Origin of the sequence: Aureibaculum sp. 2308TA14-22 (assembly GCF_040538665.1) — a bacterium.
Lineage (GTDB): Bacteria > Bacteroidota > Bacteroidia > Flavobacteriales > Flavobacteriaceae > Aureibaculum.
In genome coordinates, this window is the sequence record NZ_JBEWXT010000001.1 from 576,714 (window position 1) to 692,056 (window position 115,343).

General features: G+C 33.1%; 104 protein-coding genes and 1 riboswitch (1 of these 105 only partly in view). Of the genes, 37 read left to right on the forward strand and 67 right to left on the reverse strand.

The window, feature by feature from the left end:
- The first annotated feature begins 10 nt into the window (after positions 1 to 10).
- From U5A88_RS02575 to U5A88_RS02600, 6 genes are all read left to right on the forward strand, one after another.
- The gene (locus U5A88_RS02575; protein WP_354203495.1) at positions 11 to 499 is read left to right on the forward strand and encodes a nucleotide exchange factor GrpE; all 489 of its coding nucleotides are present in this window, start codon (positions 11 to 13) and stop codon (positions 497 to 499) included.
- Between the two features lie 32 nt (positions 500 to 531).
- Positions 532 to 3,027, forward strand: coding sequence for an Hsp70 family protein (locus U5A88_RS02580; protein ID WP_354203497.1), 2,496 nt, complete (start codon positions 532 to 534; stop codon positions 3,025 to 3,027).
- A 23-nt stretch (positions 3,028 to 3,050) separates the two neighbouring features.
- The gene (locus U5A88_RS02585) at positions 3,051 to 3,992 is read left to right on the forward strand and encodes an OmpA family protein (RefSeq protein ID WP_354203499.1); all 942 of its coding nucleotides are present in this window, start codon (positions 3,051 to 3,053) and stop codon (positions 3,990 to 3,992) included.
- Between the two features lie 5 nt (positions 3,993 to 3,997).
- A complete protein-coding gene (locus tag U5A88_RS02590) occupies positions 3,998 to 4,483 on the forward strand; it encodes a Clp protease N-terminal domain-containing protein (RefSeq protein WP_354203501.1) in 486 nt (161 codons plus the stop codon).
- A 102-nt stretch (positions 4,484 to 4,585) separates the two neighbouring features.
- The gene (locus U5A88_RS02595) at positions 4,586 to 4,984 is read left to right on the forward strand and encodes a hypothetical protein (protein WP_354203503.1); all 399 of its coding nucleotides are present in this window, start codon (positions 4,586 to 4,588) and stop codon (positions 4,982 to 4,984) included.
- 178 nt (positions 4,985 to 5,162) lie between these two features.
- A complete protein-coding gene (locus tag U5A88_RS02600) occupies positions 5,163 to 5,624 on the forward strand; it encodes a hypothetical protein (RefSeq protein ID WP_354203505.1) in 462 nt (153 codons plus the stop codon).
- Between the two features lie 8 nt (positions 5,625 to 5,632).
- Here the strand turns inward: U5A88_RS02600 and mnmE are convergent, their stop codons facing one another.
- Positions 5,633 to 7,045, reverse strand: a complete 1,413-nt coding sequence (mnmE, locus tag U5A88_RS02605; RefSeq protein WP_354203507.1) for a tRNA uridine-5-carboxymethylaminomethyl(34) synthesis GTPase MnmE — start codon at positions 7,043 to 7,045, stop codon at positions 5,633 to 5,635.
- Between the two features lie 118 nt (positions 7,046 to 7,163).
- On the opposite strand from mnmE, the gene U5A88_RS02610 reads away from it, so the two are divergent.
- Complete coding sequence (locus U5A88_RS02610) at positions 7,164 to 7,499, forward strand: DUF4870 domain-containing protein (protein ID WP_354203509.1); 336 nt, start codon at positions 7,164 to 7,166, stop codon at positions 7,497 to 7,499.
- A 523-nt stretch (positions 7,500 to 8,022) separates the two neighbouring features.
- Here U5A88_RS02610 and miaE read toward each other — a convergent pair.
- The 3 genes from miaE to U5A88_RS02625 are packed head-to-tail and all read right to left on the reverse strand — an operon-like array spanning position 8,023 to position 12,147.
- Positions 8,023 to 8,604 carry a tRNA-(ms[2]io[6]A)-hydroxylase gene (miaE, locus tag U5A88_RS02615; RefSeq protein ID WP_354203511.1) on the reverse strand — a complete coding sequence of 194 codons (582 nt, stop codon included), beginning with the start codon at positions 8,602 to 8,604 and terminating at the stop codon, positions 8,023 to 8,025.
- A gap of 5 nt (positions 8,605 to 8,609) precedes the next feature.
- Positions 8,610 to 10,337 (reverse strand): DNA polymerase III subunit gamma/tau, encoded by a 1,728-nt coding sequence (locus U5A88_RS02620; protein WP_354203513.1) that lies wholly within the window; start codon positions 10,335 to 10,337, stop codon positions 8,610 to 8,612.
- Positions 10,338 to 10,374: 37 nt separating this feature from the next.
- On the reverse strand, positions 10,375 to 12,147 hold the full coding sequence (locus U5A88_RS02625; RefSeq protein ID WP_354203515.1) for an AMP-dependent synthetase/ligase: 1,773 nt from the start codon (positions 12,145 to 12,147) through the stop codon (positions 10,375 to 10,377).
- 125 nt (positions 12,148 to 12,272) lie between these two features.
- Between U5A88_RS02625 and pheT the strand changes: the two genes are divergently transcribed.
- Complete coding sequence (gene pheT / locus U5A88_RS02630; RefSeq protein WP_354203517.1) at positions 12,273 to 14,705, forward strand: phenylalanine--tRNA ligase subunit beta; 2,433 nt, start codon at positions 12,273 to 12,275, stop codon at positions 14,703 to 14,705.
- A 3-nt stretch (positions 14,706 to 14,708) separates the two neighbouring features.
- Positions 14,709 to 15,725, forward strand: coding sequence for a quinone-dependent dihydroorotate dehydrogenase (locus U5A88_RS02635; protein WP_354203519.1), 1,017 nt, complete (start codon positions 14,709 to 14,711; stop codon positions 15,723 to 15,725).
- Between the two features lie 16 nt (positions 15,726 to 15,741).
- Here the strand turns inward: U5A88_RS02635 and U5A88_RS02640 are convergent, their stop codons facing one another.
- A complete protein-coding gene (locus U5A88_RS02640) occupies positions 15,742 to 16,113 on the reverse strand; it encodes an endonuclease domain-containing protein (protein WP_354203520.1) in 372 nt (123 codons plus the stop codon).
- Positions 16,114 to 16,356: 243 nt separating this feature from the next.
- Positions 16,357 to 20,046, reverse strand: coding sequence for a phosphoribosylformylglycinamidine synthase (gene purL / locus U5A88_RS02645; protein WP_354203522.1), 3,690 nt, complete (start codon positions 20,044 to 20,046; stop codon positions 16,357 to 16,359).
- 198 nt (positions 20,047 to 20,244) lie between these two features.
- Between purL and U5A88_RS02650 the strand changes: the two genes are divergently transcribed.
- The 5 genes from U5A88_RS02650 (at position 20,245) to U5A88_RS02670 (ending at position 26,178) form a co-directional block, all read left to right on the forward strand.
- Positions 20,245 to 21,024 carry a hypothetical protein gene (locus U5A88_RS02650; RefSeq protein ID WP_354203524.1) on the forward strand — a complete coding sequence of 260 codons (780 nt, stop codon included), beginning with the start codon at positions 20,245 to 20,247 and terminating at the stop codon, positions 21,022 to 21,024.
- A gap of 77 nt (positions 21,025 to 21,101) precedes the next feature.
- Positions 21,102 to 21,317: riboswitch (cobalamin riboswitch) on the forward strand.
- A 32-nt stretch (positions 21,318 to 21,349) separates the two neighbouring features.
- Complete coding sequence (locus U5A88_RS02655; RefSeq protein ID WP_354203525.1) at positions 21,350 to 23,176, forward strand: TonB-dependent receptor; 1,827 nt, start codon at positions 21,350 to 21,352, stop codon at positions 23,174 to 23,176.
- A gap of 4 nt (positions 23,177 to 23,180) precedes the next feature.
- Positions 23,181 to 24,212: a YncE family protein gene (locus tag U5A88_RS02660; RefSeq protein WP_354203527.1), complete on the forward strand. Its 1,032-nt coding sequence runs from the start codon at positions 23,181 to 23,183 to the stop codon at positions 24,210 to 24,212.
- Between the two features lie 127 nt (positions 24,213 to 24,339).
- Complete coding sequence (locus U5A88_RS02665; protein ID WP_354203529.1) at positions 24,340 to 25,674, forward strand: Gfo/Idh/MocA family protein; 1,335 nt, start codon at positions 24,340 to 24,342, stop codon at positions 25,672 to 25,674.
- A gap of 33 nt (positions 25,675 to 25,707) precedes the next feature.
- Complete coding sequence (locus U5A88_RS02670; protein ID WP_354203531.1) at positions 25,708 to 26,178, forward strand: DinB family protein; 471 nt, start codon at positions 25,708 to 25,710, stop codon at positions 26,176 to 26,178.
- Positions 26,179 to 26,205: 27 nt separating this feature from the next.
- On the opposite strand, the gene U5A88_RS02675 is transcribed toward U5A88_RS02670, so the two are convergent.
- Genes U5A88_RS02675 through U5A88_RS02700 form a run of 6 tightly spaced genes read right to left on the reverse strand, consistent with a single transcriptional unit; the run spans position 26,206 to position 33,299 of the window.
- Positions 26,206 to 27,645 (reverse strand): mannosyltransferase, encoded by a 1,440-nt coding sequence (locus U5A88_RS02675; RefSeq protein ID WP_354203533.1) that lies wholly within the window; start codon positions 27,643 to 27,645, stop codon positions 26,206 to 26,208.
- 15 nt (positions 27,646 to 27,660) lie between these two features.
- Positions 27,661 to 29,154 (reverse strand): cellulose synthase family protein, encoded by a 1,494-nt coding sequence (locus U5A88_RS02680; protein ID WP_354203534.1) that lies wholly within the window; start codon positions 29,152 to 29,154, stop codon positions 27,661 to 27,663.
- Positions 29,154 to 29,843 (reverse strand): glycosyltransferase family 2 protein, encoded by a 690-nt coding sequence (locus U5A88_RS02685; protein WP_354203536.1) that lies wholly within the window; start codon positions 29,841 to 29,843, stop codon positions 29,154 to 29,156. The genes U5A88_RS02680 and U5A88_RS02685 overlap by 1 nt, the downstream gene beginning before the upstream one ends.
- Positions 29,840 to 30,316: a toxin-antitoxin system YwqK family antitoxin gene (locus U5A88_RS02690; RefSeq protein ID WP_354203538.1), complete on the reverse strand. Its 477-nt coding sequence runs from the start codon at positions 30,314 to 30,316 to the stop codon at positions 29,840 to 29,842. Before U5A88_RS02690 ends, U5A88_RS02685 begins: the two co-directional genes overlap by 4 nt.
- A complete protein-coding gene (locus U5A88_RS02695) occupies positions 30,306 to 31,937 on the reverse strand; it encodes a 4Fe-4S binding protein (RefSeq protein WP_354203540.1) in 1,632 nt (543 codons plus the stop codon). The genes U5A88_RS02690 and U5A88_RS02695 overlap by 11 nt, the downstream gene beginning before the upstream one ends.
- Before the next feature lie 15 nt (positions 31,938 to 31,952).
- Positions 31,953 to 33,299 (reverse strand): NAD(P)/FAD-dependent oxidoreductase, encoded by a 1,347-nt coding sequence (locus tag U5A88_RS02700; protein ID WP_354203542.1) that lies wholly within the window; start codon positions 33,297 to 33,299, stop codon positions 31,953 to 31,955.
- Between the two features lie 117 nt (positions 33,300 to 33,416).
- Between U5A88_RS02700 and U5A88_RS02705 the strand changes: the two genes are divergently transcribed.
- From U5A88_RS02705 to U5A88_RS02725, 5 genes are read left to right on the forward strand one after another with little or no spacing between them, the layout of a single operon-like run.
- Complete coding sequence (locus U5A88_RS02705; RefSeq protein WP_354203544.1) at positions 33,417 to 34,130, forward strand: DUF547 domain-containing protein; 714 nt, start codon at positions 33,417 to 33,419, stop codon at positions 34,128 to 34,130.
- Positions 34,131 to 34,148: 18 nt separating this feature from the next.
- A complete protein-coding gene (locus tag U5A88_RS02710) occupies positions 34,149 to 35,027 on the forward strand; it encodes a hypothetical protein (protein WP_354203546.1) in 879 nt (292 codons plus the stop codon).
- A gap of 46 nt (positions 35,028 to 35,073) precedes the next feature.
- Positions 35,074 to 36,096, forward strand: coding sequence for a glycoside hydrolase family 113 (locus U5A88_RS02715; protein WP_354203548.1), 1,023 nt, complete (start codon positions 35,074 to 35,076; stop codon positions 36,094 to 36,096).
- Complete coding sequence (locus tag U5A88_RS02720) at positions 36,086 to 36,832, forward strand: hypothetical protein (protein WP_354203550.1); 747 nt, start codon at positions 36,086 to 36,088, stop codon at positions 36,830 to 36,832. The genes U5A88_RS02715 and U5A88_RS02720 overlap by 11 nt, the downstream gene beginning before the upstream one ends.
- A complete protein-coding gene (locus U5A88_RS02725; protein ID WP_354203551.1) occupies positions 36,832 to 38,097 on the forward strand; it encodes a POTRA domain-containing protein in 1,266 nt (421 codons plus the stop codon). The genes U5A88_RS02720 and U5A88_RS02725 overlap by 1 nt, the downstream gene beginning before the upstream one ends.
- Positions 38,098 to 38,138: 41 nt before the next feature.
- On the opposite strand, the gene arsM is transcribed toward U5A88_RS02725, so the two are convergent.
- From arsM to U5A88_RS02780, 11 genes are all read right to left on the reverse strand, one after another.
- Positions 38,139 to 39,107, reverse strand: coding sequence for an arsenosugar biosynthesis arsenite methyltransferase ArsM (arsM, locus tag U5A88_RS02730; protein WP_354203553.1), 969 nt, complete (start codon positions 39,105 to 39,107; stop codon positions 38,139 to 38,141).
- 4 nt (positions 39,108 to 39,111) lie between these two features.
- On the reverse strand, positions 39,112 to 39,924 hold the full coding sequence (locus U5A88_RS02735) for a purine-nucleoside phosphorylase (RefSeq protein WP_354203555.1): 813 nt from the start codon (positions 39,922 to 39,924) through the stop codon (positions 39,112 to 39,114).
- The gene (locus U5A88_RS02740) at positions 39,917 to 40,546 is read right to left on the reverse strand and encodes a TIGR04282 family arsenosugar biosynthesis glycosyltransferase (RefSeq protein ID WP_354203556.1); all 630 of its coding nucleotides are present in this window, start codon (positions 40,544 to 40,546) and stop codon (positions 39,917 to 39,919) included. Before U5A88_RS02740 ends, U5A88_RS02735 begins: the two co-directional genes overlap by 8 nt.
- A 24-nt stretch (positions 40,547 to 40,570) precedes the next feature.
- Positions 40,571 to 41,626, reverse strand: a complete 1,056-nt coding sequence (gene arsS, locus U5A88_RS02745; RefSeq protein WP_354203558.1) for an arsenosugar biosynthesis radical SAM (seleno)protein ArsS — start codon at positions 41,624 to 41,626, stop codon at positions 40,571 to 40,573.
- A gap of 10 nt (positions 41,627 to 41,636) precedes the next feature.
- The gene (locus U5A88_RS02750) at positions 41,637 to 41,972 is read right to left on the reverse strand and encodes an arsenosugar biosynthesis-associated peroxidase-like protein (RefSeq protein WP_321975911.1); all 336 of its coding nucleotides are present in this window, start codon (positions 41,970 to 41,972) and stop codon (positions 41,637 to 41,639) included.
- A 115-nt stretch (positions 41,973 to 42,087) separates the two neighbouring features.
- On the reverse strand, positions 42,088 to 42,945 hold the full coding sequence (locus U5A88_RS02755; RefSeq protein WP_354203560.1) for a fructosamine kinase family protein: 858 nt from the start codon (positions 42,943 to 42,945) through the stop codon (positions 42,088 to 42,090).
- 27 nt (positions 42,946 to 42,972) lie between these two features.
- On the reverse strand, positions 42,973 to 43,575 hold the full coding sequence (locus tag U5A88_RS02760) for a hypothetical protein (RefSeq protein WP_354203562.1): 603 nt from the start codon (positions 43,573 to 43,575) through the stop codon (positions 42,973 to 42,975).
- Between the two features lie 333 nt (positions 43,576 to 43,908).
- The gene (locus U5A88_RS02765) at positions 43,909 to 45,114 is read right to left on the reverse strand and encodes an RsmB/NOP family class I SAM-dependent RNA methyltransferase (protein ID WP_354203564.1); all 1,206 of its coding nucleotides are present in this window, start codon (positions 45,112 to 45,114) and stop codon (positions 43,909 to 43,911) included.
- Positions 45,115 to 45,178: 64 nt separating this feature from the next.
- The gene (locus tag U5A88_RS02770; RefSeq protein ID WP_354208115.1) at positions 45,179 to 45,943 is read right to left on the reverse strand and encodes a TIGR02757 family protein; all 765 of its coding nucleotides are present in this window, start codon (positions 45,941 to 45,943) and stop codon (positions 45,179 to 45,181) included.
- Positions 45,940 to 46,389, reverse strand: a complete 450-nt coding sequence (locus tag U5A88_RS02775) for a methyltransferase family protein (protein ID WP_354203565.1) — start codon at positions 46,387 to 46,389, stop codon at positions 45,940 to 45,942. The genes U5A88_RS02770 and U5A88_RS02775 overlap by 4 nt, the downstream gene beginning before the upstream one ends.
- 1 nt (position 46,390) lies before the next feature.
- Entirely contained in the window at positions 46,391 to 46,882 is a 492-nt protein-coding gene (locus U5A88_RS02780) for a hypothetical protein (RefSeq protein ID WP_354203567.1), read from the reverse strand.
- Positions 46,883 to 46,969: 87 nt separating this feature from the next.
- Here U5A88_RS02780 and U5A88_RS02785 point away from each other — a divergent pair, with 87 nt between their 5' ends.
- On the forward strand, positions 46,970 to 49,516 hold the full coding sequence (locus tag U5A88_RS02785) for a DUF559 domain-containing protein (RefSeq protein WP_354203569.1): 2,547 nt from the start codon (positions 46,970 to 46,972) through the stop codon (positions 49,514 to 49,516).
- A gap of 63 nt (positions 49,517 to 49,579) precedes the next feature.
- Here the strand turns inward: U5A88_RS02785 and U5A88_RS02790 are convergent, their stop codons facing one another.
- The gene (locus tag U5A88_RS02790) at positions 49,580 to 50,692 is read right to left on the reverse strand and encodes a DUF2911 domain-containing protein (RefSeq protein WP_354203570.1); all 1,113 of its coding nucleotides are present in this window, start codon (positions 50,690 to 50,692) and stop codon (positions 49,580 to 49,582) included.
- A 357-nt stretch (positions 50,693 to 51,049) separates the two neighbouring features.
- On the opposite strand from U5A88_RS02790, the gene U5A88_RS02795 reads away from it, so the two are divergent.
- On the forward strand, positions 51,050 to 51,910 hold the full coding sequence (locus U5A88_RS02795; protein WP_354203572.1) for an N-acetylglucosamine kinase: 861 nt from the start codon (positions 51,050 to 51,052) through the stop codon (positions 51,908 to 51,910).
- 44 nt (positions 51,911 to 51,954) lie between these two features.
- On the opposite strand, the gene U5A88_RS02800 is transcribed toward U5A88_RS02795, so the two are convergent.
- Together U5A88_RS02800 and aroB are read right to left on the reverse strand one after the other, a co-directional pair.
- Complete coding sequence (locus tag U5A88_RS02800; RefSeq protein ID WP_354203574.1) at positions 51,955 to 52,335, reverse strand: RidA family protein; 381 nt, start codon at positions 52,333 to 52,335, stop codon at positions 51,955 to 51,957.
- 53 nt (positions 52,336 to 52,388) lie between these two features.
- Positions 52,389 to 53,456, reverse strand: a complete 1,068-nt coding sequence (gene aroB / locus U5A88_RS02805; RefSeq protein ID WP_354203576.1) for a 3-dehydroquinate synthase — start codon at positions 53,454 to 53,456, stop codon at positions 52,389 to 52,391.
- 86 nt (positions 53,457 to 53,542) lie between these two features.
- On the opposite strand from aroB, the gene U5A88_RS02810 reads away from it, so the two are divergent.
- Together U5A88_RS02810 and U5A88_RS02815 are read left to right on the forward strand one after the other, a co-directional pair.
- Positions 53,543 to 54,718 carry a proline dehydrogenase family protein gene (locus tag U5A88_RS02810; RefSeq protein ID WP_354203578.1) on the forward strand — a complete coding sequence of 392 codons (1,176 nt, stop codon included), beginning with the start codon at positions 53,543 to 53,545 and terminating at the stop codon, positions 54,716 to 54,718.
- A gap of 245 nt (positions 54,719 to 54,963) precedes the next feature.
- Positions 54,964 to 55,248 carry a hypothetical protein gene (locus U5A88_RS02815; RefSeq protein WP_354203580.1) on the forward strand — a complete coding sequence of 95 codons (285 nt, stop codon included), beginning with the start codon at positions 54,964 to 54,966 and terminating at the stop codon, positions 55,246 to 55,248.
- 80 nt (positions 55,249 to 55,328) lie between these two features.
- Here the strand turns inward: U5A88_RS02815 and U5A88_RS02820 are convergent, their stop codons facing one another.
- The 11 genes from U5A88_RS02820 to U5A88_RS02870 form a co-directional block, all read right to left on the reverse strand.
- Positions 55,329 to 56,891 (reverse strand): NAD(P)/FAD-dependent oxidoreductase, encoded by a 1,563-nt coding sequence (locus U5A88_RS02820; RefSeq protein ID WP_354203582.1) that lies wholly within the window; start codon positions 56,889 to 56,891, stop codon positions 55,329 to 55,331.
- 70 nt (positions 56,892 to 56,961) lie between these two features.
- Positions 56,962 to 57,522, reverse strand: a complete 561-nt coding sequence (locus U5A88_RS02825) for a Pycsar system effector family protein (protein ID WP_354203584.1) — start codon at positions 57,520 to 57,522, stop codon at positions 56,962 to 56,964.
- An 83-nt stretch (positions 57,523 to 57,605) separates the two neighbouring features.
- Positions 57,606 to 58,646 (reverse strand): response regulator, encoded by a 1,041-nt coding sequence (locus U5A88_RS02830; protein ID WP_354203587.1) that lies wholly within the window; start codon positions 58,644 to 58,646, stop codon positions 57,606 to 57,608.
- Positions 58,646 to 59,020, reverse strand: a complete 375-nt coding sequence (locus tag U5A88_RS02835) for a response regulator (protein ID WP_354203589.1) — start codon at positions 59,018 to 59,020, stop codon at positions 58,646 to 58,648. Before U5A88_RS02835 ends, U5A88_RS02830 begins: the two co-directional genes overlap by 1 nt.
- 37 nt (positions 59,021 to 59,057) lie before the next feature.
- Entirely contained in the window at positions 59,058 to 62,708 is a 3,651-nt protein-coding gene (locus tag U5A88_RS02840; protein ID WP_354203590.1) for an ATP-binding protein, read from the reverse strand.
- A gap of 6 nt (positions 62,709 to 62,714) precedes the next feature.
- Positions 62,715 to 67,130, reverse strand: coding sequence for a sensor histidine kinase (locus U5A88_RS02845; protein ID WP_354203592.1), 4,416 nt, complete (start codon positions 67,128 to 67,130; stop codon positions 62,715 to 62,717).
- Positions 67,131 to 67,336: 206 nt separating this feature from the next.
- On the reverse strand, positions 67,337 to 68,518 hold the full coding sequence (locus tag U5A88_RS02850; protein ID WP_354203594.1) for a DUF1624 domain-containing protein: 1,182 nt from the start codon (positions 68,516 to 68,518) through the stop codon (positions 67,337 to 67,339).
- 178 nt (positions 68,519 to 68,696) lie between these two features.
- The gene (locus tag U5A88_RS02855; protein ID WP_354203596.1) at positions 68,697 to 69,029 is read right to left on the reverse strand and encodes a hypothetical protein; all 333 of its coding nucleotides are present in this window, start codon (positions 69,027 to 69,029) and stop codon (positions 68,697 to 68,699) included.
- A 102-nt stretch (positions 69,030 to 69,131) separates the two neighbouring features.
- The gene (locus tag U5A88_RS02860; RefSeq protein WP_354203598.1) at positions 69,132 to 69,647 is read right to left on the reverse strand and encodes a nuclear transport factor 2 family protein; all 516 of its coding nucleotides are present in this window, start codon (positions 69,645 to 69,647) and stop codon (positions 69,132 to 69,134) included.
- A 52-nt stretch (positions 69,648 to 69,699) separates the two neighbouring features.
- The gene (locus U5A88_RS02865) at positions 69,700 to 70,212 is read right to left on the reverse strand and encodes a nuclear transport factor 2 family protein (RefSeq protein WP_354203600.1); all 513 of its coding nucleotides are present in this window, start codon (positions 70,210 to 70,212) and stop codon (positions 69,700 to 69,702) included.
- 40 nt (positions 70,213 to 70,252) lie between these two features.
- On the reverse strand, positions 70,253 to 70,765 hold the full coding sequence (locus U5A88_RS02870) for an ester cyclase (protein WP_354203601.1): 513 nt from the start codon (positions 70,763 to 70,765) through the stop codon (positions 70,253 to 70,255).
- A gap of 178 nt (positions 70,766 to 70,943) precedes the next feature.
- On the opposite strand from U5A88_RS02870, the gene U5A88_RS02875 reads away from it, so the two are divergent.
- Complete coding sequence (locus tag U5A88_RS02875) at positions 70,944 to 72,908, forward strand: sensor histidine kinase (RefSeq protein ID WP_354203602.1); 1,965 nt, start codon at positions 70,944 to 70,946, stop codon at positions 72,906 to 72,908.
- On the opposite strand, the gene U5A88_RS02880 is transcribed toward U5A88_RS02875, so the two are convergent.
- The gene (locus tag U5A88_RS02880; protein WP_354203603.1) at positions 72,905 to 73,633 is read right to left on the reverse strand and encodes a LytR/AlgR family response regulator transcription factor; all 729 of its coding nucleotides are present in this window, start codon (positions 73,631 to 73,633) and stop codon (positions 72,905 to 72,907) included. The two genes, U5A88_RS02875 and U5A88_RS02880, sit on opposite strands and share 4 nt — an antisense overlap.
- A 135-nt stretch (positions 73,634 to 73,768) precedes the next feature.
- Here U5A88_RS02880 and typA point away from each other — a divergent pair, with 135 nt between their 5' ends.
- Both typA and U5A88_RS02890 read left to right on the forward strand, forming a co-directional pair.
- Complete coding sequence (gene typA / locus U5A88_RS02885) at positions 73,769 to 75,541, forward strand: translational GTPase TypA (protein WP_354203604.1); 1,773 nt, start codon at positions 73,769 to 73,771, stop codon at positions 75,539 to 75,541.
- A gap of 104 nt (positions 75,542 to 75,645) precedes the next feature.
- Positions 75,646 to 76,530 (forward strand): FKBP-type peptidyl-prolyl cis-trans isomerase, encoded by an 885-nt coding sequence (locus tag U5A88_RS02890; RefSeq protein ID WP_354203606.1) that lies wholly within the window; start codon positions 75,646 to 75,648, stop codon positions 76,528 to 76,530.
- Between the two features lie 127 nt (positions 76,531 to 76,657).
- Here the strand turns inward: U5A88_RS02890 and U5A88_RS02895 are convergent, their stop codons facing one another.
- The 13 genes from U5A88_RS02895 to clpB all read right to left on the reverse strand — a co-directional run bounded on the left by U5A88_RS02895 (position 76,658) and on the right by clpB (position 88,553).
- A complete protein-coding gene (locus U5A88_RS02895) occupies positions 76,658 to 77,290 on the reverse strand; it encodes a porin family protein (protein WP_354203608.1) in 633 nt (210 codons plus the stop codon).
- A 178-nt stretch (positions 77,291 to 77,468) separates the two neighbouring features.
- Positions 77,469 to 78,422: a transketolase family protein gene (locus U5A88_RS02900; protein ID WP_354203610.1), complete on the reverse strand. Its 954-nt coding sequence runs from the start codon at positions 78,420 to 78,422 to the stop codon at positions 77,469 to 77,471.
- A gap of 177 nt (positions 78,423 to 78,599) precedes the next feature.
- Positions 78,600 to 79,181: a Maf family nucleotide pyrophosphatase gene (locus tag U5A88_RS02905; protein WP_354203611.1), complete on the reverse strand. Its 582-nt coding sequence runs from the start codon at positions 79,179 to 79,181 to the stop codon at positions 78,600 to 78,602.
- Positions 79,171 to 80,100, reverse strand: coding sequence for a geranylgeranylglycerol-phosphate geranylgeranyltransferase (locus tag U5A88_RS02910; protein ID WP_354203613.1), 930 nt, complete (start codon positions 80,098 to 80,100; stop codon positions 79,171 to 79,173). Before U5A88_RS02910 ends, U5A88_RS02905 begins: the two co-directional genes overlap by 11 nt.
- Positions 80,097 to 80,555 (reverse strand): SsrA-binding protein SmpB, encoded by a 459-nt coding sequence (gene smpB, locus U5A88_RS02915; RefSeq protein ID WP_354203615.1) that lies wholly within the window; start codon positions 80,553 to 80,555, stop codon positions 80,097 to 80,099. The genes U5A88_RS02910 and smpB overlap by 4 nt, the downstream gene beginning before the upstream one ends.
- 68 nt (positions 80,556 to 80,623) lie before the next feature.
- A complete protein-coding gene (locus U5A88_RS02920; RefSeq protein WP_354203617.1) occupies positions 80,624 to 81,124 on the reverse strand; it encodes a SixA phosphatase family protein in 501 nt (166 codons plus the stop codon).
- Positions 81,125 to 81,269: 145 nt separating this feature from the next.
- A complete protein-coding gene (locus U5A88_RS02925; RefSeq protein ID WP_354203619.1) occupies positions 81,270 to 81,731 on the reverse strand; it encodes a hypothetical protein in 462 nt (153 codons plus the stop codon).
- 75 nt (positions 81,732 to 81,806) lie between these two features.
- On the reverse strand, positions 81,807 to 82,235 hold the full coding sequence (locus tag U5A88_RS02930; protein ID WP_354203621.1) for an Hsp20/alpha crystallin family protein: 429 nt from the start codon (positions 82,233 to 82,235) through the stop codon (positions 81,807 to 81,809).
- Between the two features lie 179 nt (positions 82,236 to 82,414).
- Entirely contained in the window at positions 82,415 to 82,912 is a 498-nt protein-coding gene (locus U5A88_RS02935; RefSeq protein ID WP_354203623.1) for an acyl-CoA thioesterase, read from the reverse strand.
- A gap of 48 nt (positions 82,913 to 82,960) precedes the next feature.
- A complete protein-coding gene (locus U5A88_RS02940) occupies positions 82,961 to 83,557 on the reverse strand; it encodes a TetR/AcrR family transcriptional regulator (protein ID WP_354203625.1) in 597 nt (198 codons plus the stop codon).
- Positions 83,558 to 83,674: 117 nt separating this feature from the next.
- Positions 83,675 to 84,115, reverse strand: coding sequence for a hypothetical protein (locus tag U5A88_RS02945; RefSeq protein ID WP_354203626.1), 441 nt, complete (start codon positions 84,113 to 84,115; stop codon positions 83,675 to 83,677).
- Positions 84,116 to 84,192: 77 nt separating this feature from the next.
- Positions 84,193 to 85,839, reverse strand: coding sequence for a MutS-related protein (locus tag U5A88_RS02950; RefSeq protein WP_354203628.1), 1,647 nt, complete (start codon positions 85,837 to 85,839; stop codon positions 84,193 to 84,195).
- 125 nt (positions 85,840 to 85,964) lie between these two features.
- Positions 85,965 to 88,553 carry an ATP-dependent chaperone ClpB gene (clpB, locus tag U5A88_RS02955; RefSeq protein WP_354203629.1) on the reverse strand — a complete coding sequence of 863 codons (2,589 nt, stop codon included), beginning with the start codon at positions 88,551 to 88,553 and terminating at the stop codon, positions 85,965 to 85,967.
- A 130-nt stretch (positions 88,554 to 88,683) separates the two neighbouring features.
- Here clpB and ytxJ point away from each other — a divergent pair, with 130 nt between their 5' ends.
- Positions 88,684 to 89,055 (forward strand): bacillithiol system redox-active protein YtxJ, encoded by a 372-nt coding sequence (gene ytxJ, locus U5A88_RS02960; RefSeq protein WP_354203631.1) that lies wholly within the window; start codon positions 88,684 to 88,686, stop codon positions 89,053 to 89,055.
- Between the two features lie 56 nt (positions 89,056 to 89,111).
- Here the strand turns inward: ytxJ and U5A88_RS02965 are convergent, their stop codons facing one another.
- The 5 genes from U5A88_RS02965 to U5A88_RS02985 form a co-directional block, all read right to left on the reverse strand.
- Positions 89,112 to 90,092 (reverse strand): OmpA family protein, encoded by a 981-nt coding sequence (locus tag U5A88_RS02965; RefSeq protein ID WP_354203633.1) that lies wholly within the window; start codon positions 90,090 to 90,092, stop codon positions 89,112 to 89,114.
- A 155-nt stretch (positions 90,093 to 90,247) separates the two neighbouring features.
- Complete coding sequence (locus tag U5A88_RS02970) at positions 90,248 to 90,634, reverse strand: DUF2752 domain-containing protein (protein WP_354203635.1); 387 nt, start codon at positions 90,632 to 90,634, stop codon at positions 90,248 to 90,250.
- 31 nt (positions 90,635 to 90,665) lie between these two features.
- Complete coding sequence (locus U5A88_RS02975) at positions 90,666 to 90,998, reverse strand: CCC motif membrane protein (protein WP_354203637.1); 333 nt, start codon at positions 90,996 to 90,998, stop codon at positions 90,666 to 90,668.
- Between the two features lie 18 nt (positions 90,999 to 91,016).
- Positions 91,017 to 91,304, reverse strand: coding sequence for a DUF2752 domain-containing protein (locus tag U5A88_RS02980; RefSeq protein ID WP_354203639.1), 288 nt, complete (start codon positions 91,302 to 91,304; stop codon positions 91,017 to 91,019).
- Position 91,305: 1 nt separating this feature from the next.
- Entirely contained in the window at positions 91,306 to 92,139 is an 834-nt protein-coding gene (locus U5A88_RS02985; RefSeq protein WP_354203641.1) for a hypothetical protein, read from the reverse strand.
- Between the two features lie 71 nt (positions 92,140 to 92,210).
- Between U5A88_RS02985 and U5A88_RS02990 the strand changes: the two genes are divergently transcribed.
- A complete protein-coding gene (locus U5A88_RS02990) occupies positions 92,211 to 93,356 on the forward strand; it encodes a cysteine desulfurase family protein (protein ID WP_354203642.1) in 1,146 nt (381 codons plus the stop codon).
- A gap of 148 nt (positions 93,357 to 93,504) precedes the next feature.
- Here the strand turns inward: U5A88_RS02990 and U5A88_RS02995 are convergent, their stop codons facing one another.
- From U5A88_RS02995 to U5A88_RS03005, 3 genes are all read right to left on the reverse strand, one after another.
- Positions 93,505 to 94,260, reverse strand: a complete 756-nt coding sequence (locus tag U5A88_RS02995) for a zinc-dependent peptidase (protein ID WP_354203644.1) — start codon at positions 94,258 to 94,260, stop codon at positions 93,505 to 93,507.
- Between the two features lie 23 nt (positions 94,261 to 94,283).
- Complete coding sequence (locus U5A88_RS03000) at positions 94,284 to 94,694, reverse strand: hypothetical protein (RefSeq protein WP_354203646.1); 411 nt, start codon at positions 94,692 to 94,694, stop codon at positions 94,284 to 94,286.
- A gap of 112 nt (positions 94,695 to 94,806) precedes the next feature.
- A complete protein-coding gene (locus U5A88_RS03005) occupies positions 94,807 to 95,511 on the reverse strand; it encodes a hypothetical protein (protein ID WP_354203648.1) in 705 nt (234 codons plus the stop codon).
- Positions 95,512 to 95,702: 191 nt separating this feature from the next.
- Here U5A88_RS03005 and tpx point away from each other — a divergent pair, with 191 nt between their 5' ends.
- The 8 genes from tpx (at position 95,703) to U5A88_RS03045 (ending at position 104,300) form a co-directional block, all read left to right on the forward strand.
- On the forward strand, positions 95,703 to 96,209 hold the full coding sequence (gene tpx, locus U5A88_RS03010; protein WP_354203650.1) for a thiol peroxidase: 507 nt from the start codon (positions 95,703 to 95,705) through the stop codon (positions 96,207 to 96,209).
- A gap of 6 nt (positions 96,210 to 96,215) precedes the next feature.
- Positions 96,216 to 96,587 carry a diacylglycerol kinase gene (locus U5A88_RS03015; RefSeq protein ID WP_354203652.1) on the forward strand — a complete coding sequence of 124 codons (372 nt, stop codon included), beginning with the start codon at positions 96,216 to 96,218 and terminating at the stop codon, positions 96,585 to 96,587.
- A gap of 119 nt (positions 96,588 to 96,706) precedes the next feature.
- Positions 96,707 to 99,112 carry a DNA translocase FtsK gene (locus U5A88_RS03020; protein ID WP_354203654.1) on the forward strand — a complete coding sequence of 802 codons (2,406 nt, stop codon included), beginning with the start codon at positions 96,707 to 96,709 and terminating at the stop codon, positions 99,110 to 99,112.
- Between the two features lie 40 nt (positions 99,113 to 99,152).
- Entirely contained in the window at positions 99,153 to 99,800 is a 648-nt protein-coding gene (locus U5A88_RS03025) for a LolA family protein (RefSeq protein WP_354203655.1), read from the forward strand.
- A gap of 65 nt (positions 99,801 to 99,865) precedes the next feature.
- Positions 99,866 to 101,311 carry an LptF/LptG family permease gene (locus tag U5A88_RS03030; protein WP_354203657.1) on the forward strand — a complete coding sequence of 482 codons (1,446 nt, stop codon included), beginning with the start codon at positions 99,866 to 99,868 and terminating at the stop codon, positions 101,309 to 101,311.
- Complete coding sequence (gene ribB, locus U5A88_RS03035; RefSeq protein WP_354208117.1) at positions 101,311 to 102,456, forward strand: 3,4-dihydroxy-2-butanone-4-phosphate synthase; 1,146 nt, start codon at positions 101,311 to 101,313, stop codon at positions 102,454 to 102,456. Before U5A88_RS03030 ends, ribB begins: the two co-directional genes overlap by 1 nt.
- A 16-nt stretch (positions 102,457 to 102,472) precedes the next feature.
- Positions 102,473 to 103,516, forward strand: a complete 1,044-nt coding sequence (gene lpxK / locus U5A88_RS03040) for a tetraacyldisaccharide 4'-kinase (RefSeq protein WP_354203659.1) — start codon at positions 102,473 to 102,475, stop codon at positions 103,514 to 103,516.
- Positions 103,488 to 104,300 carry a purine-nucleoside phosphorylase gene (locus tag U5A88_RS03045; RefSeq protein WP_354203661.1) on the forward strand — a complete coding sequence of 271 codons (813 nt, stop codon included), beginning with the start codon at positions 103,488 to 103,490 and terminating at the stop codon, positions 104,298 to 104,300. The genes lpxK and U5A88_RS03045 overlap by 29 nt, the downstream gene beginning before the upstream one ends.
- Before the next feature lie 78 nt (positions 104,301 to 104,378).
- On the opposite strand, the gene U5A88_RS03050 is transcribed toward U5A88_RS03045, so the two are convergent.
- Entirely contained in the window at positions 104,379 to 105,203 is an 825-nt protein-coding gene (locus U5A88_RS03050) for a formylglycine-generating enzyme family protein (RefSeq protein ID WP_354203663.1), read from the reverse strand.
- 37 nt (positions 105,204 to 105,240) lie between these two features.
- Positions 105,241 to 107,253 (reverse strand): serine hydrolase domain-containing protein, encoded by a 2,013-nt coding sequence (locus tag U5A88_RS03055; protein ID WP_354203665.1) that lies wholly within the window; start codon positions 107,251 to 107,253, stop codon positions 105,241 to 105,243.
- A 126-nt stretch (positions 107,254 to 107,379) separates the two neighbouring features.
- On the opposite strand from U5A88_RS03055, the gene U5A88_RS03060 reads away from it, so the two are divergent.
- Positions 107,380 to 108,243: a winged helix-turn-helix domain-containing protein gene (locus tag U5A88_RS03060; RefSeq protein WP_354203667.1), complete on the forward strand. Its 864-nt coding sequence runs from the start codon at positions 107,380 to 107,382 to the stop codon at positions 108,241 to 108,243.
- A 58-nt stretch (positions 108,244 to 108,301) separates the two neighbouring features.
- On the opposite strand, the gene U5A88_RS03065 is transcribed toward U5A88_RS03060, so the two are convergent.
- The 6 genes from U5A88_RS03065 to U5A88_RS03090 form a co-directional block, all read right to left on the reverse strand.
- Positions 108,302 to 109,000 (reverse strand): hypothetical protein, encoded by a 699-nt coding sequence (locus U5A88_RS03065; protein WP_354203669.1) that lies wholly within the window; start codon positions 108,998 to 109,000, stop codon positions 108,302 to 108,304.
- A gap of 52 nt (positions 109,001 to 109,052) precedes the next feature.
- Complete coding sequence (locus tag U5A88_RS03070) at positions 109,053 to 110,636, reverse strand: N-acyl-D-amino-acid deacylase family protein (protein WP_354203671.1); 1,584 nt, start codon at positions 110,634 to 110,636, stop codon at positions 109,053 to 109,055.
- Positions 110,636 to 111,406 carry a DNA alkylation repair protein gene (locus U5A88_RS03075; RefSeq protein WP_354203673.1) on the reverse strand — a complete coding sequence of 257 codons (771 nt, stop codon included), beginning with the start codon at positions 111,404 to 111,406 and terminating at the stop codon, positions 110,636 to 110,638. Before U5A88_RS03075 ends, U5A88_RS03070 begins: the two co-directional genes overlap by 1 nt.
- 3 nt (positions 111,407 to 111,409) lie before the next feature.
- Entirely contained in the window at positions 111,410 to 113,602 is a 2,193-nt protein-coding gene (locus tag U5A88_RS03080) for an acylase (RefSeq protein ID WP_354203674.1), read from the reverse strand.
- Positions 113,603 to 113,769: 167 nt separating this feature from the next.
- Positions 113,770 to 114,678, reverse strand: a complete 909-nt coding sequence (locus tag U5A88_RS03085) for a serine hydrolase (protein WP_354203676.1) — start codon at positions 114,676 to 114,678, stop codon at positions 113,770 to 113,772.
- 24 nt (positions 114,679 to 114,702) lie between these two features.
- Positions 114,703 to 115,343 carry the 3' portion of a serine hydrolase domain-containing protein gene (locus U5A88_RS03090; protein WP_354203678.1) on the reverse strand. Its footprint extends 481 nt past the window's final position, so 641 of the gene's 1,122 nt are visible here — the last part of the coding sequence; its start codon lies beyond the right edge, outside the window; its stop codon occupies positions 114,703 to 114,705.

Consider the following 115,343-nt stretch of genomic DNA (forward strand, 5'->3'; position numbering starts at 1 on the left):
TTTAATAATTATGAATATAATTAAAAGAATACAACAGTTTAAATATCCAAAAGAGTTTCGGGTAATCCCAGTTAAGTTACATTACGATACGATCAATAAATTAGAAGACCTTATTAATGGTTTTTCGCTGGAACAAAAGACTAATCCTGAGCAAGAATTTAATCCTGAAAAGAAAAAAGCATTTTACGCTGAAGTTTCAATTGGGGCGTGGCGATTAAAGAAAAAAATGACAGATCCAAAAAATCAACAACCTCTTGAAGAAATGGGCAAAGCTTATCGTCATCTAGAATCAATAATGCTCACGCTGGAAAAAGAAGGAATTGAAATTAAAGACCATGATGGGCAACCATTCGATTCAGGCTTATCGATAAAGTCGCTCGCTTTTCAACCTACTCCAGGAATCAAGGATGAAACTATGATAGAAACAATAAAGCCGTCCGTGTATTATATGGGTGAACGAATTGTAATGGGCGAAGTAATTGTAGGTACACCAATTTAAGAGTAGAATATTAACAATAAAATATAAAAAGCATGAAAAGTATGACAATAGATTATGGGATCGACCTTGGAACTACAAATAGTACCATCGCAAAATTGAATGGAACCGATGCTGAAGTATTTAAAAATAATGAAGGATTTGAGTTTACCCCTTCTGCAATTTGGATGGATTCAAAAGAAAGGTTGCATGTTGGTAGAAGGGCTAAAGACAGACTTGAAGATGATAGTGAGAATGCTTTTAGCGAGTTTAAACTTCAAATGGGGACAAATACCAAGTACACCTTTGAAAGAAATGGAAAGAGCTATAGTCCTGAAGAACTTTCTTCGTTGGTGCTAAAATCTTTAAAAGATGATGTGCGAAGACAAATGGGTGTAGAGGTCAATTCTGTTGTAATAACCGTGCCAGCGGCATTTGAACTTCCTCCTTGCAATGCGACCAATACTGCTGCAGAACAGGCAGGTTTTACAAATCATCCGTTATTACAGGAGCCAATTGCAGCTGCAATGGCTTATGGTTTTCAAAGTAGTAGCGACAATAAATTTTGGATGGTATATGATTTTGGAGGCGGGACCTTTGATGCTGCAATTGTCCAAATAAAGGACGGGCAAATTGAAGTCATAAATCATGGAGGAGACAACGGACTTGGCGGGAAAAACCTTGATTGGGAGATCGTAAATAAAGTTCTGGTTCCAGCCGTTATGAAGGATGTGAAACCTAAGAACTTTACACGCGATAACAAAGAATATAATGGTGCATTTGCAAAGTTAAAGGCAGAAGCGGAAAAAGCAAAAATAAGGTTATCGTTGGAAGATTCGGTTGAGATAATAATTGATAATTTATATAAGAATGAAAAAGGTGAGGCCGTAGAGTTTACTTGTGAAATATTTAAATCGGATTTTGAAAAATTGGCAAAACCATTTATTACTCGTTCAATCAATATTTGTAAGCAAGTTTTAATAGAAAAGAGGCTGGGCACTTCAAACATTGAGAAAATGATTATGGTTGGAGGCACTTCATTAATTCCGTTTTTACGTGATATGCTAATGGATCCGAACGAAGGATTGGGCATCCCTCTTGAATCAAGTCTTTATCCAATAACAGTTGTTGCGAAGGGAGCTGCTATTTTTGCTGGTACTCAAATGGCTCCTAATACAGAAAACGTGGAAGTAAAAAATGATGAGTTCTTGCTTGAATTAGATTATCAACCAGTTGGATCGGATACAGAGCCTCCAATAGGGGGTAAAGTTGCTACGGATAAGGAATTGGATTTTTCAGAATATGACATAGAATTTGTTAATAAAACTGTCCGTCCGGAATGGAGAAGTGGTAAAATAAAATTATCTGCCAAAGGCGGGTTTGTAAATCAATTATGGGCGGAAAAAGGTAAGAAAAATGAATTCAATATTGAACTTTACAACGGCTCAGGAATTAAACAAAAGACAATTCCAGAAACCATCTCGTATACTTTTGGCGTTGTATCAGCTGAAGCCCCATTAATCCATTCAATTGGTATTGCAATGGCAAACAATGAGACGGATTTTTTACTTAGAAAAGGAGTTTCATTACCAGCAAAAAATAGAAGCTTCCATAGAACCATCGGTGAAATCAGAGTTGGACAAAATGAAGATGTTATTATGATACCAATTATTGAAGGAGAGAATCAACATCGTGCAGATCATAACAGATTAATAGGTTCTCTTAGTATTTCTTCAGATAAAATTAAAAGAACATTGCCCGCTGGTAGTGAAATTGAAATTACTCTAGTTGTGGATACTTCCAGATTGGTAAAAGCAAAGGCGTATATACCTATCCTTGATGAAGAATTTGAAGTGGATGCAAATCTTATAATAGAGCCAGGTAAAATTGAAGAAATGGTTTCTGACTTTTCCAAGGATAAGGATAAATATAATAGCCTAGTTGAAAAAGCAAAAAAGGAATCAGATTCCAAGGCAAAAGCAATTTTAGAACAAATTGAATCAGAAAACATCATAAATGAAATTGATTCTCTTTTAGAATCAGCGAAGGTCGATCCCGATTCAAGGAATAAAGCTAAAAACAGGATGCTTGATTTTAATACAATTCTGGACTATGCTGAAGATGCCGTAGCATGGCCTGCATTGGTAACTCAAGCCCAAGAAATAATTAGGGATACAAAAAAGCTCGCGGAAGAATATGGAACGGGAGATGATAAAAATAAAGTTTCATCACTTGAAAAAGAAATTGAAACAGCAATAGCAGAAGGGGATCAGGATTTACTTAGAAGAAGAATAAATCAAATGAATGGGTTTTATTGGATTCTTCTTAGACAACAACCAGGCTTTTGGGTAAACTGTTTAAATTATGCAAAAGAGAACAAAAATACAATGAGGGATAAGACCGAAGCTGCTCATTTAATCATCCTCGGAGATAGGGCAATTCAAAACAATGATGTTGAAGGATTAAAAACGGCAGTTCAAAGTTTATATGATTTATTACCGGTTGTTGAGCAAGAAAAATTAGGATTTGGTGGTAGTACAGTTAGGGCTTAATATTTATTTTAGAAATTGGTACAATGAAAAAATCAGAACAAAATATCAGTATGGTATCCGATTCATTAAATAAATTGTTATTTGATCATTATTATTCGTTAGCAACTGAAGCAGTTAGTAAAGGTAATTTTTCATTGGCAAATAAATATATCTCTGGTTTAACTGATACGAATGGAGATGATCCAATTTTATTGGATTTACGAGCGAAAATTTATGCACAGCAAGGCAAATTAATAGAAGCTGGATCTTTATGGAAAAAATGTGTTACGCATGATCCTGAAAATAATAAATATAACGAAGCATTAAGCAGAATTAATAAATTACAAAAAACGAAAGTAACTTGGCGTCTTAGACTGGCCAAAATAATTGGAGCAACCTTAACCATAGTACTTATTTTATTCCTATTAGTCTTCATTTACCAAGGTAGAGATGAAAAAAAATCGAAGCTCGAAATGCTCCAAAAGCAACAATCGGTTATTCTTGAACGAATTGACAATAGCCTTATTGCAAGTGAAAACACACAAGCAGACAGCTTAATCTCTATAGTTGCTAAAGAAATTGAGGAGGTGGATGGAATTAGTTTTGAAAAAAACAGTATGGAATTACTTATTAAGTTTAATGAAGGTTTATTCAGTAATGGTATCAAATTTAAACATTCACAGGAATCTACAATTAAGCAATTGGCAAAGGTGTTAGAGCGATATTCTGGTAATACCATTATTATGATTCTTGGTTGCTCTGATAATATTCCATTAACTGATAGTATTTGGTTCAAAAGCAATCATGCTCTCGGGTTAGCCAGAGCAAATTACATTTACAATACCTTCTATCAAAACAGCAGAATCCTAACTGAAAATTTGATTTTTGGCAGTATAGGTGATACGAATACCCCTTTTTCCAATGACAGTATGGAAAATAGAATGAAGAACAGAACTGTAGTTATAAAAATAATTAGGAAAAAATAATTGTTATGTGTTATTCAGTAGGAGTAAAGTTAGCATGGGAAATTAGCAGCTATGAAGCCGCAAATAAAAAATCGTCAACTATTGAAATTGATCATATAATGCTTGGGATATTGTCTCTTGACAAATTTCAGAAACATATAAAATTAGAATCAAAAAGAGATCGTGAAAAATTGAACTTTGAGAAAGATAGTTTATACCACATGCTCACTTCTTTCAATTTAAATATTAAAACTTTACGTAGAAAACTGAGAGACATTCTTCCAAACGGTAATGGTTTGCCATCTAATAACATTTTTCATAGGAGCGAGGATTGTAAAAATATGTTTGCTGAGGCAATTTGTTTTGCTAATAATCATTTAAGCTTAAAATACCTATTTCTTGCAATTATTTTGAAGAACTCATCATATTTTAGAACTATGCTTATTGATAAAAATGTAGATATTAATAAGCTTAAATCAAAAATTATGTTTTCATTTTATAAAAACAATTAGAGGCACTCATTTAAACTTTTTTGGATTATAACTAAAATTCAGAATTAGTTGTATACTAAAGAAATGTTAAAGAACCATATTAATCACTAATTCACAGTACCCATGTCAGAAAGAACAAAACTAACATCCCATGAAATTGAACAGCAATTACTTGAACTCAAGAGATTGATTGAAACAGAACCCGCCCCTCCATCTCCAGAACCAATTGAGGGAGAGATTTTTATGAAGCAAGTTCGTTCAGATACAGAAATATGTGGGACTATGGCAAACATTATTCTTTTGGCTCATCAGCAAAAAAATTATGAAAATATAGGTTATGCAGATACAAAGATAAGTGAAATGGAACAGGATCCAACATGGTCACACCCCTTGATAAAACGTAAAATTGAATATTTGCGAAAAATGCATACTATTGTTATTAACAATCAGTCTGCTGGCTGTATGATTGCATTATTGATTAGCTTTAGTCTATCTTCTGTTGGCTATTGGCTTATGATTTAAAATAATATATTAAATACCTAAAAGCAATAATGATAGTTGTTGGAGGATAACAATCAAGGATAAGACAAACGTCTGCTTCATGAAGGGTGAACACAAGCAATTTAATCTATATTAAGGATTAGTTTAAGATTAATAAAATAATTGAGCATCAATTAACCTGAAAAATTTACAATAATCTATGTCAGAAGAAAATAAACTAACTCATCAAGAAATTGAACATCAATTAAGTGAACTGCTGAAATTGATTGTAACAGAACCCAATCTGCCAACTTCGGATGGGCAATTTTTTTCTCAAATTCGTAAGGATTTGATTAAGTCTACATTTAGATCATGTAATCACGAGGGAGAATTGATTTTAACCATTCATCATCAAAAAAAATATGAATATATTCGAGATATTGCTGTGCGTTTACAAAATATGGAACAAGGTTCATTTGGGGCTCATCCTCAATTAAAAAGCAACATCGGACATTTACGGAAAATGCTTAACCTTATAAATGATGATCCTCAGGTTACTAGTTTAATTAATAATCCCAAGACAGTCAGTGTAAATGATAAACCTGCCACCGGTTGCATGGTTGCTTTATTGATCGGTTGTGGTCTATCTTATGCTATCTACTGGGCTATATATTTAATTTAAAATTATTACTACTTCCCAATACAGAAATTAGCAAAGATATTTCCAAGTAAATCCTCGTTGGTAACTTGCCCGGTTATCTCTCCTAAATAGAGTAGAGCTTGGCGGATGTCAATGGCAATTAAGTCGGAACTTAAATCATTGTCAATGCCATTTTGTATGTTTTTAATTTCTACTAATGCCTTATTCAATACTTCAAAATGGCGACTATTACTTACTATAGTTTGATTATTACTCAATGCACCAATGTTTGAAAGTTGAGTTAATTGATTTTTTAATTCTGTTATTCCTTCTTTCTCTTTTGCAGAAAGGAACAAAGTATTCGGAATTATTTTTTCAATGTAATTTAATTCATTTTCAGAAAGTAAATCCGATTTATTGGCAATAACCAGTATTTTTTTGTCAGGAAACTTTGTGGCCACTTTTTCTATTTCCTTGTTTATTAATTGTAATAAGTGAGAACTTTCCTGTTCGTTTTTCTTTCTAATAATAGAAGCATCAAACAGATAAATAATCAACTGGGCATTAGCTGTTTTTTCATAGGTCTTTTTTATTCCTATATTTTCAATTTCATCTTTAGTGTCTCTAATTCCAGCAGTATCAATAAAACGATAAGCTACACCTTCTATAATCAATTCATCTTCAATAGCATCTCTAGTTGTACCTGCAATAGAGCTAACAATTGCTTTTTCTTCATTGAGTAAAGTATTTAATAAAGTAGATTTACCGACATTAGGCTCGCCGATTATAGCCACAGGAATTCCGTTTTTTAGTACATTACCATAAGCAAAAGATTCAATCAATCTTTTTAGTACATTAGAAATTTTAGTAATCAACTTTTGAAAGTCATCTCTATTGGCAAACTCGACATCTTCTTCAGAAAAATCAAGTTCCAATTCAATCAAAGAAGCAAAATTTAAAAGGTCCTGTCGTAAGTCTTCTATTTCATTAGAAAAACCACCACGCATTTGCTGTATTGCAATTTGATGTGAAGCTTTAGAATCTGAAGCAATTAAATCAGCCACTGCTTCTGCTTGGCTTAAATCCAATTTCCCGTTCAAAAAAGCACGCAAAGTAAATTCACCAGCATCAGCCATCCTGCAACCATGTTGTAAAATGAGTTGAATAATTTCTTGTTGAATGTACTGAGAGCCGTGACAAGAGATTTCTACCACATCTTCACCTGTATATGATTGTGGATTTTTAAAAAGAGAAATTAGAACTTCATCAATAACACGATCTCCATCTATGATATGCCCTAAATGAACAGTATGTGTTTTTTGATTGATTAATTTTTTATTGTGAATAGACTTAAAAAATGAATTAGCTATTGAAATAGCATCATTGCCTGATAATCTTATAATAGCAATGGCTCCGGAACCAGATGGAGTTGCTAACGCAATAATGGTATCTTGAGTATTCATAGTTTCTAGACAAAAGTAGCAATTTCTCTTGTTTTACGGGCTTTTAGTAAGGTTATGTTGTAACATTTTTTTAAATATACCGTCTAATTAGTAAACAAACACTCTAAAACCTAACATCATGAAACAAAACAATCAATTATTAGTCATTACGCATTTAAGTCAATTATTAGATTTAGTAACTCTTGTTGGTGGATTTTTAGTACCGCTTTTTATATGGCAAACCAATAAGAACAAAGTTTACACTATGGATGAACATGGTAGGTCTATTATTAACTTTAGATTAAGCATGCTAATTTACATGGCAATCTGTATACCATTAATACTATTTTTTGGTCTAGGTCTACTTGGTTTCTTAGTAATTGGCGTTTTTTATTTTATTTTTCCAATAATAAATGCCGTAAAAGCAAGTAATGGAGAACAGCCAAACTACCCATTTTCCTTAAAAATAGTATAAACTGAAAAAATATTTGAAAACTATTTTATATAAATTTTCAATGTATTTTTAACGAAATTAGAATTTTACATCAATAAACTAGATGTAAAATTCTAATTATCAGTTTTTTACATAAAATTTAAAAAACTACCCATTTTCCGTGATTTTTAAAAACACCCAGTTACACTATTGACTGGTATTGCCACAGTACATACATTTGCTTTGTAATATTATGATATAATAGAATAAGAAATACTACGTTATATTATCATAATACTAAAATTAGGGGAGAAAGGAGAGAAGTGAAAACTGTGAGTGAAGATTCACATCTACAAGTAGCTTTTCTCCTTCTATTAAACTGAAAAAGTATTAAAACATAAAAGCATTACTCTTAGGAGTTCAACTCAGGGGAGAAAGGAGAGAAGTGAAAAGTTAAGTATGAGCTTAACACTACAAGTAGCTTTTCTCCTTACTATTTTATAAAAGTTCCGTTCTATTTTTTATCTCAAAGTTTTATTGTGTATTCTTTATTCAGAATATGCTGTTAACCATGTACCTTGGCTATTTTACCCCCTTTTTTCATCAACTTAGCTTCATAAGCCAATAAATCATTCCATTTTTTATTTACGATTTCTTTATCCTGATATTTTCGAGCAAAACCTAAGAATAGTGTATAATGATTGGCTTCAGAAATCATTAAATCTTTATAAAAATTAGATAGTTCTTTGTCTTCTAAGTTTTCTGAAAACACCTTAAAACGTTCGCAACTCCTTGCTTCTATAAGTGCGGCAACCATCAAACGTTGAATTAATGCTTCAGTTCTATCTTTAGTTTTTACAAAATAAGATTGTAAGTCTTTAGCATAATCATTTCGTTGTGCCCTGCCTAATACCATTCCTCTGGCTTTCATTAGGTCATGCACCATTTTAAAATGTTGCATTTCTTCAATGGCAATTTCGCTCATGGCAGATACCAACTCGGTTTCTTCAGAATAATTAATAATGATAGAAACCGCATTAGATGCCGCTTTTTGTTCTAAAAAAGCATGATCTGTTAATATTTGCTGTAAATCATTTTTAGCAATTTCTGCCCAGGAAGTTTCTGTTTCAAATTTGAGTCCTAACATAATAATTATAAATCCAATTTAAATTTACTTTTCAGTTTGGCTAAGGCCTTATTTTTTTCGAGCAATTTATTGTATTTTTCTTGAGGTGTGTAAGCGTATTTTTTTTGGTTTTCTTCGTTTACACTAACTTTTAAGTCTATACTGTAATTATTTAATTTTTCACGAAAGTGCCGTAACAATTTTGGTTTGGCTTTTAATAATTCTGATTTCATCATACCACTTGGCATGGTAAGGTGGACTATATTGTCTTGAACTTTTGGAGTATCTGCATTCAATATTGCTACCAGATTTCGCACACCTTTTTTTTCTAATTTCTGAATATATTTTTGCCAGATTTCTAAAAATTGAGCTTCTGTAAATTTATCTGAAGGTTTGTTTGTAAGATCCTCTACATCCTCAACGGATTTAGAATTTTCTTTCTTTTTATGTATACTACTAAGAGATAAAGCCGAAGAACGCCTTGTTTTTGTTCCAGTTAAAATTGGTTTTTCAGATGGTTTTTTATCTACTTTGTCCTTTTGTGGGATTTTTTTATACTCTTCAGGAGGGTCTTGAACAGTAGTTAGAGCTATTTTTTTACCAATCTTTTTTGCATTGTTGTTTTGTTGTGTACTTATAAAATGTATTGCGGGAATTATGTAGTTTTTACGCTTTTTTTTTTCGTCGGTGTTCGAAAAAGTAATGGATGCCAATTGCATCAAAGCTAATTCAACTAGTAGACGTTGGTTTTTGCTACTTTTATATTTCAAGTCACAATCATTGGCTAAGTCTATCCCTTTTAGCAAAAAGGTGACTTCACATTTTTTGCTCTGTTCATCATATTGTTTTTTGGTGGCTTCACCAACTTCCAATAGTGGAATAGTCGCACTATCCTTAGCAACTAATAAATCCCTAAAATGTGATGCTAATCCTGCAATAAAATGATGACCTTCAAAACCTTGAGCTAAAATTTTATTAAATTTAACAAGCACTTGTGGAATGTTATTTTCGAGAATTAGATCTGTCATTTTAAAGTAAGAATCATAATCTAATACATTCAAATTTTCCGAAACAGCTTGTCTGGTTATTTTATCATTAGAAAAGCTAACTACTCTATCAAAAATGGAAAGAGCATCACGCAATGCACCATCGGCTTTTTGAGCAATGATGTGCAACGCATCATCATCAGCTTTGATTTTTTCTTCCTTAGAAATTTTATGTAAATACTCTTTAATGTCAATTACTCCAATACGTTTAAAATCAAATATTTGACACCGAGAAAGAATAGTTGGAATAATCTTATGTTTTTCAGTAGTCGCTAAAATAAAAATAGCATGTGCTGGAGGCTCTTCCAAAGTTTTTAAAAAAGCATTAAATGCCGCTTGAGAGAGCATATGTACCTCATCGATTATATACACTTTGTACTTTCCGGTTTGAGGGGGAATACGAACTTGGTCCGTTAAATTTCGAATATCATCAACTGAATTGTTAGAAGCAGCATCTAACTCAAAAATATTAAAAGCATAATCTTCATTTGGATCTATAGTTTCAGCATCTGCTTGATTAATTCTTTTAGCTAAAATTCTAGCACATGTTGTCTTACCCACACCACGAGGTCCAGTAAATAATAAAGCTTGTGCTAAATGGTTATTTTTTATAGCATTTTCTAACGTGTTTGTTATGGCTTTTTGCCCAACAACATCATCAAAAACCTGAGGTCTGTATTTACGTGCCGATACTATAAAATGTTCCATTAACTCTTGAAGATAATTTTGGACTGCAATTTATACATTAACTATAAATTTTTGCATATAAATCTTTATATATTTCTTTGATAACGGATCGTTTCATTTTCATGGTAGGTGTTAAGTGTCCATCATCTATGCTCCAAACATCTGGAGTGAGTTCAAAACGTTTTATTTGTTCCCATTGACCAAAGCCCTTATTGCATTTATCCACTTCTTTTTGAATTCGTTTTAATACCCTATCATTCAATATAATTTCTTCATTATTACTACCAATAGCAGCGTCCTTTCTTTTTGCCCATTCATGAATAAATTCAAAATTAGGCTGAATCAATGCAGCTGGCATTTTTTCCCCTTCACCTATTACCATAACTTGCTCAATAAATTGTGATTCTTTCAACTTATTCTCTAATAATGTCGGTATAACATATTTACCTCCAGAGGTCTTGAACATTTCTTTTTTACGGCCTGTTATTTTTAAGAAACCGTCTTGGTCTATTTCACCTTTATCGCCCGTATGGAAATAATCTCCCGTCATTACGCTAGCTGTTTTTTCAGCATCTTTGTAATAACCCATCATTACATTAGGACCTTTGATTAAAATTTCACCATCATCAGCAATTTTCACTTCAACGTTTCTAATGGGTTTACCTACTGTACCAATTTTGAACATAGTATCTTTATACATATTTACGGATACCACTGGTGAAGTTTCCGTTAGGCCATAACCTTCCATGACATACATACCCGCTGCACAAAATATTCTGGCTAATTTTGGGTTTAATGCAGCACTACCAGAAACCATAGTGTCTAAATTTCCACCTAGGGCCTCTTGCCATTTACTAAAAATTAATTTTCGTGCAATTTTCAATTTAAATTCATACCACCACCCATTTGCTTCATAAGGTTCATATTTTTCGCCCAACTCTACTGCCCAGTAGAACAAACTTTTTTTAATTCCCGATAGCTCTCCACCTTTAGCATAAATTTTATCAAACAATTTCTCTAAAAGTCGTGGCACAACGCTCATTAAGTGAGGCTGTACTTCTTTGATATTATCTCCAATTTTATCTAAACCTTCTGCAAAATAGACAGAACATCCGTTGTATTGATATAAGTAAATAAGTAATCTTTCAAAAATATGACATATTGGTAAAAAACTCAATACTTTGGTCTGACCATCAATTAGCGGTAATCTTGGCTCGCTATCTAATGCATTACTCACTATGTTTTTATGAGATAGCATAACACCTTTTGGCTTACCGGTTGTGCCAGAAGTATAAATAATTGTTGCCAAATCAGTTTCTAAAACTTCACTTTTTCGTTTATCAAGTTCTGGTTGATTATCTTCGTCTTTCCCCAATTCAAACAATTCGGAATAATGTTTACACCCTTCAATATGGTCGTAACAATAAACTTCTTTTAATTTTGTGTTAGCTTTTATTTTATTGACTTTTTCTAAGACTTCACTATCAGAAACAAAACAATAAATGGATTCACTATGGTTTAACACATATTCATAATCTTCAGCACAAATTGTTGGGTAAATTGGAATACTCTGAGCTCCAGTTTGTAAAATACCAATATCTGTAATATTCCATTCTGTCCTATTTGTTGAAGAGATTACAGCAATTTTATCATTCTTTTTAACCCCCATTTTTAGCAAAGCTCTACTTACCGCATTTGCTTTGTCTAAATACTCTTTAGTAGAGGTTTTCACCCATTTCCCATCATATTTAGTGACTAAAGCAGCATCTAAATTGTATTTTTCCAATTGATAGTATGGAAAATCAAATAATCTTGTTATTTCTATGGGCATATTTTTGTAATTTGGGTATTGCAAAATATAAAAATTAAAACGAATAGACAAGTGAAATTTGTTGCCCCTACTACTTACTACTAAAATGGAATGATTATCTTTGCAAATTATAAAAAAGTATTTAGATGAAGATTTCCTACAGTTGGTTACAACAATTTTTAAAGATTGATTTAAAGGCTGAAAAAGTTGGTGAACTATTAACCGATTTAGGCCTAGAAGTAGAAGGTATAGAAAAAGTAGAATCGGTAAAAGGAAGTCTAGAAGGAATAATAGTGGGAGAAGTGTTGACCTGCGAAAAACACCCTAATGCTGATCGATTAAAAATAACTACTGTCAATCTAGGAAATGGCGAACCTTTACAAATTGTCTGCGGGGCACCGAATGTAGCAGCAGGGCAAAAAGTGCCTGTAGCTACTGTGGGTACAACATTATATGATAAGGAAGGTAATGGTTTTAAAATAAAAAAAGGAAATATAAGAGGAGAAGCCAGTCATGGAATGATTTGTGCCGAAGACGAATTGGGTCTCGGTGAGAGTCATGAAGGAATTTTGGTTTTCGATAAAAAAACCAAAGTCGGTATACTAGCTGCAGAACTTTTTGAAATTTCTACAGATTATGTTTTTGAAATCGGATTAACGCCTAATCGCTCTGATGCGATGAGTCATTATGGCGTAGCTCGTGATTTGAAAGCGGGTTTGCTACAGCAAAAAATAAATAAGGAATTAATAACACCTTCAGTAAGTAGTTTTCACGTTGATGTCCGTTCTTTAAAAATTCAAGTTGAAGTAGCAAACAAAAAACAAGTACCACGTTATGCTGGTGTTACCATTTCTGGAATTAAAGTAGAAGATTCACCTAAATGGATGCAAGATAAATTGAAAGCCATTGGCGTGAATCCTATTAATAATATTGTTGACATTACCAATTATGTATTACACGAATTGGGCCAACCGTTGCATGCTTTTGATGCGGCTAAAATAAACAACAATAAAATCATTGTTAAAAATTTACCAAAAGATACCGAGTTTGTATCCTTAGATGGCGAAACCCGTAAGTTGCATAAGGATGATATTATGATTTGTGATGGCGATTCCAATCCTTTATGTATTGGAGGTGTTTATGGTGGATTGGATTCTGGTGTAACCGAAAAAACTACGGCTATATTTTTAGAGAGTGCCTATTTTGATCCAGTTTCTATTCGTAAAACTGCTAAAAGATTTGGGTTGAATACCGACGCTTCGTTCCGTTTTGAAAGAGGTATTGATCCGAATATTACCGATTATGCATTAAAAAGAGCTGCTTTGTTGATTGAAGAAATAGCAGGAGGTAAAATTTCTTCTGATTTAATTGACATTTATCCGAAAAAAATAGAAAACCATCAAGTGCGTTTTTCTTTTAGTAAGGCTGAGAAATTGATTGGTGAAAAACTAAAGCCAGATACTATAAAGAACATTCTGGCTTCGTTAGATATAAAAATTAATAATCAAACAGATTCAGGATTAGGATTGACCATTCCTGCATATAGAACAGATGTTACCAGAGAGGCTGATATTATAGAAGAAATTCTAAGAGTTTATGGTTATAATAATATTAAAACTTCGCCAAAGTTAAATACTTCAATTTCATATGCTCCAAAACCAGATGCCAACAAATTACAGAATTTAGTATCTAATCAATTGGCTAGCCAAGGATTTTATGAAATGATGGCAAATTCATTGACAAACCCTGATTATATTGAATATTCAGAGCAAGTCAATGCTAAGCACAACGTGGTGATGTTGAACCCTTTGAGTTCAGATTTGTCAGTTATGAGACAAACGTTACTTTATAGTGGTTTAGAAGCTGTGGCATATAATATTAACAGAAAGAATAGTGATATCAAATTGTTTGAATTCGGTAACACTTACCATAAATTTGATGGCAACTACGAAGAGCAAAAGCATTTTTCTTTGTTGATTTCAGGAAATAGAAATGACAATAATTGGTTACTAAAAACAAAAAAATCTGACTTCTTTTTTGGAATGGGTGTTGTTCAAAGTATTTTGGAACGCGTTGGTATTAACTCGTATAAATCTCGACCAATTGAAAATGATTTCTTTTCAGAAGGAGTTTCATTGCAGGTTGGTAAACATACCATTGTTGAGTTTGGAGTTGTAAAAGCCAACATTGCCAAAAAGTTCGGTATTAAACAAGAAGTGCTTTATGCCGATTTTAATTGGGATGCCATGCTTGGTTTTATCAAGAATAAAACCATAAAGGTTTCCGACTTGACAAAATTTCCATCCGTTAAACGAGATTTTTCGTTGCTGTTGGATAAGCAAGTTTCTTTTGATGAAATTTATAAATTGGCTTTTCAAACGGATAGACAACTATTAAAATCCGTTGATTTATTTGATGTTTATGAAGGCGATAAATTGCCCGAAGGGAAAAAATCGTATGCCGTAAGTTTTATGTTGCAAGATGATAAGCAAACGCTGACCGACAAACAGATCGATGCCGTAATGGATAAGTTGCAGCAAACGTTTGAAACCAAATTAAAAGCTGAATTAAGAGCTTAAGCAATGTACAAACTTATCAGAAAATTACTTTTTTTATTTGACCCTGAAAAAGTCCATCATTTTACGTTTTCTTGGATAAAATTTACATTTAAACTTCCTTTTGTAAGGTCTGTAGTTAAAAGCAATTTCAAAGTAGAAGACCCAAAGTTAGAACGCAAATTATTTGGGCTTACTTTTAAAAATCCTGTGGGCTTGGCTGCGGGAATGGATAAAAATGCCTTATTGTTTGACGAATTTTCTTATTACGGATTCGGTTTTATAGAAATAGGTACCGTTACTCCAAAACCTCAGGACGGTAACCCCAAAAAACGATTATTTCGACTGAAAGAAGATGGAGGTATCATAAACAGAATGGGGTTTAACAACGAGGGCGTTGATGCCGCTGTAAAACGATTACAACATAAAAAAACGGACATCATTATTGGTGGAAACATTGGCAAAAACAAAGCAACGCCCAATGAAAATGCCATTGACGATTATATCATTTGTTTCAACAAATTATTTGACGTTGTAGATTATTTTGTTGTGAATGTGAGCTCACCCAACACCCCTAATTTAAGGGATCTGCAAGAAAAAGAACCACTCACAAAATTACTGAACACATTACAGTCTGAGAACTTCAAAAAAGAGAAAAGAAAACCTATTTTACTTAAAATTGCCCCTGACTTAACAGACTCACAATTGTTAGATATTATTGACATTGTAAAAACTACAAAAATTGATGGTGTTATTGCCACAAATACTACTATTTCTAGAGAGGGTTTACAGTCTGAAAATAAAGAAGAAGTTGGTGGGCTTAGCGGGAAACCATTAACCAATCGTTCTACAGAGGTTATTCGTTTTTTAGCAGAAAAATCAAAAAAAGCTTTTCCAATAATTGGAGTAGGGGGAATCCATTCCGCCAAAGGTGCTTTAGAAAAAATAGAAGCTGGTGCAGATTTGGTTCAAATTTATACTGGGTTTATTTATGAGGGGCCAAAGTTGGTGAAGAGGATAAATCAGGAGTTGGTGAAAGCATAATCTAAAAATTCACGAATCACTTTTCAGATTTAAAATTGCTTTTGATTTCTTCAAGTACGTATGGTAATTGGTCAAAAACCAGCTTGTTTTCAAATCTGATAACGGTATAATCTAAGGAATTTAGATATTCCGTCCGTTTGACATCGTATTCTTGAGCAGATGAGTTGTTATGTACTTCACCATCTAATTCAACAACCAACCTTTGCGAAGCACAGTAAAAATCGACAATATAATTTCCAATACTATGCTGTTTGGTAAAACGTTTACCATCCAATTGTTTGGATTTTAAATGTTCCCATAGAAATGCTTCAGCTGGAGTTAAATTTGATCTTAACTTTTTGCGATATACCTTTAATCCTACTTTTGTATGTACTCTTTTAGCTGCCATCCCAGTTTTTTGCTCCCCTCTTCAGACGAAGAGGGGAATGAATTCACTCGTTTTAACGAATATAATGATTTAATCGGAATTTGATTGAGTGAAGAAAGGGGAGTTTGAAAACCCTAAACCTTTGGAAACATTATCAAAAGTTTGAGAAAAATGATTGAGGCTTGGGTTTTCAAACCCTCCGTCTTGACCTCTCGGTCGCGAAACCTCCCTTTGTCGAAAGGGAGGAGCCCTTCGAGGATGTTTTTAATTTTTCTCAATCCACTTTCTAGCATTTACAAACGCTTCTAACCAAGGTGAAACTTCATCTTTTCTATTGTTAGGATAATTTGCCCAATTCCATTGGAATGTTGAACGCTCTATGTGCGGCATAGTTACTAAATGGCGGCCTGTTTTATCGCAAAGCATGGCGGTGTTATAATCAGAGCCATTAGGGTTGTGAGGATATTCTGCATAACCATATTTGGCAACGATATCATAATTGTCTTCGGGCATTGGCAAATTGAATTTACCTTCACCATGACTAATCCAAACCCCTAAAGTACAACCCTCCAAACTTGATAACATTACAGAATTATTCTCTTGAATTTTTACAGAACTAAATGAACTTTCGTGTTTATGCGAATCGTTATGTAACATTTTTCCGTGACTATCATGGTCAGGATTTATAAGTTCCAATTCCATAAATAATTGGCAACCATTGCAAATTCCGACAGACAAGGTATCTTCTCTTGCAAAAAAATTGTTGATAACCTTATTGGCTTTTTCGTTGTACTTGATAGCACCTGCCCAACCTTTAGCTGAGCCTAAAACATCCGAATTACTGAATCCACCAACGGCACCTAAAAACTGAATATCTTCTAAGGTTTCCCTACCAGAGATTAAGTCCGTCATATGCACATCTTTTACATCAAACCCTGCCAAGTACATGGCATTTGCCATTTCTCGTTCGGAATTACTTCCTTTTTCACGAAGAATTGCGGCTTTAGGTCTCGACTCCGCTCGACCTGACAATACATCTTTAAGTTTACCAGTAAAGTTTTTTGGAAAAACATATTGTAACGGCTGGCTTTTATAATTATCAAGTCTGTCTTTTGCTAAATTATTCGCAGTTTGCTTATCATCCAATAAATAGGAAGTCTTAAACCAAACATCTCGTAATTCAGGAATACCCAAAACGATTTTATTGTCTTGATTTTGTATGCTTAGTTTTTCGTTGGTAGTAACTTTTCCAAGAGTATAAAACTCAATATTAGCATCACTTAATATTTTTTCAATTGAATCATCATTGGCTTGAAAAACAATTCCTGAATTTTCAGAGAACACTAGTTTAGTTGTATCTCTTTCTCCAATATTGGATAAATCAAGTTCCGCACCTAAGTTATTATCCGCAAAACACATTTCTAATAATGTAGTTATCAATCCGCCAGAAGCGACATCGTGTCCAGCTACAATCTTGTTATTCTTAATCAGATTTTGAATCGTGTTAAAAATGCTTTTGAATTGTTTTGCATCCTTTATGGTTGGAGCTTTAAGACCCACTTTGCTCAGAATTTGAGCAAAAGAACTTCCACCTAAGTCATGATTATCCTGCGAAAGGTTGATATAATAAATACTGCCTTTGTTTGGTTGTAAAACGGGTTCAACAACTTTAGTAATATCATTACAATGAGCAGCGGCCGAAATTATTACGGTTCCGGGTGAAATCACTTCATCGTTAGGATATTTTTGTTTCATGGATAAAGAATCCTTTCCAGTTGGCACATTGATACCTAACTCAATGGCGAAATCTGAAATGGCTTCAACAGCCTCATATAAACGGGCATCTTCTCCTTCGTTTCGGCAAGGCCACATCCAGTTAGCGGAAAGTGAGACACTTTTTAATCCTTCTTCCAAAGGAGCCCAAATAATATTAGTCAAAGCTTCTGCGATAGAATTTCTACTACCTGCAACGGGGTCAATTAATCCCGAAATAGGTGAGTGGCCAATACTTGTTGCAATACCTTCTTTACCCTTATAATCCAATGCCATAACTGCAACGTTGTTGAGCGGTAATTGTAAAGCACCTACACATTGTTGTTTGGCAACTTTTCCGCCTACACAACGATCAACCTTGTTAGTTAACCAATCTTTACAAGCAACGGCTTCTAGTTGTAAAACGTCCTTTAAATAGTCCGTAAATTTATTAACGTCATAAGTTAAATCCGTATAATTCCGTTCTACGGTAACATCGTTCATTATGGTTTTTGGGGAGCTTCCAAACATATCTACCAAGGCTAAATCCATTGGTTTTTCTCGGCTCGTTTTTGATTCAAACGTAAAACGATGATCTCCAGTAACATCTCCAACCGTATAAATGGGCGAACGCTCACGTTCTGCAATACGTTGTAAATTTTCTAAATGTTTTTGACCAATAACCAAGCCCATTCGTTCTTGTGACTCATTACCAATAATTTCCTTGGCGGATAGCGTAGGGTCGCCAACAGGCAATTTATCCAAATCAATATTTCCACCTGTATCTTCTACTAATTCTGACAAGCAATTTAAATGTCCGCCCGCACCATGATCGTGAATGGAAACAATCGGATTTTCATCACTTTCCACCATTCCACGAATAGCATTTGAAGCTCTTTTTTGCATTTCGGGATTAGAACGTTGTACGGCATTGAGTTCAATACCACTTTCAAATTCGCCTGTGTCTGCTGAAGAAACCGCAGCACCCCCCATTCCGATTCTATAATTATCGCCACCTAACAATACAATTTTATCGCCAGTTTTTGGTGTGTCTTTTATGGCCTGTTCCGCTTTTCCATAACCAATACCACCAGCCTGCATAATTACCTTGTCATAGCCCAATTTTCGTCCGTGTTCTCCGTGTTCAAATGTCAATACTGAACCACAGATTAAGGGTTGACCAAATTTATTTCCAAAATCAGAAGCACCGTTGGACGCTTTTATTAAAATATCAATCGGAGTTTGATACAACCAAGGGCGTGCGGGCATGGTTTTTTCCCAATCCCGATTGCTATCGCGATCTTCTAAACGAGAATATGAAGTCATATAAACCGCTGTTCCCGCCAAGGGCAATGAACCTTTTCCTCCGGCTAATCTATCGCGAATTTCACCTCCCGAACCCGTTGCTGCACCATTAAAAGGCTCTACCGTGGTAGGGAAATTATGGGTTTCGGCTTTTAATGAAATTACGGAATCAAAATCTTTAACTTCGTAAAAATCAGGCTTGTCAGCAGTTTTTGGAGCGAATTGTTCCACTTTTGGACCTTTTACAAAAGCTACGTTATCTTTATATGCCGAAACAATAGTGTTTGGATGCGTTTCAGAAGTTTTTTTTATCAGTTTAAATAAAGAAGAAGGTTTTTCTTTACCATCAATTACAAAAGTGCCATTAAAAATTTTATGGCGGCAATGTTCGCTATTGACTTGTGAGAACCCAAAGACTTCTGAATCGGTTAATTTCCTTCCCGATTCCTTCATTAATTTTGCGGACAGCTTTTCTAAATATGTTACCTCGTCATAACTCAAAGCGAGCCCTTCTTGTTGGTTATAGGCCGCAATATCTTCAATCTCCTTTATAGCTTCTGGTTGTATGTCAATATCAAAAATTTGCTGATCTAAAGCCTTATATTTTTGAAAAAGCATGGGGTCAAAGTCGATAAAATCTTCATCTACAGCGTTGAGTTCCTCAATTCTAATGATACCTTCAATACCCATATTTTGGGTAATTTCAACAGCGTTGGTACTCCAAGGTGTAATCATAGCGGCACGTGGCCCAACAAAAAAAGCATCGACTGATGCTTGTTGTAACAGGGTTTTATTACCAAACAACCAAGTGAGTTTGCTTATGGCTTCATTTGATAAATTAGTGATGGTTTGAACTGCAAATACTTTGATATATTGCTCTCCAAAAAAATAGATCATTGCTTTGATTTTGTAAGCGGTAAAAATACATATTTTAATGGGTTGGTTTATACCAAAAGAAGCAAAAAAAGTAAATGTTTTTAACAGGGTTTTGTTAGTATCTCTGAGATTTTGTTGTTTTGTGGTTTGTGGAATTAGAGAAAATTGCAAGGTGTGAATGGAATGATATTTGATGTTAGTTGTAGAAACAAAAAAATCATGAAAAAAATAGTACTTCTTTTGTTCTTGACTATGGGTGTTAAGTCAGTTTTTGCAGAATGTGCAATGAGTGGAATGGAATTCTTTCCAAAACAAAAAGAGATTAGTCTAAATTCAATGTTTATAATTCAAGGCTATGCCATGAGCGAGAAAACAATTGTTACTTTTAAAGATAGGTTAATATATTTGGAAAGCGAGAATGGTGATTTAATTAAGTTAGACCTTCAAGAAATTTTAATAGGACAAATGAGTTTGACCCAAGCGGTTTTTAAACCTTCTGTTGAGTTAAAACCTAATACTATTTATTTCTTAAAATACGCTGACCAAACCAAAAGAGAAACTAGGGAAATGGCTGTATATAATAGAGAAAAAGAGAAAAATGAAAAAATTTACTGGAAAACCACAAGCAAAAAATTTATTGGACCTCTAGACTTTAAACTTAAAATTTCTTACGAAAAATCAGAAGTTGTACACTATGGATGTGGACCTTCGGTGAATGCAATCTTTAAGATAAAAGACACTTCAAAATCTGAAGTTTGGTATAAAACCGAAGTTGTTGATTTAACTACAAATCAAAAAACCTCTTTCTATGAAATGGAATCGAAAGGTAAACTACATGTAGGGCACGGAATGTGTGCTGGCGGATTTACTTTTAATGGAAAAGGTAAGTATAAGGTTAGGTTTACACCTATGAATGCTGATGGTGAAACTTTAAAAACAACAGGCTGGAAAACTTTTGACAGTCCTTATGTTAATGATAAAATGTCTTTCGGGTTTTAGTTAATCAAAAGAAAAGAATAAAATAAGTTGTCTAGTCAACAAAACTTATTAATAGTGCAGTTAATCTCCAAAATTACCTACCTTTGCCGTGTATTGGTTTTAAACCAGTAGTTGAGTACTACGGGTTAAATTAAAAGGGAATTCCGTTACAATCGGAAGCTGTTCCCGCAACTGTACGCTTAGTCCCGATGTATTTCAGGATGCTTATTGTAATTACTACTTACCACTGCTTTTAGCGGGAAGGTTCACAATAAGACGCAAGCCAGGAGACCTGCCAATTGCAAACAATCAAGTAACAATTACCTGTTCGGGATAAGCAGAAATTATGAGACATTATATTGCTGTCATTTTATTTTTATATGCATTTTCTAGTTTTTCGCAACAAAGCGGAAGGGTGTTAGATACCGTTTTTCTAAAAGCAGAAAAGTTAGAAGATAAATCAGTTGGGCAGCCCATATTAAAAATCAGTAAAGGATTGTTGCCCAATTATCGCCCGCAACTTACCGAGGTATTACAATTTGAAACGCCTATTCATTTTAAAGAAAATGGATTTGGAATGGTTTCATCAGCATCATTTAGAGGTACAACTGCACAACAAACGGCTGTAGTTTGGAATGGTATAAATATCAATTCCCCTTTTTTAGGTCAAACGGATTTTAACCTTATCAATACCCAAAATAGTTCAGAAGTGCTGGTGCGTCCCGGAGGAGGAAGTACCCAATTTGGTACTGGAGCTATTGGTGGTGTGGTGTATTTAAATAATAACTTAAAAATAAATCAGGATAATACGCATCAAATTTTTACTTCGTATGGTAGTTTTAATACCAAAAATTTAAGTACAAACCATAGTATTTCTGGTAAACGGACCAATTTACAAATTGATTTGAGTTATTTAGATTCGGATAATGATTACAAATACCAAAATTCCGATCAAGGTAATGAAAACGGAAAGTTTTATAATCTCAATGCATCAGTTAATGGAATTTACAAAGCCAACGCGAGAAATACGTTTAAGATTTATTCCAATTGGTTTTCAGGTGAAAGGCATTTGTCCATTATAGAAACCACACAAACACGAAATAAATACACCGATGAACAGTTGCGTTTGTTAGGTGAGTATCAGCATAAATCAGGTATTGGTCAGTCTACAGTCAAGTTAGCGTTACTTAACGAAAAGTATAGATTCTACCCTGAATTAGATTCCAGAGAAGGTTCTAATAATGGTAATGCTTGGACGTATATTGCCAAATATAATTATCAGATACAGCTAAAAAAAATATTACTAAATGTAGGTGGAACATATAATTTAGCTACAGCAACGGGGACAAACTACAACAATGTAAAACAAAATACAGGAAGTGCTAACCTTTTTCTAAAGCATAAATTGAGAAATAACTTTACCTACCAAGCTACGTTACGAGGCGAATTGAGCGAAGATTATAAAAGTCCTGTATTGTTTTCATTGGGTACGCGTTGGAAGCCATCTCCTAAATATACACTTAACACCTCTATTTCTAGAAATTATCGCGTTCCCACTTTTAATGATTTGTACTGGCCGGGAGCGGAAAATCCAGATCTAAAAGCAGAATCGTCATTACAGTATGAACTTTCTAATGAATTTACTTTTGACAATTTAAAATTTACGCTGACGGGTTATTATAATGATATTAAAGATTTAATCCGATGGTTGCCTTATTCGGGCAATTTATGGCGACCCGTAAACACAAATAGTGTACGTATTTACGGATTGGAAAGCAATGTGCACTATGGAATCAGATTCAACAATCATCATTTTAAAATTATTGCACTTTACAGTTATACGGTATCAAAAAATAAAGAAACCAATTACCAATTAACTTATGTGCCTTATCATAAAGGAATTTTAGGAATATCTCATAAAATTGGGGCTTTTTCCACTAACATAAACACAATTTACACAGGGGAGGTTTTTACGCATACCGATAACAATACCAATACGGCACTTGATGATTATGTATTGACCAATTTATCATTGAGTTATGCCTTTGGGAAAAAGGCTAATTGGATTTTGGGTGCTGGTATCAAGAATCTTTTTAATAGTGACTATCAAACAACAGCGTTTAGGCCCATGCCCGGAATAAACTATCATATTAATTTAAATTTAAATCTATAATAAAATGAACAAAAGGCTTTTAAAAATTAATGTATTTATTTTCGCCATATTATTTGGTTTTATTTCATGCGATAATGCAGATGACCCTAAACCAATGCCCAAAGGCGATTATGAAAATGGTTTTTTTATAACTAACGAAGGTAATTTTGGTTCGCCTAACGGTTCAATAACTTTTATTGATAATGAGTTATTACAAGAATCTCATAATATTTTTTCAAGTATAAATAGTACAAATCTTGGTGATGTGTTGCAGTCGGTAACTTTTGAGGAAGATTATGCTTATCTAGTACTAAATAATAGTAATAAAATTGAAGTTGTAAACCGATATACTTTTAAAAGTATAGCCACCATATCCGAAAATATTGCAGCACCTAGATATACTTTGGTAAAAAACGGAAAGTTATATGTAACCAATGGAGGTAACAATTCAGTCTTAGTGTTTGATGCTAATAGTTTTGTTTATGACACATCAATTACAATTGATAAAACTGTTGAAGAAATAATAGCAGATAATGATTTTATTTATGTGATGAATGCGGCTTTTGGTTTTGGAAATGAAATCAGTGTTATAGATGCCAAGACTAATACAGTTGTAAAAACAATTACCGTAGCCGAAGGTCTAAATTCTATGGAGATTGAAAACGGAATTTTATATGCATTGCATACTACAGGTATTACAAAAGTAAGTACAAGTACCAATGAGATTATTGGAGATATTCCTTTTCAGGATGGGCTTTCAAACGCTACTAAGCTTGAAGTAGAAGATGATTTTCTGTATTTCCTTTCTGGGTCTAAAATTTTTAAATTTAGTAAAGATGTTACTTCGTTAGCTAATGTTGAACTCGTAGATACAAAAGTAGAAGACCAACCTTGGTTTGTTGGCTATGGGTTTAGTGTTGCCAAAAATAAATTGTTTTATACGGATGTAAAAGGGTTTACTGAAAATTCTGAAGTGCAGGTCTATGACCTTGACGGAAAACTTTTGAAGAATTTTAATGCGGGTATAGGTGCAAATGGAGTTTATGATAATGACTAGTTAATACGAGATTGTTTTTGTTTTTTAAAAAGAGTCGCTTACCTGGTATGTGACTCTTTTTAGTGTTAAAGAAAATGTATCAATATCAATAATAAAAATTTTATACCTTTAATAAAATTTCCAAACCATGAAAAACCCACGTAGAAAATTTATCAAAGATGCTGCCTTAGGTATGGCGGCTTTAAGTATTCCATCTTATGGAGCTGCTTTATCTAACTCAATATTCAGCACCAAGACTACTCTTAATATTGGAGTTATTGGCTGTAACGGTATGGGTTGGTCTAATACGGTTTCTATGCTTAAGATTGAAGGAGTTAAATTAATAGGTATTTGCGATGTAGATGAAAAGGTGATAAAAAAACGGGTAGAAGAAATGCAGAAAAGAGATGCAGAGGCCGCAAAAAAAATAAAAACCTATAATGATTACAGAAAATTATTAAAAAATAAAAAAATTGATGTAGTTATTATTGGTACACCAGACCATTGGCATTGCAAAATGATGGTTGATGCATGTAAAGCAGGTAAACAGGTTTATGTAGAAAAACCTATAGCTAATACTATTGAGGAATGTCAAATTATGCTGGCAGCTGCAGAGAAATATAACACGGCTGTACAAGTAGGTCAGTGGCAACGAAGTGGTCCTCATTATAAAGAAGCTATTGATATTGTTAGGTCGGGCAAATTAGGCAACATACGTTTGGTTAAAGTTTGGGCATATCAGGGCTGGATGAAACCTGTATCTATAAAACCTGACGGACAAGCCCCAGATGGCGTTGATTATAAATCATGGCTAGGCCCAGCACCTAATAGAGCATTTAACCCTAATCGGTTTCATTTTAATTTTAGATGGTTTTGGGATTATGCGGGTGGATTAATGACTGATTGGGGTGTGCATGAAATTGATATTGCCTTATATGCCATGGGTGCAACTGCACCAAAATCAATAATGGCAAGTGGTGGTAAATTGGCATATCCTGATGATGCTTCAGAAACACCAGACACACTGCAAACTATTTTTGAATATGACGATTTTAATATGCTGTGGGAACACGCCACGGGTATAGATTCTGGCCCTTATGGAAGAACGGAGGGAATTGCTTTTATCGGTAACAATGCTACATTGGTTGTCAATAGAGGAGGTTATGAAGTAATTGTTGAAAGGTCAGCAAAAGATACTATGGAGGTTATTCCACCAAAGACAAGACCAAAAGGCGTTAGTTATCTCGATTTACACACTCAAAATTTTGTTGAAGCGGTTAGGGCTAAAAATGCTAAAATCCTAAATACACCTATAAAATCTGGGAGTATTGCGGCTATTAATGCTCAAATGGGCAATATAGCTTACAAAACTGGCGAAAAACTATTTTGGGATGCAGAAAAGAATAAGTTCAAAAATAACGATAAAGCTAACGAATTGATAAAAGTAACCTATCACAATGGATGGAAGAAACCTGTGGTTTAGGTTTTATTTCGATATTAAAAAATTGAGAATTGAATGACTGCAACTGAAATTATTCTATTAAATTTTTCTGAAATTAGAAGACGAAGCATAAAATTATGGAGTGGTATCCCAAATGAATACCTAAATTGGAAACCTGATGAAAATGCTTTTACAGTAATTGAAATGATTAGGCATGTTTTGGAAGGCGAACATCTTTTTCATAAAATAATAGAAAATGGAGGGGATTTAGGGCACTATCAATCTCCTTGGAAATTAATAGAATATTCGAACCTGAAAAGGGAATTAGATTTTTCAGAAAAATACAGAGCCGACTTTTTGAACATGATAGGCGAACTGAAAGATTCGGATTTAGAAAATATTAGGATAGAAAGAAAGGAAGTAGGGCAGAGTAAAAAACTTGGAGATTACCTCAATAGAATTGCTTATCATGAATCGGTTCACACAGGACAACTATTGAGTTATTTAAGAACCAATGGAATTGATAGACCACAGCTTTGGGATTAACAATACCAAAATTGGTAATCGTTTTATTCAAGAAATCTTTAGGTTAAATTTATCTTTAAAAAACACTTCTTTTATAACTACTGCATATACGACAAGATATTCCAAACCTATAATCCAAAGGTTTTCAGTATTGCTTTTGTTTGCATAAGCTAAATAACTAAAAATGATAACAAAACTCCAAACAAGAGGGAATTTATACCTTGTAAAAATGGATAGAATGACTAACGTTGCTATATACCAGGGATGGACGGTAGTAGCCGTAAAATAATAAAAACTCAACACCAGTAACATGGCTGTAACCAATGCTACGGTATTTTTATTTTTTCTAAAAAAAGTTATCATCAACACAAAAAGAATTACAACTATTGGAATAATTTTGCCAATGATGGCTATTTCGTTCCATCCTCTAAAAAGATAACCAATTTCTCTTGCTATATAATAAATACTGGCATTAAACTCGAAATTCTGAAACCATAGCCCGACGGTTTCAGTATAATTTTGAACAAACTCTATTGAAAAAAAAGGCATAAATAAAACAATAGTTGCTATAATTATAATAGTATAAAAAGAAATTAACTTTGTTATTCCTGTGAAATAAGGAATCCACTTTTTATTTGTTTCGTCATGCTGTTCCGAAAGCTTTCGGGATTGTTTCAGTATCTCATCATTATTTCTTTTTGAAGTAAACCATTGGTAAAACAAAGGCAAAAATAGTAGTGGAATCAATTTTATGGATATTGACAAAGCAAAAACTAAGGCCGCTATTTTCCACTTCCCAGAATGGAGTAAATATAAACTCCAAATCAAAAAGAAAATCATAACTCCCTCAAAATGTAAATTACCCGTAAGCTCAATAATAATAAATGGATTTAAGACATACCAGAATATGTTATTGACGGAAAGGTTTAGTTTTTCCAATAATTTCTTTCCAAAATATAAAGTACCCAAATCTGCGGCTATAATAATTACCCGCATAACGATTGCCGAACCCAATATACTTTTACCTGAAAACAATCCTGCAATTACAAAACACAACTGATTGATAGGAGGGTAGTTTGTAAAGTGACCAGCACTTAACGCACCCATTCCGTTAAAAAGTTCTCGAGCTTGAGCAATGGGTAAAATCCCTTCATCAATAAACGATTGCGGAGTATACAAATAGGGATTGTAACCTTCTAATAACATACGACCATCCCATATAAAACGGTAAAAATCTTGAGATAAATTTGGTATGGAAAATAGAAAAATAACCCTAAATAATACAGCAATAACTACTAAAAACTTGAAGTTATTTTTTGTTAATTGGATGAGTTTATAAAAAAGAACAAACAGAAATATATAGGTTGCAATAAGTGCTATTGTATCTACTCTCTCTAAAAAATATGCAAAATAAATATAGCCTAGTGTACTAAAAAAAACAAGCAAAAAGGGTACTTTATACAGCTGTAAATTCGCCTTTTTACTCATAATTTAATTTTCTGATTATATTTTTGAAGTAATAGAGTTGACAAATACATAACCAAAACCTAAAAACAGCATCAGGTGAAATGGAAAGAGTCCAAAATCACCACCCTGATTTCCTACGATAAAAGCACTATACATTCCGAATGCAAAATAGATCATCAACAAACCCTCAAAAATAACGTGTAACGAAATGGATTTCTTTATGTATTTATTTCCTTTCCACTTATCATTTAGAGATCGTATATTGAATTTTGGTGTTCTTATAAAATCACTCTTTTTACCAATATAACCTTCAATTACTGCAATAGAATTATGTAAAGAAAATCCCATGGCTATTGAAAAAAAGACGAAAAACATACCTAAATATTTTACAAATCCTTTAAACCCACTTTTGCCATGTACATGTTTGTACATAAACCAATAACAAATAAAAAAAATAATAGAGCTAATGACAAAAAAGCTTAGCATATAAAAGTAAGGACGTAAACTTGGATACTCATTTTTAATGTACAGCATGGGCACACTTAAAATTGCCACAATCAAAATGTTTAAAAACATACCACTATTTAATAGATGTAAAAACCCATGCACCCTTGTTTTTACAGGAATATTTTTCGCATTCACTAATTTGTACAGCATTTTTCTAAAATTTTCAGCACCACCTTTGTTCCACCTAAACTGCTGTGAGCGAGCGGCACTAATAATTACTGGAAGTTCAGCTGGAGTTTCTACATTTTCTAAGTACTTGAATTTCCAATTTTTAAACTGAGCCCTATAACTTAAATCTAAATCTTCAGTTAGCGTATCTCCTTGCCAATTACCTGCATCCATAATGCATTCCTTTCTCCAAATACCTGCCGTTCCGTTAAAATTAATAAAATGCCCTTTGCTATTTCGCCCAACTTGTTCAAGTGAAAAGTGTACGTCAAGTGCAAAAGCCTGTACTTTGGTTAGTAAAGAATAATCTCTATTTATATGCCCCCAACGTGTTTGTACCACGCCTATTTTTTTATCTTCAAAATAGGGAACGGTCTGTAACAACCAATCAGATTGTGGTAAAAAATCGGCGTCAAAAATAGCAATGAAATCGCCTTTTGCAGCATTTAATCCCTCTCTGAGTGCACCTGCCTTAAAATCCTTACGGTTTTTTCTGTGAATATGTTTAATATCGAGTCCTTGTGCTTTTAAGTTACTTACTTTTTGGGCAGTTTGTTTTAAAGACTCATCGGTAGAATCATCTAATACTTGAATTTCCAGTTTCTCTTTTGGATAGTTTATTTGAGCTATGTTAGCTAACAATCGTTCCATAACATACATTTCATTATAAACAGGCAGTTGTATAGTTACGTTAGGAATATTTTGGAGATTGGATAAGTCTAGCTCTTTAAGGCTTTTTTCTTTTTTCTTAAAGGATAAAAAATTAACTAATAGATTTAGTTGTGCTATTGCATATATAAAAATGAATAGTATTGCAATGGTATATATAATGATTACTGTTATTTCTAAAATCATTATTTGAAAGTGTATTTAAAAATCCAACTTAGTATTTTTATTCCAGCCATAATAGAACCCTTAACTGTACCTGATACCTTAGAAACACCAATTCTATTTCTATAGTTAACTGGAATTTCTACATAGCTAAATTTGCGTTTTAATGCTTTTAACTGCATTTCAACTGTCCAGCCATAGGTTTTGTCTTCCATATTTAATTCCAATAATTTTTCATATTTTATGGCTCTAAATGGGCCTAAGTCAGTAAATTTTGCACCAAAGAAAAGCTTCATTAAATACGTAGCCAACCAATTGCCAAAAACTTGTTGCGGAGTCATTGATCCACTTTCTCGTAGTCGTTTTACTCTTGCACCTATTACAAAATCAATGTTGTTTTTTAGTATTGGTGCTACAATTTTGGTCAAATCTTCCGGATAATCGGAATAGTCTCCATCTAAAAAAACGATAATATCTGGTTTGGTTGGTAACTTTTCTATATAATCCATGCCTTTAAGGCAAGCATATCCATATCCTTTTTTAGACTCGGACAACACCGTTGCCATAGCTTTTTCAGCATTTTCTTCAGTCTTATCAGTTGAATTATTACTCACAACAATAATTTCATCAACAATATTAGGTATGTCGTTAATTACATTTGCTATTGACTGTTCTTCGTTGTGGCAGGGAATAATTACTTTTATTAGCGTCATAAAAGGTCTGATAGTTTATTTTCTTTTTTGAAGGATTTTAAATCTGTCCATTCATCAATTTTTTTATCATCTAGATATTTTTCAATTTTGATAATTTTTTTTCCACTGTACCACAAGCAATAACCGTTTTTCATGTTGTTTTTTAGTTGGGTTTTTTGTGAGACAATACCACTGCCATTATAAAATAGCCACCATTGTGATTTTTTGCCATCAACAAAATGCCCTTCTTTTTCTTTTAACCCATTTTTACGATAAAAGTACCAATATTTTGAGGGCTTACCTTTTTTATAATGGCCTTCGTTTTTGATAGTGCCATCCTCAAAATAAGATTTCCAATAATTCACTTTTACATTATTGTTGAGCCAACCTTCTGTTTTTAAATTTCCATTATCATAATAGTTTTTGTGATAGTGCCTTTGAGCAATTACAGAAAAGCTACAGAATAGTAGAATAAATAAGAATTTAAGCTTCATTTTTTCTATTTACTAATGTCATTAAATCTAGATCGTTACCTAATAAAATCTCAGTTGGGTTTATACGTCCTTTTTCTGGACCATTTTCTAATTTTAGCACGCCGCGAGGACAAACCGCAGAGCAAATTCCACAACCAACACAACTGGACCGTATAATATTTTCCCCTTTTTGGGCATAGGCTCTGACGTCTATACCTTGCTCGCAATACGTGGAACAATTTCCACATGAAATACATTGTCCACCATTTGTAGTAATTCTAAATCTAGATTTAAAACGTTGTACCAAGCCTAAATAGGCCGCTAAAGGACAACCGAAACGACACCAAACCCGATTTCCGAAAATGGGATAAAAGCCAGTACCAATAACACCTGCAAACCAAGCACCGATTAAAAAGCTATAAGTATCTTTTATCCATTGCGAGTTAATTCCCAAAAAGGATTGAGTTCCAGAAAAATAGCAATATAAGGTTACAACTGTCATTAATAGTGAGAACACCAATACAGCATGAATTATCCAACGTTCCAATTTCCAAGCTTTTAAGCTTTTGTCAGAGTGTTGTCTATAAGGATCACCCAAGGTTTCAGCTAAGCCCCCACATCCACACACCCAACTGCAATACCAACGTTTTCCGAAAAAATAGACCATAACTGGTACAATAATCAGCGTTAGTACAATTCCCCAAACTAGAATAAATAGACCAATAGCCCCACTATTTCTTAAAGCTTCCAAATTCCATTCAAAGAAAAAATCATAGTCCAAAGGAAATGCATTTTTAAAATCATATCCAGGCATATTTAAGCTAGTCATTATTTCTGGAATTAAAAACGCAAACACAATTTGAAAAAACAGTACTGAAGTTGTTCGTATTATCTGGTATTTATTATGTCTATATTTAATATACATGCGGATTGCCATAACAAGCATGATTGTACAATACAAAAAGCCATATACAAACCATTGACTTGCTGGTCCGCCGTTTAGAAATTTACTTATAGGGTCTAAAATATAGGTCCAAACCACTACATAGTCAGGAAAGAAATATAATAATAAATAGAACGCTACTAGGTATACCAAAACCAACCAAGCAATCCAGCCACGATTTGTACTTGATTCATGATAAATACCATCGTTTTTTATGCCTTTGCTACCTAATAAAATAAAATTAGGAAGTATGAATAATAAAGCACCCAATATTGCTAAACCGAAAGTTAACCACCACACCATACCAGCATTATCTTTTACAAAACCTGAGCCTGCCTTCTTAGCAATTTCATAACTTAATGTATGTGGTTTTCCGTAAATTTTATATTGAAATTGTTCGCCTTTTTTATCCCAATTTTTTTCCGAATCGTATTTTGCAATTAGGCCGTCGTAATAATCATTTGAGGTTTTATAGGCTTTGCGAACTCGACTTGAGAATTCGAAAATATTCAAATCTTCATCGGTAACAACTGCTTTTTTAAGTTCATCGTGTATAATTTCACTTTTATAATCTTTGGCATTAATAAAAGCGTTGAATTCTGATTCGTTCAGGCTAAAAGATCCAGTAAAAATTGTAAATGTAAAAATAGCTAGACCGACAAGGAAAATAACCAACCCAATGTTTTTTATTGTTTTCATAGTTTGTGCTATTGGTTACAATGATGTTTGAAATATACGTTTCCAACTTTTCTTTTTAGGTTGAATATTTGTATTGTTTTCTGAGTTAAATTTTGAAACAATTTCTTTTTCGTAAAGGTTGTAAAATTCGGGATCAAAATTGGCATCCGCTAAATGCTCTAAAACATAATCTACCTTACATTTTTCAGTGAGCCATTTATCAAAAATGGCATGACGCACTCTAATTCCGAAAGTGTTGATACCTAAAAATCGATAGGTATTTTTATCATAAGCCATAGTAATACATTTTGTATCATCATTGTGTATCCAGTGAAAATGAGCTTCATTTTCTTTAGGTGATGCATACACCCAACCATAAGTTTGGTATTCGATATCAAAGAATTTTGCTGAATTGAACCAATGCCCGGGTTTATAAGCCATTTTATTTCCGCAAATAGTTTGTGCTAAAGTTTCTCCCATCATGCGGCCTGTATACCAAACGGCTTCTATTGGTCTCCTGTTGTTGGTAGGTTCTTGCTGTTCTGCACAATCGCCAATGGCATACACATCTTTTACGTTAGTTTCTAAGTATTTATTTACCAAAACTCCTCTATTCGTAGCAATGTTTGAAGATTTTAAAAAATCGATATTTGGTGATACTCCAGCCGTCAATCCTACAAAATCACAGGCGATTTCTTCTCCTGTTTCAGCAATAATTACAGACTTTGCTCTACCTTTTTTATCCGATTTTATCTCTTTTAAGTTAATGCCTAAACGCAAGTCTATATGATGATTTTTTATATGCCTGTTCAACATATTACTTTCGCCCTCAGGCAATACACCGTTCCAAAAACTACTTTCTCTAACTAAAAAAGTTACAGGTATGTTTCTAGAACTTAACATTTCCGCAAGTTCGATACCGATAAGTCCGCCACCAACAATTACTGCTCTTTTACAAATGGTATTGTTAGGGGCATATTTTTCTACGCCTTCTAAGTCTTGTTTGCTGTACAGACCCTGAACACCCTCTAAATCTTGACCAGGCCATCCAAATTTATTGGGTTTGGAACCAGTTGCTATAATCAACTTGTCATATATTAATGTGTTGTTATTGGAAAAAAATAGTGTTTTGGCTTCGGTATCAATTTGTTGAACATATCCTTTTTTTAGTTCTAGCCTATTTTTTTTCCAGAACCAATTTTCATAGGGTTGCGTATGTTCAAACTTCATATGTCCCATGTAAACATACATTAAAGCAGTACGAGAAAAAAAGTAATCTGTTTCTGAAGATACAATTGTAATTTTTTTATCTGAAAGTTTTCTAATATGCCTAGCAGCAGTTATTCCTGAAATACCATTACCAATAATAACTATGTGCTCCATAAAATTAATTTTAAATCAAAGATAAAAATTGTTTTTTTTCAAAAATGTAAGCTGTCTAACATTTTGTTGACTAAATAGACCATATTTTTGACAATACATTACAAAAAATTATAAATAATGATACGTAAAATTAAATTGATTCTGTTTTTACTCTCTATTAACTTTGGGTTTTCTCAAAGCACTGACACTTTTTTTACTAAATCCGATGCTTTTTTTAAATCATACGTTTCAAATGGCAAAGTAGATTATGATGCTCTTCACAAAAACCCTGAAAAACTCAATGAAATTTTAACTATTGCAAAAGATTTTTCAGTTGAAAAGAAAGATGCTGATAAATATCAAGCTTTTTGGATTAATACCTACAATATTTCTGTTATCAAAGGAATTATAGACAATTATCCCATAAAATCGCCTTTAGATAAGTCTGGATTTTTTGATAGAATAAAATATGAAGTAGGTGGTAAGAAAATCACACTCGATGATATTCAGAAAAAAGTGTTAAAAGCAGAATTTAACGATCCTCGGTTTCACTTTGTGTTGGTTTGTGGTGCTCTAGGATGCCCACCTTTAATTAGCAGAGCCTATTTACCTAAAACATTAGAGGCACAATTAGAGGCACAAACCAAATTGGCTATAAATGGTAATTTTATTAAGGTAGATACCAAGAAAAAGAAAGTCTTAGGATCTGAAATTTTAAAATGGTACAAAGAAGATTTTACTATGAACGGTACCAAAGAAATAGATTTTTTGAATAAGTACAGAACTGAAAAAATACCGAGTAATTATAGGTTAAGTTACTTTACCTATAACTGGAAATTAAATAAACAATAAAAATAAAAACACAAAGAAATGAAGAAAACAATTAGTTTGTTAACCTTGTTTTTAACAGTGGTGTTTGCAAGTTATGGCCAAGAAGAAGATGACCAAGATGACCAAAAAAGCAATATACAAGAATACACCCCTTCTAAATTATTAAATAAAGGGCAGTGGGATATTAAATGGTTTAACAATTTATATACACAAACAAAAGGGGCTAATAGTAGTGGCAATGTATCAAAAAACCTACCAAGGGAAACTTATTTTACCTCAAGTTTTGATATTTTTACTGGTGTTTCAAATAACAGCAAGTTAAATGTTGGTCTTTTGTTTGAGGTTCGTTCAAATGCTATTAATGATAAGGGAGCTTTAGATGTATTCTCATTTAAAGGGGAAAAAGGTGTGGCTCGTTCTGGTTTGACCTCGTTTGCTCCAGCAATAAAGTTCAGCCCTTTTAAGAATTTAAATAACTTTACAATTCAAACCGCATTTCACATTCCCATAATAAAAAACGAGTCCGAAAATGGTGTATTTTTAGATCAAACTGCTTATACTTTTCAAAATAGATTTTTCTATGATTATAATTTCCCCAATGGTGATTGGCAATTGTTTGCTGAGTTAAATACCGAGTATAGTTTTGGGGAAGAAGAAAGTTTTGCAAATAAAACGTTTGCATTAACACCAGGAGTATTTATGAGCTATTTTCCAAGTCGAAAATCGACCATATTGGGTTTTGTACAACATCAACAAAGAGTAGGTGATTTAAAACAAGACTATACAGCCTTGGGTTTTGGAGGGAAATACCAACTTACAAGTGTTTTAAATTTAGAAGTACTTTATAGTAATTTTATCAGAGGTAGTAGTACAGGACTAGGGCAATCTTTTAATATTGGTTTAAGAGCTTTGTTCTAATTTAAAGTTATAACTTTATAATGTTTTGATTTAAATTTAAGTAGTTGTGAAAGGTATACATACCACCAAAATACTATTTTTAATACTTCTTCTTGGGTGTTCTCATGAAGAAGTTGGAGTTAATATTAAAACAGAAAAAATTAATGGACTTAGTTTTGTTGCTTCCAGAGATTCTATAAACGCTAATAATGTAAACCCTGTGCTTAATGTAAATAGTAATTATGTTACATTAATGCCCTTTGCGTTTATTAAAGATTTAAATACTCCCGAAGTATATTTTTCTTCGGATAGACAATGGTATGGAGAAACTTTAGCTGGTATTGAACAATATGCCAAACATTTTAGAACGGAGGAAATTAAAATTATGATTAAACCACAACTATGGGTTTGGGGTGGTACTTACACGGGTTTAATTGAAATGAATGCTGAAGATGATTGGAAAATTCTTGAAGATTCCTACCAAGAGTATATTTTGGCATTTGCAAATTTGGCTCAAAAATTAAATGCTGAAATTTTTTGCATTGGCACTGAACTTGAAAAGTTTGTGTTGAATAGACCAGAATATTGGAACGGGTTAATCAATGAAATTAAACAGATATACAAAGGAAAATTAACCTATGCGGCAAATTGGGATGAATACAAACGCCTTACTTTTTGGGATGATCTAGATTTTATTGGAGTTGATGCTTATTTTCCTTTGAGTGACGCTCAAACTCCATCAGTAAAAGAATTTGAAAAGGGCTGGAAAACACACAAAGAAGAAATTAAAAATATTCAATCAACGTTTAAAAAACAGATTTTATTTACTGAATATGGTTACAGAAGTGTCGATTTTACAGGAAAAGAGCCTTGGAACTCGAGCCATGAAAATGATGAAGTAAATTTAGAGGGACAAGAAAATGCTTTGCAGGCATTATATAATCAATTTTGGAAAGAAGATTGGTTTGCTGGAGGATTTTTATGGAAATGGCATCCCGACCATCAAAATGCAGGAGGTGTCAGCAACCATAGATTTACACCTCAAAATAAGCCAGCAGAAACTTTATTAAAGCAATTATATGCACAATAAAATATTCTCTATTGCAGTATTGTTTTTATCAGTATTGGTAAGTTCTTGTACAGATGATGATGTAAAGAAAACCTATCAAAACCTAGAAGAGTATATTAATATAAATGCAGAGTTAAAATTAGATGAAGTGATAGCCTGTGCAGCAAATGATGAATCAAATACAGACATTAGCTATATTTTTTATTATCCAGTTCCAAAGGCAAAAGAAATTCAATATTTTGAGACTAGCAGCACAGCTATAGATAAAGATGACTTTTCATTATATAAACCAGTTGTTTATGATAGCGAACCTGTTTTTAATGGATATTTAGAACGCTATATAAGAAATAATACTCAAGAGGTTTGGTGTGTGGTAACCTATAAAACTGAAGGTAAATTACACAAGTCAAACCCTATCCGTTTGAAGCATCAATCGAAGCCAACTGAATGGACAAACACTGTTGAAGTTGATTTTACACAGTCCAAAATGCCAAAATTTGTTTGGAACGATGGTATAATTGCTGAAAATGCAATTTATTTTCAAGTAATTACTGACCATGATAATAATTTATTATCTGGCACATATACATATGATAAGTGGTTTCAATATTACAACTTAGATAATGTTGTGTTAAATGTTACGAGAGATTCCCCTCCTGATTTAATAATTGATAATTCTTATGGTTTTACTTTAATGGGCGTAAGTGAAGATAATTGGGTAAATTTGGTAGTCCAGAAACCATTTATTGCTGAGTGATGAAACAGAAGTTATTAATACTTTTGGTACTAGTTTTCTTTTCTTTTGAAGGATTTGCTCAAGAGGGAACAATAGCTGTTGTAGTGATTAAGGGTGCAAAAAAAACCAATACTAACTATTTAAAAAGAATTTTAGATAGTAAAACTGGAGAAGCACTAGACAGTGTTAAATTAAATAATGATATTAGTCAATTAAAAAGACTGCCTGCAATTTCTCATGCAACTTACAAAGTTACTTTTATTAGTGAACAGACTTATAAAGTTAGTTTTACTATTGAAGAAAATTTCACAATAATACCTGTTGTAAATTTCTGGACAAATAATAGGAGTGCAATTGCCTATAAGATAGGAGTTTACGATTACAACACTTTAGGTAGAAATATAGGTTTTGGTGGCTTTTACCAAAATAATGGATTTGATACTTATGCGGTTAACTTTAGGGCACCACATTTGTTTTCACGTAAATTTGGACTTGCAATTAACCATCAAAATTGGAAAAGCGAAGAGCCATTATATTTTGATGAAGGTACCGCAAATTATAAGTATAATAATATTTCCTTTGAAATGTTGGGGTTATATCAGTTGAATTTAAGAAACCACTTTGAACTGGGTATAAATATATTCAAAGAAAAATATAATTATTTAAATGGTACAGTTAGCCAGAATACTCCACTCAGTCTAGACTTAAATAAGCTGTTGTATAAATTAATTTATACTTATGATAATTTGAGTTATAATTATCAATATCTCGATGGTTTTAAAAGTCAGTTTTACGGGCAGTTGGTTAAATCTGATGAAATGAAGAATGATAATTTTCTAATTGCTTGGAACGATTTTTTCTATTTTAGAAGAATTGGTTCTAAAGGTAATTGGGCTAATAGGCTTCGCATGGGTTTATCTACCAATAACGATAGTCCATTCGCACCTTTTTCATTAGATAATAATGTAAATTTAAGAGGTGTAGGTATTTTAGTCGATAGAGGAACTGGTAGTATTGTATTAAATAGTGAATATCGCCATACGTTATTTGAAAAGGATTGGTTTTCCGTTCAAGGTAATGTATTTGTTGATGCTGGGTCATGGAGAAACCCTGGTGGCGAATTAAATGATTTTACAAAAGACAAAAATATAAGACTCTTTTCTGGTGTTGGACTACGTATTATGCACAAAAGAATTTTTAATGCCATTTTAAGAATTGACTATGGCCACAGTCTGAAAAATGATGGAGCCAAAGGTTTTGTTTTTGGTATAGGTCAGTATTTTTAAACTTTAAGTGCGAACTCAGAGTTTGACGGTCTAAAATAAATTTAACAACAGCCTCCACCATCATAATGGTAGGTAGATTCTGAAATATAAATATCATCTCTGTTTAAATTTTGTAATGCAATAGCCGTTTTGTCGCAAATTGCCAAAGGTTGATTTTTTAATAATACATGCCCTTTTGTATCATCAAAAAAAGCTTCACTACCATAATAAATGGCTGCTTTACCTGTAAATATACAAGGGCCATCATCTGGCATCGGATCTTTAATTGCGGCTACTTCTATAGACTCAATATAAATCAACTCGTCGGTTGGATAATTATTTGGGTCTAATATTCGATAAGGTTTTCTAGCTCTAATCTCAATAGTACCAAAACCAGCATCGGTAAGCATTTTCACATAATCATTTATGGGTAAACTACCACTTAAGCAAAGTGCTCTCAATCTATCATCATTACGTAAGGTTTCATTCATTGACTGTTCGCAAGTTGGATCACTCATAACTAACCTTCCATGGGGTTTTAAAACACGATACATTTCAGCAATGGCTTTTTTTAAATCTTCAGTTTTAAAAATATTAAAAAGACAATTTTGAGCGGCAACATCTATACTGTTATCTTCAATTGGTAGATTTAAGGCATCCCCTTTTTTTAAATCAACAAAATTACTTTTAAACCAAGGGTTTTGCTTTTCAGCCTCAATGAAATTTTTACGAGAGGCTTCTAACATTTCATCAACTACATCTAAACCGATTACACCTGCTTCTTGTCTATTAAAATAGGAAAACTGCAATAATTCCATACCGCCACCTACACCAACATATAATATTTTTGGGTTGTTGGTTAAGTCTCTAAAATGAACGGTACTGCCACATCCATAGTTCATTTCTTGCATTATTCTGGGTATTTTTAACCCTGGAAGTTCCCAAATAGGATTTGTAGTACAGCATAATCCAACATCAGGTGTTAAGGCAGCTTCTTTATATACATTGTGTATGGTTTCTAAATAACTCATTAATTTATAATGTTTTTATCAATTCTTTAAATAAAACGATCATGTTTGGTTCAGCTTTAGCTGCCATTGCCATAATTTCGGAAATATCAACAGGTTTAAGATTTTTTGGGTCGCATTCATCAGTCAATACTGAAATAGCTGCGACTTTTATGCCTAAATGATTGGCTACAATAACCTCTGGAACGGTACTCATACCCACTGCATCAGAACCTAGTATCTTCAGCATTTTGTACTCGGCCTTGGTTTCTAATTGAGGGCCAATTACACTGGTATATACTCCTTTATGAAGTTTAATAGTATTTGTTCTTGCAATTTTTTCTAAAGCAGTAATTATATTTTCATCATAAGGAGTACTCATATCTGTAAAGCGAGTGCCAAGTTTTTCAACACCTTTAAAAGCTAATGGAGAATTGCCTTGCAGATTAATATGATCTTCAATAAGCATCAGTTCACCTTTTTTAAAGTTTAAATTTATTGCCCCAGCTGCATTAGAAATTAATAAGGTATTTATCCCCAGTTTTTCTAGTACCCGGATTGGGTAGGTAACTTCTTGTTGAGAATATCCTTCATACAAATGAAAACGTCCTTGCATTACAAGTAAATGTTTGCCTTCCAAAGTACCATAAATTAATTTGCCTTTGTGTGATTCAACAGTAGCTACAGGAAAATGTGGGATATCTTGATAATTTACCTCATTAATGATGTTGATTTTATCAACTAATTGTCCAAGTCCCGTACCTAAAACAATACCTATTTGGGCATTCTCTAAACCTTTTCCTTTTAGGTAACTTACAGATTCTCTTATTTTGTTAATCATTTAATTGTTGAATTCTTTGTTGTAGTTCAGTATTGTTTTTGTAAAAATTTGAAGCTAATAAATCGTCAATAGTATCAATATCATTTAAGGGTTCAAGTAAACTATAGTTGATCTTTCTTTCAGTGAGTTCTTTAGTTGTAACGTCTAGTAAATGCGGTTGGCTCCAAGGTTTATTTTCAAAAATAGAAGTATCTAGTTTAGATAAACCCACTAAATAATAACCGCCATCTATTGCGGGACCAAAAACTACTTCATTTGATTTTAAGGTATCTAGTCCTTTTAAAATATGTTTTGAATTTATGTCCGGTAAATCTGAACCAATTAAAACGATGTGGTTGTAACCATCTTTAAAACCATCTTCAAAAGCATTTTTCATTCGTTCACCTAAATCAATACCTTTTTGAACTTTTTTATGCTGATTCTTCCATTTTGAATCTACTACTGCATCAGAAAAATAAATGCGTTTATCTATAGCTATATTTTTGGTAGCAGTTTCTGTTATTTTTACCAATTCACTATAAACATCAAAGGCAGCTTGGTCCCCAATTTCTTTGGCCAATCGGGTTTTTACCTTCCCTAACTTGCTATTTTTAACAAAGATTACAATAAGCTTTTTAGTCATACTTTTTATTTTAGAGGGCTTTGTTTAGGTAACTACGCCCTGACAACTACTACCAGCACCAGCAGTACAACCATAACAATGTTGAGAGATAATTATTTTTCTATCATTGAGTAATTCTTCATTGTATTCCGAAATGTGCTGCACTTTACTGTCAACTTTTAAGTTCAACATTTGATTAAAATCACAATCGTACAACCAACCGTCCCAACTTACAGATATGGTGTTGGTGCACATTACATTTTTTACTGCATCTGGGTTGTAAGCGTTTACCAGTTCGTACATGTAATCTTCATAATTGTCGGTAGCAATTAGATAATCTAAAAACCTACTTATGGGTAAATTAGTAATGGCAAATAAATTATGAAAAGAAATACCAAAATCATCTAATAATGCTTTCTTAAAATCATTTTCTAGTGCCATTTGATCTCCAGGTAAAAATGCCCCTGAAGGATTATATACTAAATCCAATCGTAAAGAATTGCCTTTAATTCCGTATCCAACATCATTTAAAGATTGTAATGCTTCTATAGATTTGTTAAAAACACCTTTACCTCTTTGTTTATCAGTTTTGCCTTTGGTATAATGTGGCAATGATGAAATAACATGTACATTATGCTTTTTGAAAAACTGAGGCAAATCATAATACTTTTTATTTGCTCTGATAATGGTGAGGTTAGAACGAACTATAAAATCTTTAATACCTATTTTGGCAGCCTCTTCAACGAACCACCTAAAATTTGGGTTCATTTCTGGAGCACCTCCAGTTAAATCCAATGTATGTGCTTTTGTTTTTTTTATAACCTCTAAACATTGTAACATGGTTTCTTTGGTCATAATCTCTTTTCTGTCCGGACCAGCATCTACATGGCAATGTGCACATACTTGATTGCACATATAACCGAGGTTAAGCTGTAAAATTTCTAATGTTTTAGGAACTAAGGGGAATTGATTGGTTTGTTTAATTTTATCTGCAAAAGTTGGGAGATTACCATCAGCAAAAATACCATTAGATAGGAATTTCAATTGACGTTTTATGTTTGCTAATTCACTATTTCTAGCCTTTAGAGTTTTCTTTAACATTCTGAAACTATTACAAATCTAACTTATTAACTTTATTCATCATCTGAACTCCATGTACTAAAGTTGCCCCACTTTTAATCGCAGCACCTACATGAATGGCTTCCATCATTTCTCCTTTAGTAATACCTCGTTCTAAACCATCTTTAGTATAAGCATCGATGCAATACGGACACTGTTCTGTGTGGGCAACGGCTAAGGCAATTAACGATTTTTCTCTTGCAGATAAAGCACCTTCTTCAAAAACTTTTCCATAATACTCAAAAAACTTATTTCCAAGTTCTTCATTCCATTCTGTTATGTTACCAAATTTTCTTAAATCTGCAGGGTCGTAATATGTTTTTGACATAAATTTTATAGTTTCTATTTAAGCTTATAAACTTAGTACGAAAAATGGAATAATCATTACAATAAAAAATCTTCTTTTTCAGTTCAAGATCTATTAAGTAATTAGTTGAATGATTTTAGAAATAATTCTTTATTATTTGCTTAACAGAACCATAATACGATTTGCCAAATAGGTTTAAGTGTACCAATAAATAATACAATTGGTAAAGCTTAATACAATCTTTGCAATGTGGTGATTTGGGAATTAAGCTATGGTACGATTTGTAAAAAGAAGGAGGGAATCCGCCAAATAATTGACTCATGGCAATATCAACTTCGTTGTGACCATAATAAACCGCTGGGTCAATTAAATAAGGCTCTCCATATTTATCGATTAAAAAGTTGCCCGACCAGAGATCTCCATGTAATAATGTTGATGTGCTTTTTTTACAGAAATTATGTATTACTTCAAGAATTTCTTCTTCTTCAGGAATCTCTTTTGCATTTAATAACTTATCCTTTACGGCCAATTTTAATTGTGGCATCAATCTTTCTTTAGTATAAAATGTAACCCAATTTTTATTTTTATGATTTGATTGTGGAAGACTTCCAATAAAATTATCGGAATCAAAACCAAATTCTGTTGTAGTAACAAGATGCAATTCCGCCAATTGATGTCCTAACTTTTCAAAATCGTTATCGGTTGGTTGTTTTGAGGGGATATTTTCTAACAGCAAATAAGCATTGTCTTCAAATTTACCACAATCAATAATTTTTGGAGTTTTTATTGTATTGGTTTTGGCAATAGTAGTTAAACCTTTTTGCTCAGCTTTAAACATATCCAATGCATTAGGATTGGAATTTATTTTTAGAAAATAATCTTGTTTTTCTGAGCTTAATAAAAATGCATTTGAAATATCACCACCAGAAATTGATCTGTATTTAAGAATAGATTCTCTTAACTTCTTGGAAAGAAAAGCGATAAATGTTTCCATCTATCAAAGTTAAAAAGAAAATAGGACTTAGTGCTTAACTCCGGTAAATCCAATAGATTTATCCTTAAAATAAACCTTTCCGTAATCAAATTCTGGGCGAACAGGAAAATCTAAATAATACGTAATTTTTGAACCGCTAATTTTCATTTTGTTCAATGATTGTATAGACGGAGACTCTTTTTTCTTCTTTTTTATGCCTAAAGTATTTGTTTTATACGTTTTGGCTTCAAAATCTTCATAACCTTCAAGTTGATACTTTTCAAAATCTTCATAATTGCGATTGTCAGCTTTCGATTTTAAATAAATTTTTCTATTTACTCTATAATAATAAACAGCCACAGGTCTGATTCTCCACTTCTTTTCTTCATCTGTCAATGCAAATAAATTGAAATCTAGTTCATCAGCTTTACGATGCAGTTTTTTTATATTTACCTGTACACTAAGAGTTTGCAATACTTTTTCTTCGTAACGATAGGGTTGAGACCATAATTTTTTATTATGAATAGATTTACCAATAGAAACTTTATAATCTTCTTTCGGAATACTATCTTTTTGAGCTGAAAGCGTTGCAATAGGTACCATAAAGATTAGTAATACTACAACTGCAAATGTCAATTTCTTTAAAAGCATAACTGGGTATATTTATTTGGTTTTTCAATAGCTATATCATAAAACGTACCAATAATGGCATAATTGTATGGAAATGATAAAATATATATGAATATTTACAACTAAGTTAATGTTAACGTCACCCTGTCCCGATAGCTATCGGGATTGTTTCAGGGTCGCATTCAATAATTCGTTGGTATTAACAAGGTAATGAGATGCTGAAATCGAAGAATCATGAATTCCATTGAAAAAGAATAAAAAATCTATGAATAAACAAGTTCAGCATGACGTTCAAGAAATATAAGTTTTACCTCTTGATTCTTGAAGTTCTGACAGGGATGATCTGGTATCTTTTTAAGCTGTCCTTTCCAAAAGAGCCATATAAAATCCGTCAAATCCAGATTTAGCTGGGGAGACTTTTTTCTCTTTTATGAGGTTAAAATTCTCGTGCGTTTTTAAAAATGCCTGTACTTGCTTTTCGTTTTCAGAAGGTAAAATAGAACAAGTAGCATATACCATTTTTCCGCCAATTTTTAAGAATTTAGCATACGTTTCAAGAATTTCTACCTGTGTTTTTTTAATATTCTCGATAAATTCAGGTTGCAATTTCCACTTCGCGTCGGGATTTCTTTTCAGAACACCCAATCCGCTGCAAGGAGCATCTATTAAAACTCTATCCGCTTGGTTGTAGAGTTTTTTAATGACTTTAGTTGAGTCTATATGTCGCGGTTCTATGTTGTGAGCTCCAGCACGTTTTGCCCTACGTTTTAATTCTTTAAGTTTGTTTGCATAAATATCAAGAGCGATAATTTGCCCTTTGTTTTGCATTAAGGCTGATAAATGTAATGCTTTACCTCCAGCACCAGCACAGGCATCAATAACTCGCATGCCGGGTTGTACATCTAAATATTCAGCTACCAATTGTGATGAAGCATCTTGCACTTCAAAAAAACCTTTTTTAAACGCCTCGGTTCTAAATACATTTTTACGTTCTACTAATTTTAAAGCATCGGGATTACCCTCTAAAAATTCAGAAACTATCTCTTCTTCTAATAATGTTTTATGGAGATTTTTTTTCGTCGTTTTTAAAGTGTTTGCTCGTAAAACAACACTAGCTTGTTGGTTTAGGGCTTGGATTTCTTTATCCCATTGTTTTCCTAATTCCTTTTCGCCTAGCTCATCTAACCAATCTGGAATGGATTCGCGAATAGCACGATTACTTTGAAATTCATCAAACTTACCTTTAAAACGGCGGGTAGGTGTTCCTTCAAATTGTTTCCAATCGGGTAGCACAATGCCTTTTAAGGTAGCCCAAACCGTAAATATTTTCCAAAGGTTTTCTTGTGTAAAATGATTTTTTGTCCCCGCAATTTCGTTGTACAATCTTTTCCAACGTACACAGTCATATACGGTTTCTGCAATAAAGGCTCTATCTCTAGAACCCCAACGGGTATCCCTTTTTAAGGTTTTTGCAACTACTTTATCGGCATAAAGACCATCATTGAAGATATAATTAAGCGAGTCTATAACTGCTAATACTAAATTTCTGTGTAAACGCATCAACTATTTAATTTGAGGATGCAAATGTAACTAATAAAGCCGTGAGTTGTAGTGGAGTTAAGCACTAAAATTTTTCAAAAACTCCCAGTCCAAACAAAGCAAAATCATATTTTACAGGATCGGTTGGATCTAATTGACGTAAATTACTGTCTAATTCCGCCAAAGCTTTACCATCATTTTGTTTACGTAGTAATAAACCTAATTTTCTGGCTACATTGCCCGAATGTACGTCCAAAGGACATGATAGGGCAGAAGGTGGAATGGATTCCCAAATTCCGAAATCGACACCTGCATTGTCTTTTCTAACCATCCAACGTAAAAACATATTGATGCGTTTAGCGGCAGAGCCTTTGAATGGATCGGAAATGTGCTTTTGTGTTCTTGGCAAATGCTCCAGTTCAAAAAACACTTTTTTTAATTGATGAATTGATTGCTGTGTAGAATTATTTTCTAAATATTTTGAAAATACAGCTTCCAATCCACCATGATTGTTATAAATATGTTGTAATGCTTTTATAAAATACATAAAATCATTCCCATTAAAAGTTCTGTGGACAAAATTTTCTAAAGGCTTTAAATCTTTTGGCTGGTGGTTCGCAATAAAATCACAAGGACTATTATCCAATAATTCCATCATTTTATTGGCATTGTTGATAATCATTTTACGATTGCCCCAAGCGATTGTTGCTGTTAAGAATCCTGAAATTTCAATATCTTCTTTTTTAGAGAACCTGTGTGGAATTTGAATCGGATCGGATTCATTAAATTTGGGATTGTTATACTGAATCACTTTAGCATCCAAAAAATCTTTAAGCTCTAATTGGGTCATATCCATCGGCGAACTTTTTTACAATAATCGGTAAAATCCTTACCAAAGATTTCGGTCAACGTTTTTTCTTCAGGCTTTATTTGAAAATTGGTAATATACCATACATAGGCCACCAAAACAGTTATGTTAATATAATTTCCAAATTTTACAAAAGCGGCAACCAACACCAATAACATTCCTAAATACATTGGGTTTCTGGTATATTTATAAATGCCCCCAGAAATCAGTTTTGAGGCTTTGGTAGGATGCAACGGATCTACAGAAGTTTTTGCCTTATAAAAAGAGAATACGGCAATCAATCCTATTATTATTCCAATTAAAAATAGGATCCAAACGAAGTAATTTTGAAATTCAAAAACAAAATGGGTGCCGTTTACTTTAGTAATTCCGTACATTATTAAAATGCAAATTAGAAATTGAAAAGCTGGGGGAATTTTAAGATTCATTTTATCCTGGTAAAAATATACGTTCCAACCCTTTACCGTGCAGCCTTACCATTTCACTTTCAATGAACTTTATAATATCCGGACATTCACGTACAAAATCTTCACATTCAATACGTTTTGTTTTTCCTGTTAAACTAATGGTAATGATGACATTACTTGTACAAGAATCTTCAGGCGTGTATTTTTCATTTAAATTCCATATTCCAGCATCTAAAATTTTTTGAAGGAACAGGTCTCTTTCCGATTTTGAAATGGCTTGTTCAGAAATTGTATAATACTGTTGGTTTAGGTCGGAATCTTGCTCTTTTTCAGGGTAAAATGTAATAACAGTATCTTTTAATATGAAAGTGTCGTTATGAAATGCACCACGTTCAACTTTGAGTTCTATAGTTGAAAAGTCATTTTTATTTTGTTTTTTGCGATCATCAACTTTAGCTTTTTGACAAGAAATTATCAAGCTAAAGAGTAAAATAAGATTCGTGATTTTTTTCATAGTTCTGAAAAATTATTCTATTCAAATATAGAAATTCTTATTCGTTAAAACTATCCAAATTACTATCTTCGTTGTTAAATCTCATTCTTGGCATTTACTAATTTACATACTTCTGTTGAATACCTAAAAGGTGTAGGCTCGGCTCGGGCAGATTTGCTTAGAAAGGAATTGGGTATTAGAACTTTAACGGATTTATTGCATTTTTTTCCAAACAGATATATAGACCGCACCCAATTTTTTAAAATAAAAGGGTTGTTGCAAAATTCGGCTGAAGTTCAGATAGTTGGAAAAATAGCCCATATAAAAACAATTCAGCAAAAAAGAGGAAGTCGTCTCGTGGCAACTTTTGTAGATGATACAGGCAGTATGGAACTGGTTTGGTTTCGTGGAGCAAAGTGGATTAAAGAATCTCTGAAAATCAATACACCTTATGTAGCTTTTGGAAAAGTAAATTGGTTTAACGGTATGTTCAGTATGCCACATCCCGAACTGGAATTAGCGGCAGATTATAAAAAAAGCCTCCAATCGGCTATGCAACCGGTTTACCCTTCTACAGAAACTTTATCAAAAAAAGGAATTACTAATAGAGTAGTGGCTAAGATGATGCAAAATTTGTTTCTAGAAGTCGGGAATAAATTTCAAGAAACCTTATCGGATGAAATCATAGATAAATTTCAATTATTATCAAAGAGTGATTCTTTATTCAATATCCATTTCCCCAAAAACCAACAATTATTAACCAAAGCTCAACAACGTTTAAAATTTGAAGAATTATTTTTTATCCAATTGCAATTGATTCGGAAAAATATGATTCATAAAACTCAAATTAAAGGTTTTGTTTTTGATACTGTAGGTGAAAATTTTAATACTTTTTATAAAAACCACTTACCCTTTGAGTTGACCAACGCTCAAAAAAGAGTGGTTAAGGAATTACGTAGGGATATGAATTCAGGAGCTCAAATGAATCGTTTGTTACAGGGCGATGTAGGTTCTGGTAAAACCATAGTGGCTTTGTTAACGATTTTAATTGCTTTAGATAATGGCTATCAAACCGCTTTAATTGCACCTACGGAAATATTGGCGAACCAACATTTTAATGCGGTATCAGAATTGTTAGCTGATATGGACATTAATATTAAACTGCTGACCGGATCCACAAAAAAGAAAGAACGTAGCGTAATTCACGAAACGTTAGAGGATGGCTTATTAGATATTTTAATTGGTACACACGCTTTGTTTGAAGACAAAGTTCAGTTTAAAAATTTGGGACTAGCCATTATTGATGAACAACACCGATTTGGTGTGGCTCAACGAGCAAAAATGTGGATGAAGAGTACATCCCCAACCCTTCCCGAAGGGAAGGGAGCTCAAATTCATCAAAAATATCAAACAGCTCGTCCTTCCACTTACAAATTATTAAAAGAACTTCAAAAGGAAAAGAAAAAACAAACTACTGAAGCTGAACAAATATTGTGGGAGTGTTTAAAAACAAAACAATTAGGCTTTAAATTTAGAAGGCAGCATATAATAGATATGTTTATTGTTGATTTTATTAGTATTTCAAAAAGATTGATTATTGAGGTTGATGGAGGCTATTATAATAAAACAGAGCAAAAAGAAGCAGATGAAATGAGAAGTCAAATTTTAAATGAATTAGGCTATAAAGTGATACGGTTTACAAATGAAGAAGTAATAGGGAATATTGATGATGTAATAAAAAAGATTTCACAGCAATTGAAAAGCCTCCCCTTCGGGGAGGTTGGAGGGGCTTCTGCTCCCATCCCACCGCACATTCTCGTGATGACGGCAACACCAATTCCCCGAACATTGGCCATGAGCGTGTATGGCGATTTGGATATCTCCGTAATTGATGAACTACCACCTGGCAGAAAAGAGATTAAAACAGCCCACAGATACGATAGTAACCGATTGAGTGTGTTCAAATTTATGAAAGAAGAAATTGCCAAAGGTCGTCAGGTATATGTCGTTTATCCGTTGATACAAGAATCACAAAAATTAGATTTTAAAGATTTGATGGATGGTTATGAAAGTATAACCAGAGAATTTCCGAAACCACAATATCAGATTAGTATTGTTCATGGAAAAATGAAATCAGCCGATAAAGATTTTGAAATGAACCGTTTTATAAAAGGCGAAACACAAATTATGGTAGCTACTACGGTTATTGAAGTGGGTGTAAACATTCCTAATGCGAGTGCAATGGTAATAGAGAGTGCAGAACGTTTTGGACTTTCACAGTTACATCAACTTCGAGGTAGAGTAGGGAGAGGGGCAGAACAGAGTTATTGTATTTTAATGACTAGTTTTAAGTTGACGGGTGACGCCAAGACAAGAATGGAAACTATGGTACGAACTAACGATGGATTTGAAATTGCCGAAGTAGATTTAAAATTACGTGGCCCTGGCGATTTGATGGGTACACAACAAAGTGGAGTGCTAAACTTAAGAATAGCCGATATTGTTAAAGACGCTAATATTCTAAAACGAGCAAGAGAAATGGCCTTTGAACTACTAAAAAAAGACCCTAACCTGATTGATGGAAATCATAAACAACTTAAAAGAGCATACCAAGAAATTACCAGAAACAAAGCCATTTGGGCTAATATAAGTTGATAAAAAATAGGCCATTTAAAAGGTGATTTTTTTAAACAGCCTACTTTAGTTTATTTGATTTACTCATTCTGAGTAGTCAACTCCTAATTCTTTTAACATTTTAATTGAATTTGCTTTGAGAGCTGGTGCAGGATTTAATGAAAGTGCTTTTTTATAATTTCTGATTGCATTTTTCTTATCACCTTTTGTCTTATAACCCTCTGCTAAACTATCATACACATTTGCGTTTTTAGGATTCTTTTTAACATTAAGTTTAAAAAATTTAATAGCCTTATCCAATTTGTTGTTTGTCAAAAATTGATAACCAATAGCATTTAATTGTCCAGCATTTGCCTGAGGAACTAAACTTTCTTGAAGCTTTAAACTTTCATCAATTTTTCCTTGTTTGGCAAGAATTTGAGATTTAATAAATTGATTGTTAAATGTTTTTTGGCTATAAAATTGTCCACTTATAGCGTTATTAATCCACTGCATGGCTTCATTTAAATCTCCACCATTATTTAATGCATAATTAGCAGCTTGCTCCCAATTGGCTCTGGTAAATCCATCCTGTCCTTGCATTTTTTTTCTCATATCTGCGAGTACTATATCACTTACTGCGACTTCAATTTTAAATGGAATTTCTTTTTTCTCCCAAATTAGTGCTGCCGTTGTACTGTTTGATTGTACATCAACAAATTCGTAAGTTAATAATTCTTTATGAGCTGTCTCTTTGGTTTTTACGGTAACTTTTAGGGCATCTTCGTCAGGGTTGTAAAAATAACTTCCCCAAGCTGAATTATTAGTTGAGAATATTATATCGGCATCACCGTTTTCATGTATCACCATATGCAATCCATACTTTCCTGCTTTAATGGGTTTCCCTTCAACTGCAACATCATGAGAAAAAGTAATTGTTGTGTTTTCATCGGCACCAGCCCGCCACGGAGATTCTTTGGCGGTTCCGAAGCCCAAATTGTTCATTCCGTAAGGTACTAGTTTGCCCCAGATTTCACGACCCTTTACACTGGGTCTAGAATAGGTTATATAAATTTTGGTAATACCAACAGTTTGTTTCAAAGCCGCTTTTTGACTTCCGCGTGGAGTGTTTAATTGTGCAAATGAAGTGCTGTTTGAAAATAAAATGGCCATAAATGCCATGATAAAAATAATTCTTTTTGGAGTAACTTGTTTCATAATAGTTAGGTTTAAATTAGTTAGTAAAATAATACCATTAATAGAATTTATTAAGGTTTTATATACTTACATAGTTAGCTATATATTATATGGTACTGTGTTAGTATTATGTTAATTTTGAAATTTTTTGTGTTAAAAAAGAAAAAGTCCTAAAATTATTTCAGGACTTTATAGGGAAAAAAGGAGTTGTTATAATAATCACTTTTATTATATACCAAAAGTATGATTTACATAGCATTAACTTTTCATTTTTGAAATTAGTTATGAACCGAAATATTAACAGCCTAAAATATTATGACCATTATCATCTTTTTTATTAAATAAGTTAATTATTTTTACTTTTTAATTTAGTTTATTATGACAATAATTACAGACAGTGGTTCAACCAAATGCGATTGGATTGCGATAGATGATAATGGAATACAATTATTCGAAAAAGTAAGAACAAAAGGTTTGAATCCTGCTATATTGGAACCAGGTGAATTAATTGCAAGGATTAGAGAAAGTGAGAAGCTTATGCATCATAAAGATGAAATTGAGCATATCTTTTTTTATGGGGCAGGTTGTGGTACGGATGATCCTAACAGGGCATTAACACAAGTGTTGGAGAAGTTATTCCCAAATGCAGAGGTTTCAGTTGCTGAAGATACATTAGCGGCCATTTACGGAACTATTGATAATAATGAACCTGCTGTAGTGTGTATTTTAGGAACTGGATCAAATTGCACGTACTATGATGGAAAAAATATAGACCAACGTGTAAAGTCATTAGGATATATATTAATGGATGATGCTAGTGGAAATTATTACGGAAAGCAAATGATAAGAGACTATTTTTTTAAACATATGCCCGAAAGTTTAAGGGTTTCTATGGCAGAAAAATTTAATATGGATGAAGATTTTATAAAGTTCAATTTATATAAACAGCCCAATCCAAATGCCTACTTAGCTAATTTTGCAGAATTTTTATTTCTAAATAAGGACTTAAAATATAGTACTGATCTGATTAAAGAAGGCATTAGAGTTTTTGCTAGAAACATGATTTTTCAATTTAAAGAAGAGTTGAAAACAGTTCCAGTTCATTTTGCAGGCTCAATTGCGTATTATGGACAAGACGAAATCAGAGAAGTAGCTAAAGAAATGGGTTTTACTGTTGGTAATTTTGTAAGAAGGCCTATAGAAGGATTGGTTTCTTATCATGCTAAAAATATAGTGTAACTTAAGCTTAAAGAATCACCGCACCAATAGGATATTTTATTTTTTTATTTAATCGCAATCATAGAAATTTCCACATTCACATCTTTTGGTAAACGAGCTACTTGAACCGTTTCCCTTGCGGGTGCGGTTGCGTCGTCAAAATATGCACCATAGGTTTCGTTTATCTTGGTAAAATCATTCATATCAGCTATAAAAATGGATGATTTTACAACATTTTTAAAAGCCATATCGGCTTCTGCCAATACCGCTTTTAAATTTTCCATAACCTGTTTGGTTTCAGATTGTATATCTTCCAAAATTAATTTACCGCTTTTAGGGTCAAAGGCAATTTGCCCAGAAGTAAACAACATATTATTCACTAAAATAGCTTGGTTATAAGGTCCAATTGGTTCCGGTGCTTTCGAAGTTGTGATTATTTTTTTCATAGTGTAGTTTAATATTCTTTGTATTTCAATTTTGGAATTTGAGTTTTGATATTTTATTTTTGATAATACTCCAACCCTTTTATTACCAATTCATTGCTCGCTTCGCCATCCAAAACAAAATCGCCAATATCTTTTAATAAAATATACTTAACCGTGCCTTTTATATTTTTTTTATCGTGTTTCATCAATTCTAAAATAGCAGGATAATGTGTTGCGTCAATGGTAGTTTTTCCGTATATTTTTAGAATGTATTGTTTTAATTTTTCTAATTCATTTTCAGGAAAATTGTAATGTTGGTTTGAAATATAGGCTTCGACAATCATTCCTATACCTATTGCTTCACCATGCAGTAAGGGTTGCAAATTACTATGTTCTAAAAAATAAGACTCAATGGCATGCCCCGCAGTATGCCCATAATTCAACACTTTACGCAATCTCGTCTCTTTATAATCTTCTAAAACCACCTTATTTTTTATGTTTATGGATTGATAGATAATAGTGTTTAACTCATCTGAATTTTTCCATTTATCTTGTTGTATTACTTCCCATAGTTTTGGGTCAAATGTCAATCCATATTTAATAATTTCTGCAATGCCCGATTTGAACTCACGTTCGGGTAAGGTTTCCAAGTAATTGGAATCGATTAACACCATTTCTGGGTTTGAAAAAAGTCCAATTAAATTTTTTAAATTATCCAAATCCACTCCAGTTTTACTTCCAACCGAAGCATCAACCATACTCAATAGGGTAGTGGGAATATTGATAAACTTAATTCCTCTCTTAAAAGTAGAAGCTACAAATCCGCCAAGGTCGGTTACCATTCCGCCTCCAATATTTATCAATACACTTTTTCGGTCGGCTTTAAGTTCGGTCAGTCTTTTCCAAACTTCCACACAGGTGTAAATGTTTTTATTGACTTCACCTGCTTTTATTACGATTGTTTTTATAGCTATGCTCTCGGAAATTTTAGCACTAAATTCTGGTAAACAATGCTGTTGGGTATTTTTATCTACTAAAACAAAAATTGTATCTATCTCATTACTAGAAATATAATCATTCAACTTACGGTAAGCATCATCATCAAAATAGATAAAATAATCAGTAGATTTAATTGGTGTCATATCGGATAAAAAATATTTGCGAATTTATTGAAAATTAAATTAGCAAAACGAACTTCTTGCTATATTTGTCAAAAGAAATCACCTGAATGAGTACATTATTTGAAGATACAAAAACGGCTTTTGCTCTAAAATCGGATGCAGAGCTGGAGCGTGCCTACTTTTTATTTAAAATGATAAAAAGCGAACCTTTGGTAAGAATCGGCACTGCTGTAACCAATTTTGCCTTAAAAGCACATTTGCCTGTAGAACAGTTAATTAGAGCCTCTGTTTTTGATCACTTTTGTGGAGGTGTTGATGAAATGGATTGTTTAGCTACGATTGAAAAGATGTACAAATACAAAGTACATTCAGTATTGGATTATTCCGTTGAAGGGAAAGAAGCTGAAGATCAGTTTGATTTAGCGGTACAAGAAATTTTACAAAATATAAATTTTGCTAAAGAAAAGGCGAGTATTCCCTTTGCAGTATTTAAACCATCAGGTTTTGGTAGGTTTAAGCTCTTTCAAAAAATGAGTGAGGGGGCAGTGTTATCTGAAGCTGAACTAAAAGATTGGAATAGGGTAGTAGAACGCTTTGAAATTGTTTGTAAAACAGCCTATGATAAGGATGTTTCTTTATTGATTGATGCTGAAGAAAGTTGGATGCAAGATGCTGCAGATGATTTGATTGAAAGCATGATGGAAAAATACAATACCAAAAAGGCCATTGTTTATAATACCTTACAAATGTATAGATGGGATCGGCTAGACTATTTAAAAGAATTGCATAAAAGGGCATTGGCAAAAGGATTTCACATTGGTCTAAAAATGGTTAGAGGTGCTTATATGGAAAAAGAACGTGAAAGAGCAGAAGAAAAAGGGTACAAATCGCCAATATGTAAAGACAAACAAACTACGGACGATAATTATAATGCTGGAATTGAATATATGCTTAAAGGTGAGAACTTGTCGTTATACGCAGGGACACACAATGAGTTAAGTACCCTAAAAGCGATGGAGTTGGCTGAGATAAAAGGATTAAAAAAAGATGATAAAACGATTTGGTTTGGTCAGCTTTATGGCATGAGCGACCATATTACCTACAACTTGGCAAAAGAAGGCTATAATGTTTCTAAATATTTACCTTACGGTGCAGTAAGGGATGTAATGCCTTATTTAATTCGAAGGGCAGAAGAAAATACCTCTGTTACTGGGCAGACCAGTAGAGAGCTGAGTTTATTAAAAAAAGAACGTAATAGACGAAAGAAAAAAGGGAGGTTGTAGTATTTGAAATAATAATTATCTTTATTGTTATAATATAAATGTCAGCAGTCTATCTACCCGTAACAATCTGAATAAAGGTTTAATCACTGGTTACCCGAGATTTGATGAATTTTAAATTTTCGAATATAATTTTTGCTCTGATTTTGGCAGTATTCATTAGTTGTCAAGATGAAAAAAACCTTGATGGAAATTATTCCATCTGTCTTAATGGAGAGTATTCGGAAATCTATTTTAAAAATGACTCGATGAGAGTAGCGTCAGATAATGATTGGATCAAATTATCGGAATGGAAAAAATTCAAAATTAAAGATGACACTTTATATTTTGAAACATTTGGTGAATGGAGTAATCGGTCAAAAGCTAAAATAGAGTATGTTGGAAATAATAAAGTTCAACTGCATTTTCCAAAACCTAAAGAGATTATTCATTTAGAGACAATTTCAGAAAACATAATCTTTAAAAAAAATGCTGAATTCTGGCATGGGTTTCATAACAGACAAAATTCTGAAAATTGCATCGAAATAAAATAAAATTTTGCCTAACAAAGAATTGAGGTAAAAAACAACCAAATTTCACTAACCACTAACCACTAACCACTAACCACTAACCACTAACCACTAACCACTCCAACAACCGCCTCCACACACCGTTCCCCATCCATAGCAGCAGAAACAATACCACCAGCATAACCACCACCTTCTCCACACGGGAATAACCCTCTAATTTGTGGGTGTTCTAAGTTCTTGTTTCTCGGTATTTTTACAGGTGATGAGGTTCTAGATTCTACGCCTACAACATTAGCTTCTTCGGTATAATAGCCTCTCATTTTTTTGCCGAATTCTTTAAATCCTGCTCTTAGTCGGCTTCCAATAATTTTGGGCAATAAGGAATGCAACGGAGCCGATTTTAATCCCGGTTGGTAGGAGGTAGGGTTCAAATCTATTGACAATTTTCCAGTTACAAAATCTGTTAGTCGTTGTGCAGGTGCGGTTTGTGTTTTTCCACCAGCATTATAGGCCTGTTTTTCTAAGTCTTTTTGAAATTCCAACCCTTTTAATTCACCAAAGTGATTGTATTTATAGAGGTCTTTTTCAATATTAATTTCAACAACAATTCCCGAATTTGCAAATTCGTTGTTCCGTTTTGAGGGTGACATGCCATTGACTACAACTTCGCCCATAGCTGTTGCAGCGGGAACTATAAACCCACCAGGACACATACAAAAGGAATAGACGCCACGGTCTTTTACTTGTTGCACCAAGCTATACGGAGCAGCGGGTAATAAATCGTCTCTCTTGCCTTTGCAATGGTATTGAATGGAATCGATTATATGTTGCGGATGTTCAACACGAACGCCCATAGCAAAAGATTTTGCCTCAATGTCAATGTTTTTTTTGTGCAGTAAATAATAAATATCACGTGCAGAATGACCTGTAGCCAAAATAACGGCATCAACATTCATTTCAATATCATTTTGTAGTCTAATTGCTTTCAGTTGATTGCCTTTTATGACAAAATCGGTAACTCGACTTTCAAAATGGATTTCGCCACCATAGTCCAGAATGGTTTCTCTAATATTTTCGACTATTTTGGGGAGTTTATTAGTGCCAATATGCGGGTGAGCATCTATCAAAATCTGTTCGGTAGCTCCATGAAAAACAAACTGTTCAAAAATACGCCTTACATTACCTCGTTTTAGACTTCGCGTATATAATTTCCCGTCAGAATACGTGCCTGCACCACCTTCACCAAAACAATAATTAGAATCTGAGTTCACAATATGATCTTGATTAATAGCTTTCAAGTCACGTCTTCGATCTTGCACTTTTTTACCACGTTCTAACACAACTGGTTTGTAGCCCAACTCTAAGCAACGCAAAGCGGCAAACATTCCCGCTGGGCCAAAACCGATGATATGAATGGGTTTTGCATCAGAAACATTTTTATAAATAAATTGTTTTACCTCATTTGTAGGAGCAGGTTCATTTACAAAAACGGCAACCTTATAATTAAAAATAATAGTCGGTTTGCGTGCATCAATAGATTTTCTTAAAATCTTGACACTATCAATTGTATCAACCGAAAGGGATAATTGTTCAGCCGCCTTAATTTTTAGAATATCTGTGGTTTTGGCTTCTTTAACCGTAATGCGAAGCTGAATTTCTTTTATCATCACTACAAAAGTAGTTAAATTCAGAATGCAAAAATAGGAGTAACGTTTTTCGTTTATATTTTATTAAGAACTAAAAAACAACAATAAAGTAGTAAGCGGTAATAATGAGTAGAATGATCAATCCTAATGCTAAAAACCGTAATGCTTTGTTGACGTATTTAAATTTTGCATCAGCAATTTTTGAATTGATATATACCTGCTGTCCAAGTTGTTCAAACAAACGGTCTTCATCTCGGCTCACATCATAGAATAATTTTGAAAATTGATTGATGTCGCCAAATTTGGTAATCACATCACCAAAAAAGAAAATATTCTTGTCAAACTTGGCTTCAATTCTAGGCATAAAACATCTGATACAAAAATAAATAGAAATTATAGTACAAACTAACCAAAGTGCCGATAGCACATAAAGGAAAATGTGATTTGTTTCGGGACTTAAAATACTTGCAAAACTCTTATAGATGAAATTTAATAAGATGCCATAAAAGGAAAGAATTAGACCCGCTTTAATTTCAGATGCTTTAATTAGACTAAAAATATAATTAATGCTTCCCCAATAATGATCAACCAAGTCATCAGTATGTTTGTTTTTGATTTGGGGTGAGTTTTGAGTTACTTTCGGTTTTTCCATTGTATTATTTGGTTATTTATTAGCCATATAGAATCGATGCATTATGTCAATATACCTTAATTTGAATGTTGAAAATCTTACATCTATTCCAATACTTCAAATACATTTATGGGTTGCGATTTGTTTTTCATAGTAATGCTTCCCAGATTTTTACAAATAAAAGATTCTTTTATATGTTCATGACAAGTTTCACAAATAATTATTTGATTTTCACCTGCGGCGTCTTGCAATCTGGCGGCTGTATTTACGGTATCTCCAATTACCGTATAATCTAATCTTTTTAAACTAACAGACCCTATATTGCCAGAAATCATTTCCCCGCTTTTAATACCAATAGATACTTTAGGTTTAAACTTAAGTTTATCACCCATTTCTGGGAGTTTGTTAATCTTACTCCTTACTGCCAATGCCGCATCAATAGCTCTGTCTAAATGATATTCTCCTCTAAAGACTGCCATAATTGCATCGCCAATAAATTTATCAATATGACCTTCTTGATTCATGATTTCTTTTACCATTTCGTCAAAATAAGAATTAATCATCTTAACTACGGTATCTGCAGGAGCATTTTCGCTAATTTTTGTAAATCCGCAAATATCTATAAAAACGACAGTGGCATCAATGGTTTCATTAGCCATAATGGTATTTTCGTATTCACGACTTCCCATAAAATTAAGCACATTTTCATCAACATACATTTTTAAAATGTTGTTTTCCTTAATAGCTTGGAGTGTATCCTTGATGTGTTTTGCATGCTTCAAGGTTTTTTCCATGGTTAGCGTTAAATCCTTAAAATTTATGGGCTTGGTAATAAAATCGAAAGCACCGCGGTTCATGGCCACCCGAATATTATCCATATCTCCATAAGCAGATACAATAACCGATTTAATCAGTGGACTCGATTCGCTAAGTTTGGTTAACAAGGTTAAGCCATCCATTTCTGGCATATTGATGTCACTCAAAACAATGTCGGTATCTGGATCGGCAATCAATTTTTCTAATGCATCTTTGCCATTGATTGCAAATAGAAATTCATATTCTTTTTGTCGAATCTGTTTTCGGAATTTTTGCTTAATCAGAGTTTCTAAATCCGGTTCATCATCAACTACTAGTATCTTTGCCATTAGAGATTATTTATTAGTTTATCTTTTAATAATTTGAAATCGACTGGTTTGGTCAAAAAGTCATCTGCTCCTAAACGCTTTGCTGTGTTAAAATTTTCCTCATCACCATAAGCAGTGATCATCATAACTACAGGAGGTGGTGCAACATAATCTTTTTTGATAGTTTCTAACAAATCAAGCCCGCTCATTCCGGGCATATTAATGTCTGATAGAATTAATACGGCTTCCTGTTTCATACTGTCTAAAATTTTCAAAGCTTCTTCTCCAGAAAAGGCGAATACAAAAGAGAGTTCTTCTTTACGAATTTCCTTTCTGAAACGTTGTTGAAATAAGGTCTTTACATCGTGTTCGTCGTCAACTACTAATATTTTCATAACTAAAGGGGTTTATATTTTTATTTTATTAATTATTTTATTTTGGAATAATGATGGTAAAGGTTGTTCCTTCACCTTCTTTGCTTTCTACTTTTAATTCACCTCCATGTGATTTTACAATATCATAACTCATAGATAATCCTAATCCAGTGCCTTGCCCTGATGCTTTTGTTGTGAAAAAGGGTTGAAAAATTTTGTCAATTATTTTCTTAGGTATACCCGAACCGTTGTCTTTTATTTTAATTTCAACAGTATCACCAGAGTTCTTAGTACTTACCCAGATGGTTGGTTTTTTATCAGTTCCCTCCAATGCATTTGGAGAAATAGCATGTAAGGCATTGGTAATCAAATTTAATATCACTCTACCCATATCTTGCCCTGCCACATTTATATTACCAATGGATTCATCTAAATCTGTGTTTAAGGTTGCATTAAAGGATTTGTCTTTTGCACGGAGTCCGTGATAAGCCAACCTCAAGTATTCATCAGCAATAGCATTTATATTTGTTGGTTCTTTTTCGCCACTGGTGTTACGACTATGCTTTAACATCCCTTTTACGATAGAATCTGCTCGTCTTCCATGATGGTATATTTTTTTCTGGTTTTCCTTAATGTCGTTAGAAATTTCGATCACATCTTCATGATTACCTGCCTTCAATTCCTCTTGCATTTCGTCGATCAGCTCTACATTTACTTCTGAGAAATTATTGACAAAGTTTAACGGATTTTGAATTTCATGAGCAATACCTGCTGTGAGTTCACCCAAACTTGCCATTTTTTCAGATTGGATTAATTGTGATTGTGTAGCTTTCAGGTCTTCTATTGAAGCTTCGAGTTCATTGGTTCTGTCCTTAACCTTCTCTTCCAAAAGTTTATTTTCATTAGTTAATTTCCTTGCTCTAAAAAGAATATAAACCCTCAAAATACTGGCGGCTATGAGTGCGAAAATTAAATAGGCCCACCAGGTTTGCCACCAAGGCGGACTAATATGGAATGTCAACTCATCTGGAGTAGACCATTGCTTATTAAAACTTCTTGAGGCTACTTTAAAGGTATATTCACCTGGCTTTAAATTATAGTAGTTTTTTGTTTTTGTTTTAGAATCGGCATAGGTCCAATCCTCGTCTTCACCATCAAGGATAAAACGGTAGGTTAATTGTTCTCTATTAAAAACATCGTTACTTGCATAGCTGAAACTTAAACTGTTTTGGTCAAAAGGTAATACAAGGCCTGTTGGAATATTATAGGGATGTTTAATAGAGTCCCACTTCATATTTGTGGCGTTGGCGTACGATAAAACTCTATTATTTAGAGAATCTGTACTTTCCGTATTATTAAACCCTGGATTTTCATCCCTAATGTACATTTTGGTAATGTAAACCGAACTTAAAGTGGTGTCAGGTTTTGGTGCAGCATCCATGACCATCAATCTAAATTCGTTAGAAGAGTTCACAACACCGGCCCAAAATTGGCCGTTCTTAAGAAACTTACTAGAGCCCGACAGATAATCATTTGACTTAAATCCTAAGCCTCCATTAAAGGCATAGTAACCCTTGTTTGTATTTTTTGCAGTTAATTTATCGATGGGGATAAGACCATTTACGCTTGCTCCATACATCATGTCTCCTCTGTCTATCAGATCATACATTTCTGAAGGAATTAAACCATTTTCTTCTTTTAAATTGGTAAGTGTGTTTTGCTCTAAATTTAAAATGCCAATACCGCTAAGGGTTGTCACCCATAATTCACCTTCCTCAGAAAAGGAAGCTACACCTACATTATTATCAGAAAGACCTTGTTTTTTATTTATATAGCTAATGGTATTGTTCTTTAGATTCACTTTTGCCAAACCACGATTGAACGTAGGGATCCAAAGTATGTCATTACCGTCGTAAACTATTTCAGCACCGAACTGGGTTTTTAAAATATCAGGATCTGTCTTTGATGTTATTTTTTTTAAGCTATTCTGTTCAATATCGTACACATATAAACCTTCTGGAGTATATAAGCAAAAGGTATGCTCATCTAATGCTGCAAACCCTAACATTTCTATAACTAAGTTGGTATTACTGGCATATTGAGTAATTTTATGTTGCTGTCTATCATAAATTGAAAAACCAGCTCCAATATCCAAAAAATAGACATCTTTTGAAATCTCTTTTATATAATTAACGCTACCATTACCAACAAAATGTAATTGTTCTTTAGTTACCGATTTTATGGTGTTCTTTTTTTGGTCAATAATATTAATACCTGCTCCTGTTCCTAGCCATAAATTTCCTCTAGAGTCTTCCTCTATTTCCCAAATCTGGTCATGCATTAAGCCTTTGGAGGCATCAAAATATTCTGTGTTGAGTGTAAAATTATTTGCTATAACTACTCCTTTATCCAAAGTGCCCAACCACAAAGAACCATCATTCTTTTTTAGAATACTACCTCTTCGGTTGGTTAACATTGTACTATTTGTGCCTATGGTTTTAGATCTTGTTCTGTCTGCACTTAAAATAAAGGCCTCTTTATTACCCGCAATCCAAATATTACCTTTAGAATCTTGTTCTAACCTAGTTCCATCAATAATATTATAGCCATTTTCCTTGGTAAGTAACCTTGCTTTTTTCTGTTTTAAGGATAAGCTTGCTACTTCTCCGGTCCGAAAGCTACAGAACCAAATAGCTCCAGATGCATCTTCTTTAATGTCCGTACTAAGGTTTAATGTAAAGCCTGTGTCTCCTGGGATGGTTTTGATGTCTTGCTTTTCTTCGTTTATTGCAGCTATACCATCTTCAAAAGCTAGCCAAATATTTTTGTCACTATCTTCCAAAAGCGTTAGGGGTAAATTACTCTTCTTATTCGTCAATTTTTGTAAATTTTCAATCCCTGCATCTATGGTATAAACTCCATTTTTAAATGCGACGAGATATATGGTGCCTCTATGGTCTTGAAGTATATCAATAAAGTTAACGTCTACTTCAGAAATATTGATTGTATATTCGATGTCATTTTTAAGATCCAATATATAAATGCCATTACCATTGGTTGCCATCCAAAGTCTTCCTTGGTCATCAAAAATCATTTCGTTAATGGCCGGATAATCATATAGAAATGCATTTTCACCATCGTATAATGTTAATGTAGATAAATTAGAAGGTGATGTTATGGAGACTAATCCAATCCAAATAGAACCATCTTCATTTTCTAAAAATGAGGTAATCATATTCCCTTCTAGCCCTTCATTTGTAGAAAGTTGTAGTAAATTGGTATTAGTGCCATCCATGATGCCCGGCGGTTTCATTTTGGTAATCTTCGGCTTTTTTATTGGAGCCATTGTAACTGTAAACGGAACCGAATCAAATTTCAATGGTTCTGTTGGAAAACTTTCCCAATCCAAATCAAATTCTTTCATTGGAGTCTTCAGCGGTTTGAATTTGTTCAATTCAAACGGTTTACTTGGCAACTCTTCAATATTTAAAGAATAGCTTACAGGAGTTGTTAGTGTATCTGAAGTAATGGTTTCCCATTCAAAAGGTTCTGGCTCTGTAAATTTTAAGGGTATGGTTTCAGGAGCCTTATAATTGCCAACAGTAGTTTCTGTTTCGGACTTGCTTGTTTTGTTACAAGAAACGAACAATAGGCTACATAAAAGACCTGTAAAAACAATATGATGTTTCATTAAAAGTTTGGTTTTCATTTTAACTTAGTTGTTGGCCATGAATTTAGGCAAATTAATTATAAATTTTGTTCCCTTTCCTTCTTTAGTTTCAATTTTTAATTTGCCACCATGTGCCTTTATAATATCGTAGCTAATACTTAAACCCAATCCGGTTCCCTGTCCTGTAGGTTTTGTGGTGAAAAAAGGCTGAAATATTTTATCTAATATTTTTTGCGGAATACCATTACCATTATCTTCAACTGAAATTTCCATTTTTCCAGCTTTCTTTTTTGTGACAATAGAAACGGTTGGCACATAACCTTCTTGGTTCTGATTTTTGCGTTCATTTACCGCGTAAAATGCATTGGTAATAAGATTGAGAATTACCCGACCCATATCTTGTGGAACGACCTCTATTTTTCCCATAGTGTCATCAAAATCTGTTTTCAGAGTAGCATTAAAACTTTTATCCTTTGCACGTAATCCGTGATATGCTAGACGTAGATATTCATCTGCCAGTAAATTAATATCAGTAGGTTCTTTTTGTCCACTGCTACTTCGGCTATGGTGTAACATGCCTTTTACAATGGCATCGGCTCGCTTACCGTGATGGTTTATTTTTTCAAGATTTTGTTTAATGTCTTTAGCTATGAATTTTGCTTCTTCCAAATCACCTTTTTCAATTTCTTCATTCATTTCATCAATCAGTTCATTACTGATTTCACTAAAATTATTTACAAAATTTAATGGATTTTGGATTTCGTGAGCAATGCCAGCAGTGAGTTCACCCAAACTTGCCATTTTTTCCGACTGAATCAATTGCGATTGGGTAGCCTTTAACGCGGTATATGCATCGGCATTGTCCAAGGCAATTGCGGTATAGGAAGCTAAATTTTGTAACAGATTTAAATGGTAGTTTGTATATGCATTTTTTTCAAAGCTCTGGATGGTAATCACCCCAAGTACCCGTTTTTTAGATATTAAAGGTAAATAGATCATAGACTCGGGCTCTTCTGTTTTGGATCCGTCTTTAAAGACCGTTTCAGGTTCTTGGTAGTGTTCAATATAATTTTTATACTCCAATTGCACATCATTCATAAAGACTGACTTTTGGTTCTCGATACACCATACTGGAAATTGATTTTTATCGGTAGTGTCCCTGAAGTAGACTGGATAAGACTTCCCTTTCTCCATAGCCAAACGGTACTCTATTTGTTTTTTTTCTGGGTGATAGATGCCAACCCCAAAAATTGAGGCATCTGCCAACTCATTGACATGCTCGTATAATTTGTGGAATATATCGTCCAAGTCTAGAGAAGATGTTATTTTTTTACCAATTTCACTCAACATTTCTACATTTTTTTTTCGTTCATTTTCTGCCTGTAAGGCTTTGGCATCCGATTCTGCCGCTTCGGTACGGAGTTCCATTTCCCGAATTTGGGAACGTTGTCGTTCCTTCAAGATTAATTTTCTACGTTGCCATCGATCTAGAGCGAAAAATAATAATCCTAAGAGAATAGCATATGCAGCATAGGCCCACCAGGTTTTAAACCAAGGTGATTTGATGTTTATATAAATTGATTTACCTTCTTCATTCCAAACGCCATAGGCATTAGAGGCACGAATAATAAATTCATAATTGCCCGGGTCAAGATTTGTATATGAAGCGTAATTCCGATTGTCATATATCCAATCCTTGTCATATCCTTTGAGTATATGTGCATATTGATTTTTTTTAGGATTGGCGTAATGCAAGGCAGCAAATTCAAAACTCAAATTATTTTGATCATGTGCCATCGTTATGGTATCGGTTGTGAGCAAATTAGTTTTAAGCGGGGAATCTTCGCCCATATCATAAACCGACTGGTTAGAAATTAAAAGATTTGATAAAATTAATTTTGGAGGATCATCATTGGTTTTTATTTTACTAACGGCATTTAAGCCATGTTCGCCGCCAAAGTAAAACCTGCCTTCTGGTGTTACTACAGCCGCTTGTGAAATAAAGGAGTCTCCGCCAAGACCATCTTCTGAACTATAGTTTATAAAAGTGACTTTACCCATTGTTTTACTAGTTACCATTTGTGACAATCCGTTTTGGGTCGATAACCACATTTCGCCATTTTTTCCAACAACTACTGATTCTAATAAATTGGTGGGTAAACCGTCGGTTTCATCATAATGTGTAAAAATATCTGTGTTTGGGTCTAATTTGTTTAAACCTTGGTCTGTAGCAATCCAGACAAACCCATTTTCATCTATATCAATATCAAATATAGCATTGCTACTAATAGCATTTTCGATAGTTGGATCTGCACGATATGATTTGACAGAATTGTCTTTTAAATTAATTTTATTGAGTCCACCCGAACCTGTACCCACCCAAAGAAATTCATTTGTTAGTTTCATTGAAAGGATGTTGCTACCGTTGATAACCATTTTATCCGAATCCTTCTTTAAAAGAGTTTCAACCAAAGTTTTGTCGGCAGCATTTAAGTGAATAAGAATGGCACCATAAATTTTAGTTTTATCTGGTGCTGCTTCATTCCAAACCCCGAAACTATGGCTATCATCAGAACGATATTTAAGTTCGTAATTGCCAGGCTCAAGTTCAATTTGCTCTATTTCAATCCTGTTTTTTAGTCCACCACCGGCATGTTTAGTGTTATAAAAATTATTTGAAATCCACAACGTATCTTTAGCGGCATTTTGTAAATGACCAAAATCAGCCATACTACCTACATCTCCCTCGCCTATAGATACTGCGAGGTAACTACCAGACTCGGTTATTTCAAAAGATTTACTAAGATTTTGATTATCGGTTACAGCTAAAAATTTGGCAACGGTTTTGTCACTATTACTCCAGTTATTAATTTTATCTAAAAGTTCGTCAGGATAGGTGTGAAAATAGGAACTGGTAATTCGCCTAAATGTACCTTGTTTAGTGTCAAAATAATTAAGCCCAAAAGCAGTACCCACCCAAAAGTTATTTTTGGCATCTGTTTTTAAAACTCGAACCTGATTGTGTGAAATACTTTTTTCATCTTTTTCGTCATGAACAAATCGTCTTTTTTCGTTCCAGTTTTTATCTAGCTCAATAAGGCCATCACCCCAAGACCCTAAATAAACAGTGCCATCAGAAAGTTCGCCAATGCCACGGACAGCACCATCGTAAGTATCATTTATTACTTTATATTTTACCTGTTTGAAGGTTTGATTCTTTTCGTTAAAAATATTTAGACCTTTTCCACGTGTACCAACATAGAGTGTGTTTGGATTTACTTTAGAAGAGAGTAATCCAAATATGCCATCCATACTGATACTTTGGTCATTACTCGCATCGTGGGTATACTGAATAAAAGGTTTACTTTCTGGATTATGTGTTAAAATACCTTTGTTTATACTGGCCATCCAAAAAATACCACTTTTATCGATAATAAAATGTGAAAAAGTCACACTCAATCCTATGCCTTTTGCCAGATATACTCCGTTTACTGGAATAACTTGAAACTCATCTGAAATTCCTTTAAATTTCAATATGCCTCGAAAGTTATTGGCTATCCAAATATTACCCTCATTATCTTGCATAATATCATTCAAATGATCCCAAAGATTTACTTGATTTACACTATAAGTTTGTAGGGTTTTTAACTTATTTTTTATAGGGTCATATTTAAAAACACCATTTCTAGAGGTAATCCAAACTTTGTTTTGGTTGTCGACAAATAAAGCGGTGATACCATTGACATTACTGGCAAAATCAACAGTTTCGGTGTCCTCAAAAATTACTGGTTTAAATTTGTTTTCATTTTTAGCACGATGCATCAATCCATATGTGAAGGAACCCAACCAAAGACCTTCATTGGCATCTTCTGTTATTGCAAAGGTTGTATTATTGGTTATACTATCTTCTGGTAAATCAAGTATATTATAGTCTGCTGGTTTCCATGTATTACTTTCTTTGTCGTAATAAACCAGCTCTGCTGATCTTGAAGTTGCCCAAATTGTTTTTTGAGAATCTATATAGATATTAAAAACGGCACCAATTCCTGGAGGAAGGTTAAATATTGTAGTAAAATCGTAGTTAGTAAAGTTTTTTTTAACCCTATCCAATTTGGAGACACCAGCATCGGTCCCTATCCAAAGATTATGTTCGTCATCTTCGGCTAAACTCCAAAGATTATTGTTTTGCAAACTATTGGGTTTTCCAGGTTTATTTTTAAAAGTTTCAAAAGTATAACCGTCATATTTTTGCAAGCCATTGGTTGTGGCAATCCAAATGAGTCCAAAGCTATCCTGAAAAACATCTTTCACATTGGGAGCCGCCAAACCATCATTAATGGAAATATAATCAGGGTCAATTTGTTGAGCCAATAATTTAGTTGAATGCAAAAAAGTTAAAAGGAATACACCTAAAATTAGAAGATTAAGAATTCGCTTTTTTATTTGTTGATTTGTTTTCATTTATTTTGGGTTGTTTTGCTGTTAGTATAATCGAAAATCAGGTTCTTTGCACTCTACAATGGCATTAGTTATAGACGAAGTAATCAAAACTTTATTAACTGAATTTTCAATTTTACCTATTGCGTATTTAAGATATTTTATAGTCTTACCTTCATCGAGACTGTCTTGTCGAATATGTCTAAATAATTTTATCATCGTCTCACTTATTATAAATAGCTCAACCACCATTTATCTTTATTGTTTGTTTTATAAATCATATATTTTTTACAGAAAGGGTAAAGCAAAAGCACTACACCGATCCAGACCACATAGACTGCAAAGAGTGAATAACCATAGGTCAATAAATTTTGACTCAGAAAGGATTCCGCACCCAGAATCATGTCTTGCCAATTACCTCCAAAAATCAATAATCCTGCGATGGCAAGTATATGAATTACTAATACATGCAAGAAATAGTAAAATAAAGGAACACGACCAAAGATCAAAAAGAAATTGGTCAATTTGTTTTTGGTGGTTTCAATGGTATATAAAAATAAAAGTGATGGCCCCATTGTAATACTCAGGTATAATAAAGAAGGTGGGTATTTGGTTACGTTAAAAAATGAGATGATAGTTCTGGTTGTAGATTCCTGTGTTGTCCAAGGCACCAAATCGCCGTAAACATTTAATGCTCTTAAGCCAAAAAACAAAATAATGGCTCCAAATCCAATGAACAAGAGCCACTTTTTACGAACCTTAGAAGGAAAATCCTTTTTATAAAAATTTCCGAATAAATAGCCTAATGCCATTAACCCAATCCATGGAATTAATGGATAGTGAATATAGAATATTGAATCTGGACTGAAAACCAATAATTTTTGTTGGTGCAAAATATACCAAATCATGGATTGAATATTTTGTCCTTCCATCACAATACCATCCAGAGCATTATGACCTGCAACGAGAATAATACCAATAGCGAGAATCACTTTTTTGGGTAAGTAAATCAAAAATGATAGGCAAACCATACTCACACCAATAGCCCAAATAACCTGAACAATAGGGAAGCTATAGGTAAGGTCAAAAGTCCATATCAAAGTATTAACGACAAGTTCTAGAAAAATGAGCCAAATACCTCTTGTAAACAAAAATTTGAAGAGCTGCGGTTTTGTTTTTTTACTGCCATATAGAAAAGCGGAAGTTCCTGCCAAAAATACAAATACCGGTGCACAGAAATGTGTAATAAAACGAGTGAAAAAAAGCGTTGAGTTTGTCGTTTCTAAATTGGTTGGGTCTATATAGAAAGAACCGTAATGGAAATAAGCACGCACATGGTCTAAAGCCATAATAACCATTACAACACCTCTCAAGATGTCAATGGATTCAATTCGGGTTGATTTTATCGTCATAAATAATTAAAAATGTAAGTTTTTCAAAAAATAAAATATTCAGACTTAATAATAAATTGGACTATAATAATTATTATAATGAATGCAAGTCTCATCCAAGTGCAATACTTCAATGAAATATAAGAGGTATTTACTGAATTTATTAGGTAACCATTGCTTAAATCAATATGGTATGATCCTAATAAAGTATATTATCCAATATTCTATCAAGGTTACGCTCCATCATCGTAAATTTCTTGTCCATAAAGAAAATTGTATTAATTTCTTTTCGAAATTCCATAAGTTCCATATCGGTAAAATGGTGTAAATGCACATTCTTCCGAATTTTTTTAAGACTTTTTTCTTCTTTATCACCTTTAAACTCCTTGTGAATTTTCTTAAAGGTTTTAAGGTCTGTTTTCGATTTTATTAAGTTTATTTCTTCTCCAGTTTCAATTAAATCTGCATTTGCACAGAGCAACAAAATATATGTTTGTAGTTCGATTTTAGACCAACTTGGGAGTTTCTTCATAATTTCTGATATTTTTTGTTAAACAAACCTCCGAGGTCTTTTTGCTCTCGGAGGTTTGTAATTTACCATTTTTATAATTAACTAAGCATCATTTAATTCTCTTTATTCTGGTGGCGTCAAAGTCCAACCCGAATTTTTCATAATGTTTGCCATATCATAAAAATAACGTATAAATGTAATTTTATCATTAGCAACTAAACTAACGGTATGGTAAGGTATTACTATTTTATTTCCAGACGTTTTATGTGTAACAGTATTCGTTCCCCAAGCTAAAACCCACTCACCGGCGTTCCAATTATCCGTTACTTTAACGGGTAAATAAAGATCTTGAGTTATAGCATGTTTGTAGGTGTCAGTACTATTTTTAAAATATGCAGTATGTTGCTCAACTGTAAGTGAATCTAAACCGCCACCTAATCCATAAATCATAGCATTTGGGTCTAATTTTTCACTCATTGTAGCTATATCACCGGCTTGTAAGGCCTTAATATAATCCACGACAATTTTTCGTGCGGATTCCGCATTTTCAAATTCTAAGCTTGCATCTTGAGCATTAGAAATTATGGGTGCTAGAAATAAAATTAATGCGAATAGCATTGTTGTTTTTAAATTTTTCATAATAGTTAGTTTTAAGATTGGTTATAATTTTTGTTTAGTTATCTCAATTTTGTTACTCAGACTCTGAATTGTTTTTTGCAGCCTCGATTGCCTGAAGATTCATTGCGACTTCCGTCCCATCCCAATATCCAAGTTCTTTTACAATTTTTCCATCTATAAATTGATATGTCAAATGAATTGGTATATTTATTTCTTTGCCATTCCCGACCAAAGTTGCTTTCCAATTTAACCAACAATTTACCCAAGTATCACCATCGTCAGTTATCACCATTTCGTAATCTGGATCTTCACCGGTAAAACCTCTACTGGAATAATTGACATCATTTGTTTTATGATAAGCAATAATATCTTTTGAAAGGATTGGGTTATCCTTTGAGTTGAAATAGGTTTTAGAAGTATCGGCAAATACTGATATATCATAATTTTTGGAATTATAGTTCTCTATGTGTTTTTTTACGGTTTCAATCTCCGGAGATTGTTGCGTATATCTTTTTTCTTGTTTTTCACAAGCAACAAATAGAACTATAGCAAGTCCTAATAAGAATACTGTTTTTAAAATTTTCATAAAAGTTAGTTTTAAGATTAGTTATAATTGTTAATTTAGTTTATTCGGTTATTGGTGGGTTTAAAGTGTAGCCTAGTTGCTGTATTAAATCCAATTCATTATAAAACACATCTTCTTTATAAATTTTGTTACTTTCATCAAAATAAAGATGTGAGATTCCACTAATTTTTACTTTTTTACCTGTTGCTTTAAGTTCTCCAAAAGTCCCTGTATTAGTCCCTGTAAAAGTCCAACCAATATAAGCTTGATTGTCCTTGATCAGTTTGGTAGAAAATGTTAAGACCATATCAGGAAACCTATTAAGAAAAATATTCATATTAGCTTTGTGCTCGTTGATATTAGATACCATTTCAATCCCATTTATATTCCTTATAAAATTTCTCGTAAGCAGATTCTCAACTTCATTTTCTTTAATACTATTTTGTGCAATTAAATAATTTGAAATATTGGTGTCAATTGTGCCAATGCGAGCGTTAGATTTTTTTTGAATTGTTTGCGTACAAGAGAAAAATAGTAAGGTCATAATCCCGTAAATAGCTAAAGTAATTCTCATTATTTTTTTATTATTTCCCCTCTAAATAATTGATTTATTAAAGAGGAAACAAATGAGTTAGGACGAAGTGCTTATTTTAATGTCCGAAGCACCAATTTTATTTTTCTAGGCTTTTTCTTTGATAATTTTAAATTGGTAAATTAGCCAAAGTGAAATCCTAGTGCTTTTAAAAAGATAAATGAGAAAATATTTTAAGTTTATATTTTTTTTAAATATCGTTGCTATTTTAAATAGCAATTTTTGTTTTGCTCAAATCATAGATTTAAGTAAAGAAAACCCCTATAGTCAAGTATTTATTTATACCGATAATTTTGGAGCTTCCTATTTAGATACGCTAGAAAGTGCTCTGCCAATGATAAAAACTGACGCTGTAAAGTTCTCCATATTAAACGATTTGGCTTATTACTGGCATACTCGTAATTTGAATAAAGCTTTAAATATTACAGAGACAGGTTTAAAAATTACCAGTACAAAGAAAGATTCACTTTGGCATGGTAGGTTTCAAATAACACAAGGTGCTATTTTGTTACGAATGGAAAAATTGGATAGTGCTTTTTTGGTGTTACAAGAAGCTAAAAATAAAGTTAGTAAGCACGATTTGCCCAAATTATATACAGAGCTGGGTTATGTTTTTGAACGTAAAGGTTTAATCGGCAAGGCTGCGGATTATGCGTTGGAATCACTCAGATTGGGTGAAGAATTACAAGATAAAAGAGCCATTGCCTTGGCATATAGCGATTTAAGTAATTTATTCTGGAAGCAATCTAAATTTGATAAAGGATTGGAATATGGTTTAAAATCAATTGCCTTTTTTGAGGAATTAAGGATGAACAGTTTGGATTATGACTTTACCTTATATGTAGTAGGCAATAATTATTTGGCACTGAAACAAGAAAAAGAAGCCCTAAATTATTACGAACACGCCATTGCCATTGGCGAACGCTACGGTTTTTATAATAATTTAAGCGATATTTATATTTCTTTAATTGATTTGTATGCCTTTTTAAACGAATTTGAAAAGGCAGAATCGGCAGGAAAAAATGCAATTAAATATGCTCAATTGCTCAATAATAATTTTTTACTAATGCGTTCTTGGTTGTCTTTAGGGAAAACTCAAAACTTAGAAGGAAAATATTCAAGTGCCATAGAAAGCTTACAGAAATCGATTACTATAGCAACCGCTGATTTTGGCGATAACTATTATTTGAGCAAAGCCTATAGTAGTTTAGGCAGGGCATATGCCGGTAATCACAACTATCAGGAAGCCTATGTCGCTTTTGCAGAATACGATCGGCTAAAGAATAAAATTTTTACAGCAGAAGCTGATGAGCGAATTTCTTTGTTACAAACGGAATTTGAAGTGTCTCAAAAAGAGAATACCATTAAACTGCAAGAAGCCGAAATTAAAAAACAAAAAACCAGACAAACTCTAATAACCATAATATCGTTTTTGCTGTTACTTGTTATTGGATTGCTTTTTAGTTGGTTCCATACAAATCAAAAAAAAAGAAAATTGTTGCAACTACAGAATAGAGAGAAAGAATTTTTATTAAAAGAAATTCATCATCGTGTAAAAAATAATTTGGAAATAGTTTCAAGTTTATTGGCATTGCAATCCGCCCAAATAAAAGACTCAAAAATTGTTGATGTAATGCAACACAGTCAAAATAGAGTACAGGCCATGAGTATGATTCATCAAAAATTATATAAACGCAATAATTTGTCAAAGGTTGAAATGAAGGACTATTTTATGAATTTGAGTTCGCACGTTCTTGACTCTTTCGGTGTTGATAATCGTGTTTCTGTAGAGTGCGATATGAAACCGCTTGAGGTGGATATAGATATGGCAGTTCCCTTGGGGCTAATAGTAAATGAGCTTTTGACAAATGCTATGAAGTATGCTTTTCCCGATAATAGGAAGGGTAAAATAACAATCAACCTAAAAAAAACAACCAATGCTATTTATAGCTTGAGTTTTGAGGATAACGGTATTGGATTGCAACCTAATAAAAAAACAGAAAGTGATGGCTTTGGAACTCAATTAATTAACCTTTTGGTTACGCAGCTTGGTGGAAAAATCACAAGAACCTCTAACCAGGGAACTGCTATTTATTGCGAATTTCATTATGAAAAGGCTGCTTAAATAGTTTGAAGCCTGTCTAACAATGCCTCACGAAATGTTTTACTAAACGGAATCACTTTTTTTGAAACTATTAAATGGGTTCCAGCTACTTCATCAATTTTTGAAAGGTTGACAATATAAGATCGGTGTACTCTTAAAAAGTGAGCTTCCGGAAGTTTTTCATTAATATCCTTAAGAGTACTAACAATTAAGAATTCTTTATGCTTAGAGAAAATACGGCAGTAATTACGATCAGCTTCAATGTAATAGATCTTTTTGATGGCAATTTTCACCATCTTATCATGATCTTTAACAAAAACACAATCATCTAACAGATAAGGGTTTATAGTTTTTCTTATTTCTTTTTTAGCGATTTGTTCATTTACTGTTAGTTCTATTGCACGTTGTAAATCTAGGTTTTTAAAAGGTTTAGAGATAAAAGCTGCGGGTTTTGTAATCTTGGCTTGATTAAAATGAAAGTCGTCAGTATTAGCGGTTAGATAAATAATGGGAATATTATATTTGGTCTGAATAAGTTTAACTGTTTCGATTCCGTTAAGTTTACCTTTAAGTTGGACATCCATCAATATAATATCGGGAACATTATCTTTTATATGTGCTAATGCCTCTTCGCCCCTTGGTACAATGCCAGTAACCTCATAACCTAACTTTTGCAATTGCAAAGAAATATTGGCCGCAATGATCATTTCATCTTCTACAATAAAAATTTTTACAGGTATAGGCATTTTACACGTTGGTTGGGTTTGTGCAGTTAAAGATAACTCATATTTTTTAAATCAAGATTAGTTCTAAAAAAAGAACGACCTTAACCCATTATTAATCAAATTAAACACTACTTTTGCCCATCGAAAAAAATGCATATGCAATCTATCAGAAATATAGCTATTATAGCACACGTCGATCATGGTAAAACTACTTTGGTCGATAAAATTATTGACCAAGCTAAAATATTAGACGATCGTAAAGAGCGTACCGATTTATTATTGGATAATAACGATTTGGAACGTGAACGTGGAATTACCATTTTATCTAAAAATGTATCGGTAACCTATAAAGATGTAAAAATTAATGTAATTGATACACCTGGCCACGCCGATTTTGGTGGAGAAGTGGAGCGTGTTTTAAAAATGGCTGATGGTGTATTGCTATTGGTAGATGCTTTTGAAGGGCCAATGCCGCAAACTCGTTTTGTACTGGGCAAAGCATTAGAACTAGGCCTAACACCAATAGTTGTAGTAAACAAAGTAGATAAGGAAAACTGTACGCCTGATATTGTACACGAAAAGGTGTTTGATTTAATGTTTGCCTTAGATGCAACTGAAGAACAATTGGATTTTGCAACGATATACGGTTCGGCAAAAAATGGTTGGATGAGTACCGATTGGCAGCAACCAACAGATAATATTATCCCTCTATTGGATGCCGTAATTGAATCAATTCCAGAAGCACCAAACCATCAGGGTGCACCTCAAATGCAAATTACTTCGTTAGATTTTTCTGCTTTTACAGGCAGAATTGCCATTGGGCGTGTATTTAGAGGTGAACTTGAAGAAGCAAAAGATTATATGTTGTGTAAAGCGGATGGTGTTACCAAAAAGGTGCGAATTAAAGAATTACACGTTTTTGAAGGGATGGGTAAAGCCAAAGTTTCAAAGGTACGTAGTGGAGATATTTGTGCCATTACTGGAATTGAAGGTTTTGATATTGGCGATACTATTGCTGATGTTGATAATCCTGAAGCATTGCCAAGAATTGCAGTAGATCAGCCTACAATGAGTATGTTATTTACTATTAACAATTCGCCATTTTTTGGTAAGGAAGGAAAATTTGTTACCTCTCGTCATTTGCGTGATCGATTATATAAAGAAACAGAAAAGAACTTGGCATTGCGTGTTGAAGATACAGATACTGAAGATAAATTTAATGTTTTTGGACGTGGTATTTTGCATTTATCGGTATTGATTGAAACCATGCGTAGAGAAGGGTATGAGTTACAAGTTGGTCGCCCACAAGTAATATTGAAAGAAATTGATGGTCAAAAATGTGAACCCTATGAAACTATGGTAGTTGACGTACCTGAATCCTCGGCGAGCAAAGTAATTAACTTGGTTACATTAAGAAAAGGAGATTTATTGGTTATGGAACCCAAGGGTGATTTACAGCATTTAGAATTTGATATCCCTTCAAGAGGATTGATTGGTTTGCGTAATAAATTATTAACAGCTACCGCTGGTGAGGCGATTATTAATCACCGTTTAAGAGGGTATGACGTTTATAAAGGTGAGTTTAGTGACACGTTAAACGGAGCCATTGTATCTTCAGAAGCTGGTAAAGCCACGGCTTATGCTATTGACCGATTACAAGATAGAGGTAAGTTTTTTATAGACCCTAACGAAGAGATTTACAAGGGACAGGTTGTTGGCGAAAATAGCCGACAAGATGATATGGGCGTGAACCTGATTAAAGGAAAAAAACTATCTAACGTTCGCAGTTCAGGAGCTGATGATGCGGCAAAGATATTTCCAAAAGTAGATTTTTCCTTAGAAGAATGTATGGAATATATCCGTGATGATGAGTATTTGGAAATTACGCCAAAGAGCTTACGTATGCGTAAGATTGTATTTAAACCTTAAGTTCAATAAATAGAAGTGTAATAATAAACTTTTGTTAAAATAAAAATGCTTTTCTAAATTTTAGAAAATAGCTGTAAATTGCACGCCTAAATAAAGATTAACATATGAAATTGAATTTGAATACCATTTTTTGCATTTTGTTACTAGGCATAGCCCTAGTTTCTTGTAAAAAAGATGACGATGATATAGAACCACACGACCCTGTAGCACAGGCGTTAATTGACGATGATTTGTTGGTAGATTATTTACAAACACATTACTACACACCCCCAGCTGCAGGTGAATCTTTTGGTGTAATTGATACTATTTTAAACGGAGAAGAATCTTTATTTGCCCAAGTAGAAACTCAGAGCATAACTCATGATGATATTAGTTATAAATTATATTACTTAATTTTAGAGCAGGGAGCTAATGATTTTGCAACACGATATGATTCTGTATTTGTAGATTATAAGGGGTTTACATTAGATAGCGTGAAGTTTGATGAAAATAAAAACACCTGGCTTAATATTGGAGGAAGTTTGACTTCTCAAGGTCCAAGTTCAGGCGTTATTCAGGGGTGGAAATATGGTTTTCCTCATTTTAAAAGTGGTACCAACGTTTCTGTGCCTGGAGAGCCTATTACCTTTGAAAATAGTGGTAAAGGTATTTTATTCATGCCTTCAGGTTTGGCTTATGGTAATAGTGGTAGCGGATCTATTTCCCCTAATGAATCTATATTATTTTTTATTAATTTGAATATTGTAATTAGGACTGATTATGATAATGATGGTGTTTTAAATGAGTATGAAGATTTGAATAGCGATGGGGAAATAGTTGATGATGATACTGACGGTGACTTTACCCCCGATTTTATAGATACTGATGACGATGGTGATGGTATATTAACTAAAGATGAAAGTCCTGACCCTAATGGAGATGGTAACCCTGCTGATGCAGAAGATTCAGATAACGATGGCACACCAGACTATTTAGATGCAGATAGTTAATAGAAGTTAGAGGATAGTCTTTAGTGATTAGTAAAAAAATAAAATAAAAAGCCCCAATTAGTATTTACTAATTGGGGCTTTTTATTTTTCTAACGTCTTTATCCTTCGTAGCTTTAGCGAAGGTGGACTAACGTCTTCGTTTTCTATCATTAAATTGATACGCCAAACCAAATACAATCTGGTTAGGTCTGTTGTCAACATTAATATTTGTACTTCCTAGTTTTCCATCTAAATCATTAGAGAAACCTTTTTCCCAACGTACATCAATGCCAAGCCTACCTAATTGCAAACCTGTACCAATTTGAAGTCCAACACTAAAATCATTGGTTTTAATGTTTTCAATCTCATCCTGGCTAAAATCTGATTTTATTAAATACTGAATGGATGGACCAGCATAAATGTGCACAGGACCAAATAGCTTAGTACCTAATAAAATAGGAATATCTACTTTTTTGGTTTTAAAATCAGTAGTTACGTCACCGTCACTATCATAAGAATTATTCAATTCAGTATAGATAAGTTCTGGTCTTAGATACATACCCATAAAATGAATTTTAGAATAAAGTCCTACATGAAATCCGGCTTTATTGTCGGCTCCGGTAATAATGTCTTCAACGTTATTTCCAGTATCGCTAAGCAATTCGGACAAATCTCCTCCAAAGTTGTAATTAACTCCACCTTTTAAGCCGAAGTCAACTTGTGCAGATAATAATGTTGTTGTTAAGGTAAGGGTTAGTACGGTTAATACTAATTTTCTCATAATAATTAATTTTAGTTAAATGTATTTGTACTAAAACGCAAAAGTCTTGCCAATATGCAGAATGTTGATAACTACTAAATGTTAAAAATGTTATAGAAAAGTTAAAGCCCCTTTAAAGATTGGGGCTTACCTTTGTTAAGGTTATAAACTAAAATAATTTAATAACTAAAGAGAATAATTATTTTCTTTTCAATACTTTTTCTACAGCTTTAGCAATGGCATTACTGTTTAGTCCATATTTTTCCATGAGTTGTTCAGGAGTTCCGGATTCGCCAAATGTATCTTTAGTAGCAATAAATTCTTGTGGAGTAGGATGTTCTTTGGATAGTACACGTGCAACACTTTCACCCAAACCACCTAAATAGTTGTGTTCTTCAGCAGTAACTACACAACCTGTTTTTTTAACTGATTTTAAAATAGCATCTTTATCTAATGGCTTTATGGTATGGATATTAATTACTTCAGCAGAAATACCTTTTTCTTCTAAAGCTTTGGATGCTTGCAAGGCTTCCCAAACCAAATGACCCGTAGCAACAATAGTAACATCTTTTCCTTCCGTAAATTGAACCGCTTTACCGATTTCAAATTTTTGATCTACAGCTGTAAATACGGGCACTTTAGGTCTTCCAAAACGTAAATAAACCGGACCTTTATAGTCAGCAATGGCAATAGTAGCTGCCTTTGTCTGGTTGTAGTCGCAAGTGTTGATAACCGTCATGCCCGGCAACATTTTCATTAAACCTATATCTTCTAATATTTGATGCGTGGCACCATCTTCACCTAAGGTTAAACCCGCATGAGAAGCACAAATTTTTACATTTTTATCGGAATATGCAATTGATTGACGAATTTGATCATATACCCTACCCGTAGAAAAATTAGCAAAAGTACCTGTAAAGGGAATTTTACCGCCAATGGTCAATCCTGCTGCAATACCCATCATATTGGCTTCAGCAATACCTACTTGAAAAAAACGTTCAGGATTTTCCTCAATAAACTTGTCCATTTTTAAGGAACCAATTAAATCGGCACAAAGAGCTACCACATTAGGATTGGTTCTGCCTAATTCTGCTAATCCAGCTCCGAAGCCTGAACGTGTATCCTGTTTTTCGGTAAAAGTGTATTTTTTCATTAAAATAATATTTAATTATATGTATGCTTAAGACATACGTCACCCTGAACTTGGTTTAAGGTCTAACTTAATTGTAATTAAATGAACAAATGAGATGCTGAAACGAGTTCAGCATGACGATACTATCAATTATAATCATTTACTGTAACAAAAATATCAATTGAAAAGATTTTAGGGTTAAAAATTCATTATTTCTTTATAAAACTTATGAACAGGGAAACCCATTACTGTGTAAAAACTACCCTCTATTTTTTCAACAGCAATATAACCTATCCATTCTTGAATACCATAAGCTCCCGCTTTATCAAAAGGCTTAAAGTTTTCAATATAAAAATCTATTTCTTCTTCTGTCAATTTTTTAAAGTGAACAATAGTTGTATCACTGATTATTTTGGTTTTATTTTTGGTTTTGAGACAAACAGAAGTAATGACTTCATGTTGTCTTTCAGATAGAAAAGTCAATATTTTTTTAGCATCATCAACATCTTTAGGTTTCCCCAACACTTTTCCAGAAGCTCTTACAATAGTGTCTGCAGTAATAAGTATTTCATCATCACCTAGCTCATTTTCATAAGCATCTGCTTTTAACTCTGCTAAAAAACTTGTAATTTCATTACCATGTAAATATTTAGGATACTCTTCTTCAACATCAATGGAAACCAAAGTAAATGAAATACCCAGATCTTCTAAAAATTGTTGCCTTCTAGGTGATTTTGAACCTAGTAATATGTTGTAATTTTTTAATGTATCAGCCAGCATAATAAATTGTTAACGAGAGAACAGCTATGGAAAACATACCCAATAACATAATCAGTTTTAATAATTTGCTTGCAAAAATATAATCCTTTTTTGATTTGGCATATAATATTTTAGTCATAAAATAGAGTAGGGGTAATAGCACTACAATAAGCATATAAGCCAACACAAAGGGCACATTCCCAAAACTATTAAAACTATAAGAAGTAATTAAAATTAAAGGAATAAAACTAAGCCCAAAAATAATATAATTAGCTCTTTTTCTACCTAAAATTATAGGCAGGGTTTTCATGTTCATGTTTTTATCTCCATTAACATCCTCAACGTCCTTAACCATTTCACGCAATAACATAAACATAAAGGCAAAGGCTGCATAATCTATCAATACCCTAAAAGCGTAATACTGGTCAACATCATTATCTTCAGTAACCATAGGAATAATGTCAAAAACACCCACAATAAGAATACTTAGTGAAACCAACAGTGATATAACTATATTACCGATTAAGGGTCTTTTTTTAAAATCAGAATTATAGACTTTTAATAATAAAATAGTAATGACAAAAATGGCTACAAAGGATAATTTATCTATGGTATATGCCAAATACAACCCGCTTAACAATCCTACACCGTTAAAAATATTATATAGAAAATTAGCTTGTTTTCTAGTTATTTTTCGACTAACTAAAACCTTGGTGGGTTTATTGATTTTATCCGCCTCAACATCATAAATATCATTGATAATATATCCAGCTGCTGCAATTATAAGTGTAGTAAAAACTAAAATTAAAAAGTTTAAATTAGATAAAGCAGTATCAACTGAAAATGCAGGAAAATAGATGTATTTAAACAAAAATTGAATTAGCCCCAGCATTACTAAGTTCTTCCACCGAACCAACTGTAAAAAAGAGCTCAGCGTCATTTATAGTTTTTTTTAATTCTATCCAAATTCCGTTTGTTGTCCCTATCTTTTATGGTTTCTCTTTTGTCATATAATTTTTTGCCTTTTGCCAAACCGATTTCAAGTTTTGCCCAGCCTTTATCCGTTAAAAATAATTTTAGTGGGATGATGGTTAATCCTACATTTTGAACTTCTTTTTGAAGCTTTTTTAGTTCACGTTTATTTAGTAATAAACGCCTTTCACTTTTAGGTTTGTGGTTGTATATATTGCCATTAATATATTCTTCAATATACATATTGATGACAAAAAGTTCACCTTTGTCGTTAAACTCACAAAAACTTTCGGTAATACGGGCTTTACTGGCCCTTATGGATTTAATTTCAGTACCCGTAAGTTGGATTCCAGCCACGTAAGTGTCTAAAATTTCATACTCAAAGCGAGCTTTTTTATTCTTTATGTTAATTTTTGGTTGCATTACCGCAAAATTAACTAAAATCTACTCATTAATACAGTTGAAATTTTATTTTTAGCAGTTAAAAAAGTTTACTCCACATCAATTACAACATGCTCAATCAAGTCGCCTTCAATAGTAACCAGATATAGGTTGTCATTGTCGGTGTCATCAATATTTAGATATTTACCATTACCAATGAGTTTATTGGCAAAACTGGGTACAGTATTACTATGTCCCACAATAAGTACTGATTTTCCTTTAGTTTCTTTTAAAAAGGAATCCATATCTATATTGATAGGATGATATTTCTTTACTTCTAATTTTTTGGACTTAGCTGTAGGTGCCGCGGTTTGTAATGTTCTATTATAATCTGTAGAATAAATGGCGTCTATTTTTAATTCATCAAAAATTCTACTCCATTTTTTTGCCCTAGCTTTTCCTTTTTTATTGAGTTCTGGGTTTTTATCTGTTTTATCAACTCTTTCTTTTTCTGCATGACGAATTAGATAATAAGTAGTCTTTTCTTTTTGTTGCGAAAAGGCAGTAAATGTTAGTGAAAACAGTAAAATGGCAAATAGAAACTTTTTCATTGGGCTGTTTTAGTTAGAAATATTTTTAATAAAAATTGTTTAGCTACACTTATAACGGAATTTTTTATGTTTTCTTATATATAAAAAATAGGGACTGAAAATGTTGTCCCTATTAAATAATACGTCCGTTTAGAGTAGTTACATTTTATATTTGTTTCTTAATTTCATTTTTTCTATCCAAATAGTAACTGTTCTTTAAAGAATCCATTCGTTTAAAAACATCACGCATAATTTTTTGGCGTAGCTCAAATCTGTTTTCAAAAAAATCATCAGTATAAAAATCGTTCATTTTAAATGGCGTATCCATAAAAAAGTCTTTCATAAAAAGACTGTCAATATTTTTGAAGTTGTTATCAAATCCCATTTTGAAATCTTTGTAGAATTGCTGTTCTAAAATGGAATCGTTTTTAATATTGGAATAAAAATAGGAATAAGTGGAATCAATACTGATTAAATTACCATTTTCATCATATTCTTTATGGACACTAGTATTTATTTTTGGCTGAATTGTATCTTTTTCTGAATTGTTTTTATCAGTTTTTTCTTGACCGATACAACTGGTTAACGAAAAAGATAACAATAGGCTCAGTGCTATTATTTTTTTCATCGTTATATCTTTTGTTGTTATTGTTCAATGCAATCAAAAAAGGAGTATTGTTTTAAAACAATACTCCTATATTTTTTACTTTACCTCAATAAGTCTGGCTGGTTTTGGTTTTGCTTCTTCGCGTTTAGGAATAGCAATACTCAATTCTCCATTTTTGTAGTTCGCTTTTATTTTATCGCTATCGACTACATTTTTTGGCAAATTAAAACTTCTTTTAAAAGATTGGTAACTGTACTCTCTACGAGTATAATTGTCTTTTGTTTCTTCATTTTCTTCTTTCTTTTCTGAGGATATGGTCAATACATCATTATCCAGATCAATCTGAAAATCTTTTTTATCCATTCCCGGTACAGCTACTTGTACTGTAAATTCATCTTCATTTTCTTTAATATTTACAGCAGGTAAACTTGTATTGGTCTCTGAAAAATTGGTTGTATTCCAATCTCTGAAAAAATCATCTAAAATTGTTGGCATAACTGGAACGCCTTTGCTTTTTACTAACATAATTTTATAATTTTAAAGTTAAACTTTCTATTTGTTTGTTAGTACTACAGCAAATTGAATACCATTAGATACTTTCTGATATTTTGACATAAAAATATCAAGTCCGGATACGAAAAATGACATTTTGACGTCTGAATATTAGGTGTTTATGACTTTTTTTCAGTTTTTTTATACGTCAATTAAACTAATGTTGGGTTTTTAGATTTTAGACCTTGTATTCTTTGCTCAAAAGTTTTACTATTTTCTAAAGGAAGACAAATTTCCTTAAACAGATTCATAAATTTTTCGTTGTGCGTGTCACGACTTTGTTTTAATAAATTGAAATGAACAAAACCGCACCAAATTATTGCTTTTAATTCAGTTTTGTCTTTATCATACATACGCATTTCTACAAGAAGATCAGTTTCTGAGTAATTTATCAATTGTGATTCTATGGTTACCGTTTCCATTAAAAAGGCGGGACGTAAATAGGCAATCTGATTACTAGACGAGACCCAACTTTTACCAGTAGTTTTTGCAAGAGCATAAATATCTACATCGTAGTGTTTAATTAACATATCTTCACGATGATTCATAAAGTAATTGATATAACTTCCGTTGTTTAAGTGATTGAACGGGTCACAATCTTGAAACCTGATTTTGGTTTGGTTAGTTACTATTTTAGGTAAGTTTTGCATATGTTTAGTTTTAAATATACCGATTGGTATATGTTTAGTTAAAAAATTTTATTGTTTTAATTCATTTGTAATAATAACATCAATATAATCTGTTGTTTCTTTAAGGTAAGAATCGTCATTCATGGTATAGGTCAAAAAAATTGCCCCTTGCAATAGTGTATCAATACGTTTGGCGTAGGTCATCGCGTTTATTTCTGAACTGATTTCACCTAATTCAATGCCTCTTTTAATTAATGTAGCTACTTGGTCTTGTATTTTTTGAACTACGTAACGTACTCTTTCCATTAAAGCTGTGTTTTGATTGTTAGCATCAACACCTATATTAATAATTGGACATCCGCCCAGTTCTTGACTGTAATCGTAATAATTTCTATAAAAATCGGTAATCAAATAGAGTTTTTGAATTGGAGAATCGTTGGATTGCAAATGCTCTCCAATTCTGGTCAGCATGGTTTTTACATTGTAATTAAAGGCTGCAGTGGCCAATTCTTCTTTATTTTCAAAATGACCATATATTGCTCCTTTAGTTAAATTGGTGGCTTCGGTAATATCACTCAAGCTCGTTGCAGCATAACCATACTGATTAAATATGGGAGCAACCGTTTTTAAAATATGAAGTTTTGTAAGTTCTGCTTTAGTTTGCATAACGCAAATATATAAAAAATATACCAAACGGTATATTTTAATTTTATAATGACATCAATTTAGAAGTAATACAAATTTTGTATACAAAGTACTAATTAACATAATTGTTTTATAGTGTTATTTTATAAATGCCTTTCTAGTCATTACTAAAGGAATACAAATTAGTACCAGTGCAACTAAATTAATTAAAACTAAATTATGCACAGCACCATAATAGATTGATATACCGCTGTCAATAACGAACCAAGATAACATAGCATACCACATAGCATTATAAGCCCAGCGTTCTTTATTTTTAAAAGCGTTTTCGGAAATTAGAATCATTAAAATATGAAACCCGACTATAGTACCGCCAATAATTCCAAAAAGCCAGTTTTTTAATAGTAATACTTCTGGTTGAAACTCAGTAGATTTAAAGAAAAGGGCTTTGGTGTGGTCGTTGTGCAAATCGAAAAAGAAAGAATTTCCAGCAAACGCCACAAGCAATCCAACTATTACGGTAATTATGTTCGCATAGGTTAGCCATTTTTGCCAAAAATTGAAGTTTTTGTCTTGCATTTGTATTTCTTTATATAAAGAATATTGCAAATTATAAATAATAATTGAAACTCAGGGTTAACTGTAAAAAGCAGTTTTTATCCAAAGCGTTCCTCCTCTATTTTTTTTGCATCTGTAATAATTATTTTCGGATAATCATATAATTCCAAAATTTTGATTGCATTTCTTGTTTTTAATTTCCCGCTTTTCAATTTATGATCAAATAATAGTTTACCATTTTCAATTTGTTCACTAAAGTGATATAGTTCGTAGTTTTCTTTTTTTAGCATTTCGGTCAGTTCAATATCATGTGTTGAAACTAAAACAATATGGTTCTGCTGATTTAAATAGGATAAAATTGCTTTTCCGCCCGAAATTCGTTCAATAGTATTAGTTCCTTTAAAAATCTCATCAAGAACAAATAGGCAGTTTTCTTCGGCTTTTGAAGCTTTTATCAATTCTTTAATCGTGAGTACTTCTTGTAAATAATAACTGGTGTCTTCTAGCAAATCATCTGTTATTCTAATTGAAGTGTGGATTTTTAAAAATGGAGCTGTGTAACTTTTAGCAAAGCAAATATTTAGTGTTTGAGCTAAGATACTATTAACTGCTATGGTTCTGATAAAAGTAGTTTTGCCAGACATGTTAGAACCTGTCAATAGCATACTTTTATCTTTGAGGTTTAAATCATTATCGACACAATTTTTAATTAAAGGATGATAAATTTCAGTCGTTTGAATTTGTTTTTTATCAGTAAAATTAGGTGTACAAATTTGTTCTTTACCTGCCTTTAGAGAAGCTGTTGAAATAGCGGCATCTATTTCTCCAATAAAAAGAAATAGTTTTTCAATACTCTCTTTTTCTTTTGTAATGGAATCAATAAAGCTGTAAAAGATAATATACTCTACATTGAATAGAATTTTTATAAGTTCAATTGCTAACCAAAACAATGCGGCAAATTCACTTTCTATATGTTTCTCAAGCCCTATAAATTTTGTTTTAAGGTGAATAGTATTTATCTTTTTAATAAAAGACAGATTGGTAAAATAGAATTTTATTTTTTCGAATTTAGCCAGTTCTTTACTGACTATTAAACTTTTGTTAAGCTGCGATACACCATCTAAATAATAAGTGATGTTTTCCTTATTTTTATAGTGTAAAATAGTGTTAACGGCAAAAACAGGAATTAATAGTAATAAAAATAGGGGATGGACAAATACCAGAAAAATTGATGTGACAGAGGTTGCAGTTAGGATATAAACCCAATTAATGTTCTTGGGTTTTTCAATAGTTTTGTCGTTAATTAATTTTTCCAATTCATAAGCGGCATTGGAATTTAAGTTTGACAGAAGAATTTGACATTTGAGTCTTAGATTGCTATCATTAGTGAAATTTTTACTAAAAGAACTAAACCTATGTAATTTATCAATGTTCTCAATCGTCCTTAGTTTATAGTAAAGAAATTGCTGACCGATTTTAGATGAAGTCCGGTCTATAAATTGAAAAACTGCATCAATATCTAAATCGGATTTGACACGGTCGGAAATAGTATGATATGCTTTCTTTTTATGGCTATTATTATAAAAATACTTACCAATTGACTGAAAGTAGAACTTTTCTGACTTAGGTTTACCCCAGTTTTCCAATAATCTCTTTCTTAAACTGGCTAATCTTTTTTTCTTATTGTAGTTGCTGATTAAAAATAGTATTATAAGAATAAATAATAATCCTAAAAGCCAGTTCATAAGTTTATGGGTTTGGTTAACTCTTTAAATAAAGAAATCAGGCTCATAAAAGCCTGATTTCTCATCACTTTTTAATTTTATCCTTCATCTTTCTTTGCTTAAGAGAAGAATAATTGATGTCTAAATTATTTATTTCTGAATACTAATTTATCGTCAAAGGCATCTAACAATATATTACTATTAGCAGTTACATTGCCCGAAAGAATTTCTTTAGACAGTTCGTTCAATACCTTTTTTTGGATTACTCTTTTTATAGGTCTTGCTCCAAATTGAGGGTCGAACCCTTGGCGAGATAGACTTTCAACAGCTTCGTCTGTAGTTGCAAGAGTTATTCCTTTTTCAGCTAACATTTTAGTCAGACCGTTTAATTGTAATTTTACAATCTGAGTTACTTCAGCTTCATTCAGCGGTGTAAACATAACTATTTCGTCAATTCTGTTTATAAATTCTGGGCGAATGGTTTTTCGCAACAAATCTATAACTTGAACCTTGGTATTCTCCGTAACTTGATCGCGATTGGTCATATCAAAATCTTCAAAGTTCTCTTGAATAATCTGCGAGCCCATATTTGAGGTCATAATGATGATTGAATTTCTAAAATCGGCTACTCTACCTTTATTGTCAGTTAAACGACCTTCATCTAATACCTGTAGCAAAATATTAAACGTATCAGGATGTGCTTTTTCAATTTCATCCAACAACACCACCGAATATGGTTTACGTCTCACGGCTTCGGTCAACTGGCCACCTTCTTCATAACCTACGTACCCTGGAGGTGCACCAACCAGTCTGCTAACTGCATGACGTTCCTGATATTCACTCATGTCAATACGGGTCATGGCACTTTCATCATCAAATAGGTAGGCTGCCAATGTTTTTGCCAACTCTGTTTTACCAACACCAGTAGTTCCCAAAAATAGGAAACTGCCCACGGGTCGTTTCATATCTTGCAGTCCCGCTTTAGAACGTCTCACGGCATCTGCAACGGCTTGAATGGCTTCGTCTTGGCCAATTACACGTTTGTGTAGTTCGTCTTCTAGCTTCAAGAGTTTTTCACGCTCGCTCTGCAACATTTTTTGAACGGGAATTCCTGTCCATTTGGCGACCACTTCTGCAATGTCCTCAGCGGTAACTTCTTCTTTTATTAATGCAGTATCTTGATTTTTTAAGACATCCTTTTGTAGTGTAGCCAACTTTTCCTCTTCAGCTTTTATTTTTCCATAACGGATTTCCGCTACTTTGCCGTACTCCCCATTTCGTTCAGCCTTTTCAGCTTTCAATTTATATTCTTCAATAGCTTTTTTAGCGGCTTGAATTTGATCAACAACTTCTTTTTCGCTTTTCCATTTGGCATAAATGCCTTCACGTTCTTCTTTAAAATTGGCGACTTCTTCTTTTAAACTTTTCAGTTTTTTTTCGTCTTTTTCTCGTTTGATAGCTTCGATTTCTATTTCCAACTGCATAATCTTTCTGTCCAAGACATCAAGCTCCTCCGGTTTAGAATTGATCTCCATACGCAGTTTTGCGGCAGATTCATCCATCAGGTCAATCGCTTTATCTGGTAAAAACCTGTCCGTGATATAGCGTTGCGAAAGCTCAACGGCTGCAATAATAGCATCATCTTTAATTTGCACCTTGTGATGTGTTTCGTATTTATCCTTAATACCTCGAAGAATGGAAATAGCACTTTCCGTATCGGGTTCATCAACTACCACTTTTTGGAAACGACGCTCTAAAGCCTTATCCTTTTCAAAGTGTTTTTGGTATTCGTCCAACGTAGTTGCACCTATTGCACGGAGTTCGCCTCGTGCCAAAGCCGGCTTTAAAATATTGGCTGCGTCCATAGCTCCTTGTCCACCGCCAGCACCAACCAACGTGTGTATTTCATCAATAAATAGCACAATTTGCCCATCAGCAGAAACCACTTCTTTTACGACCGATTTTAAACGTTCTTCAAATTCACCTTTGTATTTAGCTCCCGCAATCAATGCACCCATATCCAGTGAATAGATAATTTTTTCTGCTAGGTTTTCTGGTACATCACCCTTTACAATTCTATGTGCCAATCCTTCCGCAATGGCGGTTTTACCCACACCGGGTTCACCTATTAATATGGGATTGTTTTTAGTTCTACGCGATAAAATTTGTAAAATTCTTCGTATTTCCTCATCGCGACCAATAACTGGATCTAATTTTCCGTCATTAGCCAGTTGGTTCAGGTTTTTTCCGTATTTGCTTAACGCATTGTAGGTATCTTCTGCACCTTGACTTTTTACTTTACTCCCTTTTCGCAATTCTTCAATGGCTGCCCTTAAATCTTTTTCAGTGATACCATTATCTCTCATCAATTGAGCGGTGTTATCCTTAGCTTTTAAGATAGCCAATAGTATATGCTCGATAGAAATGTATTCATCTTTCATTTTTTTGGCAATATTCGCTGCATCGGTCATCATGGTGCCCGCTTTACGTGAAAGCATGAGTTCAGCTCCAGAAACTTTCGGAAAACTTGAAATAATATTGTCTAAGGTCCGTTTGAAAATGTCAACATTCACACCCAATTTATTCAGTAAAAAAGGCGTTACGTTCTCGTCAACCTCAAAAATACCCTTTAGGATATGGGCATTTTCAATTTGTTGATGTCCAAAGCCTTGTGCAATTTGCTGAGCTTGTTGCACGGCTTCTTGCGATTTTATAGTATAGTTATTAAAATTCATCTCTTTATATTAATGTTGTAAAGAATAACTCAAATTGTATTCCATCGTAAGATTGGAATACAAAGAGCGACAAAATGACTGTAAAAATGAATTTTACAAGACATTTTGTCTATTATATGAAATATAAGATATGGGAATACTTAAAAGTTTGTTTGGAAAAGGAACTGAGAAAACTGAACAACCTAAAATAAATTGGATTTCGTTAACGGAGATCAACCAATTGGATGATATTGTTAAAAAGTCTAATTCAAAATATCAAGCTATATTTAAACATAGCACCAGATGTGGAATTAGTAGTGGTGTATTACGGCAGTTTGAACGTCAGGAAGATACAGATGAGATCGATTTTTACTATTTGGATCTATTGAGTTTCAGATCAATTTCTGATGAAATAGCTACTAGGTTTGGTGTTATGCACCAATCACCACAATTAATCGTACTTAAGGACGGTGTTGTAGTTACTCAAGGCTCACATTATGATATTATGAGTTTGAAAATATAGAGAGAATATAAAACTCCTGAAGTAAGCAACTTCAGGAGTTTTTTTAGTTTTTTAATTTATCTTATTAACAATTCTACTCTTCGAGCAAAATCAAATGAAGATTCTACTTTGTCAGTATCTTTTCCTCTAAATTCTAGATTTATTCTACCTGCGGAAATGCCCAACTCCATTAGTTTCTCAAAAATTACTTGTGCTCTTTTTTCTGAAAGCATATTGTCATAATCAGCAGTTGTATTATTTGTGTTTGAGGCATAACCTATCAAGCTTACTTCTTTTTCGGTATTTGCTTTTAGGTAATTAACTATTTTGGCTATTGCGTTTAGGCCAGTTTCTTTTATTTCCGCTCTATCATTGTCAAAAAATACATACTCATTTTGACTACAATTACAATCACTCTCTTTAGTTATGTAATTATTTATAACAGGTTTTTCGATTATGGTTTTTGTACTGTCTATTATAATAGGTTCAATTTTTTTAACATACCAATCAATATGGTCTTTGTTACCTATAGTATATGAAACACCTAAATTTATACCTACTGAATTTGTAGTATATAAATCACTTTCTTGAATATCATTAATACCAGTAACCACCTTTAAAGATGCTTTTAATGCAATAGCTTTATTGATTTTATATAAATTATCTATACTTGCCATTAAATGAAAATTGGTATTTGGTCTAAATATTTTTGGGTCACTTATTTTATGCAGATATGTAAAATCTCCACCCATACCAAATAATATTGTGTATTTATCTGTAAAATCTTCAAAGTTTAACAATCTGCCTACATTGGCCACTCCTTGAATATCAACTGAGGTATAGTTCTCGATATTGTTTGTGTAAGTTGCAGATAATCTAGCTCCAAACTTGTTATTAAACATATACCTACCACCTAAGTTGTAGTTTGCAAACCTAAAAGAGGTAATGTCTTGAATTTTTGTAATACCAATTGAGGGTTCAATTGATAACTTACTATATTCTTGCGAATATATAAATGTTGACAGCATTATAAATGCTGTTAAAATTAACTTTTTCATAGCGTGAATTTTTAAGTTTATGTTAATACAATACAACTATTAAGCCATAATATCGATGATATAGGATTAATAGTGTGTTTTGGGTTCGGTAAGTCGGTTGTATATAGAACAACTGAATAAGTAAAACTCCTACCTAAAGTTTAAATAAAATTTAATTATAGTGATTGATTTATAGGAGTCAGTGAAGTAAAAGGATATATAGGGATATTTCTAAGTATCCAAAAGAGTATAAGCAAAGCAATTATAAAAAACACTACTTTTCTATTGTTAAAAACACTTTTAAATTGTGTTTTAAAAATATGGTTGCTAGTTTGTATTCCATAATGGTAAAGCAAACCTGCCAACCCTAGGATTAGCATTAAATTGTTTTGTAAAGCAATTAAAAAATGACCATGTAACAAGTTATGAAAAGCACGTTGGCTACCACAACCTGGGCAATAGACTCCTGTGGTTTTGTAAAGTGGGCATTTAAGTAAAAAATCAACTTGATTTGGGTTTACACTAAAATAAAATAATGCTATTACCAATAAAAGTAATAGCATTAAATAATTTTTGAGTTTCACAAAGGTTTACTTACTGATTTTCTTGAGCCTGTTCAATTAGCTCCATATATTGCTCCATCATTTCACCCCACTGACCGCTAGAAATAGCATAAATCAACCATAAGGTAATTAACCCCCCAATTACAAGTCCGATAATTGAAGTCGTTTTACCAGTATTTGCATTATTAATACCCTCATATTGTTCAGGGTTTTCATTATGGATTGCAATTGCTTTTTTTGCTTTGGTTAAACCGATAAATCCTATAATTAGGCCAGGAACCCCGTTACAGCAACACGAGGTAACTATCGAAACGATTCCCAAAATTAATGCCGATTGAGAATGTGGTAATTTTTGTTTTTCCATAATTTTAAATTTTGTTGATTAATAGATTTTTATAATATAATTGGTTAGCATAATTAAGATATTGGCAATAAATAGATATAATAAAATTTTGTGCCCATTTTTAAACGCAAACTTTATGTGTAAACCTAAATACAAAAACATTCCTATTAAAGTATAAATAGCGGGATACATATAAAAAGCCTCTAAAAATTCCCCTTTTAGCAAATGAATCAATGAGCGTTGCATACCACAACCCATACACTCAACTCCCATTTGTTTCCATTGGCATGAGAGCATATTTTCTTCTAAAAAAGAGATAATACCCATTTTATTCTGGTGTTATGGTTTTTGAAGTTTCTATAGTCCCAAATTCATACCTATCGTAATTGATTGGTTCACCTTTACTGTTTGTTAATTTTAAGGGTTCAATAATTATTGTGGTTTCATAAAGCTCTTCGTAGCTGTTTTCCAATTCTCTAGCTTCACTTAAACTAGTGGTGGTGTCAGCATCCAAATAATCTTTAATATCATTTCCGTTGGCATCTTCTGTGGTTGATTCAAACTTAGTATCAGTGCCGTCATTATCATCATCATCATCTAAATAGTTAGGTTTACCATCACCATCCGTATCATCATTGGTAGGATCGCCATCACCATCTATATCTTCATTTCTTGTTGCTATACCATCCCCATCATCATCTGAATCGATATAATTAGGGATTCCATCTCCATCTAAGTCTTCATCTTCATCTATTTCTTCTTCTACATTGTCATTATCATCTTTAGTAAATACCGTATTTACTAAAATAGTCCCTGTGCCAGTCCATTCACTGACAACGGCAGGTGAAGTTGGTGGAATGTTTTGACAAAAATAGCTTGACGTGGGTTTTTCAGCTAATGTCCTATAAGTAATTTTATTCGTTCCAGTTTCGGTTACGGAAAACGTTTTATCTTTCCACTCGTTAGTCAAAAAAGTTAGACTGTCAGGTAAGTTGGGGTCTATTTCAATAACCAGCGTTTCATTTTCATTGATTTTAAACAGCACTACATCACCACAGTCATCAATGTCAATTGATGAAAATTGAAATTCAGGCACATCAAAGTTACCATCATCACATGATAAGGTTGCTAAAAGAATAAAAAATAGGAGTATTCTGTTCATAGCAACAAAAATAGCAGAAATACCCAACACTATAAAAATACTTACTGTTAATTTTGATTACTTTTGTAGTAATGGGAATAATATATTTAGATAATGCAGCTACAACACCAATTGATAGCAAAGTAATTGAACGAATTGCAGAAATAATGACTACTGTTTATGGTAATCCGTCTTCTACGCACCAATTGGGTAGAAAAGCAAAGACCGTGGTTGTGGAGGCTAGGAAAAGTATAGCAAAACATTTTAACGTTACAGCTAGTGAAGTTGTTTTTACTGCTGGTGGTAGCGAGGCCGACAATTTAATTTTACGAAATGCTGTGGTTAATTTGGGTGTAAAACGCATTATTACTTCTAAAATTGAACACCATGCCGTACTGCATACCGTTGAGGCTTTGGCGGATGAGTTTGATATTGCTATTAACTTTGTAGATTTAAATACTAATGGATTGATTGATTACGCTCATTTGGAGGCGTTGATGAATAATAGTGAAGATAAAACTTTAGTTAGTTTAATGTCCGCAAACAATGAGATAGGCAATTTGTTAGATATTAAAAGAGTGTCCGATTTATGTATGGCAAATAATACTCTGTTCCATTCGGATACCGTTCAGGCTATTGGTCATTTTAATATGGATTTGCAAGAAACGCCTATTGATTTTATTACGGCAAGTGCACATAAATTTCACGGGCCAAAAGGTGTGGGATTTGCCATTATAAAAAAAGGATTTGGCATAAAACCAATGTTAATAGGAGGAGAGCAGGAGCGTGGTGCAAGAGCAGGAACGGAAAATGTACCACAAATAGCGGGAATGCAAACCGCATTAGATATTGCTTTAAAAAACCTAGATGCTGATAAAAAATACATTACCGAATTAAAAACATATTTTATTAAGCAGCTAAAAGCTACATTTCCTGAGGTGACATTTAATGGTTGTTCAGCTGATTTAGAAAAGAGCACCTACACTATTTTAAATGTTCGTTTTCCAAAAACGTTACCCTTGCTGTTGTTTCAATTGGATTTAAAAGGGATTGCAGCCTCCGGTGGAAGTGCCTGCCAAAGCGGAAGTGCAAAAGGCACACATGTACTGAACGCTATTTTGGGTAAAAAAGAAGCTGAACATACTTCGGTGCGGTTTTCTTTTAGTAAATATAATACCAAACATGAGATTGATAATGTGGTTGAAGTTTTAGTGGTTTTAAAAAAGAGCATTTTTTAAAAAAGAAACAATGAAGTTAAAAGAAAATTTGATTGTCGCAAGTTCCGTAGAAGGTTCTCCTGATAAGGTAATTAGAACTTATAATGAATTTATAAAAAGCTTACAGTAAAAATTTAATTCATCTATAGTCAATTAAAAACAGCATCTATCAGAGCTTAAATCTTGGCTTATTTAATTGAAGTGGATTTGATTTGTTTCTGGGGTCTTGATTTAGCAATACCGCCATGCTTAAATACAGTTCAGGTTCGTGCTTATAGAAATAATTAGGTTTTTCGAAGAAAGCTTCCAAGGCCACTGAGAAAAGTTCGATCAAATTACTACCGGCATATTCACGCAAAACATTACTTTGATTACTTTTCATTTTTAGGTATTTCTTATAAGCATGTTTCTTCCATTTTATAAATGCATTTTTCTTAAAAATTCTACTAAAGTTAGATCTTGCAGCATTTTCAAAAATCAGGCAATGGCCAAATTCATGTATTGCTAAATTTAAAGCATCATCAGATATTTCAAATCCTTTTTTTACTACTGGCCAGACCATATTTATCCTTTTGGTATGTAAGTTTACATCTCCATGCATTAAAATTTCTTTGTGTTTATAAGTATAAGGTACAGGTGTTATAAAAATTAATTTGAATGTTGACAAGGTGTGGAAGTTCAGCCCAAAAGTTATTTGAACAAATGCACTTGAAATAATTGTTTTCATCTTTTTGGTCAACACAAAACCGGGCTTAGCATCAAAATTGGTGGTGAAAAGGAAAATCAAGGTTCTTGTTAAGAATATTTTCTTGTTTTGTGGAGACAGTCTTCTATAATATGCATTGGAACCAATTAATATAGTATGACATTCCTTTTTTGTAGTGGTCTTAAAAAAGTAATTTAAGAGTTTGTAGAGTAGCTTCAAATCATAAATGGGTTAAAGCTTGGTTACAACACACTGAAGCCAGCCAATTCATTTTGAGCTTGTTTGATTTCAGCGGGTGTTTCCGTCGGTGTTGGCTGAATTAACAAAGCGGAAAGATGTGTTTTTAAATCAGGGAACTCCAACAGCAAACCTCTAAAACTTGTTGTTGTAGCTTTTTTTATAAAATCGTAAATTAATTTTACAAAAGCTTTGATATTAGCTTTGCTAAGAATAAGTACATGACCGAATTTTGTGTTAAAAGCAGTTAATTGCTTATAGAGCGTAACAGCTGCTTTTTTTATACCATATTTTTTTACATGGATATAAGCCAAACGTAAATGAGCCTCATAAGTAACTAAAACAGGTGGTAATGTGCAGTTTTCAAATTGCTTTTCAAATTGTTTGTCGGTTAATAGTTGGTGTTTTTCTGTCATAACCTAAGGGATGAATTTAATTTTTAAATGTCTAATTATAAAATAGATGGTTAAACTATTTTACTTATGTATACACACACGTATTATTTTTTAGTATATCAATGTAGGCACTCTATTCTCTTACAACACCCAATGTAGCTATTTGCCCAATTCTAATATTCCATTCCTTTTCATCGAGCAAATACCCTTTTTCATCAAATACTCTTATTTCTGCAGTATTAGGACCAGAAAATCCTTCATTTAAAGCTTCTATATCAATACGGTTATACCCTTTTTTAAGATCAATATTTATAATATAGTACAGACCTTTAAGGCTAACCGTTGACTTCAACATTTTTTCATTCAAAAACACTCTTATTCTATCACCATCAATAAGACTATGGTCTCTAACCTCAATTCTTACCGTATTTGAAGTACTATATAGTGTACCTAAACTGAAATCACTAGATAGTTGTACATCGCTTACATCTTTACCGTTAAAGTATTTTTTCTTGAGTATATCAGAGTCGTCCTCATCATTACCAGAACCAGTCATAAAATTAGAAACTTTTCGCTTAGATACTTCGGGTGGGTTAAAATACTTATCAACATTTGACTTAAAGCCAAGTAAATAAGGCTTTTTTTCAACATTGAAAATAGATTCTTTTTCAGATGTATCTAAAATCGATATATCTAATATTTTTAATTTTTTCTGATTATCGTTTATTAATAATGGAGTAGTCTTTGATATTGAGTCAGATTGAGCCAATAATTGACCAAAACATCCTGCAATCAAAAAGATGCAAAAAAGAGGTTGTATAAAACGATTAAAATACATTTCTAACTACTATCAAAATTAATGCCGAAGATTTTTTTGAATATTGTTCGTTATCCAAAAATAGATAAAATTAATTAAGGAAATTGTTAAAAAATAATTAATACTTATTGCCGTTCATTTTAATGCAATTAAAAAGTTAAAAATATTTAATTTTTAATGTATTTTTGAGGGAAAGAAAAAAATATATAATTATGGCGGCAATAACATTAAAGGGAAATAGTATAAATACATTAGGAAACCTACCTGAGGTTGGAACACAGGCTCCCAATTTTAAAATGATTAAAACTGATTTATCAGAATCTAATTTAACAGATTATAAAGGTTCTAAAGTAATCTTAAATATTTTTCCAAGTATAGATACAGGTACATGTGCTGCTTCGGTTAGACAGTTTAATCAGGAAGCGGCAGAATTTGAGAACACAAAAGTTTTGTGTATTTCCAGAGACCTACCTTTTGCACAAGGACGCTTTTGTGGTGCAGAAGGCATAGAAAATGTAATTAACTTATCTGATTTTGCCACAGGAGAGTTTGGTAAAAATTATGGACTAACTATTACAGATGGTCCGTTAGCCCATTTACATTCGAGAGCGGTTTTAGTTTTAGATGAATCAGGTAAGGTTGTATATACAGAGCAAGTACCCGAAATAGTTGATGAACCTAATTATAAAGCAGCATTAGAAGCCTTACAGGATGAATAGATTTTAATGAAAAACCCAGATGATAATTTTTTAATAGGCAGGTTAAGAAGTCTAAAATTTGCCTTAAAAGGTACTTGGTTGCTCATTACAACCGAGCATAGTGTTATAATTCAGATTTTTATTGCTATTATAGTTAGTGTTTTGGGTTTTATAATGCAAATATCTGCAACCGAATGGATGTTTCAATTTTTAGCTATCGGATTGGTTTTGGTTGCAGAATCGTTAAATACAGGCATAGAAAAGCTATCGGATTTTGTGCATCCGGCTTACAATAAAAAAATAGGTTTTATAAAAGATATTTCTGCTGGTGCGGCAACTTTTGCTGCAATTATTGCAGTAATTATTGGCTTGATTATCTATATCCCAAAATTTTCTTAAAGCCACTTCAAGACTCTATAATTTTATGTACTTTTGCTAATTATTGGCGAGTCATTATTTATATTGCTTTTTATGTAACTATCTAACAACTAAATGACTACAGATTATTGAACTGAATAATGGCAAAAAAGAAAAAAACGACTACTAAAGCAAAATCAAAAGCAAAGAAAAAAAATCGTGTTGTTAGTTTTTTTAAGAGCAAACAAACACATCTTGTTTTTGGTATTTTTTTGGTTCTCTTTGGGATATTTCTACTCGTATCTTTTTTATCATTCTTCAATACTTGGAAATCTGACCAGAGTCAGTTGCATTTGTTTTCTAATAGATTGGCTGAAACCAATAATCTATTGGGCAAAATAGGGGCAATTATTAGTAACTTTTTTATTTTTAAAGGTTTTGGTGTTTCAGCTTTTATAATCCCTTTTCTATTCTTCTTTTCAGGACTTTATGTATTGTTTAATATTACCTTTAAGCCAATGCGAAGAGCATGGTTTTGGGGTATTGTATTTATGATATGGTTAGCTTTGGCTATTGGGTTTTTCTTTCCAGACAAAGCTTTGTTATCAGGTACTATTGGTTATGAGCTTAATGATTATTTAAAAGACTTTATAGGTAAAACAGGTATATTCTTATTGTTACTATTTTCAGGATTGGCTTACCTTATTTCCAAATTTAAGATTACACCAGAAAGCTTAAAAACAAATATCTCAAAAAGAAAAGGAGCCTTACGTTTTGGTACAAAAAAAGTGGGTATTGATGATGTTACTGATGATGGTTATATAGCAGAAACTATACCTGAAAAACCAACGTCTGAATTAGAATTAAATTTAGACACAAAAATTGAAGAAACCACCCAAAAGGAAGAACCTAAAGTAGAGGTCAAAGAAAAAATAAAACCTTCTAAACTAGAAGTTAATCCACCAACTCATGACGAAGTTAAAATCGAAGTTGAAAAAACTTTTGAAGAAGATCATCTAGTAGAAAACCTTTCCAATAAATTAGTTGATGATTTTGGTGAATTTGACCCAACATTAGAACTTTCAGAATTCAAATTTCCAGATTTAGATTTGTTAAAAGATTATGGTAACGAAAATATTCAAATAGACCAAGAAGAGCTTGAGGCAAATAAAGACCGAATTGTCGATACCCTAAATAATTATAAAATAGGTATTGCAAACATTAAAGCAACCATTGGACCTACAGTTACGTTGTACGAAATTGTACCAGAAGCTGGGGTTAGAATTTCTAAAATTAAAAATTTAGAGGATGACATTGCCCTGTCATTAGCGGCTTTGGGTATTCGTATTATTGCACCAATTCCAGGTAAAGGGACTATAGGTATTGAAGTGCCAAATAAAAAATCGACCATTGTTTCGATGAAATCGGTACTCTCGACACAAAAATTCCAAAACGCAAAAATGCAATTGCCGTTGGCTTTAGGTAAAACAATTTCTAACGAAACTTTTGTAATTGATTTGGCAAAAATGCCACACTTGCTTATGGCAGGTGCTACGGGTCAAGGTAAATCGGTTGGGTTAAATGCGGTACTGACTTCATTACTCTATAAAAAACATCCCGCAGAGGTGAAATTTGTGCTGGTTGACCCTAAGAAAGTAGAATTGACACTTTTTAATAAAATTGAACGCCATTATTTGGCAAAGCTGCCAGATAGTGAAGACGCCATTATCACAGATACAACTAAAGTTATCCATACATTGAACTCTTTATGTATTGAAATGGACAATAGGTACGATATGCTCAAGGATGCTTATGTTAGAAATATTAAAGAGTATAACGAAAAGTTTAAAGCTAGAAAATTAAACCCCGAAAATGGACATGCGTTTTTACCTTATATTGTCTTGGTTATTGATGAATTTGCAGATTTAATTATGACTGCAGGAAAAGAGGTAGAAACACCAATTGCACGTTTAGCACAATTGGCAAGAGCAGTAGGAATCCACTTGATCGTAGCTACGCAAAGACCCTCGGTAAATGTAATTACAGGTATTATTAAGGCAAATTTCCCAGTAAGGGTAGCATTTAGAGTTACTTCAAAGATTGATTCTAGAACCATTTTGGACGGTCCGGGTGCAGATCAACTCATTGGTAAAGGAGATATGTTAATTTCAACTGGTAACGAAGTCACACGTTTGCAATGTGCTTTTGTAGATACCCCAGAGGTTGATAGAATTACTGACTTTATAGGCTCGCAACGAGCTTATGCTAGTGCACACCTTTTACCTGAATATGTAGGTGAAGAGAATGGCACAGGTATTGATATAGATATGTCGGATAGAGATGATTTATTTGAAGATGCAGCAAGAGTTATTGTAAATGCACAACAAGGCTCAGCTTCCTTACTACAAAGAAAGTTGAAGCTGGGTTACAATAGAGCAGGTAGAATCATAGATCAATTGGAGGCTGCTGGGATAGTTGGTAAATTTGAAGGTAGCAAAGCAAGGCAAGTATTAGTGCCGGATATTTTAGCCTTAGAACAGCTGTTAAGAGACGAAAAAGGCTTATAATATTAGAATAATAAAATCAAATAGATAAAGAAAACATAAGATGAAAAATTTAATTACAACTATTGTTTTAATACTTAGTGTTTCATTTACATTTGCTCAAACCGATGCAAAAGCAAAGAAGTTACTTGATGAGGTGTCCAATAAAATGAACAAATATGAAAATATTTATGTTCAGTTCAAGTACAACTTAGACAATGCAAAGGAGAAAGTACATCAAGAAACCAGAGGAGATGTAACCCTAAAAGGAGATTTGTACAATGTTAATTTTTTAGGTACGAATCAATTTTTTGATGGTAGAAAAACTTACACTATCATTACCGAAGATGAAGAAGTAAATATTTCTGATGCTGAAGATAATGAAGAAGGAACCATTACACCCTCAAAATTTTTCTCTTTCTACAAAAAAGGATTCAATTACAAATGGGATATTTTACAAAACATAACAGGTAGAAAAATACAATATGTAAAACTAACCCCTATTGATAGTAATTCTGATATTAAGCAAATTTTATTGGGTGTTGATGTAAATACAAATCATATTTATAAATTGATTGAAACAGGAAATAACGGCACGGTAACCACTCTTACTGTTTCTGATTTTAAAACCAATCAACCAATATCAGAAACACTTTTTACTTTTGATAAGGCCAAATACGAAAACGAGGGCTACATAATTAATGAATTATAAGCTGTAACCAATTCTCAGTTATTCCAAATTAAGCTTTACTTTTGTAGATAAGTAAAATATTTTAAGTGAAAATCTTAAACAAATACATACTAAAAAGTTTTTTAGTACCTTTTTTAGCAACATTTTTTATTATCCTATTTGTACTTGTAATGCAGGTACTTTGGTTACAGTTTGATAAAATTGCTGGAAAAGGTATTGGTGTTGGTCATATTTTACAATTTTTAGGCTATATAGCTCAAATGCAAGTGCCTTTGGCCTTACCAATTGCTATCTTACTTTCTTCAATTATGGCTTTGGGTACATTGGCCGAAAATTATGAATTTGCTGCCATAAAATCAGCAGGCATTTCTTTACAACGTTTTATTAGACCATTAGTTCTTCTGATGGTACTATTAAGTGGGTTAAACTTCTTATTTTTAAACTATGCCTTTCCAAGAGCAGCTTTTAAGTTTAAAAATATGTTGGCTGATTTAAAAAAGACCGAACCGGCCTTGGCCTTAATACCAGGGTCATTCAATTCAGAAATTCCCGGTTACAGCATTAAATTTGATGAAAAATATGGTAAGGATGATAACTTGCTAAAAAATGTACTAATCTATACAGATTTGGATCAAAACCAAGCAAATGTAAAAGTGATTACGGCAGAAAGTGGTGAAATTACAACTGAAGAGGGTAGTAGATATATGACATTGACTTTAAAAAACGGTCACCGTCACGAAGAATTACCAGAAAAGAATAGGAGATACAAAGAGGGTGCAAAATTGCCTGCAACTAAAGCTGACTTTAAGGAAGCTGTAATTAACATAGATGTTTCTGATTTGAGCAATGTTGACGATAAGGATTATACGCAGGATAGGGAAATGTTGAGCTTAAAGCAGCTTAATTATTATTCAGACTCCTTAAAAGTGCCTTATGATGACTATGTAGCTACTAAAGCAAAGAATTTTTTAATCAGAGCCGGGATTAAAGACTTAGATAAAGACACTACAGATTTTACTGGAATAAATTCAAACATCTTAGAAAATTTTGATGATAAAAATAAAGGTCAACTCTATAACAATGCTGTTGAACTTTCCAAAAAAGCATTGGATGATATTGAGGGTTTTAACTCAGTTTTAAAAAATAAACGAAAATTTTTAAATGTGTATGATACTGAATATCATAGAAGGTTAGCATTCTCTTTTGCCTGTTTAGTACTATTCTTTATTGGTGCCCCTCTAGGATCTATAATCCGTAAAGGAGGGTTTGGTTTCCCTATGATTATGGCCATTTTAATTTTTGTAATTTACTTTTTTATATCTACTTTAGGCAGAAATATGGCTTGGTCAAGTGCTGTATCTGCTCCATTGGGGGGATGGTTGGCAACTTTAATTTTATTACCGTTTGGTATTTTTTTAATGATTAGGGCAACCAAAGAAAAAGGCATCTTTAATTTAGATACTTTTTTACAACCTATCACTATATTTTTCAAAAAACTATTTAATACCAAAGAAAAAAAAGGATTTAAATGATGATTTCAACACAACCAAATAAAATACAATTGAATACAATTAAAGAAGCTATTTCTGATATTAAAAAGGGTAAAGTTGTTATAGTAGTAGATGATGAAGATCGTGAAAACGAAGGCGATTTTATTGCGGCCGCAGAAATGGTAACGCCAGAAATGATAAATTTTATGTCTACCCAAGGTAGGGGATTAATTTGTGCACCTATTGTTGGTAACAGATGTGAGGACTTAGGTTTAGATATGATGGTTCAGGACAATACTGTGTTGCATCAAACTCAATTTACAGTCTCAGTCGATTTAATTGGAAACGGCTGTACTACAGGTATTTCGGTACATGACAGGGCTAAAACCATCAAAGCTCTAGTTGATGATAATACGAAGCCACATGAGTTAGGCAGACCAGGCCATATTTTTCCGTTACGAGCTAAAAATGGTGGCGTTTTAAGAAGAACTGGTCATACTGAGGCAGCGGTTGACCTAGCAAGATTAGCTGGGTTTAAGCCTGCGGGAATCTTAGTGGAAATATTGAACGAAGATGGCTCTATGGCCAGATTGCCAGAGTTGCTAGAAGTTGCCAAAAAATTTGATTTAAAAATAATTTCTATTGAAGATTTAGTAGCGTATAGAATGCTACATGATTCTTTAATCGAAAAAGTAGAAGATTTTCCATTTAAAACCCGTTTTGGCGAATTCAGATTAAGAGCTTATAAACAAACTACGAACAGTCAAGTCCATTTGGCATTAACAAAAGGGAATTGGAGTGAAGATGAGCCGGTCTTGACTCGTGTGAATTCTACATTGATTAATAATGATATCATAAGATTATTAACCAGTAAACCTGATGACACTTTTAGTAGAATGTTTAAAATGATAAATGATGAAGGTAAAGGAGCTATTGTTTTTATTAATCAAGAAAATCAGTCGTTTAATTTGTTAAGTAGGCTAAACATGATTAAAGATTTACAAGAGGATAATAAAACGAAAGTGCCAAGAATAAAACCAGATACAAAGGATTTTGGTATCGGTGCACAGATTTTACATGACTTAGGGATTTCTAAATTAAGAATAATCTCTAATGATGACCAAATTAAAAAACGCGTAGGTATTATAGGCTATGGTTTAGAAATAGTTGAAAACGTAAGTTATTAATTAGTATTTTCGCATAATGAGTATCTTGCGAAAAATATTATATCCCTTTTCTGTCCTTTATGGAGAAATTACAGCTGCAAGAAATACCTTTTATGATAAAGAATTTTTAAAATCCACTCAATTTGATATACCAATTATAGTTGTCGGCAATTTAAGTGTTGGTGGTACGGGTAAAACACCACAAGTTGAATATTTGGTCAGGCTTTTACAGGATAAATATAAAGTTGCTATACTTAGTAGAGGGTATAAAAGAAACTCTAAAGGTTTTATTATTGCAAGCGAAACGAGTACAGCTGATGAAATAGGAGACGAACCCCTTCAATATTTTAAGAAATTTTCTAATATCATAGTGGCTGTAGATGCGGACAGAGTTAATGGAATTAAACAGCTAACCAGTTTATTGGATAAGCCCGATGTAGTTTTATTGGATGATGCATTTCAGCATAGAAAAGTGGAAGCGGGATTCAATATATTACTGACACCTTATAATGATTTGTATGTAGATGATAAAATGCTTCCGACAGGAAACTTAAGAGAAAAAGTAAGTGGTGCGGAACGGGCTCAAGTTATTGTAGTAACCAAATGCCCATCAAAACTGAACGAAATTGAACAATTTGAAACCACTAAAAAATTACAGATAGCCAATCATCAAACAGTATTTTTTTCTACCATAAATTATGGGGATGCTGTTATTGGAAAGCAAGATGAACTAAAGGTTGATTACCTTTCCAATTATAAAATACTTTTAGTTACTGGCATAGCCAAAACAAAGCCTTTGACTGATTTTTTAACCGAACAACAACTAGATTTTCAGCATTTAAAGTATGCTGACCACTATAACTTTTCCGAAAAGGATTTAAGTAAAATTGCTACAACATTTAAAGAAATAAATTCAGACAAAAAGATTGTATTGACTACCGAGAAAGATTATGTGAGAAGTTTTACAAACACTAAATTGAACGTTTATTATTTGCCAATAGAAACCAGTTTTATAGACCATCAAGGGGATTTTAATAGAATTATCACAAATTATGTGGAACAAAGTTCAGGAAACAGTTAATTTTTTAAAAGAGAAGGGATTTTTAGATGCCGATTTCGGAATCGTTCTAGGTTCTGGATTGGGCGGTCTGGTGGATAGAATTTCCGTAATCGAAAAGTTGGCTTATGCCGATATTCCCAATTTTTCTAGATCGACAACTCCTGGTCATTCCGGATTTCTAATTTATGGAATCTTGTCGGGCAAAAAAGTAATTGCCATGCAAGGCAGGTTTCATTATTATGAAGGCTGGTCTATGGGCGAGGTGGTTTTTCCTATAAGAGTTTTAAAATTTTTAGGCATAGAAAATTTAATTCTATCAAATGCTTCGGGAGGGGTAAACCCGAATTTTAAAGTAGGTGATATTATGATTATCAAAGACCACATCAACATGATGCCTGAGCATCCGTTACGTGGTAAAAATGATAATCGTTTTGGTCCACGATTTGTAGACATGCACGAACCCTATAATTTGGAAATGATTTCTAAATTTAAGGAAGTTGCTAAAAATCAGCACGTTAATTTACATGAAGGTATTTATTTGGGCTTGCAAGGGCCAACTTTTGAGACACCAGCGGAATATCGAATGGTAAAATTAATGGGAGCTGACGCGGTAGGAATGAGTACCGTACCCGAAGTAATTGTTGCGAAACATTTAGGTATGAATTGCATTGGACTTTCTATAATTACTGATTTGGGAGTTGAGGGTAAAGTAGAAGCGGTTTCGCATGAAGAAGTACAAGTAGTAGCACAAAAAGCTGGTAAAACAGTTAGTATGTTGGTAGAACAATTTGTGGGATTAAAATAATTTTCAGACCCTTCCGTCTTTTATCCCGAAAAGGGGATAAAATCCACCTTCCCTTGTCTAAGGGAAGGAACTAAACAATTATTTATCTTTAGCAATTCTAAATCCAAAACCATCATTTCTGGTTGGTATTGGAGATTGATAACGCACTTCGGGCATATGAATGCCAAAGGGTAAAGGTTTACCAGTTTTAGGGTCTGCGGCATTATAAAACCAACTTACTCCTTTTGATATTTTCATGTTGTTTATACCTTCTTCTGGCCCTTTTGGGTTTTCAACAGCTTCCAATACATCCAATTCTGGATTATACCAATCTGAAACCCATTCACTAATATTACCCGTCATGTCGTAAATTCCCAGTTCGTTTGGTTTTAAGAGACCTACTTTATGAAATGTACTGTCGGAATTTTCACCAACCCAGCCTACTTCGCGGGCATCGTTACTTCCACTGTACGTAAAACCTTGGCTTTTATTTCCTCCTTTAGCAGCATATTCCCATTCTGCTTCAGTTGGTAATCTTCCACCTGCCCAACTAGCAAAAGCGTTAGCTTCTTCCCAAGTTGCCAACATAGGGTGTTCATCCACCCAGTCATCAGTATTTATTTTTTCGGCATATGCAGTTTCGTTGGGCCGTTTTGGCATTTTTCTATCAGTTTGTTTGCAAAACTCTTTAAACTGTTTTACCGTTATCTCATATTTACTGATATAAAAACTACTGAGTTTCACTGTTCTCTTTGGACTTGTAAATCCCTTTATGGTATCACCACTAGCACTAATAACATATTGGTTTTTACCTTGGGTAAAGCTTCCACCTTCAACATAAATCCAATCAATTTTAGGTTTTTGATTTTCTTCTTTGCAAGAAAATAGTGATAGGATTAATAATAATAGTAAGAATTGTTTCATTTTAAATGTTTTTATAATTCGTATAATTTAGGTTTTATTATTTAAAAATAGTATCTCGAATCTTTACCTCTTTAACTTTATTCCAGATATCATGTTCAAATGCCTTAGGCGAAAATTTAAATAGAACTACCGCTTTCTTTTTTTTCTCAAGATAATAGTTCTCTACATAAACATTTAATATCATCGGTTTTTGAGTTGTAAACGCATCATAAATAGTTAGGTCTCCAGTATATATAGTCCTATTGTTAGAATCTTCTTTTTTATGGAGTTTTATTAGTGTTTTTGGGATGATTTTATCTTCATCTTTGTTTACAACCTTCATCAACCCATCAAAATAAAGTTTTAAATTGGTTTCCATCTCATTACCTGATATTGCTGAATCGGCTTTTACACTCCATGCAAAAACATAAGTCCAAAAATCGGTACTGTCTTTTTTAGCCCAACCTGGAGCGAAACGGATATCTTCAAATCCTTCATAGTTTATTTCTGGAGCAAAGTGTATTGGAAAAATAAAAGTTTCTTGCCCCCATGTACTATCTATTTCCAAAAGATTTAAGTTGGTTTTTTCAATTTCGGTAGTATTAATTTCCAATTTTTTCAAAATGGTTAACCCATGTTCATTCTTAGGGTTTAATTCTATAGATTTTCTATAATTTTTGATTGCTTTGGCAGTATCTCCCAAGGATAAAAGCACTTCTCCGTAACTATCGTAAAGATTAAAAGCACGCGGATACGATTCAATACCAAGTTTAAGTACTTCAGCAGCCATTTCAGGTCTGTCCGATTGTAAGAATTTGTAACTAACTATATTCATTTCATCTTCACTAAGGTAATGAGAACTATTATTTTTAATAGATTTATAGTATTCAATTCCATTAGCTGTTCCTTTCTCATTTATTGCATCGAGCAACGAATAAGCAGCCGACTTTTTAGGAAAGTCATACGACTTGTCATATAGAATTCCAAGAAAACCTTTTGTCATGGCGTTTAGCGGAGCTCTTCTAATATTACTCAACAAAATAATGGTTGATTTACTAGAAGGAATACGTGTAATGATGGCACAAAACCCATCGATCATACCATCATGCCCAATGGTTTCTATTTTACTATTGGAATTCCCCAAAAGTTTATCTTTAATACTCCAACCGTATCCATATTTGCCTCCATAATCATGGTCGGGTATATGTTTTGTAAATACTAAATCCAAGTATTTTTTTGGCAGTAATTTTTCTGAATATAAGACCTGATCCCATAAGTATAAATCTTCAACGGTTGAATAGATAGCCCCAGCGGCCGAAACAGCAGACATATCTACATAATTGGCATTGTAATAATCTCCCCAATTCTTAAAATAGCCAGAGGCTCTGTTTTTTTGTAGAGTTCTGTGTTTATCAAAACCAGTGTTAGTCATTTTTAATGGTGTAAAGATTTGGTCTTGTAAAACTTCTTCGTACTTCTTTTTTGTAACGGTTTCTACAATAAAACCCAAAAGGTTATAACCGGCATTGCAATAGCTGAATTTTTCACCTGGAGTAAATTCCAACGGTAGTGCCGAAAATTCTTGTACCAATTCTTTTAATTTGTAATTATCAGGCCTAAACGCCTTTGGTTTGGTTGATTCGTAAGAGTTTGGAATTCCCGAAGTATGTGTAAGTAAATGGTGAATGGTAATTTTATCTCCATTTTCTTTAGGATAATCCGATAAATAGGTTGATATCGGTTTGTGCAAATCGAGTTTGTTTTCAGCAACCAATTGCATAATTAACATAGCCGTAAATTGTTTGGTAATGGAACCAATTCGAAATTTTGTATTGGTTTTATTTGGAATGTCCCATTCCATATTAGCCAACCCAAAGGCTTTTTTATAAATAACTTTTCCTTCTTCTGCTACTAAAACCGTTCCGTTAAATTCTCCATAATCTGCATACGTACTAACGAGTTCGTCAAGTTTATTTGCTTTGGGCTGTGCACAGGAAACAGTAGTAATTGAGATAAAAGCGGAGAGAGTAAATAAAACGGTTTTAATTAGCATTCTTTTAGGTATGTTCATAATGTAGATTAATGATTTAATTAGCCGTAAAACTATATTGACTTACGGTTATAAATGTCAAAAAAATGTAAAAGAAGTGTCAATAATTATGAAAACTTATGAATTTGTATGTTCTTTGAAGGAATTATGAAGAGCAGATTTATATATACCTTTTTAGCATTGCTTATGGCTTTAACTGCCGTTTGGGTATTGTCAGGTTCAGATAAAGAAAATGATGAGTTTTCTGAAGTGGTTAAAATTGCCTTACGTGATGCTGGTAATCAATTATTGTTATCAAATAATGATACCACCTCTTTAATACTACCTGTTGTTCAATTAGAAAAGTCTAAGTATAAATTGACTTTTCAAAATCCACTCAGTTTTGAGCCCAGTACGTTGGTTTCGGTTATAAAAAATAGTTTTCATAAGTCAGAGCTACCCAAGTATTATCGTGTGGAGGTTATTCAATGTGCTGACCAAGAAGTGGCTTATAGTTATGAAATAAAAAATGAATCTGAAAAAGACATTATTCCATGTACAGGACGTTACCTACCCGAAAATTGTTATACCATTGAAGTGCGATTTTCCAATAACACATTTTCTTTTTTAAGTAGTAAATCCCTTTGGTTTGTATTAAGTAGTATTGTTCTTTTAGTTTTTTTAGTTCCCTTTTTTAAACGAAAACCGGTTTTAAAAACAGAAGAAAAGGATGAAAATTTTGCTACTATTGGTAGTTTTCAATTTTACCCTGAGCAGAATAAATTGGTACAAGCAAGTACAGAAATAAACCTTTCAAAAAAAGAGTGTGAGTTGTTAGCCCTATTTGCTGCTAGCCCCAACCAAATTATAAAACGTGACGAATTAACTAAAAAAGTTTGGGAAGACAATGGTGTTTTTGTAGGAAGAAGTTTAGATACTTACATTTCTAAACTGCGTAAGAAATTAAAAGCTGATGATACTATTAAATTGACCAACGTGCATGGGATAGGGTATAAGTTGGAGGTGAGTTAGTTTCATTCGTTTTCTAACTAGTAGACAAAAGTGTAATATGTTATTTACAGTAAAAAAACTATTTAAATAGTTTTTTTAATTTATTATAAAATACATATTGTGAACGTAAGACTAAAATTGTCAAAATTAACCAAATAGAAATTGTTATAATAAAAGTCCAATCGATTGGTAATCCAAAATTAAATAGTACAATGTTATCGAATGGATTGAAAATATAACTTACCAAAAGAAGAATTTGAATTAACCCTAGCATAAAGAATAATGAGTTATGAAAGTTTGGCATCCAAGATAGTCTTTTTAAAATCCAAACCCATATTCCGTAAGTAAGTCTTATTGGTTTAGACATTTTTCTCAGCTTTTTTGAATATTTTTTTTGTTTCTTTTTGAAACTATAGGTAGGATCATAAGTCTTGGGGAAAATATCATCTAATTCATTCTCATTATGGATTAATCTAGCATGTTTTCTAATTTTATTATTTACATATTGGTCTCTTCTGAAACCATAAGCCATATTTGAAAGGAGTACTAAACTTAAACCTAAGACGATGGTTGAAATTATGAGAGCAAGAGATAAAAGAAAGATAGAAGGTTTTAAATTTGAACTTGGAATTTTACCTCCCATTGTGTAAACATAACTGTAACCAACAGCAACAGTTACAATCACAGAAAGTATTTGAAAAAACACTTTTTGATGATGATTCTGATTTTCAGCAAATTGTTCGTGAAAAGATTTTATAAGTTCTTCTTTCAGTTCCATTTATTATCAAATGACTCATAGTAAACAAATATACCAAATTAATTTATGAATATCACTTTGGCAACAACACCTTACCACTCAATTCACTTGCCAATTTCTCATTATCCCTAACCAATTTTCCATTCACCAACACTTTCTCAAAACCTTTTGCTAATTGATGTGGATTTACATAATCCGCGGGTGCTTTTATATTGTTAGGTTCAAAAATGATAATATCCGCTTTGTTGCCAATAGCGAATGTGCCTCGTTTTGGTAATTGCAAAATTTCAGCCGCATAGAAGGTCATTTTTCTAACGGCTTCTTCGAGGCTCAGAATGCTATCTTTTACTACATAAGTTTCAATAATTTTGGCAAATGTACCATGTCCACGAGGGTGATGCCCGGTTTTACTACCATCAGAACAGATGCCCATAATAGGGTCTTTCAAAAAGGTTTCTTGCAGTTCCTTATTCATGACAAAATACGCCCCAGATGAACCTTGTGGGCCTAAATCTTCAATTAAAAATTGTTCAAAAGGTTTGTTCTTGGAAGCTGCAGCTTCCGCCAAGGTCATTCCCGTATAAGGTGCAGAACCCAACAGCGTAGCTTCAGAGCCATTGCGTAAATTGACTTTATTTCTGATAAAATCTTCCAATTCTTTTCTTCGTGTTTTCTTAGCAACAGCAAATTGTTGTGGTGTTTTGGACCAATCGGGAAAAACAATGGAAATACCTGTATAACTTGCCATATATGGATACATATCTGCAGTTAATTTTATACCTGATTTTCGAATTTTTTTAATGGTGTCTAAAATCTCATTGGCTCGTTCTGCACCTTTACCATATACCGATTTTAAATGTGCAATATGCACACGGGTGTTACTGCCCTGTCTGCTCAGTTCTTTTATAGATTCAATAATAGCATCATCATCTTCATTCCGCATATGGCTCATAATCATTTTGTTTTGTTCGCCAACCACCTTCGCCAAGGCTATCAATTCGCTTTCTTCGGCATATAAACCTGGTGCGTATTCTAACCCCGTTGAAAGACCAAACGTGTATTGTAATCGTTCTTTTAGAAGTGCTTTTAATTTTTCTAATTCCGTTTCGGTAATTTTTGATTTTGTTCCGATTCCCGCTAAATTTCGTAAGGTGCCATGCCCAACAAACTCAACAATATTGACACCGAGATTCTGTTCATCGACTTTTTTTAAATAGTTGGCTAAGTCCTTCGCACTTGTGCTGCTACCGTCTTGTCCTAAAACAATTGTGGTGACGCCCATAGCGAGAAAATTTTCAAAATCGGGTGTGCTTAACGGATTGCCGTGTGCGTGCAGATCTATAAATCCGGGACTAACAGTTTTGCCCTTGGCATCAATTGTTTTGCCTATTTTTAAATTGGGATTGGTCAAATTTCCGATATAAACGATACTATCTGAATTAATGTAAATGTTCGCCGAATAGGTTTTTTTACCTGTGCCGTCTAGAATATTACCGTTAATTATGGCAACATCCACAGAATCGATATTGGGTTCAACCACAATTTCTTCTGGTTCAGATTGTGTTACTTTTTTAGTTTCTATTTTGTCATTTTTACATGAAGCAAATAGGAGTAGAGCAAAAATTAAAATTTGAGATTTAACTAAAGTAGTTTTCATTAGTTTATAATAGTTACTGCCCATTTATCATGAGCTTTTAATAAATTTCTGAGAGCATGTTTAATAATCCATTTTCTTTCTTTGGTCGGATTATGATTCCATATTTCTATGATACTTTTTCCGATATCCAAATTATCTTTTAGTATATCGTTTAAACAATTGGCAACTGACTTTTGAACGTATTTGGAGGTATCGTCTTTTATATTTTCCAAAATTGGTAGTATCGGTTTAGGATTTTCAATAAACTGATCCAATTTTTTAGCCCAAGGCAATCTTGGACGTACACCCTCGCTTGACAACCTTCTGATATGTTTGTTTTCGTTTAGAGACCAATCTTTTAAAATTGCCAATGTCTTTTCTGGATAATTTACCAAAAAAGGCCTTATAGTATATTCTCCAGTATTTCGTTTGGTTATTTCGGCAATCGCCTTCATAGAAACCTCAAAATGTTCAAGGCCATATTTTTCGACATATTTTGCTATGGGCATAACCCAATAAAAATTGGTAAACATGCCTGTTTCTTCTTCATTTTCGGGACCTAAAATTTTAACTAACAGGTTAATGTTTTCGGGTATTGTATTACCTAAATGTGTATGGATTTCATCAGCGATGAGTTCAACACGATCTTTTAACTCTAAATCATCTATTTTATCGACAATATTTTTAACAAAGGCATTTTTCGGAAAATTTGGTTTTAAAACCATTAGTTTATTAGCAAGTACCTTAGCTAATTCCTCATCAAACCAATATTTAAGCTTTTTAAAAGCCATATTTTATTTCTTATCTCCAGGGTGGTAGGTACTTTTTGCTCTTGCTTCAACATCTTCACGGTAATAAGGAACATCTTTAAAATTAACATCTGCATAACGTTGTGCTTGGTCATCAAAATGTGGAGAGGCTGGGTCGCCACTTTGTCCACCCGCTAACATGGTTTTTGCTTTTACTTTATCGCCAAATTCCACTACGGCTACAAAACTATTTCCTCGTGTACCATAAATACGTTTTGTTTTTTGTTTCGAACGCATACCATAGGCCGCTAACGCACCCCATCTTGAAGTGGTTAATCCCACAGCAATACTTGGTTTATCATCATCAAATTTTAAATCAATATCGCCATTGAGGCGTTGAAACCTGTTTATTTCTCCCCAAGGGGTATTCCAGGTGCCAAAATCTTTTGTAAGGTGCTCTATGCTTTTTCGCAACATATCCAATTTTTCAGAGGTAGGGGATTTTGACCCCATATACTCCACTTTTTCCATTTGGTTTAATCCTTCAGGAAAATTGCCTTCACGTAAGTAAAAATTCCCATAAAAATGGGCCAAAGACTTAGCTACTGACTCTTTGGAAACGGCGAAATCCCAATTGCGTAAAACCTCTATGGGTTCTTTGAGGTCCGGATCTTTTGGAGAAGACTTATCATAGGCTTCTACCAAACCGGGAATTGAAATTTCAAAAGCAGGGAGATACGGATCGTAGGCTAAATCAATCAACTTATCGAGCGTTAGATCGTTGGCTTTTTCCAATAATCGGATGGCATGTACGCCTCTAAAATTTTCGCGATTAAGGGACATATAATTGGGATAACCTTCCCGTTTCGGACTGTCTTTCCCAGCACTGGTAAACGGTGTGGAATTGCAATTTTGGATCCATCCCACTTCAGGGTTTATCACTGTAATGTTTTCATCAACAGTATGCAGTCCATTCCAATCTGTTTCAGGATTACTTCCGTCAACAGGATTGGTATAATCGAATTTGGTATTCCTTTTTGGGATAAAATTACCGTGATAATAGGCAATATTTCCACCAGCATCGGCATAGACCGTATTGTTGGAGGAATTGGTACGTATATTCATCATTTCACGAAACGCTTTATGGCCGTCTAATTTGGTTCTGGTAAAAGATTGTTCCAAGGCCTTTACCGGATCCCACATGATGGCCGTTGCCACCCAATCTCCATCAATGGCATGGGTAATGGGGCCGTGGTGTGTCCTGAACATGGTAAACTGTTTTTCTGCCAAAGAATCACCTGATTTATAATTTAAAGCAACGTTTAATTCCTCAACAGGGCGTTGTTCTTCGCCATACTTATAAGTAAAACCATCGTTTGTTTTAGTAATATTTTCTACAAATTCATCCCGAATATCGGTGTAGGTTGAAGTGTGCATCCAACCTGTTTTTTCGTTAAACCCTTGATAGACAAAAAATTGTCCCCAGGTTACTGCTCCATAGGCATTCAGTCCTTCTTCACTCACCACATGAACTTCCCCACGAAAATAGAACGAGGTATGCGGATTGATCAATAGCATTGCGTCACCGGATTTGGTATGTTCACCCGAAATCGCAAATCCATTAGAACCCGCAGGTTCTTTTTCTAAAAAGGGTTCTTCTTCTTCAAAAGTATTAAACGCACTCATTTTAGAAGAGGGCTGTTTGCCATAAAACGCTCCAATTTTTCGAGTAGAAATCCCTTCAATATCCCCACCAATGGAACCTTCGCTAAAATACATGGGCATCCAAGGTTCAAAACGAGTCAATAATTTGGGTTTTACCTCAGGATGCGTATGCAAATAATAATTGATACCATCGGCAAAGGCATTGCAGAGTTTTTTGAGCCAATCGGGACTTTTTTCATAATTGGCTATGGCTTCTTCTTTGGTCATATAGAGTCTTGCACGCAAATCACTATACAAAGCATCTTCACCTTCAACTTCGGCCAAACGTCCTATAGCCCATATATAATTTCGTTCTACACGGTTAAAATCGTCTTCGCATTGAGCGTACAACAAACCAAAAACGGCATCGGCATCTGTTTTTCCATAAATATGTGGAACACCAAAATCGTCTCGTATAATTTCAATGGATTCGGCTTGAGCCTTCCACTGCTGTTGTTCTTCGGTTAAATTTTCTTTAGGAGTTTGTTTACAGCTTACAATCAATAGTAGTAATATGATCGAGAATTTTTTCATGGTGAGAATAGTTAGTTCGTATTAAAACGTGTTCAGTAAAAGTAACGTAATAGGGGCAGGTAACCAAATTTTGTGATTTTGGTTGATTGGATGACGAGGGTTTACTAATGGTGATTCTAGTAGCTTTTATGAGATTCCCGCATTCGCGGGAATGACAAACACAAAACTTATTCAGTAGTTACATAGTCATAAATCGTCTTAGAAATGTTGGCGAGTTGATCTGTTCCCTTATCAAAATCCTTTAAATTTTTGGAAAGTAAGACTAAAACATAAGAACTTCCGTCAGGTAAAAATATAATCCCCGCATCGTGATGAACACCAGTTATGGAACCCGTTTTATGAGCTACATCTACGTTAGATGGTAAATACTTTGGAATTAAATCCTTAAATTCTTGATCCATTAAAATAGAAATCATGGCCTCACAGTCTTTTTGTTTGCCAGCATTGTAGTTGGCGATAGCTTCCATAATGACCATTAAATCCCTGGCCGTGGTGGAGTTTGACAGTCCTTTTTCATAGGCTTTTATATCTTCAACACCGCGGAGCACTTCTATATTTTTTGCTCCTAGATCTCGCATGGTAGCGGTTGTTTTTTTTGCATCGACCAATTCTATTAATACATTGGTAGCGAGATTACTACTAACCGTTATCATACTGTATATTAAATCGTTAATGGCCACTTTTGTATCAATTTGCTTGTAAATAATATCATCACTATCATCAGCAATATCCATTTTATACAAGCTACTGTCCACTATACTTTTAAATTCATTTTTTAAGAGAATAGAATCGTTTAGATTTAATTTACCTTCAGAAGCCTGTTTAAAAAGTTCAATCATTACCGGAACTTTCATAGTGCTTGCCGCATGGAATTTTTCATCAACATTGATTAGTAAGCTGTCTTTGGGTTCGGACAAACTATAAAATGCAACGGCAACCGTTCCGTCAATGGAATCCATTTGAGCCTGAATGGTTTTTTCCAATGTTTCTGTTTTAGATATTTTTTCTTGACAAGAGAAAATAGAAAATAAAAAGAAGGCTATTGCGATTAAAAAAGTAAGTCTGAAATGATGCATAATCTGCGATTTGTTTAGTTATTTTTATTCTTCTAGCCAATTGTTTTTGGTTAACCATTCTGTAATGAATTCTGTAAATCCATTAACATTTCTAGGCGTATTACAAAGAATAATAAATGTGATGTCTTTTTCAGGAATGGTTACATAGTTGCTTAAAAATCCACCTTGACTACCTGTGTGCCCAACAGTTTTTAAGCCGTCAGAAGTTTTATCAATAAACCAAGACCAACCAATAAATGGGGGAGTGATATCTTGCCAATCGTCCCAAGCTTTTATGGTTCTAGAATCTTTTAGCGTTGTATCAGAAATAAATTTATGTTGCTGTAAAGCAATTTCGTATTTAGCTAATTCATTTACAGAACTCCAAACTCCGCCATTACCTGCAGCTGCAAATGTAGGTACCTCACCATAATCTTGTTCTTTCCATTTTCCGTCAGTGTTTATATAACCGTGAGATACTCCAGTTTTAGGATGTGGTCCATCTGTAATAGTACTCGTTTCCATACCTGAAGGTTTAAAAATGTTATCCTTAACATATTGTTGCCATTTCATTCCAGATACTTGTTCAACAATCAAGGCTAATCCATTATAGGCAGGGTTTGAATATTCGAAACGTGTACCCGATTCAAAATTTAGGTTTTGAGCTTGCGTTGTTGGATACCAAT

What these genes read in the sequence shown, in the direction of transcription:
- U5A88_RS02575 (WP_354203495.1), top strand. Translation starts at nt 11, where the DNA reads ATGAATATAATTAAAAGAATACAACAGTTTAAATATCCAAAAGAGTTT.
- U5A88_RS02580 (WP_354203497.1), top strand. Translation starts at nt 532, where the DNA reads ATGAAAAGTATGACAATAGATTATGGGATCGACCTTGGAACTACAAAT.
- U5A88_RS02585 (WP_354203499.1), top strand. Translation starts at nt 3,051, where the DNA reads ATGAAAAAATCAGAACAAAATATCAGTATGGTATCCGATTCATTAAAT.
- U5A88_RS02590 (WP_354203501.1), top strand. Translation starts at nt 3,998, where the DNA reads ATGTGTTATTCAGTAGGAGTAAAGTTAGCATGGGAAATTAGCAGCTAT.
- U5A88_RS02595 (WP_354203503.1), top strand. Translation starts at nt 4,586, where the DNA reads ATGTCAGAAAGAACAAAACTAACATCCCATGAAATTGAACAGCAATTA.
- U5A88_RS02600 (WP_354203505.1), top strand. Translation starts at nt 5,163, where the DNA reads ATGTCAGAAGAAAATAAACTAACTCATCAAGAAATTGAACATCAATTA.
- mnmE (WP_354203507.1), bottom strand. Translation starts at nt 7,045, where the DNA reads ATGAATACTCAAGATACCATTATTGCGTTAGCAACTCCATCTGGTTCC.
- U5A88_RS02610 (WP_354203509.1), top strand. Translation starts at nt 7,164, where the DNA reads ATGAAACAAAACAATCAATTATTAGTCATTACGCATTTAAGTCAATTA.
- miaE (WP_354203511.1), bottom strand. Translation starts at nt 8,604, where the DNA reads ATGTTAGGACTCAAATTTGAAACAGAAACTTCCTGGGCAGAAATTGCT.
- U5A88_RS02620 (WP_354203513.1), bottom strand. Translation starts at nt 10,337, where the DNA reads ATGGAACATTTTATAGTATCGGCACGTAAATACAGACCTCAGGTTTTT.
- U5A88_RS02625 (WP_354203515.1), bottom strand. Translation starts at nt 12,147, where the DNA reads ATGCCCATAGAAATAACAAGATTATTTGATTTTCCATACTATCAATTG.
- pheT (WP_354203517.1), top strand. Translation starts at nt 12,273, where the DNA reads ATGAAGATTTCCTACAGTTGGTTACAACAATTTTTAAAGATTGATTTA.
- U5A88_RS02635 (WP_354203519.1), top strand. Translation starts at nt 14,709, where the DNA reads ATGTACAAACTTATCAGAAAATTACTTTTTTTATTTGACCCTGAAAAA.
- U5A88_RS02640 (WP_354203520.1), bottom strand. Translation starts at nt 16,113, where the DNA reads ATGGCAGCTAAAAGAGTACATACAAAAGTAGGATTAAAGGTATATCGC.
- purL (WP_354203522.1), bottom strand. Translation starts at nt 20,046, where the DNA reads ATGATCTATTTTTTTGGAGAGCAATATATCAAAGTATTTGCAGTTCAA.
- U5A88_RS02650 (WP_354203524.1), top strand. Translation starts at nt 20,245, where the DNA reads ATGAAAAAAATAGTACTTCTTTTGTTCTTGACTATGGGTGTTAAGTCA.
- U5A88_RS02655 (WP_354203525.1), top strand. Translation starts at nt 21,350, where the DNA reads ATGAGACATTATATTGCTGTCATTTTATTTTTATATGCATTTTCTAGT.
- U5A88_RS02660 (WP_354203527.1), top strand. Translation starts at nt 23,181, where the DNA reads ATGAACAAAAGGCTTTTAAAAATTAATGTATTTATTTTCGCCATATTA.
- U5A88_RS02665 (WP_354203529.1), top strand. Translation starts at nt 24,340, where the DNA reads ATGAAAAACCCACGTAGAAAATTTATCAAAGATGCTGCCTTAGGTATG.
- U5A88_RS02670 (WP_354203531.1), top strand. Translation starts at nt 25,708, where the DNA reads ATGACTGCAACTGAAATTATTCTATTAAATTTTTCTGAAATTAGAAGA.
- U5A88_RS02675 (WP_354203533.1), bottom strand. Translation starts at nt 27,645, where the DNA reads ATGAGTAAAAAGGCGAATTTACAGCTGTATAAAGTACCCTTTTTGCTT.
- U5A88_RS02680 (WP_354203534.1), bottom strand. Translation starts at nt 29,154, where the DNA reads ATGATTTTAGAAATAACAGTAATCATTATATATACCATTGCAATACTA.
- U5A88_RS02685 (WP_354203536.1), bottom strand. Translation starts at nt 29,843, where the DNA reads ATGACGCTAATAAAAGTAATTATTCCCTGCCACAACGAAGAACAGTCA.
- U5A88_RS02690 (WP_354203538.1), bottom strand. Translation starts at nt 30,316, where the DNA reads ATGAAGCTTAAATTCTTATTTATTCTACTATTCTGTAGCTTTTCTGTA.
- U5A88_RS02695 (WP_354203540.1), bottom strand. Translation starts at nt 31,937, where the DNA reads ATGAAAACAATAAAAAACATTGGGTTGGTTATTTTCCTTGTCGGTCTA.
- U5A88_RS02700 (WP_354203542.1), bottom strand. Translation starts at nt 33,299, where the DNA reads ATGGAGCACATAGTTATTATTGGTAATGGTATTTCAGGAATAACTGCT.
- U5A88_RS02705 (WP_354203544.1), top strand. Translation starts at nt 33,417, where the DNA reads ATGATACGTAAAATTAAATTGATTCTGTTTTTACTCTCTATTAACTTT.
- U5A88_RS02710 (WP_354203546.1), top strand. Translation starts at nt 34,149, where the DNA reads ATGAAGAAAACAATTAGTTTGTTAACCTTGTTTTTAACAGTGGTGTTT.
- U5A88_RS02720 (WP_354203550.1), top strand. Translation starts at nt 36,086, where the DNA reads ATGCACAATAAAATATTCTCTATTGCAGTATTGTTTTTATCAGTATTG.
- U5A88_RS02725 (WP_354203551.1), top strand. Translation starts at nt 36,832, where the DNA reads ATGAAACAGAAGTTATTAATACTTTTGGTACTAGTTTTCTTTTCTTTT.
- arsM (WP_354203553.1), bottom strand. Translation starts at nt 39,107, where the DNA reads ATGAGTTATTTAGAAACCATACACAATGTATATAAAGAAGCTGCCTTA.
- U5A88_RS02735 (WP_354203555.1), bottom strand. Translation starts at nt 39,924, where the DNA reads ATGATTAACAAAATAAGAGAATCTGTAAGTTACCTAAAAGGAAAAGGT.
- U5A88_RS02740 (WP_354203556.1), bottom strand. Translation starts at nt 40,546, where the DNA reads ATGACTAAAAAGCTTATTGTAATCTTTGTTAAAAATAGCAAGTTAGGG.
- arsS (WP_354203558.1), bottom strand. Translation starts at nt 41,626, where the DNA reads ATGTTAAAGAAAACTCTAAAGGCTAGAAATAGTGAATTAGCAAACATA.
- U5A88_RS02750 (WP_321975911.1), bottom strand. Translation starts at nt 41,972, where the DNA reads ATGTCAAAAACATATTACGACCCTGCAGATTTAAGAAAATTTGGTAAC.
- U5A88_RS02755 (WP_354203560.1), bottom strand. Translation starts at nt 42,945, where the DNA reads ATGGAAACATTTATCGCTTTTCTTTCCAAGAAGTTAAGAGAATCTATT.
- U5A88_RS02760 (WP_354203562.1), bottom strand. Translation starts at nt 43,575, where the DNA reads ATGCTTTTAAAGAAATTGACATTTGCAGTTGTAGTATTACTAATCTTT.
- U5A88_RS02765 (WP_354203564.1), bottom strand. Translation starts at nt 45,114, where the DNA reads ATGCGTTTACACAGAAATTTAGTATTAGCAGTTATAGACTCGCTTAAT.
- U5A88_RS02770 (WP_354208115.1), bottom strand. Translation starts at nt 45,943, where the DNA reads ATGACCCAATTAGAGCTTAAAGATTTTTTGGATGCTAAAGTGATTCAG.
- U5A88_RS02775 (WP_354203565.1), bottom strand. Translation starts at nt 46,389, where the DNA reads ATGAATCTTAAAATTCCCCCAGCTTTTCAATTTCTAATTTGCATTTTA.
- U5A88_RS02780 (WP_354203567.1), bottom strand. Translation starts at nt 46,882, where the DNA reads ATGAAAAAAATCACGAATCTTATTTTACTCTTTAGCTTGATAATTTCT.
- U5A88_RS02790 (WP_354203570.1), bottom strand. Translation starts at nt 50,692, where the DNA reads ATGAAACAAGTTACTCCAAAAAGAATTATTTTTATCATGGCATTTATG.
- U5A88_RS02795 (WP_354203572.1), top strand. Translation starts at nt 51,050, where the DNA reads ATGACAATAATTACAGACAGTGGTTCAACCAAATGCGATTGGATTGCG.
- U5A88_RS02800 (WP_354203574.1), bottom strand. Translation starts at nt 52,335, where the DNA reads ATGAAAAAAATAATCACAACTTCGAAAGCACCGGAACCAATTGGACCT.
- aroB (WP_354203576.1), bottom strand. Translation starts at nt 53,456, where the DNA reads ATGACACCAATTAAATCTACTGATTATTTTATCTATTTTGATGATGAT.
- U5A88_RS02810 (WP_354203578.1), top strand. Translation starts at nt 53,543, where the DNA reads ATGAGTACATTATTTGAAGATACAAAAACGGCTTTTGCTCTAAAATCG.
- U5A88_RS02815 (WP_354203580.1), top strand. Translation starts at nt 54,964, where the DNA reads ATGAGAGTAGCGTCAGATAATGATTGGATCAAATTATCGGAATGGAAA.
- U5A88_RS02820 (WP_354203582.1), bottom strand. Translation starts at nt 56,891, where the DNA reads ATGATAAAAGAAATTCAGCTTCGCATTACGGTTAAAGAAGCCAAAACC.
- U5A88_RS02825 (WP_354203584.1), bottom strand. Translation starts at nt 57,522, where the DNA reads ATGGAAAAACCGAAAGTAACTCAAAACTCACCCCAAATCAAAAACAAA.
- U5A88_RS02830 (WP_354203587.1), bottom strand. Translation starts at nt 58,646, where the DNA reads ATGGCAAAGATACTAGTAGTTGATGATGAACCGGATTTAGAAACTCTG.
- U5A88_RS02835 (WP_354203589.1), bottom strand. Translation starts at nt 59,020, where the DNA reads ATGAAAATATTAGTAGTTGACGACGAACACGATGTAAAGACCTTATTT.
- U5A88_RS02840 (WP_354203590.1), bottom strand. Translation starts at nt 62,708, where the DNA reads ATGAAAACCAAACTTTTAATGAAACATCATATTGTTTTTACAGGTCTT.
- U5A88_RS02845 (WP_354203592.1), bottom strand. Translation starts at nt 67,130, where the DNA reads ATGAAAACAAATCAACAAATAAAAAAGCGAATTCTTAATCTTCTAATT.
- U5A88_RS02850 (WP_354203594.1), bottom strand. Translation starts at nt 68,518, where the DNA reads ATGACGATAAAATCAACCCGAATTGAATCCATTGACATCTTGAGAGGT.
- U5A88_RS02855 (WP_354203596.1), bottom strand. Translation starts at nt 69,029, where the DNA reads ATGAAGAAACTCCCAAGTTGGTCTAAAATCGAACTACAAACATATATT.
- U5A88_RS02860 (WP_354203598.1), bottom strand. Translation starts at nt 69,647, where the DNA reads ATGAAAAATTTAAAAACAACAATGCTATTCGCATTAATTTTATTTCTA.
- U5A88_RS02865 (WP_354203600.1), bottom strand. Translation starts at nt 70,212, where the DNA reads ATGAAAATTTTAAAAACAGTATTCTTATTAGGACTTGCTATAGTTCTA.
- U5A88_RS02870 (WP_354203601.1), bottom strand. Translation starts at nt 70,765, where the DNA reads ATGAGAATTACTTTAGCTATTTACGGGATTATGACCTTACTATTTTTC.
- U5A88_RS02875 (WP_354203602.1), top strand. Translation starts at nt 70,944, where the DNA reads ATGAGAAAATATTTTAAGTTTATATTTTTTTTAAATATCGTTGCTATT.
- U5A88_RS02880 (WP_354203603.1), bottom strand. Translation starts at nt 73,633, where the DNA reads ATGCCTATACCTGTAAAAATTTTTATTGTAGAAGATGAAATGATCATT.
- typA (WP_354203604.1), top strand. Translation starts at nt 73,769, where the DNA reads ATGCAATCTATCAGAAATATAGCTATTATAGCACACGTCGATCATGGT.
- U5A88_RS02890 (WP_354203606.1), top strand. Translation starts at nt 75,646, where the DNA reads ATGAAATTGAATTTGAATACCATTTTTTGCATTTTGTTACTAGGCATA.
- U5A88_RS02895 (WP_354203608.1), bottom strand. Translation starts at nt 77,290, where the DNA reads ATGAGAAAATTAGTATTAACCGTACTAACCCTTACCTTAACAACAACA.
- U5A88_RS02900 (WP_354203610.1), bottom strand. Translation starts at nt 78,422, where the DNA reads ATGAAAAAATACACTTTTACCGAAAAACAGGATACACGTTCAGGCTTC.
- U5A88_RS02905 (WP_354203611.1), bottom strand. Translation starts at nt 79,181, where the DNA reads ATGCTGGCTGATACATTAAAAAATTACAACATATTACTAGGTTCAAAA.
- U5A88_RS02910 (WP_354203613.1), bottom strand. Translation starts at nt 80,100, where the DNA reads ATGACGCTGAGCTCTTTTTTACAGTTGGTTCGGTGGAAGAACTTAGTA.
- smpB (WP_354203615.1), bottom strand. Translation starts at nt 80,555, where the DNA reads ATGCAACCAAAAATTAACATAAAGAATAAAAAAGCTCGCTTTGAGTAT.
- U5A88_RS02920 (WP_354203617.1), bottom strand. Translation starts at nt 81,124, where the DNA reads ATGAAAAAGTTTCTATTTGCCATTTTACTGTTTTCACTAACATTTACT.
- U5A88_RS02925 (WP_354203619.1), bottom strand. Translation starts at nt 81,731, where the DNA reads ATGAAAAAAATAATAGCACTGAGCCTATTGTTATCTTTTTCGTTAACC.
- U5A88_RS02930 (WP_354203621.1), bottom strand. Translation starts at nt 82,235, where the DNA reads ATGTTAGTAAAAAGCAAAGGCGTTCCAGTTATGCCAACAATTTTAGAT.
- U5A88_RS02935 (WP_354203623.1), bottom strand. Translation starts at nt 82,912, where the DNA reads ATGCAAAACTTACCTAAAATAGTAACTAACCAAACCAAAATCAGGTTT.
- U5A88_RS02940 (WP_354203625.1), bottom strand. Translation starts at nt 83,557, where the DNA reads ATGCAAACTAAAGCAGAACTTACAAAACTTCATATTTTAAAAACGGTT.
- U5A88_RS02945 (WP_354203626.1), bottom strand. Translation starts at nt 84,115, where the DNA reads ATGCAAGACAAAAACTTCAATTTTTGGCAAAAATGGCTAACCTATGCG.
- U5A88_RS02950 (WP_354203628.1), bottom strand. Translation starts at nt 85,839, where the DNA reads ATGAACTGGCTTTTAGGATTATTATTTATTCTTATAATACTATTTTTA.
- clpB (WP_354203629.1), bottom strand. Translation starts at nt 88,553, where the DNA reads ATGAATTTTAATAACTATACTATAAAATCGCAAGAAGCCGTGCAACAA.
- ytxJ (WP_354203631.1), top strand. Translation starts at nt 88,684, where the DNA reads ATGGGAATACTTAAAAGTTTGTTTGGAAAAGGAACTGAGAAAACTGAA.
- U5A88_RS02965 (WP_354203633.1), bottom strand. Translation starts at nt 90,092, where the DNA reads ATGAAAAAGTTAATTTTAACAGCATTTATAATGCTGTCAACATTTATA.
- U5A88_RS02970 (WP_354203635.1), bottom strand. Translation starts at nt 90,634, where the DNA reads ATGCTATTACTTTTATTGGTAATAGCATTATTTTATTTTAGTGTAAAC.
- U5A88_RS02975 (WP_354203637.1), bottom strand. Translation starts at nt 90,998, where the DNA reads ATGGAAAAACAAAAATTACCACATTCTCAATCGGCATTAATTTTGGGA.
- U5A88_RS02980 (WP_354203639.1), bottom strand. Translation starts at nt 91,304, where the DNA reads ATGGGTATTATCTCTTTTTTAGAAGAAAATATGCTCTCATGCCAATGG.
- U5A88_RS02985 (WP_354203641.1), bottom strand. Translation starts at nt 92,139, where the DNA reads ATGAACAGAATACTCCTATTTTTTATTCTTTTAGCAACCTTATCATGT.
- U5A88_RS02990 (WP_354203642.1), top strand. Translation starts at nt 92,211, where the DNA reads ATGGGAATAATATATTTAGATAATGCAGCTACAACACCAATTGATAGC.
- U5A88_RS03000 (WP_354203646.1), bottom strand. Translation starts at nt 94,694, where the DNA reads ATGACAGAAAAACACCAACTATTAACCGACAAACAATTTGAAAAGCAA.
- U5A88_RS03005 (WP_354203648.1), bottom strand. Translation starts at nt 95,511, where the DNA reads ATGTATTTTAATCGTTTTATACAACCTCTTTTTTGCATCTTTTTGATT.
- tpx (WP_354203650.1), top strand. Translation starts at nt 95,703, where the DNA reads ATGGCGGCAATAACATTAAAGGGAAATAGTATAAATACATTAGGAAAC.
- U5A88_RS03015 (WP_354203652.1), top strand. Translation starts at nt 96,216, where the DNA reads ATGAAAAACCCAGATGATAATTTTTTAATAGGCAGGTTAAGAAGTCTA.
- U5A88_RS03020 (WP_354203654.1), top strand. Translation starts at nt 96,707, where the DNA reads ATGGCAAAAAAGAAAAAAACGACTACTAAAGCAAAATCAAAAGCAAAG.
- U5A88_RS03025 (WP_354203655.1), top strand. Translation starts at nt 99,153, where the DNA reads ATGAAAAATTTAATTACAACTATTGTTTTAATACTTAGTGTTTCATTT.
- ribB (WP_354208117.1), top strand. Translation starts at nt 101,311, where the DNA reads ATGATTTCAACACAACCAAATAAAATACAATTGAATACAATTAAAGAA.
- lpxK (WP_354203659.1), top strand. Translation starts at nt 102,473, where the DNA reads ATGAGTATCTTGCGAAAAATATTATATCCCTTTTCTGTCCTTTATGGA.
- U5A88_RS03045 (WP_354203661.1), top strand. Translation starts at nt 103,488, where the DNA reads ATGTGGAACAAAGTTCAGGAAACAGTTAATTTTTTAAAAGAGAAGGGA.
- U5A88_RS03050 (WP_354203663.1), bottom strand. Translation starts at nt 105,203, where the DNA reads ATGAAACAATTCTTACTATTATTATTAATCCTATCACTATTTTCTTGC.
- U5A88_RS03055 (WP_354203665.1), bottom strand. Translation starts at nt 107,253, where the DNA reads ATGAACATACCTAAAAGAATGCTAATTAAAACCGTTTTATTTACTCTC.
- U5A88_RS03060 (WP_354203667.1), top strand. Translation starts at nt 107,380, where the DNA reads ATGAAGAGCAGATTTATATATACCTTTTTAGCATTGCTTATGGCTTTA.
- U5A88_RS03065 (WP_354203669.1), bottom strand. Translation starts at nt 109,000, where the DNA reads ATGGAACTGAAAGAAGAACTTATAAAATCTTTTCACGAACAATTTGCT.
- U5A88_RS03070 (WP_354203671.1), bottom strand. Translation starts at nt 110,636, where the DNA reads ATGAAAACTACTTTAGTTAAATCTCAAATTTTAATTTTTGCTCTACTC.
- U5A88_RS03075 (WP_354203673.1), bottom strand. Translation starts at nt 111,406, where the DNA reads ATGGCTTTTAAAAAGCTTAAATATTGGTTTGATGAGGAATTAGCTAAG.
- U5A88_RS03080 (WP_354203674.1), bottom strand. Translation starts at nt 113,602, where the DNA reads ATGAAAAAATTCTCGATCATATTACTACTATTGATTGTAAGCTGTAAA.
- U5A88_RS03085 (WP_354203676.1), bottom strand. Translation starts at nt 114,678, where the DNA reads ATGCATCATTTCAGACTTACTTTTTTAATCGCAATAGCCTTCTTTTTA.